Origin of the sequence: Nocardioides baculatus, from assembly GCF_016735675.1 — a bacterium.
Classification (GTDB): Bacteria; Actinomycetota; Actinomycetes; order Propionibacteriales; family Nocardioidaceae; genus Nocardioides; species Nocardioides baculatus.
In genome coordinates this window covers 114,588-228,351 of sequence record NZ_JAERSG010000003.1, presented here as the reverse complement: position 1 = coordinate 228,351, position 113,764 = coordinate 114,588, and the positions used below count along the sequence as shown (strand labels likewise).

Below are 113,764 nucleotides of genomic sequence, written 5' to 3'. Positions count from 1 at the left end.
TGCTCGACTCGGTTGTGGGGATGCCGTCCGGTCCGCGCGGCGGGGTGCTGCTTGTCAGCAGCCTGGTCGTCGTCGTCGCGTCGGTCATCGCAGGAGAGGCCAGCCAGCGATACGGCCGCCGCAGGACCATGTTGACCCTTGGCGCGGTCAACATCGTCGCCCTGCCGATCCTCACGCTCTTCATCTCCCGCAGCGACCCCGGCAGTACGACGCGGATCATGCTCGCAGCGTGCCTGCTCGCCTTCCTGGCCAACGCGGCCTACTCGCCGGTGATGATCTTCCTCAACGAGCGCTACCCGACCGCGATCCGCTCCCGAGGCACCGCGGTCTCGTGGAACACCGGCTTCATGCTCGGTGGCCTGCTGCCCACCTTCGTCAACCTGCTGAGCCCGACCGTCTCCGACATCCCGGGCCGACTGGTGGCGTTCATCATCGGCGCGGCGGCGGTCTTCATCGCAGCCGTGCTGTGGAGCCCCGAGACGCGCGGCCGGCTCGACACGGACGTCCGGGCAGGGAAGCGACAGAAGGTCTGACGAGGCGTTGAGCGCCTGGGGGCGCGGCGGAGCCGCCAGGCGCGGAGTGCCAGGTGCAGGTTGAGCTTCGTGTCGACGTCGGCGAGGTCGTGGCCCGAGATCTCGGTGATGCGGTCGAGCCGGTAGCGCAGCGTGTTGCGGTGAACCGAGAGCGCACGTGCCGTGTCGACGTACCTGCCGCCGAGATCGAGGTACGTCGCGAGCGTGGGTACGAGGTCGGTGCCGTCACCGTCGTCGTAGGACATGACAATTCTCCTTATGGCGCACTGAGCGCACTTTGGGCTCGCCCACCCGGGGCTGTGTTGGAGGAACCGGCGCGCGTCATGCGTCGTGCGGCGTTGGGGCTCCAGGATCGCCCGTGGACCAACGCGCAGCGCATCGGAGGACTCGGAGAGGCGCGCGGAAATCCCCGAGGGCACTCAGCGCGGTTTGTCTCTACGGGAGCAGGCCGCCAGTGCCGTAGGCGGGCCTATCTGGCGGGCGCAGGCCGTTGGTCCGACGACCCGGAGCCTGGAGCAAGGTGCTCGGTGGCCGCCCGGTCGTCTAGCACCACGAGTTTGTGCCGGGCAGTCGGCGTGGAGCCCGCAGCGGCGCTGACCGCAGAAGGCCTGAGCAACCGCGCGCGCTGAGAAGCTGGTCATCTCGCACCGCACGGTCGACGGCCACGTCGAGAGGATCCTGGCGAAGGTCGAGTTCACCGCGCGCATCCGGGTGGCCACCTGGACAGCCGCCGTCCGACAGTCGTCTCGGCGGACCTCGTGGTCCTCGACGAGGCTGCGGCCGATCCTCAACCTCCGGCTCAGCCGAGGAAGTCGGTCACGAGCCGGTTGAATCGCTCGGCGTGCTCGATCTGCACCCAGTGTCCGCACCGTCCGAACACGTGCAGCTGAGCCTGGTCGATGAGCTCCAGGAGGCGCAACGAGTTGCTCAGCGGGATGACCCGGTCGTCCCGGCCGTGGACCACCAGCGTCTGGTGGGGTAACGCCGAGATGTCTCGGTCCGGGATGGTCATCGCATCGACGGCCGCCTGGCGAGGAGCGGGGAACATCGCGTCGAAGGCCTCCTGGACCCCCGGTCGGGTCGCCGCCTCCAGCCGCAGCCGTGCGAGGTCGTCGTCGACGAGGGACCGGTCGTGGGCGAAGACGTCGAGCAGGGCCCGCATGTTCGCCAGTGACGGCTCGAAGCCCCAGACGGCATCGAGGCCCGGGGTGAGCTCGAACGGGACGCCGACGCTGCCCATGAGGACCAGCTTGTCCACCCGGTCGGGAACCCTCGTGGCGATGCTCAGCGCGAGGGCGCCACCGAAGCTGTTCCCCACGAGGGACACGCGGTCGAGTTCGAGCGCGTCGAGGAACCCGAGCAGGTGACCCGTCCAGGCCGCGAGGTCGTAGCGAGCGTTCGAGGGCCGCTCGGTGTAGCCGAAGCCCAGCACGTCGGGCGCGAGCACCCGGAAGCTCTCGGCGAGCGCAGGCAGTGTGAGTCGCCAGTTGGCCCAAGCACTGACTCCGGGCCCGGAACCGTGGATGAGCACGACAGGCGGACCCGAACCCTCGTCGTGGTAGTTGGTCAGCACCCCGTCGACAACCACCGACTCACCGATCTCGGGATACGTGGGACGCCCGGCTTCGGCGAGCAGCCACTCGCGCATGGAGACGCGGGGCGCGGGCGCCGGCACCTGGGCCTCGACCCAGCCGTCCACCACGCGCGTCGGGTAGAGCGTCGCTGCGTGGCTCGGCTCGTCGGTGCGCCGGCCCGTCTCGAGGTCGAAGCACCAGAAGTGGCCCGGGCAGGTGAGCACTCCGGCCTTCACGAGCCCACCGGAGAGAGGGATGTCGCGGTGCGGGCAGCGGTCGAGCATCGCGATGAATTGCCCGTCCGGTCTGGTGACCACGCACACCCGGTCGCGGTCCTGGCCGGTGTCTCCGACCACGAGGCCGAGAGGTCGGTCGCGGGGCACCTCCTCGACGAGGCACAGCCGCTCCCAGGACCCGGTCACTCGTGCCATCCCAGTCCGGCCGAGATGCGTTTCGCGGTCTCGATGATCGGGCCGGCGAGGTGACGCAGGCCGGGCTCGACGTCCTCGACGTACTCCGCCACGGAGACCGAGGCGACCACCTGGCCCAGGGGGTCGCGGATCGGTGCCGCGATCGAGCACATGCCTGGTTGCCACTCGCCGCGGTTCTCGCCATAGCCCTGGCTGCGCACGCGATGGAGCTCGGCGAGGAACGCCGCGCGCGTGGTGATCGTCCGCGCTGTCTTCGGGGTCAGGCGTATCTCCTCGATGAGGCTTCGCTGCTGCTCGGCGGGGAGGAACGCGAGCAGCACCTTCCCACTGGCCGTCATGTAGGCGGAGTTGCGACTCCCGACGGCACGAAATACCTGGAGGGTGCCGAGACCCTCGCGGCGCTCGACGTAGAGCACGTCGATGCCGTCGAGGATGGCAACGTGCATCGTGCCGCGGGTCTTGGTGCGCAGCTGGTCGAGGGGGTGTGTGGCTGCCTCGTGCAGCCGCTGCGAGGTCTCGGCGCTGGCGCCCAGCGAGCCCATCGTCGAGGTGAGCCGGAACAGGCCGGTCTCCTCGACCTTCTCGACGAGGCCTTCCTCGACCAGCGTCCACAGGACGCGGTGGGCCGTGCTCTTGCCGACCCCGACACGACGGGCGAGCTGGCTGACTCCCAGCTGGGTGCTGTGCTTGCCGAACTCGCGCAGGATCCGGGCAGCGGTGGCGACGCTGGAGAGCGTCATCGCGACCGAACGTCCTCGAGCAGGGCGGCGAGGGAGGAAGCTGCGGTCGTCCCCGGCGCCGGGACCAGCCTCCCGCCGGAGAGCTCGGCGGCCACCAGTGCCGCGGCTCGGTCCAGGCCGAGGCGTACGCATGCCGCGAACTCGTCCACCAGGGCGGCCTGACGCGGGAGCTCACGCCGGAGACCCTCGAGGTCGCGAGACGTCTTCGCGTGCAGGTTGGCCAACGCGACGCCGGAGTGCTGGGCGTGGTGCGGGGTCAGGCCACCACCGTCCGCGACGGTCAGGTGGTAGATCGCGCCGGAGACGCCGAGGGTTGCCCGGACCGACTCCGGGCTGTCATCGGGCGACACACCGAGGGCGGGGATCACCGACGGGTCGAAGAACCGTAGTGACCACCGCGTGCCGAGGTGCTCGTCGACGATCTCGACCTCCTGCCCGATGGGAGCAGGGAGCGCATCGGAGGTGGCGATCAGGTGCAGCCCGCGGGCGGCCGCTGCGATGACCGTGACGTTGTCGGCCGCCACCAGGGGTAGCCGAGCCCGCTCACCGGGCGGCAGGTGCTGGACATGGTCGAGGTAGGTCGTGTGCACGGCCCAGACGTAGTCGCGCACCGCCTCGCGCTTGGCCTCGGGGGTCGCCTTGCTGTCCACCATCCCAGCGTCACCCCTCTGCGATCACGTAGGACTTTGCGTTCCGTATGGAGGAACACCGTATCCGGCTTGGTTCCAGACCGTCCTACGTTCAGGACATGGCAAATGTGAAGGGCGTCACAGCTCCCGAGGCGGGACATGTCGATCTCGCCGAGGGGACTCCAGCAGGCACGACCCGCGACTTTCCGTTCGGTGAACCGGCCGACGGTCTGCGGGTCGACCCGTCCGACTCGCGGCAGCAATCCCGCGGCACCGTCGCCGGCCGTCCTCGCGGAATCCTGCGGCTCGGTCACGTAGACGTCACCTGCACCGACCTCGACCTGGCCACCGCCTACTACACCGGCGTGATGGGCATGGACGTCACCGCCCGCACCGAGGACTCGGTCTACCTCAAGTGCTGGGACGAAGAGGACCACCACTCCCTGCGTTTGCGGTATGCGCCACGCATGGGGATGGACCTGATGTCGTTCAAGGTCCACCACGAGGACGACCTCGCTGACCTGGAGAACCGGGTGTCGCGCTACGGGTTCCCAGTGGAGCGCATCAGCAAGGGGCAGACGCTGGGCCAGGGGGAGTCGATCCGGTTCTCCACGCCAAGCGGCCACGTCATGGAGCTCGTCGCGGACGTGGAGAAGGTCGGGACGACCCGGCCGCGGCACCTGCCCGACAACGCGTCGGACGATCAGCCCTTCCCGCGCGACATGATCGCGCCGCCGCGGATGGACCACATGCTCATCAACGCCGAGGAGGTCGGCGAGTCGACGCAGTTCTACATGGACGTGCTGGGGTTCCGCATCACCGAGCAGCTCCTCGACGGGAACGGCCACCAGCTGGGCACCTGGCTGGAGCGCTCCCACTCACCGCACGACCTGGCGATCGTGCACGGCCCCAACGGAGGCCTGCACCACTTCGCGTTCTGGCTCGACGACTGGGACGACGTCCGTGACGCTGCCGACGTGCTCGCCTACAACGGCATCCAGCTCGACGTCGGTCCGACGCGTCACGGCATCACTCGCGGCTCGACCATCTACTTCTTCGACCCCCTCGGCACCCGCAACGAGGTCTTCACCGGTGGCTACCGCCCCGATCCCGACTTCCCGACCCTGACCTGGACCGAGGACAACATCGGTCGCGCCGTCTTCTACTACGAGGGCGAGCTCAACGAACGCTTCATGAGAGTGCACACCTGATGACGATCCTGCGCCTGTCCCACGTCGAGCTCCGCGTGCCGGACCTCGAGCTCGCGACCGCCTACTACTCCGAGGTCATCGGCATGATCGAGACCGCGCGCGACTCCTCGCGCGTCTTCATGAAGTGCTGGGACGAGCACCAGCACCACAGTGTCGTCCTGACCCACGAGCCGACCCACGGGCTCAACCACTTCGGGTTCAAGGTTACCGATGCGGAGGACCTCGACCACTACCAGCAGCGCCTCGAGGCAGCCGGCATCGCCGTACGCCGGTATGCGGCCGACGAATGGGCGCCCGGCCACGGCACGTCGATCCGGTTCCTCCTGCCCAGCGGGCACGAGATGGAGCTGGTCTACGGCATGCAGCAGGTCGGCAACCTGCTCCCGCAGACCAACCCGCCACCACGCCCGATGGGTCTCGTCGGCATCGCGCCGCCGAGGGTCGACCACGTGTTCCTGACGGCGGAGGAGGTAGACACCAACACGAGGTTCCTCACCGAGCACCTCGACTTCCGGCTCACCGAGCAGATCGTCGGCGACGACGGCTACCAGATCGCCAGCTGGCTCGAGGTGTCACACCGCTCGCACGACATCGCCTTCATCACCGGGCCCAACCAGGGGCTGCACCACTTTGCCTTCTGGGTGGACGGCTGGAACGACCTGCGCAACGCCGCAGACGCCTGCGTCTACCACGGCGTCAACATCGAGATGAACCCCACACGCCACGGTGTCACGCGCGGTCAGTGCCTCTACTTCTTCGACCCGGTCGGCAATCGCAACGAGATGTTCACCGGCGGCTACTGGGTCGACCCCGGGGCCGAGCCGGTGACCTGGACCGAGGCCGAGATGGGGCGGGCGATGTTCTACTACGACGGCGTCGTGAACCAGCAGTTCCTCACGGTGCACAGCTGAGGCCGGCGATGACCATCGAGAAGCCGGCCTCCCTGCCACGCACCGAGCGACCGGACGCCCCGGCGTATCTCAACCGTCACCAGTCCCGCAAGGGAGCGCCGCCGGCCACGCCCGACGAGTCCGACGAGTCCGTCCCGCTCTACCTGCGTCAGTTCCGCAACCGGGGTGCCGGCGCGGAGCCCGTGGAGTACGACGGCAACGTCGTCGGCTCCTCGCGCGCGTGGGCCGAGGTGACCCGCACCAAGGAGATCGTCCCGGAGCGCCGTGACCAGATCGCCGACGTCGACTGCGACATCTACCTCGTCCGGCACGGGGAGACACAGGGCTACTCCTCGGAGTCCGGCCTCACCCCGCTCGGCTCCTGGCAGGCCCACCGGCGCGGGCAGGAGCTCGCCCGCCGGGTCACCGACGGCACAAAGCTCGAGCTGTTGTGCGCCCCGACCAATCGCGCCCGCCAGACCGCCGAGCACATACGGCGCGGCCTCCTCGACAACGTCGAGCTCTTCGGTAGGGGTCGCCCCGAGATCGGCGAGCTGCTCGACGACCCCAACTTCCGCAACTTCGAGGTCGCTACCCCCGAGGGTCCGCGCGACGTGACCAGCGCCTTCCGGATCTATCACCGGGAGATCGAGAAGTACGAGCGCGTCGGCCTGGGCGAACGGCCCGGCTGGCTGGTGGACATCGACCGGTTCTGGGGCATCCAGAAGGGCGGTGGCGACCCCATCACCCACTGGCTGACGATGCCGATGCTCTACTTCGAACCGCCCGTCTCGTGCGTGCGTCGCTTCTGGCGCGGCATCCTCGACGCCCACGCGCGGACATCGGCCGACACGGTCGTGGTCGCGACGCACTCCGGCCCGATCCGGGCGTTCGCGACCCTCGCGATGGGCTACGACCCGGGCGAGCCCTTCAACACCGAGTTCGTGCGCGTTCGGCTCGTCGCGGGCGGCCACACCGCGCTCGTGCTCTACCGCAACCGCGTCCAGGAGGTCGTGATCCCCGACCTCGATGCCCTGCCCGCCAACTCCGACCCCCGCTTCCAGGAATGACTGACATGACAGCACACGAGATGACCGAGTACCCGAGCATCGTGCCGTTCGGAAGTCTTGCCACCGAGCACCACCCGCACGTCGGTGGCAAGTGCGCCTCGCTGGGGGTCATGAGCCAGGCAGGACTTCCCGTCCCGCCGGGCTTCGCGATCACCACCCGAGCGTTCGCCGAGGCCGGCCAGGCCTCCGGTCTGATGCCGAGCATCAGCGAGCTCCTCGCTGCCACCGACATCACCGACTCCGCCGCGCTCAAGGAGGCAGCGGCCCGGGCGCGCGAGATGGTGACGAGCTGGCGGCTGTTGGACGAGCACCAGAGACTCCTCGACGAGAGCTACGCCGAGCTGTGCACGCTCGCCGGCGTGCCGGACGTGCCCGTCGCCGTGCGCTCGTCTGCGACGTCGGAGGACTCCCCGGACGCGTCCTTCGCCGGTGAGCACGACACCTATCTCTGGGTGTGCGGGGTCGACGCCGTGCGCCAGAAGGTCCGCGAGTGCTGGGCCAGCCTGTTCACCGAGCGCGCCATCGTCTACCGCGCCGAGATGGGCTACCCGCACGACGAGGTCGACATGGCCGTCGCCGTGCAGAAGATGGTCCGTCCGCGCGCCGCCGGGGTCGCCTTCACTCTCGACCCCAGCAACGGAGACAGGTCCGGCATCTGCATCGACTCCGCCTGGGGCTTCGGCGAGGGCGTCGTCTCCGGCGACGTCACGCCCGACAACTTCCTGGTCGACAAGGTCATGTGGACCATCAACCGCCGCACGATCAGCCCCAAGACCCACGCCCACCTGCTCACCGAGTCCGACGACGGCGCCGCACCCAGGGTCACCCGGGTCGAGCTGTCCGACGACAAGGTCAACGCACCGTCGCTCACCGACGACGAGATCATCGCCATCGCACGGCTGGCCAGGACCGCGGAGAAGCACTACGGCTGCCCCCAGGACATCGAGTGGGCGCTCGACGACGACCTGCCGTCCGGCTCCGACGTGGTGCTCTTGCAGGCGCGCCCCGAGACCGTGTGGAGCAAGAAGCGCCACTCCGTCGCCCGCGAGACGGACCTGATGGCCTCGATCGTCGACACCCTCGTCAATCCGCTGTCCGCCAGAAAGGGGGCCGCGACGGGCTGACTCGGGTCAGCACAGCGCTACGCGCATCCCCTCCGACTCGAACCCACCCAGACGCAAGGACTGATTCCCATGGCTGATCGCTTCCCGAGCCCCTTCGAGATCGAGGCGCCCGACGGCGCCGAGGGCTGGCAGGACCTCTACTCCTACTCCGCGGTCTTCTCCGAGGAGCGACGCGACTACGAGGACGCGGGCTTCTGGTTCCACGACGGCGTCCACTGGCCTGAGGCCCTCACGCCCTGGGACGCCCACGTCTTCGAGGTGGCCATCGCCTCGCTCGGGCAGTACAACACCCGGCACTACCTGGTGCCGCCCGCCTACGGCGTCGACTTCCGCATCCTGAACGGCTACGTCTTCCTGAGCCCCGTCCCCGCCCCCGAGGCCGACATCGAGGCCCGGGTCCCGCACTTCATGGAGCGGGCCGGCTTCTACTTCGCCAACTGGGACCGGTTGTACGACGACTGGCTGGTCAAGGTGCGGGCCCTCGTCCAGCAGATGACCGAGCTCGACTTCAGCGCCCTGCCGGAGATGGAGGACCTCGACGTCATCACCTCGGGTGCCGGGCGCGGTTCGGGTGACCGGCTGCTGTCGACGTACCACCGCCTGCTGGACCACGTCGTCACGTTGTGGCAGCACCACTTCGAGTTCCTCAACCTCGGCTACGCCGCCTACCTCGACTTCTTCGGGTTCTGCAAAGCCGCCTTCCCCTCGATCCCCGACCTCGCGATCGCCAAGATGGTCGCCGGCGTGCACGTCGACCTGTTCAAGCCCGACGACCACCTCAAGTCGCTCGCCCGGCTGGCCGTGAGCAGCGGCATCGACAGTCACTTCGACGGCGGCAGCCCCGAGGACGTGTGGGCCAAGCTCGAGACCGACGAGGCCGGCCGTGCCTGGATCGCCGAGTGGGACGAGGCCGCCGAGCCCTGGTTCAACTTCTCCACCGGGTCCGGCTTCTACCACTCCGACAAGATCTGGATCCAGAACGTCGAGGTGCCGTTGGGCTACATCACCGACTACATCGCCAAGGTGAAGGAGGGCGTCGACCTCAACCGACCGGTCGAGGCGCTGCACACCGAGCGCGACCGGGTCGTGTCGGAGTACCGCGAGCTGCTCGACTCCGACGAGGACCGCGCCGCCTTTGACGGCAAGCTCGGCCTCTCGCGCACCGTCTTCCCCTACGTCGAGAACCACAACTTTTACGTCGAGCACTGGGCGCACTCGGTGATCTGGCGCAAGATGCGCGAGCTCGGCGAGGTGCTCAAGACCGCAGGCTTCATCACCGAGGTCGACGACGTGTTCATGTTCCGCCGGAACGAGCTCGCCGACGTGCTCTTCGACCTCTACGCCGGATGGGCGGTGGGCGCTCCCTCGCGCGGTCCGGCGTACTGGCCGGCGGAGATCGAGCGTCGCCACGGCGTCCACGAGTCCCTCAAGACCTGGTCGCCGCCGCCCGCTCTCGGCGTTCCGCCTGAGGTCGTGACCGAGCCTTTCACCGTCATGTTGTGGGGCATCACCTCCGACTCGGTGGCGGCCTGGCTGAACACGGGCAGTGACTCCGACGACGGGTCGCTGAGCGGGTTCGCCGCGTCGCCGGGGCTGGTCGAGGGACCGGCGCGGGTGATCTTCAACGCTGACCAGATCGGCGAGATCCAGGACGGGGAGATCCTCGTGGCCCCGCTGACCGCCCCCTCGTGGGCACCGGTCTTCGGGAAGATCAAAGCCACGGTGACCGACGTCGGCGGAATGATGAGCCACGCAGCGATCGTCTGCCGCGAGTACGGCCTGCCGGCGGTCACCGGCACGGCCTTCGGCACCAAGAACCTCAAGACCGGACAGATGCTCCGGGTCGACGGCAACACCGGGAAGGTCACGGTCCTGGACTGAGAGCACGCGCTCTCCAGCCGGACCGGGCGCCCCGGACCACCAGACGAGAAGGAGCAACATCGATGCTGACCGTTGAACAGAACGAAGAAATGACCCGTGTCGGACCCGGCACCAGGATGGGCGAGCTGCTGCGCCGCTACTGGTACCCGATCGCGTTCGAGCAGGACTTCGACGCCAGGCCCAGCAAGACCGTCCGGTTGCTCGGGGAGAACTGGACGCTCTACAAGACCCCGTCCGGCAAGTACGGCATCATCGGCGAAGCCTGCCCGCACCGTCGTGCGTCGCTGACCTACGGCATCGTGCACGAGGACGGCATCCGCTGCGGCTACCACGGCTGGAAGTACGACTTCGACGGACAGTGCGTCGAGCAGCCGGCCGAGAACGACAACACCACGTTCCGCGAGAAGATCAAGGCCAAGGCCGGCTCCGCCCGGACGATGGGCGGGATGGTGTGGGTCTACGTCGGTCCCGGTCCGGTGCCCGAGCTGCCTCCCTTCGACGTCTACGTGCTCGACGGCATCCGGGAGGTCGGCACGGCGACGTTGCCATGCAACTGGCTGCAGATCATGGAGAACTCCGTCGACCCGCACCACGTCGAGTGGCTGCACGGCGCGTACTTCCAGTTCCTCGGCGAGACCCAGGGATTTGACGCACCGAAGTCCTTCCAGAAGAAGCACATCAAGGTCGCGTTCGAGGAGTTCGAGTACGGCATCATCAAGCGCCGCGTGCTCGAGGGTCACGGCGAGGACAGCGACGACTGGGCCATCGGCCACCCGTTGATGTTCCCCTACGGCATGCGCGTCGGTGGCCAGTGGATCGACCAGATGCAGATCCGGGTCCCCATCGACGACACGACGACCTGGAAGCTCTTCTACACCCTCCACCACCCCGAGGGAGGGGAGTGGGAGAAGCAGGATCGGCCCTCGGTCTACGAGTTCCCGTACCGCGACGAGAACGGTGAGTTCATCACCGACTACGTCGAGGGGCAGGACGTGATGGCGTGGGTCTCGCAGGGCGCGATCACCGACCGGTCGCAGGAACACCTCGGACGCTCCGACCAGGGCGTCGCCATGCTCCGCAAGATGTTCAAGGAGGCCATGGCCGCGGTCGAGGACGGCGAGGACCCGCCGGGTGTGGTGCGCGACAAGCACGACGTGATCCACCTGCCGTGCGAGAAGGACAAGTTCGGGGCCGGCACGGAGTTCGTCGATGCGTGGATCAACGGCGGGTCGATGCGCTACAGCCCGATCCGTGAGGAGCTGCTCGCCCTGCACCACGCTGCGGCGGAGACGCGCGACAAGGCAGGCTCCGGTGCCTGACCTCAACGAGGAGGCGCGACGCGCGGCCCATCACGGGCCGATGCCGGCACTACCTCCCGACCCGTACCGGCTGCCGCCTCCGGGTGACTGGTTCGCCTCCGATGCCGCCCACCACCTCCTGGACAAGCCCAAGTTCTGCCCGGGCTGCTCTGCTGCGCTGGATCGCGGGCTGATCACCGAGTGGTGGAGCGGCACCGACCGGGTGTTCCTGACCTGGTGCGCGGCCTGCAAGTGGACCGGCAACGTCGTGCTCTTCGACCGGGCCATCATCGAGGAGCCGGAGCACTGAGATGACCCGACCTGCACTCGTCCTGGACTTCGGCGGCCCGGTGCTGCTGACGCCCTTCGAGCTCGTGGCCGAGCTGCCCGGGACACCGGCCCACGCTCTGCTCCACGAGCGTGGCCCGTTGGCCACGGTGGACCAGCCTGACCCGACGTGGGCGGACCTCCAGGCGGGGCGGATCACCGAGCGCCACTACTGGGACGAGCGAGCCCTCGAGTGGGACCGCCATACCGGTCACGGGTCCGACATCCGCGCGATGATCGCCCACCTTTACGAGCCGCCCCGCCCCGCGCTGGTGCGGGAGCAGGCGCGAGCCCTGGTCCGCGACGCACACGCCGAGGGGCTGAAGATCGCCATCCTGACCAACGACTTGCGCGCGTTCCACACCGAGGAGTGGATCGACGGGATCGAGATCGTCGGCGACGTGGACGTGGTGGTCGACGGCTCGGTCGAGGGCCATCTCAAGCCCGCGCCGCGCCTCTACGAGCTGCTCTCCGAGCGACTCGACGTGGGCTTCGCCGACATGGTCTTCCTCGACGACCAGAGTTCGAACATCCGCGGTGCAGAGGCGCTCGGGATCCCGTCGGTGTGGTTCGACGTGTCGGACCCTGACACGTCGTTCGCCGAGGTGCGCAAGCTCCTCGGCCTGGCGGAGGGGCCGGCCCATGGTTGAGCAGCGCGAGCTCCTCGTCACCCAGATGACCCTCGAGGCGGAAGGGGTCCTGTCCCTGCGCCTGGAGCGCATCGAGAGCAACGACCCGCTGCCCGTCTGGGAGCCGGGCGCGCACATCGACGTGTACGTGCCCGACGGCAGCACCCGGCAGTACTCCCTCTGCGGAGATCCCTCCGACCTGACCCACTACCAGATCGCGGTGCTGCGCGAGCCCGAGGGGCGCGGGGGGTCGCGGTACGTCCACGACGAGCTGAGGGTCGGCCAGCGGCTGCTGGTGACCCGCCCCAAGCAGAGCTTCGCCCTCGAGGACGCGCCCTTCCATGCCCTGGTCGCCGGCGGTGTCGGCATCACCCCGATCATGACGTTCGCCGAGCACCTGGACCGCGAGGGCCGCCCGTTCACGCTCACCTACGGGGGGCGCTCACGCGGCACGATGGCCTTCCGCACGCGGCTCGGCGCCCTCGGTGACCGGGCCACCTTCCTCGCCGAGGACACCGACGGGAGGCCGGACCTGGACGAGGTCGTCAAAGCGCTGCCTGATAACGGCCTCGTCTACGTCTGCGGGCCGCTCCCGTTGCTGCGTGCGGTCCAGGCGGCAGCCGAGCGCGTGCACGGCCCGGACCAGGACATCGTCCGGTTCGAGCTGTTCAGCAGCGCCGGTGTCGACCGTCCGGAGCCGGTCCCGCTCGACGGCGACAACTACGAGCTGGTGCTGGCGAGGTCGGGTCACACGCTGCGCATGCGCCCGGACGCGAACATTCTCGAGACCGTCCTGGCCCTGGGCATCGAGGTCGAGAACGACTGCCGCGACGGGATCTGCGGCTCATGTGTCACCCCGGTGCTGTCCGGGACCGTGGACCACCAGGACCTGGTGCTCACCAAGCGGGAGCAGGCTGCGATGGACAAGATGATGATCTGCTGCTCGAAGCCCACCTGCGAGCGGCTGGAGCTGGACCTGTGACAAGCCCTGGACTCGATCAGGAGACCCGCACCGCAGCGGCGCGGTCGCTCTTCGACGCCTACACGACCGGCAAGCCGGTGCAGCCGCTGACGTCGACGTACGACGGGCTGACCCTCGAGGACGCCTACGCCATCCAGCTGCTGCAGATCTCTTGGTTCGCCGAAGCCGGCCGCACCGTCAGGGGCCACAAGGTCGGCCTCACCAGCGCAGCGATGCAGCGGCTCCTGGGGGTGGACCAGCCCGACTACGGCCACCTCCTCGACGACTTCTTCTACCTCGAGCACGAGCCGATCCCGGCGGACAGGTTCATGCAGCCACGCATCGAGCCGGAGGTCGCGTTCGTGCTGAAGCGGCCTCTGCGTGGTCCCGGCGTCACCGCGCACGAGGCGCTGGCTGCGGTGGACTTCGTCCTTCCTGCGCTCGAGATCGTCGACAGCCGCATCGAGGACTGGAAGATCGGATTGTTCGACACGATCGCCGACAACGCCAGCTCGGGGGCCCTGGTGCTCGGGTCCACCCCGACCGCGATCAGCGACGTCGACCTGCGCCTCGCCGGAGCCGTGATGACCAGGAACGGGTCGGTGGTCGGGACCGGCGCCGGGGGAGCCGTGCTCGGCTCGCCCCTGAGGACCCTGGTGTGGCTCGCCAACACCGTCGGCGCGCGTGGAGTGACGCTCGAGGAGGGCCACGTGGTGCTGCCGGGCGCGGTCTGCGCCATGGTCCCGGTGGCCCCCGGAGACACCGTCACCGCCACCTTCGCCGGGCTGGGCAGCGTCACCGCCCGCTTCGACAGCTCTCGAGAGGAAACCGCATGAGCAAGGGCAAGGCAACGGCAGCGATCGTCGGGCCCGGCAACATCGGCACCGACCTGATGTTCAAGCTAATTCGGCGCAGCGACATCATCGAGCCCCGCTACATGGTGGGCGTCGACCCGACATCGGACGGCCTCGCCCGCGCGAAGCGGCTCGGGCTGGAGGTCAGTGCCGAGGGTGTTGATTGGCTCCTCGCCCAGGACGAGCTCCCCGACATCGTCTTCGAGGCCACCTCGGCGAAGGCGCACTCGGCGAACGCGCCCCGCTATGCCGAGGCCGGCATCCTCGCCGTCGACCTGACCCCGGCCGCCGTGGGGCCCTACCTCTGCCCGCCGGTCAATCTGTCGTTCAACCTCGACGCCCCGAACGTCAACATGATCACCTGCGGGGGACAGGCCACCGTGCCCATGGTCAGCGCCGTCTCCTCCGTCGTCCCGGTGCCGTACGCCGAGATCGTCGCGTCGGTGTCGAGCCGGTCCGCCGGGCCCGGCACCCGCGCCAACATCGACGAGTTCACCGAGACGACGAGCAACGCCGTCGAGGCTGTCGGCGGGGCAGAGCGTGGCAAGGCAATCATCATCCTGAACCCGGTCGAGCCGCCGCTGATGATGCGCAACACGGTGTTCTGCGCGATCCCGCCGGAGGCTGGCGAGCCCGGCGAGCTCCAGGACCGGCTGCTGGAGTCGATTCACGCCATGGAGGCCACGGTCCAGGAGTACGTCCCGGGCTACCACCTGCGCGCCGCACCCCAGTTCGACCCGGCCCGCGACGCCTGGCGCGGCCAGGCTCGGGTGTTCATCCCGATCGAGGTCAAGGGGCGCGGTGACTACCTGCCCGACTACGCCGGCAACCTCGACATCATCACCGCCGCCGCCGCGCGGGTGGGTGACCTCATGGTCGCGCACCGGCTCGGCGTCGACACCACGTGGAAGTCGTCGGCAGACCTCGGCGACCTGCCCGACACGACAACGATGCCCCAGGAAGCAGGTGTCTGACCGCGATGGGTGACATGACGATCCGCCCCGAGGACGTTCCGGTGGTAGACCGCGAAGTGACCGAGACGGAGGTGCTCGCCAACGCCACCGCGGCTGGTGGCGAGCGGGACCTGCGGATCACCGACTCCACGTTGCGAGACGGCTCGCACGCGATGAGCCACCAGTTCACCGAGGAGCAGGTGCGCGGGGTCGTCTCGGCGCTCGACCGCGCCGGCGTCCAGGCGATCGAGGTGACCCACGGCGATGGTCTCGGCGGCTCGAGCTTCAACTACGGCTTCAGCCTCGTCGACGAGCTCGACCTCATCCGGGCCGCAGTCGACGAGGCCACCCAGGCGAAGATCGCGGTGCTGATGCTCCCTGGCCTGGCGACAGTCCGGGACCTCAAGCAGGCGCACGCAGTCGGAGCCTCCGTGGCTCGGATCGCGACCCACTGCACCGAGGCCGACGTGTCGACCCAGCACTTCGGCGAGGCACGGGCCTTGGGCATGGAGACCGTCGGGTTCCTGATGCTGTCGCACAGCACCACCCCCGACGTGCTGGCCAGGAACGCACGGACGATGGTGGATGCCGGTGCGGAGTGCGTCTACGTCGTGGACTCGGCCGGCGCCTTGATCCTCTCTGACGCCCAGGAGCGCATCACCGCGGTGGTCGAGGAAGTCGGCCGGGACGGCGCGCAGGTGGGGTTCCACGGCCACCAGAACCTCAGCATGGGCGTTGCCAACTCCGTCCTGGCATACCAGAACGGCGCGGTGCAGATCGACGGTGCCCTGTGCGCGCTCGGGGCGGGTGCCGGCAACTCGCCGACCGAGGTCCTCGCGGCCACGTTCGAGCGGATGGGCATCCGCACCGGCATCGACCTCGGAGAGGTGCTCTCGGCGGCCGAGGAGGTGGTGCGGCCCTTCATCCCACGACTGCCCTGGATGGACCGGTCCTCGATCACCCAGGGGTACGCCGGCGTCTACTCCTCGTTCCTACTGCACGCCGAGAGGGCGGCGGAGCGCTACGGCGTGCCGGCGCACGAGATCCTGCAGAAGGTCGGCGAGTACGGCTACGTCGGCGGCCAGGAGGACATGATCATCGACATCGCGCTCGAGCTCGCCCAGGAGAAGGAGCTCGGCGACCTCGCCGGGTCGGGGGTCCGCTGATGGCCTGGGACGTCGCCTCCGTCGGAGCCGATCTGCTGCGCTGCGAGGACGAGCGTGTCGATCGGGCACCGTTCACCGACGAGTGGCCCGAGCTGGACCTGGCGACCGGCTACGAGATCCAGGACCGGAACCTGCAGGCGCGGCTGGACCGCGGCGAGACGCTCGTCGGCATCAAGCTCGGCCTGACCAGCAAGGCCAAGCAGCAGCGGATGGGCATCGACGTGCCCTTCGTGGCGTGGCTGACCGACGCAATGGTCCTGCCCGCCGGTGACCCGGTCCCGCAGTCCCGGCTGATCCACCCCCGCATCGAGCCCGAGATCGTCTTCGTCATGGGCCGGGAGCTCACCGGTCCAGGCGTGAGCTGTGCCACCGCGATGCGTGCGGTCGAGTCCGTCTGGGGCGGTGCCGAGATCATCGACAGCCGCTACCGCGACTTCCGGTTCAAGGCAGGCGACGTCGCCGCCGACAACGCCTCCTCCGGCGTGTTCGTCACCGGTCCGGTCGGGCTGCCGCCGAGCGGACTGGACCTGACGCTGGAGGCAGCGCTGGTGGAGGTGGACGGGCAGATCGTCGACTCGGCGACCGGCGCTGCGGTCCTCGGGCACCCAGGAGAGGCGCTCGCGCTGGCCGCCAACGAACTCGCGAAGCGCGGACACGTCATCAAGCCCGGCTGGATCGTGCTGACCGGTGGGATGACCGACGCCGTACCCGCGCCGCCGAGCTCGTCGACCGCGATGCACTTCACCCACCTGGGTTCGATCTTCATCAACGGAGGCGAGTGATGCCGTTCATCGAGGTGACCCTGACGGAGGGCCGCACCCCCGAGCAGATCCGGACGCTGATCAGTGCGCTGACGAAGGCGGCGGGCGAGTCCGTCGACGCGCCGTTGGCCAGTGTGCGCATCGTCGTGCGCGAGGTGCCCGAGACCCACTGGGCTGCCGGGGACGTCACGATCGCCGAGCGCAAGCAACGAGAGGGGACGCCATGAGCGAGCGCCAGTTCTTCGGTCACGTCATCGACGGCAAAGAGGTGCCGTCCGCGGACGGCACCACCTTCGAGGTGTGGAACCCCTGGACGCAGGAGGTCTGGGCCGACGCGGCCGAGGGTGCCGCCGAGGACGCCGACCGAGCCGTCGCAAGCTCGCGCCGGGCCTTCGACGAGGGCGACTGGCCTCGACTGGGCCGGGCGGAGAGGGCGGTTGCGATCCACAAGCTGGCCGACCTGATGGAGGAGCGGTCCGACGAGCTCGCCACCCTCGACACCACCAACATGGGCAAGCCCTTCGCCCAGTCCAAGCACGACGTCGGGCGCTCGGTGTGGAACTTCCGCTTCTTCGCCGATCACCAGCGCGACCACTGCGGTGAGGTCTACCCGATGGACTCCGGGCACCACTCGTACAGCGAGTACGGACCCGCCGGCGTGGTCGCGGCCATCAGTCCCTGGAACTTCCCCCTCATGATGGCCAGCTGGAAGATCGCGCCGGCGCTCGCCTGGGGCAACACGTGCATCATCAAGCCGTCCGAGGACACGCCGGCGTCGGTGACGATGCTGGGTCGGCTCGCGACGGAGGCAGGCTTCCCTCCGGGCGTGCTCAACGTGCTCAATGGGCACGGCCGCCCGGCCGGCTCGTCCCTCACCGCCGACGACCGCGTCGACCGGGTGACCTTCACGGGGTCTTCCACGACCGGCAAGCACGTGATGGCGTCGGCCGCCGGACACCTTGCACCGGTCTCGCTCGAGCTCGGCGGGAAGGGCGCCAACATCATCTTCGAGGACGCCGACCTCGACAACGCCGTCCACTGGGCGGTCGAGGCGATCTTCCGCAACTCCGGTCAGATCTGCCTCGCTGGATCGCGGCTCTACGTCGCCGCGGCGATCTACGAGGAGTTCATGGCCCGCTTTGTGGCTGCCGCCGAAGCGCTGGTCATCGGCGACCCGTTCGACCCGGCGACGAAGTTCTCCAGCCTGGCCAGCAGGAAGCACTTCGAAAAGGTGTCGTCGTACGTCGAGGGCGTTGGTGCCGACGGAGGCAAGGTCCTCACCGGGGGGGTCGACGAGGACGGCCGGTGGCTGGTCCGCCCCACCATCGTCGCCGACCTGCCGCTGACTGCGCCGGCGTACTGCGACGAGATCTTTGGACCGGTGTGCGTGGTGAACCGCTTCGAGTCCGAGGACGAGGTCGTCGGCCTGGCTAACGACACCCGTTACGGACTCAACGCGATGCTGTTCACCGAAAACCTCTCACGGGCGCACCGCGTCGCCTCCCGTCTCCGCGCGGGGACGGTGTGGGTGAACTGCTTCTTCATCCGCGACCTGCGCACGCCCTTCGGCGGTGTCGGGGACTCAGGCGTAGGCCGTGAAGGGGGCAACTTCAGCCGCGAGTTCTTCACCGAGCCCAAGGCCGTCGTCATGCAGATACAGCGGTGATGACGGCCTAGGCTTGCGACATGAACCTCGATCTCGACCGGCGGGTGTACCTCGTCGACGACGGGGCGACCACGTGGGGCCGAGAAGTGGCCCGAGTACTGATCTCTGAGGGCGCGCGAGTGGTGCTCGGGGCCCGCGGCGAACACGACCTTTCCACGCTTGTAGAAGACCTTGGCGCCTCCCACGCTGTTGCTGTGGCGCCCGGAGAAGGACAGGCCCCTGCCCACTTGGTCGCCTGCGCCGAGGCCACATGGGGACGACTAGACGGCGCGGTCATCTCGGCTGGGGACATCCGGGAGGGAGGGGCTCTGGAGGTGACCGATGCAGCGTGGACCGACTCCTTCCAGGACATGTTCCTCCGCGCCGTTCGTGCCATGCGAGTCCTTGCTGACTCCCTGCCGGCGGGCGGGTCGATTGCTCTCGCTTTGTCCACTGCGGTCTACGAGCCGGACACCGGTCAGGCTGTCGCTGACGCGCTGGAACGTGGTCTCGCCACTGTGGCGCTCGAGCTGGCAGGGGAGCTCGGACCGCGAGGCATCAGGGTGAACGGACTACTGGCGGGTGCCATCGACTCGTCTCGTCTCGAACCAGGTGCCGTACCCCTTGGCCGGCACGGGAGTCCGCAAGAGTTCGCACGGGTGGCGGCATTCTTGCTGTCGCCAGCCTCTTCATATGTCACCGGCACGCTCGTTCCGGTTGACGGAGGCATGTCCCGCTTCAACTGAAGAAGCCGCTGGGTCGCCGACCCGGCTGGGAACGGACTCTGGTAGGAGGCGCGGCATTCCTTCTCGACGAGCTCGCGGGCAACTGCGACGAGGGCCCCAGCCAACCGCGCTGTGGACGCTTGCGACCGTCGGCGCTCGTCGGTGGGAGGGCTCGAATTGGGCTCGCTTTGATTCGCAATCACCCGCACCTGGACGCCGACGCCCGCGCGCGTCCCAAAGGGCATTGCCGCAGGTGACTGGCTCGTTCGGCCTCCTGAGCGCACGCGACCGCAAAGGATCGCACTTACGCTCAGGGTCATGTACGGCTTCCCGATGACCCACCACGTCGAGTGCGTCGCCCTGCTGGAGCCCGTGCGCCGCTGAGGGTGTGGTCGGCGCCCAGCGATCGGAGGAGGGTGGACCCATGGCCACCTACGAGGTCAACCAGGACGCCGTCGCCCACGCCCGCCGGCTGATCGACGGGCGGCAGTACGTCCTCGAGAGCGACTGGGGCGACGTCCAGCCGAGCGCCGAGGCGCAGAACGCCTACCTCGAGAAGCATCCGTTCGAGGACTACGCGGCCTGGCACCTCGGGCTCACCGAGGGCGCGAACGACGGCACCAAGGCCCGCCACGCATTCGTCTACGGCGACCTGCGGCGCGTCCACCGCAGCGGCCTGATCGCGTGCGTCTACCGCGCCTCGGAGTGGCGGCACAAAAAGGTGGAGCTCGCTGCCCACGACCTGCTGCAGCGCCTCGACCAGATGGCCGGCATCGACTAGGACACCAGCGCGGCGAGCTCCCGCAGGGCGGCCTCGCGGTCCGTCGTGTCGACGAGGGGGCAGCCGTTCTTTCGGGCGAGGTCGAGCAGCTGGCGCCTGCCCTCGAGGACCAGGTCGTCACCGCCGCGCTCCTCGATGATCCGCGAGATCACCGCAGTCACGGGCGTCTCGGCGCGGTGGTGCAGTCGGTGCAGGACGTCGTCGGGCGCCGCGTCCAGCACCACGCCGACGTACGCCGCTCCCGCGTCGGCCGCGGCCGCCACGAACCGGTCGACCTGGGCGGGGGTGACGATGAGCTGGGGGAGGACCACGTCGCGCCCGCTGCGCAGGTAGGCCGTCATCATCGCGAGCGCGGTCTGCCTGACCGCCTCCCCGGTGCCGACGAAGTCGTCCTCCCACCCGGAGACCCAGGGCCGGAGCTCGTCGATGTCGAGCAGCAGCGTGCCCGGGTGGGCGGCGGCGTGCTCGCGGGCGAGCGTCGACTTCCCGACGCCGGACGGACCGTTGAGGTGGAGGAGGGTCGGCACGCGGGGAGGCTAGCCGAGCCGCTGTGGTGCCTGTGGTATCTTGATGTCAAGATAATGTGATGTCCCAAGAACAGGGTCACCCACCTTCCCGGCACCTCGCGTGCGAGGGCAGGATGGACGCGAACCCGCTAGCTCCCCGAGGAGATGTGGCTGATGGCCAGTCAGGACAGCTTCGGTGCCAAGGGCACCCTGGACGTGGACGGACAGTCCTACGAGATCTACCGCCTCGACGCGGTGAAGGGAGAGGGCCTCGACGTCGAGAGCCTGCCCTTCTCGCTCAAGGTGCTGCTGGAGAACCTGCTCCGCACCGAGGACGGCGCGGACATCACCGAGGACCACATCAAGGCGATCGCCGGCTGGGACGCGAGCGCTGCTCCCGACCAGGAGATCCAGTTCACGCCGGCGCGCGTGATCATGCAGGACTTCACCGGCGTGCCCTGCGTCGTCGACCTCGCCACCATGCGCGAGGCGATGGCCGAGCTCGGTGGCGACGCGACGAGGATCAACCCGCTCGCCCCGGCCGAGATGGTCATCGACCACTCCGTGATCGCCGATGTCTTCGGCTCCGCCGACGCGTTCGAGCGCAACGTCGAGATCGAGTACGAGCGCAACCGCGAGCGCTACCAGTTCCTGCGCTGGGGCCAGGGCGCCTTCGACGACTTCAAGGTCGTCCCGCCGGGCACCGGCATCGTGCACCAGGTCAACATCGAGCACCTCGCGCGCGTCGTGATGGTCCGCGACGGCGTGGCCTACCCCGACACCTGCGTCGGCACCGACTCCCACACCACCATGGTCAACGGCATCGGCGTGGTCGGCTGGGGCGTCGGCGGCATCGAGGCCGAGGCCGCGATGCTCGGCCAGCCGGTCTCCATGCTCATCCCGCGCGTGGTCGGCTTCAAGCTGTCGGGCGAGCTGCCCGCCGGCTCGACCGCCACCGACCTCGTGCTCACCATCACCGAGATGCTCCGCGAGCACGGTGTGGTCGGCAAGTTCGTCGAGTTCTACGGCGAGGGCGTCTCCGCGCTGCCGCTCGCCAACCGCGCCACGATCGGCAACATGAGCCCGGAGTTCGGCTCCACGATCGCGGTCTTCCCGATCGACGACCAGACGATCGACTACCTCCGCCTCACCGGCCGCACCGACGAGCAGCTCGCGCTCGTCGAGGCGTACGCCAAGGAGCAGGGGCTGTGGCACGACCCGAGCGCCGAGCCCCGCTACAGCGAGCGTCTCGAGCTGGACGTCTCCACCGTCGTGCCGTCGCTGGCCGGCCCGAAGCGTCCGCAGGACCGCGTCGAGGTCTCGGCCGCGAAGGACTCCTTCCGCGCGGCGCTGGCCGACTACGTCGACGAGGGTGACTCCGACCCGGACGACGCCGCGAACGCCTCGGGCTACGACGAGGCGGTCGAGGAGTCGTTCCCGGCCTCCGACGCGCCCAGCCACGAGGGTGGCAACGGCAAGCCCGTGCACGTCGACGCGCCGCACGACGCCGGTCGTCCCACGAAGAAGACCAAGGTCTCGCTGGACGGCCAGGAGGTCGAGATCGACCACGGTGCCGTCGTGATCGCCGCGATCACCTCGTGCACCAACACCTCCAACCCGAGCGTGATGATCGGGGCTGCGCTGCTGGCCAAGAAGGCGGTCGAGAAGGGCCTGACCCGCAAGCCGTGGGTGAAGACCTCGCTCGCGCCCGGCTCCAAGGTCGTCTCCGACTACTACGACCGGTCGGGCCTCACGCCCTACCTGGACAAGCTCGGCTTCAACCTCGTCGGCTACGGCTGCACGACCTGCATCGGCAACTCCGGCCCGCTCATCCCCGAGGTCTCGGCAGCGGTCAACGAGGCCGACCTCGCCGTCGTCTCCGTGCTGTCGGGCAACCGCAACTTCGAGGGCCGGATCAACCCGGACGTGAAGATGAACTACCTCGCGTCCCCGCCACTCGTCGTGGCCTACGCCCTCGCCGGCTCCATGGACGTCGACCTGTTCGGCGACCCGCTGGGACAGGACCAGGACGGCAACGACGTGTTCCTCGAGGACATCTGGCCGAGCCCGCAGGAGATCGAGGAGACGATCGCGTCCGCGATCACCTCCGACATGTTCGGCGAGTCCTACGCCGACGTCTTCAAGGGCGACGAGCGCTGGCAGTCGCTGCCCACCCCGGAGGGCAACACCTTCGAGTGGGACCAGGACTCCACCTACGTCCGCCGTCCTCCCTACTTCGACGGCATGCCCGACGAGCCCGAAGCGGTCACCGACATCGTCGGCGCGCGCGTCCTGCTCAAGCTGGGTGACTCGGTCACAACCGACCACATCAGCCCCGCGGGTGCGATCAAGAAGGACAGCCCGGCCGGCCACTACCTCGCCGAGCACGGTGTCGAGCAGCGTGACTTCAACTCCTACGGCTCGCGCCGCGGCAACCACGAGGTGATGATCCGCGGCACGTTCGCCAACATCCGCCTGCGCAACCAGCTCGCGCCGGGCACCGAGGGCGGGGTGACCCGGGATTTCACGAAGGACGGCGAGGTCACCAGCGTCTACGAGGCCAGCGCCCACTACCAGGAGGCCGGCACCCCGCTGGTCGTCCTGGCGGGCAAGGAGTACGGCTCGGGCTCGTCGCGCGACTGGGCCGCCAAGGGCACGGCGCTGCTGGGCGTGAAGGCCGTCATCGCCGAGTCCTACGAGCGGATCCACCGCTCCAACCTCATCGGCATGGGCGTCATCCCGCTGCAGTTCCCCGACGGGAAGACCGCCGACGACCTCGGCCTCACGGGTGCGGAGATCATCAGCATCAGCGGGATCACCGAGCTCAACGACGGCACGACCCCGAAGACCGTCACGGTCAAGGTCGAGCCCGCTCCCGGCACCGACATGGCGCACGGCGAGACGAGCGAGTTCGAGGCCACCGTCCGGATCGACACCCCGGGCGAGGCCAACTACTACCGCAACGGCGGGATCATGCAGTACGTCCTGCGCAACCTGCTGAAGGGATGACGCACCACACGGGCTGAGCACGCGGCCGCGTCCAGGAGCTCCTGGGCGCGGCCGTGTTCGCGTCCTCGTGGTGACAGTGGAGCCAGCGGCCGGTAGGTCGGGCCGCAGGCTCCACTGATCGGGGGATTTCTGGGAACGGACTCCGACCGGCACTCCCCGTCGATCGGAGCGACGTGGAGGACGTCGGTAGCCTGACGCGGTGAACGACGCCGACCAGACGCCCGAGCCTGTGCCGGAGGCGTCACCTGACGGAGTGCCGTACGAGCCGCACGCGGAGACGTCGTACGAGCAGGTTCCCGTCGTCGAGGAGCAGCGCCCGAGCCGGCTGCCGCTGGTCCTGGCCACGGTCGGTGCCGTGCTGGTCCTCGGGGCCGCGCTGGCCGCACCGCTGGTCGACAAGGCCCTGCGCGGCGAGGAGCAGGCGCAACGGGCACTCGACCTCACGCTCGTCGAGACCTGGGACATCACCGACCGCGCCCACACGACGGACGACGTCACCTATCCGCAGGACCCGCCCGCCGGTGGCGCGCACGCCCCGATCTGGCTCGACTGCGGTGTCTACGACGAGCCGGTGCGCGAGGAGAACGCGGTCCACGACCTCGAGCACGGGACGGTCTGGATCACCCACGACCCCGACCTGTCCGCCTCCGATCTCGAGGAGCTCGCTGCGCAGCTGCCCGACAACGGGATCATGTCGCCGCGAGAGGGACTGCCCTCACCCGTGGTCATCACCGTGTGGGGCGCACAGCTCCAGCTCGACGGCGCGGACGACGAGCGGCTCGGTCTGTTCCTGGAGGAGTACGGCGACGGGCACACGGCGCCGGAGTTCGGGGTCAGCTGCCAGGGCGGCACCCCTGACCCCACCGGGGCACTGCCGGGAGACGGCGTCAACGCCTGACTCCCGGCAGCCGGCGGCTCAGCGCTGCAGGAAGCCCAGCAGCGCCTGGTTGAACTCGTCGGCGTGGCTGACGTTGAAGCCGTGCGGGGCACCCTCGACGACCACCAGCTCGGAGCCGGCCACCGCCTCGTGGGTGCGCTTGCCCGAGCCCTCGAACGGCACGATGCCGTCGGAGTCGCCGTGGATGACCAACGTGGGGACGGTGATCTTGGTCAGGTCGTCACGGAAGTCGGTGGTGCCGAAGGCCTCCATGCAGCCCAGAGCCGCCGTCTGGTCGCTCTGGTGCGCCAGCGCGATGGCCTCCTGGCGCTGCTCCTCGGTGACCTTGAGCTCGCCGTCGGCGGAGAAGAAGTCCTGCGTGAAGCCGTCGAAGAACGTGGTGCGGTCCTCCTTGAGGCCGTCCTCCATCTCCTTCGCCGCGTCCTCGGTGAGCGGACCGTCCGGGTTGTCGTCGGACTTCATCAGGAAGGGCGGGACGGCGGCCGCGAAGACGGCCGAGTGGACGCGGTCCTCGCCGTGCCTAGCGATGTAGCGGGCGACCTCGCCGCCACCCATCGAGAACCCGACGAGGGTGACGTCGGTGAGGTCGAGCTCCTTGAGCACGCCGTCCAGGTCGTCGGCGAGCGTGTCGTAGTCGTAACCCTTCGACGGCTTGTCGCTGCGGCCGAAGCCGCGGCGGTCGTAGGCCACGACGCGGTAGCCCGCGGCGCTCAGCGGACCGACCTGCTCGCCCCACGACTCGCCGGACAGCGGCCAGCCGTGGATCAGGACGACGGGACGGCCGGAGCCGCCGGAGTCCTCGACATGGACCTTGGTGGAGCTCAGCAGGCCGGAGCTTGCGGTGACGTCAGGCACGTGGTGATCCCTTCGTAGAGGTCTCGGAAGGAGACCGTTGGGCTGGTGCTTCGACCGTAGGCACGCCGCCGGATGGGTCGTTCCACCCCAATGGGCGCACCCGCCCGGGTGGAACGGGGCAGTGGTCGATAGCGTCGGCGACATGCTCGTCGCCTTCTCGATCTCACCCACGTCCAGCGACCCGAGCGGGTCGGTCACCGGGGCTGTCGCGGAGGCCGTACGCGTCGTACGGGCGTCCGGACTGCCCCACGAGACCACCTCGATGTTCACCACCATCGAGGGCGAGTGGGACGAGGTGATGGCGGTCGTGAAGCAGGCCGTCGACGTCGTGTCGCAGGTGTCGCCGCGCGTCGGGCTCGTGCTGAAGGCCGACATCCGGCCGGGCTACGAGGGCCAGCTCACCGCCAAGGTGGAGCGCATCGAGCAGGCGCTCGCCGAGGACTGACCGCCGACTGACCGGTCAGGGCAGTGGCACGCGGTAGACCCGGTCGGCCGTGAAGGACGAGACCCACGCCTGGCCGCCCGCGACGGCCACGTCGAGGTTCGCGCTGTCGTAGAGCGCGCTCTCCGCGCCGAGCACCTGGTCGTCGGTGACCTCGCCGGTCGACGGGTCGACCACCACGAGCCGCGGTCCCTCCTCCGCGACGACCAGCAGCCGGCCGTCGTCCGCGACGACCGAGTCCGGGAGGCCCTCGACCGGGGTCCGGGACAGCCGCTCGAGAGTGACCGGGTCGAGCGAGACCACCTCGTCCGAGAACGTGCAGGCCACCCACAGCCGACCGGCGGCCTCGGCCATGCCTTGCGGGCCGCTGCAGACCTTCTCCGAGCGGCGTACGTCGAGGGTGCGCGGGTCGACCCGCAGGACGCGGTCGTCGGCGAAGGCGGCGACATAGACGGCCTTCCTCCCTGCGTGGGGGAGGCGGGCGCCGACGCCGATGTCGGTCCGGGAGGCGACCTTCGCCGTCGCAGGATCGACGCGAACGAGTCGTCCGGCGTCCTGCTCGACGAACCAGACCGAGCCGAAGCCGGCCGTGAGGCCCTCCGGTCCGGCGCCGGTGGGGATGGTGGCGGTGGTGTCGCCGGTGGCGGTGTCGATGCGCACCAGCTGCTCGCCGCGGAAGGACGTCACCCAGAGCGAGCCGTCGAGGGCGACCGCGCGGAGCGGCGTACCGAGGACGGCGACGGTCAGGTCGGGGCCATCGCCGCCGGCCCGGACGCGCGTGACCGCGTCGTCGCCGCTCAGCACCACCCACATGTCGTCGCCCTCGGCGGCGAGGCCGATCGGTCCGGTGCCGACGGTGACGAAGGGTGCGACCTCCGGATCGACGGTCGGCTCGGCCGTCGAGGTGCTGGGGGACGGGGTCGCGGGGGTCCGGTCCGACTCGTCGGGCGAGCTGCACGCCGCGAGCAGCACTGCCAGCACGAGGGCTGCGGTCGCGCGGGGTCGGGACATGCCTGAAGGCTAGGGCGTCCGGCGCTAGCGTGGCGCGCATGGAATCCGAGACCCGTACCTACCGGACCGGCGGCGAGGAGGTGGTCCTCGACCTGACGGCGGAGGCGGCGGACTTCGTGGCCGGCCATGCTGACGGCCTGCTGCACGTCTTCGTGCCGCACGCGACCGCGGGGCTGGCGATCATCGAGACCGGGGCAGGCTCCGACGACGACCTGCTCGCCGCTCTCGGCGACCTGCTGCCCGCCGACGACCGCTGGCGGCACCGTCACGGCTCGCCCGGCCACGGACGCTCGCACGTGATGCCGGCGATCGTGCCGCCCCACTGCACGGTGCCCGTCCTCGACGGCCGGCTGGCGCTCGGCACGTGGCAGAGCATCTGCCTCGTGGACCTCAACGTCGACAACGCCAGCCGCGAGGTGCGCTGGTCCCTCCTCCGCGGTTGAGGGCGGGCTGACGTCGATGGACCTGGCGCGTGCAACCGCAGCCGAACGGCGTACGCCACTGCCCGGCGATGACCTCGTCGACGCCGACGTCGTGATGGACCGCGGGTTCGACCTGCCCGCCTCGCCCGACGACGTGTGGCCGTGGCTCGTGCAGCTCGGCAAGCGGCGGGCCGGGTGGTACCTCCCGGCCTCCGTCGAGAGGTTCGTCCCCCGGAGCCGAAGGGCACTGAGGCGGATCGAGCCGCGCTGGCTCGCGCACGAGGTCGGCGACGTGATACCGGACTGGGGCGGGAAGGACGCCACCTTCACCCTGGCCTCGATCGAGCACCCGCGGCACCTGCTCTACACCTCGCGGCGTGGCCGGACCGACCTGACGTGGTGCCTGCACCTCACGCCCATCGGCAGCGGCGCCACGCGGGTGCACCTGCGGCTGCGGCTGGGGCCGGTGAAGCACCAACGACTGGCCGAGACCGGCGGCGGGCTGTTCGACGCGCTGACGATCGTGGGACTCGCGGCCGGTCTCCGCGAGCGGGTCGGTCGCTAGCGTGTCGCGGATGAGCGAGCCGATCCCTGTCGGGATCCGCCCCGCAGGGCCGACCGACGCCGACGCCGTGCTGGCGGTGATCAGTGCCGCCTTCGGTGCCGGGGCGCCCGAGCGCGGTGTCCAGGTGGCGGACCTCTGGGCCGAGGTCCGGGCGGGCGACCTGCTCCTCGGCGAGCTCGTCGCCGTCGTGGAGGGCCAGGTCGTCGGTCACGTCGGTCTCAGCCACTGCTGGCTCGACGCCCGCCGCGCGCTCGTCGACCTGACGATGCTCTCGCCGCTGAGCACCCGGCCGGACCTGGAACGGCGGGGGATCGGCAGTGCACTGGTCGCGGCAGCGATCGAGGCGGCGCGGGCGGTCGGACGCCCGGCGTTGGTCCTCGAGGGCAGTCCGGCGTTCTACGGCGCCCGCGGCTTCGGGCCGGCGGCCGCGCACGGCATCGAGCCGCCCTCGATGCGGGTGCCGGCTCCGGCGCTCCAGGTCGTGCCGTTCGCGCTCGAGGACTGGATGACCGGTCGCATCGTCTACCCCGACGTCTGGTGGCGCCACGACTCCACGGGCCTGCGCGACCCGGACCTCGCCGAGGTCGAGGCGGCCCTCGGCATCGGCTGACGCATCGAACACACGTTCGATATGATCGATCGGTGTTCCCGACTCCGCAACCCCCACAGCGGCCGACGCCGCCGCAGGGCCACCGCGGGGTGGCTCCTCCGGGCTGGCCGCGCCAGGTGCGGCCGCCGGACGCGCCGGACTGGGAGGCGACGGCGGCCAGCTGGCTGCTCGACCTGTGCCCGCCCGACTACCGGCGGTTCCCGGGACTGCGGCGACACGTGGTCGTCCTGGCGCGGTTCGCCGTGCTCCACGTCGAGGCCCAGCAGCTCGCGACCCGGCGGGGCCTGAGCGAGATCCGCGGCGACCTCAGGGACGTCGCCGACGAGGCGGTGGTGACGGCGGCCGTGCAGACCTTCCAGCTCGAGGACGCCCGCCTGGTCGCCGTACGCCGCGAGGTGGGGCTGGTCGAGGAGGCGCTGCGGGGGCGGCGCTACCGCGTCCGGATGTGACGTGCCCTCTGGCTAGGGTCGAGCGATGCACAGGTTCTCGGCCGTCGCCGTCCTCGATCCTGCCGGTCGGCTCCTCATGCAGGAGCGCGGCGACGACGCGCTCCACGACCCCGGACGCTGGGGCTACCCCGGTGGCGACCTCGAGGACGGCGAGGACTTCCGGGCCGCGGCCGTGCGCGAGCTCCACGAGGAGACGGGCCTGGTCGTCGAGCCTGACCGGCTCCACTCCCTCGGCGTGCACAGGTTCCGGAGCGAGTCCTGCGGCGAGGACGACGAGCTCGAGCTCTTCGCCGTCCGGATGTCGGTGACCGACGACGACGTGGTCTGCGGAGAGGGCCGGCAGATGAGGTTCGTCGACCCGCAGGACCTGGGTGGTCGTCCGCTGCACCAAGCGACCGCGCTGACCCTCGACCGGGTGCTGGCGTGGGCGTCGACGGCGGTCCGCACCGACTTCGTCCAGGTGACGCTGGTCGACCCGCGCGGCCGCGTCCTGATGCAGGAGCGCGACGAGCACGCACCCGTCTGGCCGGAGATGTGGTGCTTCCCGGGAGGCGGCGTCGACGAGGGGGAGACCCCGGTGGACGGAGCCGTCCGCGAGCTCGCCGAGGAGACCGGGGTGCACCTCACCGCCGAGGACCTCTCTGACCTCGGTCGCTTCGAGCTGGTCACCGAGCGCGGCACCTTCCACTTCCACGCCTTCGTCGCCCGTACGACGGAGACCGAGGTGGAGTGCCACGAGGGCCGCCAGATGGTGTTCGTCGACTCCGACCCGCTGCCCGACGTCGACCTCGTGCCGTCGACGGCGCTCGTCGCGCCGGAGCTGCGGCGGTGGATCGCCGACCACCCGTTCGTCCCGGACCCGGACGGCCGCACCTTCGCCGGCGTCCTGCTGGTCGACCGCGCGGGCCGGATCCTGCTGCAAGAGCGCGACGAGCACGCGCCGATCGACCCCGAGAAGTGGGGCCTGAGCGGTGGGCACGTCGAGCCGGGGGAGGACTTCGAGCCGGCCGCCTACCGCGAGCTGGAGGAGGAGACCGGCGTACGCCTGGCGCCCGGCACGCTCGAGGTCTACCGCGAGTTCGTCGTCGACCACACCCGGGCGCACGGCAGCTGGGACCGGATGCAGGTGTTCGTGGCGGCCACCGACCTCACCGATGCGGACATCGACTGCCGGGAGGGTCGTCGGATCGTCTTCGTGGAGCCCGAGGTCGCCCGAGGGCTCGACCTGACCGCGGCGGCCGCCGACATCGTGCCCGCCTTCCTCGACGGCCCCGTCTACGCGAGCATGGCGCCATGACCGCCCCCAGCTCGTTGACCGTGCACCCCGTCCCGTCGATGGGAGCCGAGGACGTCCTCGTGGGCGCCGACGGCACCGTCTGGACCGGGACGGAGGACGGAGCGATCTGGGCGATCGACCCCCGCACGGGGAGCACGAAGCGGGTCGCCGACACCGGCGGCCGCCCGCTCGGGCTCGAGCTGCTTCCCGACGGTCGGCTGCTGGTGTGCGACGCGACGAGGGGCGTCCTGGCGGTTGACCCGGGGACGGGAGCTGTCGAGGTGCTGCTCGACCGGGTCGACGGCGAGCCCATGCGCTTCTGCAACAACGCCGCCGTGGCGGCCGACGGCACCATCTGGTTCAGCGACTCCTCTCGCCACTACGGCATCGCGCAGTGGAAGGACGACTTCGTCCAGGACACGCACACCGGTCGGCTCGTCCGGCGCGACCCCGCAGGCACGGTGACGGTGGTCCTCGACGGGCTCCGGTTCTCCAACGGCGTCGCGCTGGCCGCCGACGAGTCCTACGTCGCCGTGGCCGAGTGCCGCGGCCGCACCGTCGTACGCCTCTGGCTGACCGGTCCGCGGGCGGGGGAGCGCGACCACCTCGTCACGGACCTCCCCGGCTATCCCGACAACATCAGCCGCGGCAGCGACGGGCTCGTCTGGGTCACCCTCGCGAGCCCGGTGGACAGGTTGGTCGAGCGGCTCGGCTCTGCTCCGATGCTGCTGCGCCGGGCGGTCACGAGGATCCCCGAGGCGCTCCAGCCCGCACCGAAGCGCACCATCCGCGCCCAGGCGTACGACGACGACGGCAGGCTCGTGCACGACCTCGACATCCAGCACCCGGGGTTCCACATGGTCACCGGGGTCCGCGAGCACGAGGGCAGGGTCTGGTTGGGGAGCCTCCACGAGCCTGCGGTGGCGGTCCACGACCTGCCATGAAATAGACTCGGTCGACATGGCACTCCTCGACTCGATCTCGTCCCCGCGCGACCTCCGCGGGCTGTCCGAGGGGCAGCTGGACGAGCTGGCCGCCGAGGTCCGCGACGTGATGATCCGCACCGTCGCGACCAACTCCGGGCACCTCGGTCCCAACCTCGGCGTGGTCGAGCTGACGCTCGCGATCCACCGGGTCTTCGACTCCCCGCGCGACCGCGTGGTGTTCGACACCGGCCACCAGTCCTACGTGCACAAGCTCGTCACGGGGCGCCACGCCACGTTCGACACGCTCCGCAAGGAGGGCGGCGTCAGCGGCTATCCCAGCCAGGCCGAGTCGGAGCACGACATCGTCGAGAACTCCCACGCCAGCACCTCGCTGTCCTACGCCGACGGGCTGGCGAAGGCCTACGCCATCAAGGGCGACGACCGGCACGTCGTCGCCGTGATCGGCGACGGCGCGCTGACGGGCGGGATGGCCTGGGAGGCGCTCAACAACATCGCGATCGCCAGGTCGAGCCGGCTGGTGATCGTCGTCAACGACAACGAGCGCTCCTACACACCCACCATCGGCGGACTCGCGACCGCGCTGACCTCGCTGCGCACCAACCCGCGCTACGAGCAGGTGCTCGACCTGGTCAAGAAGCGCCTCAACCAGGTCCCCGGCGTCGGGCACGCCGCCTACGACGCGCTCCACGCGATGAAGAAGGGCATGAAGGACGCCCTCGCTCCGCAGGGTCTGTTCGAGGACCTCGGCCTCAAGTACGTCGGCCCGGTCGACGGGCACGACCGCGCGGCCATGGAGCAGGCGCTCGCCCAGGCCAAGCGGTTCGGCGGCCCGGTGATCGTGCACGCCATCACCCGCAAGGGCCAGGGCTACGACCCCGCGATGCGGCACGAGGCCGACCAGTTCCACGCGCCCGGACCGTTCGACGTGCAGACCGGCGCCGAGAAGCCCAAGGGCAAGATCTGGACCGACCACTTCTCCGAGGCGATCGTCGAGCTCGGCGAGCGCCGCGAGGACGTCGTGGGGATCACCGCGGCGATGATGCACCCCGTGGGGCTCGACGTCTTCGCCGAGAAGTTCCCCGAGCGCACCTTCGACGTCGGCATCGCCGAGCAGCACGCGGTCACCTCGGCCGCGGGCCTGGCGATGGGCGGGCTGCACCCGGTGTTCGCCGTCTACGCGACCTTCCTCAACCGGGCCTTCGACCAGGTGCTGATGGACGTCGCGCTCCACAAGTGCGGCGTCACCTTCGTGCTCGACCGCTCCGGGGTGACCGGCGACGACGGGGCGAGCCACAACGGCATGTGGGACATGTCGATCCTCCAGGTGGTGCCCGGACTGCGACTCGCCGCTCCGCGCGACGTCACCCGGCTGCGCGAGCTGCTCGACGAGGCCGTCCAGGTCGACGACGCGCCGACCGTGGTCCGGTTCCCCAAGGGACCGCCGCCCGAGGACGTACCCGCGATCGACCGGGTCGGAGGCGCCGACGTGCTCGTGCGCGAGGGCGAGCAGGACGTGCTGATCGTCGCCGTCGGCTCGATGGCGACCACTGCCGTGGAGGTGGCCTCGCGGCTGACCGACCAGGGCATCGGCGTCACCGTCGTCGACCCTCGCTGGGTCAAGCCGGTCGACCCGGCGGTGGTGGAGCTCGCCCGCGAGCACCGGCTGGTGGTCAGCGTCGAGGACAACGGCCGCGTGGGCGGGTGCGGCGCGGTGCTGCTGCAGACGCTCAACGACGCGGGCGTCCACACGCCGTTCCGCCTGCACGGGATCCCGCAGGAGTTCCTCGACCACGCCAAGCGCGACGCCATCCTCGCCCGGATCGGCCTCGACGCCCAGACTCTGGCGCGCCAGATCGTGGAGGACGTCACTGCGCTCGACGACGAGCCGCGCTCCGCGTCCGTCGGCTGACGACGCGCCGACACCTGACTCGCGGGTAGCCCGCGAGCGGGTCTACCTTGCCGGGATGAGCATCTGGCGCACCAAGTCCATCGAGCACTCGATGGCGGACACCGAGGACCCGGAGTTCAAGCTCAAGAAGAGCCTGACCGCCCTCGACCTGACGGTCTTCGGCATCGGCGTCATCATCGGCGCCGGCATCTTCACGCTCACCGGCCGGGTCGCCCAGGCCTACGCCGGTCCGGGCGTGGTGTTCTCCTTCATGATCGCCGCGCTCTGCTGCGGGCTCGCGGCGCTCTGCTACGCCGAGTTCGCCTCGACCGTGCCAGTGTCCGGGTCGGCGTACACGTTCTCCTACGCCACGATGGGCGAGATGATCGCGTGGATCATCGGCTGGGACCTGATCCTCGAGCTGCTCCTCGGCGCCTCCGTGGTCGCCCAGGGCTGGGCGTCGTACTTCGAGACGTTCCTCGGCGAGATCGGCGTCGGCTGGCCCGAGGACCTCGGCTACGGCGACACCTTCAACCTCGCGGCGTTCCTGCTGGTGGTCGTGCTGACGGCGCTCGTGGCGTTCGGCATCAAGGAGTCGCTGCGGGTCAACCTCGCCCTCGTCGCGCTCAAGCTCTTCATCGTGCTGTTCGTGATCTTCGCGGGCATCCAGTTCATCGACACCGACAACTACACGCCCTTCGTCCCGCCCAGCGCGCCGGGGGAGACGTCGGCCGGGTGGCTGCACACGCCGCTCATCCAGACGGTCTTCGGCGCACCCGGGGTGTACGGCACCGCGGGCATCCTGTTCGCCGCGTCGCTCGTCTTCTTCGCCTACATCGGCTTCGACGTCGTCGCGACGACCGCGGAGGAGGCGCGCAACCCGCAGAAGGACCTGCCCCGCGGCATCATCGGCTCGCTCGTGGTCTGCACGGTCCTCTACATGGCCGTCGCGCTGGTGATCACCGGGATGGTGAAGTACGACGAGATCAACCCCGACGCCGCGCTCGCCAACGCGTTCATCGCGCAGGGCAAGGACGGCTACGCGACGTTGATCTCCGCCGGCGCCGTGGCGGGCCTGACCACGGTCGTGATGACGCTGATCATCGGTGCCGTCCGCGTGTTCTTCGCGATGAGCCGCGACGGGCTGATGCCGGTCGCCTTCGCGAAGGTGAACCCGCGGACCGGTACGCCGGTCCGGATCACCGTCGCCATCGGCGTCCTGGTCGCCCTGGTCGCGTCGCTGACGCCGATCGGCAAGCTCGAGGAGATGGTCAACATCGGCACCCTGTCGGCGTTCGCGCTGGTGTCGATCGCGGTGCCGATCCTGCGGAAGAACCGCCCCGACCTGGAGCGGTCGTTCCGCGTGCCGTTCTCGCCGTTCCTGCCGTGGCTGTCGGCCGCCATCTGCGTCTTCCTGATGCTCAACCTCACCGCCGAGACCTGGCTGCGGTTCCTCGTCTGGATGGCACTGGGCTTCGCGATCTACTTCGGCTACGGCTACAAGCACAGCCGCGTCGGTCTCGGCCACGGCGTCCCCGCGCAGGACTACTCCGTCCGAGACTGACGTACGCCCCGGGGGCGGTGGCCCACCCACGTCTCCGTCGTACGAGATGTGGCTGGACCACCGCCCCAGGGGACGCTGCGATCAGTGGAAGCGCTTGCCCGTGGCCTGCTCGGAGATCCCGGCGACGTCGAGCATGAAGGTCAGCCCGCCGTTCCAGAAGGAGAAGCCGGCGCCGGTGATCATCGCCAGGTCGATGTCCTGCGGGGCGGCGACGACGCCCTCGTCGAGCATCAGGCGGGCCTCCTCGGCGAGGCCGGCCAGCGTCTTGGCGCGGACCTCCTCGGCGGTGAGCACGACCGGGTCGGACGGCTTCTCGAGCAGCGCCTCGACCTCGGGGTCGAGGGCGCCGTCCGGGCCGTAGTAGGCGGCCTTCTTCGCCGCCACGATCCGCTCGAGGGCGGGGGAGACGTAGAAGCGGTCGGGGAACGCACCCTTCAGCGTCTCGTTGTTGTGCAGCGCGATCGCGGGTCCGACGAGCGAGAGCAGGACGAACGGCGGCATCGGCGCGATGCCGGCGAACGCGTTGTCGGCGACCTGCACCGGCGTGCCCTCGTCGACGATCCGGCCGACCTCGCTCATGAAGCGGCCGAGCAGCCGGTTCACGATGAAGGACGGGCTGTCCTTGACCAGGATCGAGGTCTTCTTCAGCGTCTTGCCGGTGGCGAAGGCCGTCGCGAGCGTCGCGTCGTCGGTGGCGTCGCCGCGGACGATCTCCAGCAGCGGCATCACCGCCACGGGGTTGAAGAAGTGGAAGCCGACGACCCGCTCGGGGTGCTCGAGGTCGGCCGCCATCTCCGTGATCGACAGCGACGAGGTGTTGGTCGCCAGCACGCACTCGGCCGACACGACCTTCTCGACGTCGGCGAACACGGTCTTCTTGACCGACATCTCCTCGAAGACGGCTTCGATGACGAAGTCGGCGTCGCCGAAGGCGACCTGCTTGTCGGTCGCACCGGACACCAGGGCCTTGTGGCGGTTGGCCTTGTCCTGGTTGATCCGGCCCTTGGCGAGGAGCTTGTCGATCTCGGCGTGCACGTAGGCGACGCCCTTGTCGGCACGCTCCTGGTCGAGGTCGGTGAGCACGACCGGGACCTCGAGGCGGCGTACGAACAGCAGCGCGAGCTGGCTCGCCATCAGGCCCGCACCCACGATGCCCACTTTGGTCACCGGCCGCGCGAGCGACGTGTCGGGGGCGCCCGCGGGCCGCTTGGCCCGCTTCTGCACCAGGTCGAAGGAGTACAGCGACGCGAGCAGCTCGGCCGTCTGCGACAGCGCGTGCAGTGCCAAGTCCTCGGCCGCGAAGCCGGTGTCGCGGTCGCTGTCACGGGCGGCCGCGATGAGCTCGACGGCCTTCCTGGCGGCGGGGGACCCACCGCCGGTCTTGGCGGCGACGATGCCCTCGGCGCGCGCGATCGCGGCGTCCCAGGCGTCGCGGTCCACCTCGGCGCGCTCGACGACCACGTCGCCCCGCACCACGGAAGCCGCCCACAGCAGCGACTGCTCGAGGTAGTCGGCGCCGCCGAACACGGCGTCGGCCAGCCCGAAGTCGTACGCCGCCCGGCCGCCGAGCGTCCTGCCCTGGTTGAGCGGGTTCTCGAGGATCAGCGTCACCGCCTTGTCGGCGCCGACCAGGTTCGGCACGAGCCACGCGCCGCCCCAGCCGGGGACCAGGCCGAGCATGACCTCGGGCAGGCCCAGCGCGGGAGCCGAGTCCATGACCGTGCGGTAGGTGGAGTGCAGCGCCACCTCGAGGCCCCCGCCGAGGGCGAGGCCGTTGATGAAGCCGAACGACGGCTTGCCGCCCTCGCGGAGCTTGCGAAAGACCGCGTGCCCGAGCTCGGCCACGATGCGTACGGCGTCAGGGCCGCCGCCCTGGATCGAGGTGAGGTCGGCGCCGGCGGCCAGGATGAACGGCTTGCCGGTGACCGCGATCGCGTCGATCGAGTCGTCGGCCAGCGCCGCGTCGATCGCCGTGTTGAGCGACAGCAGGCCGGCGGGCCCGAAGGTGTTGGGCTTGGTGTGGTCCTCGCCGTTGTCGAGGGTGATCAGCCCGATCGTCACGCCCGGCAGGGCGACGGTGCGCAGGTGGGCCTGCGTCACACGCTCGGCGTCGGAGACGATCGCCTGCGCGCGCTCGAAGATGTCGTTCACTCGTTCTCTCCAGTCCAGTGCGGGTTCTCCCAGATGACCGTGCCGCCCATGCCGATGCCGATGCACATGGTGGTGAGTCCGTAGCGCACCTCGGGGCGCTCCTCGAACTGCCGCGCCAGCTGGTTCATCAGGCGTACGCCGGACGAGGCCAGCGGGTGGCCCATCGCGATCGCACCGCCGTAGGGGTTCACGCGTGCGTCGTCGTCGGCGATGCCGTAGTGCTCGAGGAAGGCCAGCACCTGCACGGCGAAGGCCTCGTTGACCTCGAATGCCTCGATGTCGTCGATCGTCAGGCCGGCCAGGCGCAGCGCCTTCTCGGTCGCGGGGATCGGACCGGCGCCCATCACCTCGGGCTCGACGCCCACGAAGGCGTAGGTCACCAGGCGCATCTTGACCGGGAGGCCGAGCTCGCGCGCGGTCTCCTCGTCGGCGAGCAGCGCGGCGGTGGCACCGTCGTTGATGCCGGCGGCGTTGCCCGCGGTCACGTTGCCGTGCGAGCGGAACGGCGTCTTGAGGCCGGCCAGCGACTCCATCGTCGTCTCGGGGCGCATCGGCTCGTCCAGCGTGGCCAGGCCCCAGCCCGCCTCGGCGGAGCGGGTCGCGACCGGGACGAGGTCGGGCTGGATCTTGCCGGCGTCGTAGGCCGCCTTGGTCTTCTGCTGGCTCCGGACGGCGTACGCGTCCACGCGCTGCTTGGTGATCGTGGGGTAGCGGTCGTGCAGGTTCTCCGCGGTCTTGCCCATCACGAGGGCGTCGGGGTTGACGATCCGCTCGGACAGGATCCGCGGGTTGGGGTCGACGCCCTCGCCCATCGGGTGGCGGCCCATGTGCTCGACACCGCCGGCGATCGCGACGTCGTACGCCCCGAAGGCGATGCCGGACGCCACGTTGGTCACTGCGGTCATCGCGCCCGCGCACATGCGGTCGATCGAGTAGCCCGGAACGCTCTGGGGGAGGCCGGACAGCAGCGCGGCCGTCCGGCCGAGGGTCAGGCCCTGGTCGCCGATCTGCGTCGTGGCGGCGAGGGCGACCTCGTCCACGCGCTCGGGCGGCAGCGACGGGTTGCGCCGCATCAGGTCGGTGATGCACTTGATGACGAGGTCATCGGCACGCGTCTCGGCGTACTGGCCCTTGGCCTTGCCGAACGGGGTGCGCACGCCGTCGACGAAGACGACCTCACGCTGGGCCCTGCTGGATGGGTGGGAAGACACGGGTGCTCCTGCATCTCGGGGACTCGGGAGCGTCACGTTACCCCTCGGTAACAACGCCTGCCCAGCATGGCGGGTGTGTGTCGGGTCACTGGCGTGCAGTCACTAGGGTTGACCCCATGGCAGACAGACTCGTGCACATCGTCGACGACGCCGAGGTGCTCGCCGACGCGGGCGACCTGACGCTGGTCTGCGTGCTCACCGGATTCCTCGACGCGGGCAAGTCCGCCGAGCTCGCCGCGGGTCACCTCGCCGACCTCTCCGACGGCGGCAAGGTCGTGGCGACCTTCGACGTCGACTCGCTCCACGACTACCGCGCACGACGCCCACCGATGACCTTCGTGCGCGACCACTACACCGACTACGAGGCGCCCCGGCTGCTGGTCCGCGCGCTGCGCGACGCCGGCGGTACGCCGTACCTCCTGCTCGCCGGCCCCGAGCCCGACATCCGCTGGGAGGCCTTCGCCCGGGCCGTGCGCGAGGTCGTCGAGCACTTCGGCGTCTCGCGGGTCGTCGGGCTCGGCGCCGTGCCCATGGCGGTGCCGCACACGCGTCCGATCGCGATCACCCCGCACGCCAACCGTCCCGACCTCGTCCCCGGCGAGAGCCCGTGGCAGGGCGAGCTGCGGGTCCCGGCGAGCGCCCAGGCGCTCCTGGAGATCCGGCTGGGGGAGTGGGGCCACGATGCGCTCGGCTTCGTCGCGCACATCCCGCACTACCTCGCGCAGATGGAGTACCCGCAGGCAGCGCTCGTGCTGCTCGAGCACCTCGAGATCGGCGCCCGGCTCACGATCGACCTCGCCGACCTTCGGGAGTCCGCCGAGATCACCGAGGCCGAGGTGGACCGCTACCTCTCGCAGAACACCGAGGTGGGCGACGTCGTCCGCGGCCTCGAGCAGCAGTACGACTCCTTCCGCGAGGCCGAGGCCGCCGGCACGTCGCTGCTCGCCGGCGACGAGCCGCTGCCCACGGGCGAGGAGATCGGCAGCGCCTTCGAGGCGTTCCTCGCCGACCTCGAGGACCAGGGCGACCCCAAGGACCCGGGCGACGACCCGGGCTGGGACGGCCGCTGATGGCCGGCAGCGCCGAGGAGCTGCTCACGCTCCTCGACCTCGAGCAGCTCGAGGTCGACCTCTTCCGCGGCACGCAGGCGCGCACCGAGCGCCAGCGGGTCTTCGGCGGCCAGGTCGCCGCCCAGGCCGTGGTGGCCGCGACCCGCAGCGTGGAGCAGCAGTTCGTCCTGCACTCGCTGCACTCCTACTTCCTGCGGCCGGGTGACACGACCGTGCCGATCGTCTACGACGTCGAGCGGATCCGTGACGGGCGGTCCTTCGCGACCCGTCGCGTCGCGGCTCGCCAGCACGGCCGGCCGATCTACTACCTGACGGCCAACTTCCAGATCCCCGAGCCGGGCCTCGAGCACCAGGACCGGATGCCCGAGGTCGTCCCGCCCGAGCAGGGCCTGCCGCTCGTCGAGCTGGCGCGTGAGCGCGGCCCCGAGGCGGCCGAGCACTGGGAGCGCGAGTGGGCGGCGATGGACATCCGCCACGTCGGGGTGACCGGCCGCGGCATCGCCGAGGACCCCGAGCACGCCGCCCGGGCCCGGCTCTGGATCAAGGTCGACGGTGCGATCCCCGACGACCCGACGCTCCAGACCGCGGCGTTCACCTACGCCAGCGACCTCACGCTCCTCGGCGCCGCACTCGTGCCGCACGGCATCCACATCGCCTCACCTCGGCTCCAGCCGGCCTCGCTCGACCACACGATCTGGTTCCACCGGCCGTTCCGGGCGGACGACTGGTGGCTCTACGACCAGTTCTCGCCGTTCGCCGGCGGTGGTCGCGGTCTCGCGCTCGCGCGGGTGTTCTCCCGGACCGGCGAGCTGGTCGCGACCGTCGCCCAGGAGGGCCTGATCCGGGTCCGCGACCCCCAGCCCTGAAGCAGCACGGGGTCAGCGTGTACGGCCCATCAGGTGGGGCGATCCGTCCTTCGGGCTGGTGAGCGCGAAGGTCCAGCCGTCGTCGTCCTGCCGGGCGGCGAAGGCCACCGTGCCGGGGAGGAAGACCGGCTTCTTGAAGGCCACCTCGACCGTGACGGCCGACGGCAGCCGGTTCTCGATCGCGGCGACCGATCGCGCCTTGGTCCACATGCCGTGCGCGATCTGGCGCGGGAACCCCAGCGCCTTGGCGGTCAGCGGATAGAGGTGGATCGGGTTCGCGTCGCCGGACACCGCGGCGTACGTCCGGCCGAGGTCGGCGGGCAGCCGCCACTCGACCCCACCCGTCGGGGCGTCCGGGATCGACAGGCCGGGGGCGACCTCTCCGTCGACGGTGCGGCCGCGGCGGAGGTAGGTCGAGGTCGACTCCCATGCCGTCCCGTCCTCGCCAGCGACGGTGGTCACGAAGTCGAGCAGGACGCCCTTGGCGTGCGGTCGCGGGGCGCCGACGGACGTGGTGACGTCGAGCGACTCCCCGATCGCGATGGCGCGGTGGGCGGTGATCGCGTTCTCCACGTGCACCATGCCGATGGCGGGGTAGGGGAACGCCGGGTCGCTCATGATCGCCATGTGGAGCGGGAACGCCAGCATGTGCGGGTAGGTGAGGGGTACGACGTCCTTGCGGGGGAAGCCGCACACGGCGGCGTACGCGTCGACGCGGGCGCGCTCGGCGACGACGCCCCGTCGGGCGTAGGACAGGCCGGTGAACGCGCTCGCCGGTCCCTTGCGGACCCCGGGCAGTTGGTTGACGCCCGGCACGACCGGGAGGGCGGCGCGCAGCAGGGTGGTGAACCCGCCCGGCTCGCCGGAGAGCGTCTTCGGCTCGGGCATCAGGCGCCCAGCATCATCTGGCCGCAGACGCGGACCACGTTGCCGTTGACGGCGCCGGAGCCGGTGCTGGCGAACCAGGCGATGGTCTCGGCGACGTCGACGGGCAGCCCGCCCTGGGACATCGCGTTGAGGCGCTGCCCGACCTCGCGGGTCGCGAACGGCACGGCCGCCGTCATCTGCGTGATGATGAAGCCGGGCGCGACGGCGTTGACCGTGATGCCGTTGTCGAGCTCGTCGCGCAGGCTCTCGACGAAGCCGATGACGCCGGCCTTGGAGGTCGCGTAGTTGGTCTGGCCGACGTTGCCCGCGATGCCGGCGATCGAGGCGACGCCGACGATGCGGCCGCCGGCGTTGATGACGCCGGAGTCCAGCAGCTCGCGGGTGATCAGCTCGGGTGCGGTGAGGTTGACCGCGATCACGCTGCTCCAGCGGTCCTCGGCCATGTTGGCGAGCTTCTTGTCGCGGGTGATGCCGGCGTTGTGGACCACCACGTCGACGCCGCCGTGGTGCTCGCGCAGGTGGTGCGCGATCCGCTGCGGCGCGTCCTTGGCCGTGATGTCGAGGACGAGGTGGTCGCCGTCGAGCTCGGTCATCAGGGTCTGGAGCTCGCTGGCGGCCTGGGGGACGTCGACGCCGACGACCGTGGCGCCGTCGCGGTGCAGCACCCGGGCGATCTCCTCGCCGATGCCCCGGCTGGCGCCGGTCACGAGGGCGACCTTCCCCGCCAGCGGCCGGGTCCAGTCATCGACCTGGTCGGTGGCCGTCGGGCCGTGCGCGCCGATGCGGACGACCTGGCCCGAGACGTAGGCCGACTTGGGGGACAGCAGGAAGGCGAGCGTCGAGCTGGTCGCACCGTCGGCGGCAGGGGCGACGTACACCAGCTGGACGGCACCGCCGCGGCCGATCTCCTTGCCGAGCGAGCGGGTGAAGCCCTCGAGGGCGCGCTGCGCGATCCGCTCCGAGCCGGTCAGGGTCTCCGGCGGCGTGCCGAGCACGACGACGCGCGGGCAGGTCTCGAGCCGGCGCATGAGCGGGGTGAAGAACTCCTGGAGCGCGACCAGGCCGGCGGTGTCGGTGATGCCGGTGGCGTCGAAGACGAGGGCCTTGGCGCGGGCGCCCTCCTCGAGCTCTCCGGTCGAGGCGATGCCGAGGCCGTCGAGCGTGGTCGGGAGGACCTCGGCCAGTCGGCCGTCGCCGCCGAGCACGACCACGCCGTCGACCAGCGGGGCGCCGTCGCTCCAGCGCTCGAGCTCCGTCGGGTTGGGCAGGCCGAGGTTCTTGACGAACAGCTGGCCGATCGGGGTGGACACGAAGCCCTGGTAGCGGTCGCTCATGGATGACTTTCCTCTGCGGGTGCGGGATCGTTCGACATCATGTAACTGGCTGTGACACTCGGAGTCCACATTTCGTGACGTGCCCCTCACACCGTTGGCGAGCGGCACCTGTCAGGCAAGGATAGGAACATGCAGAAGACCACTCGCCCCGTCGCCGTCGTCGGCGGCAACCGCATCCCGTTCGCCCGCTCCAACACGGTCTACGCCGGAGTGTCCAACCAGGAGATGCTCACCGCCGCGATCGACGGGCTGGTGGACCGCTTCGACCTGCAGGGCGAGGCCCTCGGCGAGGTCGTCGCCGGTGCCGTCCTCAAGCACTCGCGCGACTTCAACCTGACCCGCGAGTCGGTGCTGGGATCCAAGCTCGCGCCCGAGACCCCGGCCACCGACATCCAGCAGGCCTGCGGCACCGGCCTCCAGGCGGCCATCCAGGTCGCCAACAAGATCGCCCTCGGCGTGATCGACGCGGGCGTCGCCGGCGGCACGGACACCACGTCGGACGCGCCGGTGGCGATCAGCGACAAGCTCCGCAAGAAGCTGATGAGGGTCAACTCCGCCAAGGACACCGCCAGCCGGCTCAAGGCGCTCGGCGCGATCCGGCCCGGCGACATCGGCCTCGACATCCCCCAGAACGGCGAGCCGCGCACGCGCCTGTCGATGGGGGAGCACGCGGCCCTGACCGCGGTCGAGTGGCGGATCAGCCGCGAGGCCCAGGACGAGCTCGCGGCCCGGTCGCACCACAACCTCGCGCGTTCCTACGAGGAGGGGTTCCAGGACGACCTCATCACGCCCTTCCGTGGCGTCGAGCGCGACAACAACATGCGCCCCGACTCCTCGGTCGAGAAGCTCGCGACCCTCAAGCCGGTCTTCGGCAAGGGTGCGGCGGCCACGATGACCGCCGGCAACAGCACGCCGCTGTCCGACGGCGCCTCCGCCGTGCTGCTCTCGAGCGACGAGTGGGCCGCAGAGCGCGGCCTGCCGGTGCTCGCCCACCTCGTCGACGCCGAGACCGCCGCGGTCGACTACGTCAACGGCCACGAGGGCCTGCTGATGGCACCGGCGTACGCCGTGCCGCGGATGCTGGAGCGCAACGGCCTGACGCTCCAGGACTTCGACTACTACGAGATCCACGAGGCCTTCGCCTCCCAGGTGCTCTCGACGCTCGCCGCGTGGGAGGACCCGGTGTTCTGCCAGGAGCGCCTCGGCCTCGAGGGACCGCTCGGCGCGATCGACCGTGACAAGCTCAACGTCAACGGCTCCTCGCTCGCCGCGGCGCACCCGTTCGCGGCGACCGGCGGCCGGATCGTCCCGGTGGCCGCGAAGCTGCTCGCCGCCAAGGGCTCCGGTCGGGCGCTGATCTCGATCTGCGCCGCCGGTGGCCAGGGCGTCGTGGCGATCCTGGAGCGCTGACCGCCCGGTCAGGGGCGGGTGAGGCGGAACCACTCGCCGCGGTTGCCGCCGGACGACCGTGCCGGCGTGGTCGAGGCCGGTGCGTCGACGCCGGTGAGCGGGGCGACCTCCCAGCCACGGTAGGCGCGCTCGATGTCGCGCCGGATGGCGTCCTTGGGTCTCACCGGCCACGCCCGCGCGCCGCCGGTGCGGATGAGGATGGTGGCGTCGGGCTCGGCGAGCTTGGTGACACCACCGGCCATCAGCGTGCGGCCCACGTCGTCGAGGCTCTGGAAGCACCCCATGTCGAGGAACAGGTCGAAGTTCGTGCCGACACCCGAGTGCACGAGGTGACGGACGTCGCCGATGACGAACCGGGCGTCGTCGAGCCCGTTGCGGCGGACCGCGATGTCGACGGCCTGGCGGACGTTGTCGACACCCATCGCGTCCCACCCGCGGTCGAGCAGCAGCTTGGTGTTGTCCCCGCGGCCGCAGCCGAGGTCGATCGCGCGACGTACGCGACCGGACCGGGCCTGCTCCTCGCGCTCGAGGAGGTGCAGGAGCGTGGGCTGGTCCTCGCGACCCGCCTTCTCCCACGGGGTGATCCCTGCGCGATATGCGGTGGCGTATCCGATGCCCATGTTCAGTTCCTGACCTGCGAGACGGAAGGTACCGTCCGCTTCGACCGTACTCCTGTCGGGCCCCACTGCTAGGGTCTGCGGCGATCGACATCCTTTAACGAGCCGTCCCGTGAGGCGGAGAAGGAGGTCCGGCGAGCAGATGGCTGCCCCTGACACCGACCCGACGAGGTCGGACCGCACCGTCCTCGACGCCCGTGACATCTCCCGGGCGTTGACCCGCATCTCGCACGAGCTGCTCGAGCGCAACAAGGGCGCCACCGACCTGGTGCTGCTCGGCCTGCACACCCGCGGCGTGCCGCTGGCGCGCCGGATCGCGGACAAGATCGCCGCCGTCGAGGGCGCGCCCGTCGCGGTCGGCGAGCTCGACGTGACGATGTACCGCGACGACCTCCGCTCGCAGCCCACCCGCCGCGCGCACAAGACCGCGCTGCCGGCCGGGGGGATCGACAAGAAGGTCGTCGTCCTGGTCGACGACGTGCTGTTCTCCGGCCGGACGATCCGCGCCGCCCTCGACGCGCTCGCCGACCTCGGCCGGCCCAGCGCCGTACGCCTCGCGGTGCTCGTCGACCGCGGCCACCGCGAGCTCCCCATCCGCGCCGACCACGTCGGCAAGAACCTGCCCTCCGCCCTCGCCGAGCGCGTCAGCGTGCGCCTCGCCGAGGTCGACGGCACCGACGAGGTGACCATCTCGTGAAGCACCTGCGCTCAACCCAATTCGCCGAGCGCGTCAGCGTGCGCCTCGCCGAGGTCGACGGCACCGACGAGGTGACCATCTCGTGAAGCACCTGCTCTCCATCGACGACCTCTCCACCGACGAGATCGCCCAGCTCTTCGAGACCGCCGCCGACATGCACGACGTGCAGAGCCGCGAGGTCAAGAAGCTGCCGGCGCTGCGCGGGCGCACGGTCGTCAACATGTTCTTCGAGGACTCCACGCGCACGCGCTCGTCGTTCGAGATCGCCGGCAAGTGGCTCTCCGCCGACGTGATCAACGTCAGCGCCAAGGGCTCCAGCACGTCGAAGGGCGAGAGCCTGCGCGACACCGTGCTCACCGTCTGCGCGATGGGCGTCGACGGCCTCGTCATCCGACACCCCGCCAGCGGTGCGGCCCTCCAGGTCAGCGAGTGGGTCGACGCGTCGGTCGTCAACGCGGGCGACGGCATGCACGAGCACCCGACCCAGGCGCTGCTCGACGCCTACACGCTCCAGCGGCACCTCGGCTCGCTCGAGGGCCGCCACGTCGCGATCATCGGCGACCTGACCCACAGCCGGGTCTTCCGCTCCAACGTGCAGTGCCTGACCAAGCTCGGCGCCCGCGTCACGGTCGTCGCGCCGCCGACGTTGATGCCCAGCGGGATCGGCCCGTGGTCGGCCGCGGCGGGCTTCGAGACGTCGTACGACGTCGACGCCGTGCTGCCCGAGGCCGACGCGGTGATGATGCTGCGCGTCCAGCGCGAGCGGATGTCGGGCGCCTTCTTCCCGAGCCCGCGCGAGTACACCGTCGGCTACGGCCTGACCCGCAACCGGCTGGCGCTGCTCAAGCCCGACGTGCCGATCTGCCACCCCGGCCCGATGAACCGCGGCCTCGAGATCGCCGCCGACGCCGCCGACGCGGCCCAGTCGGTCGTGCTGGAGCAGGTCTCCAGCGGGCTCGCGATCCGGATGGCCGTGCTCTACCACCTGCTCGCAGGAGAGGAAGCCTGATGTCGCTCGTGATCACCGGAGCCTCGCTGCTCGGCGAGAGGACCGGAGACCTGTACGTCGATGACGCCGGGAGGCTCGTCGACGAGGCACCTGCGGGCGCCGAGACGATCGACGCCGACGGCCTGGTCGCGCTGCCGGGGCTCGTCGACCTCCACACCCACCTGCGCGAGCCGGGTCGCGAGGACGCCGAGACCGTGCTGACCGGTTCGCAGGCGGCCGCCCTCGGCGGCTACACCGCGATCCTGGCGATGGCCAACACGAGTCCCGTCACCGACACCGCCGAGGCGGCCACCCGGGTGTGGGAGCTGGGCCGCGAGGCTGGGCTCGTCCACGTGCAGCCGGTGGGTGCCGTGACCCGCGGCCTCGGCGGCGAGGAGCTCGCCGAGCTCGGGCTGATGCACCGCTCCCGCGCCGGCGTGACCGTCTTCTCCGACGACGGGAGGTGCGTCCACGACGCCCGCGTGATGCGGCGGGCGCTGGAGTACGTCAAGGCGTTCGGCGGCGTCGTCTCCCAGCACTCCCAGGACCCGTCGCTCGCCGGTCCCACCGCGTGCTGCCACGAGGGCGAGCTGTCGGGCCGCCTCGGCCTGCCCGGCTGGCCCGGGATCGCCGAGGAGGTGATCGTGGCCCGCGACGTGATGCTGGCGCGGCACACCGGATCGCGCGTCCACGTCGCCCACGTGTCGACGGCGGGTTCGGTCGAGGTGCTCCGCTGGGCGAAGGCCCAGGCCAAGGAAGACGGGCACTGGGATGTCACCGCCGAGGTGACGCCCCACCACCTGCTCCTGACCACCGACCTGCTGTCCGGCTACGACCCGACCTTCAAGGTCAACCCGCCGCTGCGCCCGCAGGAGGACGTCGACGCGCTGCGCGCCGCCCTGGCCGACGGCACGATCGACGCCGTCGCGACCGACCACGCACCGCACGCCCGCCACGACAAGGAGCACGCGTTCGTCGACGCGGCCTTTGGGATGGTCGGCCTCGAGACCGCGCTCGGCGTCGTACGGACGGCGCTCCCGGACCTGTCGTGGTCCGACGTCGCGCGCGTCATGTCGGTGACGCCGGCCCGGATCGCGGGACTGGCCGAGCAGGGCCGGCCCCTGGCGCCCGGGTCGCCCGCCCACGTCGTCCTGGTGGACCCGGCCGCGAGCGTCACGGTCGACCGCGACGCGTCGGCGTCGCTGTCGCGCAACAACCCGTGGCACGGCCGCGGCCTCACCTCGCGGGTCGTCCACACCGTGTACGCCGGTCGGGTGACCGTGCGCGACGGCGACCTGACCTGACGCAGTCGGGCTAGCCGACGGGCCGCACCACGACCGGGGCGATCGTCCGGAGGTGCTGGGGCGTCCGCTCGAGGACGACGCGGTAGCGATCGCGTCGACCTTCGGGCACCGGGACCTCGAACCTGACCGTCCCGGCGGCCGTGAGCGTCGCCTGGCGCACCGTCACCAGCCGGCCGCCGACCACCTGCCGCAACAGCACAATGTCGCCGGCGTTGCCGCCCAGAGCCGTACCGCTGACGACGGCCGAGGCGTCCGAGGTGGCGACGGAGGTCGTCCACTCCGGCTGGAGCCGGAGCGGAACGGGCGTGCTGCGCACCCTGCCGACGCGGAGCCGTACGGCGACGTTGCGCTCGATCGGGCCGACCGCGATCGCCACGGAGCCGGAGGCGTCGCTGGTCGCCGAGCCGACCCGGCGCCAGTCGCCCCCGGCCTCGCGCAGGAGCAGCCAGACCTTGCGGTCCGGGAGCACGATCCCGCCGTCGGCGGTCACGGTGCCGGAGACCGTCACCGACTCCTGCGGGCCGAGGATGCTGTCGGGCACGGCGGCGCTGACGGCGACCGGGGTGAGCGGTCGGAGCACTACTGCGTCCCGGGCACGGGCGTGGGCCCTGGTGCGCGGCAGCCGGGCGACGTACGCGACCCGCCTGTTCGGCGACGCGACGCGGAAGGTCGTCGTGAGGTCGGCCGCGAGCCGGGCGCGGGCGACCAGGACGTCGTCGCCGGGTCGCCTGCGCAGGAGCTCGACCCGGTCGCCCTGCCGGCCCCCGCGCGCACTCACGGCGATCGCGGTCGACCCGCTGTCGGGTCGCGACACGACGTCGAGCGTGGGCACCAGGACGACCCGCCACGGCGTGCTCGTCAGGTCGCCGACGGTGAGCCGGAAGGACGACGTACGCGCGAGGGTGGGAGCTGCCACGCTGACGGAGCCGGCCTCGTCGCTCGTCGCCGACGCGACGGAGGTCCAGGCACCGGCCACGCGCTGCTGGAGGGCGACCTCCTGGCCGGGGACGGGTGAGGTGTCGGACGCGGACACGTTGCCGACCATCGGCACCTGGTCGTCCGGCCCGGCGCGGTGGCTGCTGCCGGCGAGACTCACGGCGGACGGGACCGGCGCGGGGGCCTCGGTCGGGGTGGGCGTGGGGGAGTCGGTGGGCGTCTCGGTCGGGGTCGCGGAGGGCGTCTCGGAGGGTGCCCGCGTGGGCATGCTGGACGGTGAGTCGCTGGGAGACTCAACGGGCAGCCCGGGCGACGAGTCGGTCGACGGGGCACCCGGACCGGACGTGGCCGAGGGAGTGGCGCCCCGCTCACGCGACGCCTCCTCGCGCGTCGGCTCGGGAGCGGGGACGCCGACGGGGCCGAGGACGCCGTGGACCGCGCGCTGGACGGGGTCGGGCAGGCTCTGGGTGTACGCCGCCGCGGCCGCGCCGGCACCGAGGGCGAGCACCACCACGACGGCCGACCCACCTCCTCCGAGGCGACGGCCCGCGCGACGCAGGCGGCCGGCGCTGATCGGGGTCGGTGCCGTGGGCTGGGCCGCCCGGAAGGCGGCCAGGAACTCGTCCTGGCCGGCCAGCTCGTCGGACGTGCCCGGGCCGCGCAGGGCCCGCACCAGCGGGTCGTCGTTCCACGGGGAGAGGTCGTCGTCGTGACCGGGCATTTCTCACACCACCTTTCCCAGTGCGCGCGCACGCGGGTCGCGTGCGAGCTCCTTCAGTGCCCGGTGCACGGCGACCCGCACCGTGCCGGGCTTCTTGCCCACCAGCCGAGCGACCACCGCGACGTCGAGGCCGGCGACCACGCGCAGCATCACCATCTCGGCCTGCTCGACGGGCAGCGAGGCGACCAGCCTGACGGCCTCCTCGGTCGAGCTCCGGGCCACGGCGTCGTCCTCCGCGCTGGCCGTGAGCGGATCGGCGACGTGCTCGGACGGTGCCGCGACCGGCACCGTCGAGCGGCGTACGCGTGTCCGGCCGTGGTCGATCGCCCGGTTGCGGGCGATCGTGAACAGCCACCCGCGGAACTCGTCGACGTCTCCGCCGAAGCCGGGCAGGTCGCGCACCACCTGCACCCACGTCTCCGACGCGACGTCCTCACGGGCGTCGGGGGAGCGGACGGTCAGGTAGCGCAGCAACGGCGGGTGCAGCGTGCGCCACAGGAGCGCGAACCCGTGCTCGTCGCCGGTGCGAGCGCGATCGAGGGCGTCCTGCAGCTGGACGTCGGTGGGGGCAGCACCGGACGGCCGGGCGGGTGCCAGGTCGGCATCCCCGTCCGGCCGCTCGCGGCGCTGCGTGGCGTCCAGCTCGTGCTCCTCGGCAGAGTCGGTCAAGAGGGAGATCGTCAGTCGTCGACGACCGTGCCGCTCGTCGACGGCAGGTTGCGCTCGTCCCCGTCGAAGACCAGACGGTACTGCGTGCCCGCGTCGCGGGCCTGGACGAAGAACACCCGGCCGCGCTGGCCCGTGGTGCCCGACCGCACCGCCACCCACTCGGCGGTCCCCTGCGCCGCCGACTGGAGCGTGACGATGCGGCCGGCCAGGGGACGACCGCCCCCGCGCAGCTGCCCGGCGACCGACCAGCCGGCCTTGTAGGCGCGGCCGCGGACCGAGAGCGAGCTCTGCGTACGGACGACGACGCGGGCGACCGGGCTGGTGCCGGGACGGATGCCCGCGGTGTGCGAGACCCGGATGCGGTACGCCGTCGACCGGTCGGGGGTGACCGCGAACGACGCGGTGCCGTCCGCGGTGGTCGTCCCCTTCTGGACGGTCGACCAGGTGGCGCCCGGCCGCATCCGGCGGGCGAGCAGGGCGACCGAGGCGTCGGCGACGGTCGCGCCACCGGCGGTCACGACGCCCGACACCGTCGACGCACCACCCGGGTCGATCACTCCGGGCACGGCGGAGATGGACACGTCCGAGGGCGTCCGCACGACGACGCGTGCGCTGCGCGCCGGACGGAGCCGCGGGCTGCCGAGGAAGGCGAGTCGGTAGGCGGTGGCCTGCTCGGGGTCGACGCCGAAGACCACGCGACCGAGGCCGTCCGTGCGGGCGGCGCTGGAGAAGGTCCAGTCGTCCGCGCCGGCCGGGCGGGAGACCAGGACGATCCACCGGCGGCCGACCTGGGCGCCGCGCGCGAAGAGCTTGCCGCGGACGACCGTGCGGGCGCCGACGTCCTTGAGCCGGATCGACAGCGTGGTGCGCAGGCGTACGGCGCTGTGCTGCGGGACGCGCACGCGGATCCGCGTCACACCGCTCCGCGCCCGGTCGGCGTCGACACTCCCGGCGTAGCGCCAGCGGTAGGCGGTCGTGGCCTCGGGAGCCACTGCCAGCTCCAGGGCACCTGCCACCCCCGTGGTGGCCGTGCCGATCGGGATGAAGCCGCGGGTGCCCTCGGGACGTGCCTCGAGCAGCACGGTGCGGCCCGCCGGCTCGACGCCGGGCGTGGCCAGGCGACCACGGACCGCGGTGGAGCGGCCGGGCGCAACGGCCGGCTTGACCGCGCGGATGGACAGCGTCGAGTCGGCCCGGGTCGACGTCGCGGCTCCGTGGGCCGAGGTGCCGGTCAGGCCCGGCGCGACGGTGAGCGATGCGGCCGCTGCGATGGCCGTGGCCGCTGCCACCCGCCGCAGGATCGTGAGCTCCATGGTGTGACCTCCTGTCTCGGTGGCCCTCCCCGTGGGGCCATTCACCACGACAGCGCGCGAGCATCCCGGAGCGTTACAGAGCGCCGCGGGACAGGGCGACGAGGCTGCTGACATGCTGGCCGGGTGACCGACCCGGGCACGTGGCTCCTCTCTGCGAGCGAGCGCGACAACGCCGACACCGTCATCGACCAGCAGTGCGAGGACGGCGCCGCATGGACCGACGGCAACCTGGTCGTCCCGCTGGTCGACGGCGCCGCCTACTTCGCCGACCTGTGCGCCGCGATCCGCGCGACGGTGGACGGCGACCTGGTGCTCTTCACCGACTGGCAGGGTGACGCCGACGAGCGGCTCACGGGCGAGCCCGGGAGCGAGGTGGTCGAGGTCCTCGGTGCGGCGGACGAGCGTGGGGTCGACGTACGCGGCCTGGTCTGGCGCTCCCACCTCGACCAGACGGGCTTCTTCGCCACCGAGAACCGCCACCTCGGCGAGCAGCTCCAGCACCGCGGCGCCGAGGTGCTGCTCGACATGCGCGTGCGCACCGGCGGCTCGCACCACCAGAAGTTCGTGGTGATCCGCCACCGCGACGACCCGTCACGCGACGTCGCCTGGGTCGGCGGGATCGACCTCGCCCACAACCGCCGCGACGATTCCGACCACGGCGGCGACCCGCAGTCCCAGCCGCTCGCCGAGGAGTACGGCGACCACCCGCCGTGGCACGACGTGCAGGTCCGCATCCAGGGCCCGGCCGTCCACGCGGTGGAGACCGTCTTCCGCGAGCGGTGGACCGATCCGACGCCGCTGAGCCGCAGCCCCCTGCGCCGCTGGTCCGACCGGCTGCGAGGTCTCGACACCGATCCCGACCCGCTGCCCGAGCAGGCGCCGCCGCCGCCGTCGGCCGGGCCGCACCGGGTGCAGCTGCTGCGCACCTACCCCAACCTGCGGCACGGACGGGACTACCCGTTCGCGCGCGGCGGAGAGCGCAGCGTCGCGCTCGGCTACACGAAGGCGATCGGGCAGGCGCGCCGGCTGGTCTACGTCGAGGACCAGTACTTCTGGGGCGACGACGTGGCCGAGCCGTTCCTCGCCGCGCTGCGCGAGCACCCCGACCTGCGCGTCGTTGCCGTGATCCCGCTCTACCCGGACGTCGGTGGTCGGCTCTCGCGCCCCGCCGAGGAGCTCGGGCGGGCACGCGCGCTGTCCCGGCTCCTCGACGTCGCACCGGACCGGGTGGCGGCGTACGGCCTGGAGAACCACGCCGGCACGCCCGTCTACGTCCACGCCAAGGTCTGCGTGATGGACGACGTGTGGGCGAGCGTCGGGTCGGACAACTTCAACCGCCGCTCGTGGACCCACGACTCCGAGCTGTCGTGCGTCGTGCTCGACGACGACTACGCCCGCTCCCTGCGGCTGCGGCTCGCGGCCGAGCACCTCGACCGGCTCGGCGAGGTGCGCGAGCGGGGGCTCGACGAGGTGATGGCCGACCTGTCGGACCCGCACGCGATGTACGACGCCTTCGACCGCGCTGCGAGCGCGCTCGACGCGTGGCACGCCTCGGGTCGCGTCGGGCCGAGGCCGCCGGGTCGCCTGCGGCACCTGCCGCTGCCCGAGGTCGGCCCGTGGAGCGCCCCGTTCGCCCGGCTCGCGCTCGACCGGGTGCACGATCCCGACGGCAGGCCAGGGCCGCTGCGCGGCGGCCGCGACTACTGACGCCGGCGCGGGCGCAGGTCGAGGACGTTGGCCTCGCCGCGGTCGCGAAGGGTCGTACGACCACGCGCGACGCTGACGGTGTTGCGCGCGCCGGTGAGGACGAGTCGGTCGGCGCGGGTCAGCGAGAGGGAGTTGTCCGAGCCGGTGATGCGGGTGCGGTAGGCCTTGCGGGCGTGGACCGCGTCGGTGCCGCGCATCCGGAGGACGTTGACGGTGTCGGCGCCCAGCATGGAGCCGCTGCTGGTCAGCTCGGCGCTCTCGACCAGCCCGGAGACGGTCACGGTCGATCCGGTACCGGTGACGACGAGCGAGGTGATCGACGGCGTGGTGAGCGTGTTGCCCGGTCCGGCCACCTCGACGTCGTACACCGGCTTCGCAGTCACGGTGCTGCCGCTGCCGTCGAGCACCAGGCGGGTGGCGGACGGCATCGTGACCGTGGCGTCATCCGCGACGACCCGGACGACGCCGCAGGTGCCTCGCAGGTCGTAGGTCGCGCCGTCCCACGACAGGACCGTCTCTGCGCCGAGCTCGCACTGCACCGGGATCGTCAGGCCGATGGCCTGGGCTGGTGCTGCGGAGAGTCCGGCGGCAAGTCCGGTGGCGGTGAGGGCGAGTGCGGCGACAAACCGAGGGATGGTCACATACCGACAGTACGCAGCATGGGGCTGGTGCGCCTCGTGGGTCTGGTCACACCGGCTGGACCGTGCCGCTCCCGGGATCGCGGTCGGTCAGGCAGTAGACCTGACCGCCGGGCGCGGTCAGCACGGTCCAGAACGAGTTCACGTCACGCACGGTCGCTCCGAGGGCGACGTGCCGCTCGGTGTCGGCGGTCCGGTCCGCGCTGGCCAGGTCGGGGTGCGCCCGGACCGTGCCGTCCTCGTCGTCGAGCCGCTGGAGCAGCAGCCGGAGCCGGCCGTCCTCGACCAGGCGGACGAACTGCGGCAGCGAGCCGACCTGAGGCTCCCGGCCGGTGAGGCCGGCCCAGAACGCGACCTCGGCGTCCCAGTGCGCGGCGGGGACGTCGAGGCAGACCTGGTCGAGCAGCGTCGTGCCGTCGCGGGCCAGTGTCGGGTCACCGTCGACCAGCGTCTGGCAGAAGGTGAAGCCGCCGGGGGAGCGCATCACCTCCACGTCGTGATAGGTCCAGGCGTGGGTCGCGCCGAGCGCGCTCGCGTGCGCGATCGCGGCCGCCCGATCCGTCGCGTCGAGGTCGAGGTGGAGCCCGGGTGGGCCGTCCACCGCCTGCATCTTGACGTACGCCGACCCTGCCGCGGGGAGCAGCGTGAGGAACTGGTCGTCCTCGCCCCGTCGCTCCGACGGCGCCCACCCCGTCACGGCGGACCAGAACGCCACCGCGGGCTCGAGGTCGGCGGCGGGAACGTCGAGGAACACCTGGATCCAGGCCGGGGTCGGAGCGCTCATGAGCCGATCCTGACAGGTCGTAGGGTCGGCCGATGAGTGATTTCCCGCCCGTCATCCCGCAGCTGCTGCACACTGTGCTCGACGCCACCGATGTCCGTGGTGAGGCGGAGTTCTGGCTGGCCCTCCTGGGTCTGGCCTACCGCTCCGGCGACGAGGTCCCGGCAGACGGGCCGGACGACGGGGACTGGCTGGTGCTCACCCACCCCGACGGCCGTCGGTGCCTCGCCATCCAGGAGGTGGACCGGCTCCCCGAGAGCCGGTGGCCGGAGCCCGGGCACCCGTCCGTGAGCCACCTCGACACCACCGTGCCGTCACGCAGCGCCCTCGACGCGGCCCACGAGCGGGTGCTCGCCCTCGGCGGTGAGCTCCGGTTCGACCGCACCGACGACCCCGACGAGCCGCTGCGTGCCTACGCCAGCCCCGCGGGCCACGTCTTCTGCGTCTTCGTCGCCTGAACAATCCGGTTGGCAGGCCGAGGGGCTCGACCTAGGCTCGGCCCCATCATGTGGATCCAGGACTGACCCGACTCGCGCCCGCGGCGGCGCACCAGTGCGCCCTCCCTCTGTGGTGAGCCCGGCGAGTCACCTCTCCTGATCCGTCGAAGGACGTCCGCATGCCTGCTGCGCCCACCACCCTCCGCCCGCTCGTCGTCACCGGCCTCTCCGTGACCTACCCCGACCGCACGGTGCTGTCCGGGGTCGACCTGCTCGCCCAGCCCGGGCGCCGGATCGGCCTCGTCGGCGAGAACGGCGTGGGCAAGTCCACGCTGCTCCGCGCAGTCGCGGGCCGTCTCCCGTCGCGCGCCCGGGTCTCCGGCGCCATCGCGGCACCGGCCGACCTCGTGCTCCTCGGCCAGGAACCTCCCTTCCGCGACCGCGCCACGATCGCCGACGTGCTCGCCATGACGCTCGCGCCGTTGCGCGCGGCGGTCGCCGACGTCGAGCGGCTCGCAGGTGCCGTCGGGACGCCCGCGGGCGACACGGCGTACGAGGGCGCCCTCGAGACCGCACTCGCCCACGACGCCTGGGACGCCGACCGGCGCGCCGCCGTCGCGGCGGGCCGCCTCGGGCTGGACGGGGTGGATTCCGACCGCCGCGTCGGCACGCTCTCCGGCGGGCAGCGCACCCGTCTCGCCCTCGCGACGATCATGACCACGCGGCCGACCTGCCTGCTGCTGGACGAGCCGACCAACCACCTCGACGACGACGCGATCGACGTGCTGACGGCCTTCCTGGGTGACCTGCCGGGCGTCGTGCTGCTCGCGAGCCACGACCGGGTGCTGCTCGACGACGTGTGCACCGACCTCGTCGACCTCGACGCCGGCGAACTGGGCACGGACGGCAGCGGTGGGCGCCGCTTCGGCGGCGGCTGGACGGCGTACGAGGAGGCGCGTGCCGACGCCCGCCGCCGCTGGGAGGAAACCTACGCCGTCCAGCAGGAGGAGATCGCGCGCCTGCGCGACGCCACCCGCATCGGGACGAGCGCGATCGCCCACGACCGCGGCCCGACCGACGGGGACAAGTACATCTACTCCTTCAAGGGCGGCCGCGTCGACCAGACGCTCGCGCGACGCAAGAAGGACGCGCAGCGACGTCTCGACGTCGCCGAGCGCGAGCAGGTGCGCAAGCCACCGGCGCCGCTGCGGTTCCGCGGCGACCTGACCGCGAGCGCGTCCGGACGGCTCGTCCAGGCGCGCGACGTCGAGGTCGAGGGCCGGGTGCGGGTCGCCCGACTCGACCTGGCGGCGGGGGAGCACCTGCTGCTCACGGGGCCCAACGGCTCGGGCAAGTCCACGCTGCTCGGCGTCCTGTCCGGGCGACTGGCCGCGACCGCCGGCTCGGTCGACGTCTCCGCGCGCACCGTCCGCGAGCTCACCCAGGACCCGCAGGTCAGCGATCCGTCGCGCTCCGCGCTGGCGACGTACGCCGCCGCGGTGCAGACGATCGCCGACGCACCTGCCCTGCGCGACCTGGGGCTGCTGCACCCGCGCGACCACCGCACGCCGGTCGGCAGCCTGTCGGTCGGTCAACGGCGACGCCTCGGGCTGGCCGTCGCGATCGCCGCCGCGCCCGACCTCCTCCTGCTCGACGAGCCCACCAACCACGTGTCGCTCGCCCTCGCCGGCGAGCTCGAGGAGGCCCTCGGGACCGCTCCCGGCGGGGTGGTGCTGGCTTCCCACGACCGGTGGCTCCGGCGACGCTGGGAGGGCCCCGAGCTGGCGCTCGGACAGGGGTGAGACCTCAGTTCCTCAGGACCAGCCGCACTGTGTCGCTCGACTGCTGGCCTCCGGCGGTGGCTCGGAGCACGAGGACGTAACGGCCGCCGACGGCCCGCCCGCCGCGGTCGCGACCGTTCCAGATGACCGTGTTGCGACCGGTGGCGGCCGAGGTCCGGATCGTCGTGACGAGCCTGCCTCCGCGCCGAACGTCCAGCGAGACGGTCGCATCGCGGGTGACCGCGTAGGAGAGCCGTACCCGCTGCCCCGTCGCGGAGACGATCCGCGGGGTGGGGGCGACGAGGACGAGTCGATCGACCAACGCCACGGCGCCGTCCGCCCCGGCGGGTCCGGTCGCACCGACCGGTCCCGCGGGACCCGCGGCCCCGGTGGCGCCTGCGGGTCCAACCGGTCCCACCGGTCCCACCGGTCCAGCAGGGCCTTCTGGGCCGACAGGCCCTGCCTGGGTGGGCAGGACGGTGAGGTCGACGCTCGCCGCCACCGACTGGCAGACGGGTGCTCCGCAGGTCGAGGTGGCCCGGAAGGCGAAGGTGTCGGTGCCCGCGTAGCCGGCGACCGACGTGTAGGTGACGACCCCGTTCCCGAGGCCGGACAGGCCCAGGGAACCGTGAGCGGGTCCTTGGGCGATCGAGAACGACGTGATGGGGTCGCCCCCCGCGTCGCACACGAGCCGCACCGCAGTCGAGGTGCCGGTACCCACGGACTGCGAGACGGCGTGGCACGTGGGAGCGGTGCCCGCTCCGATGAGCAGCGAGACAGTGTGGACGGCGCTGAGCTCGTCGGAGCCGCCGGCCCCGCTCCCGGACGAGACCCCGCGGAAGCTGAAGGAGTCGGTGCCCGACTGGCCCGGGTCGGGGGTGTACACGACCCACTGGTCCGTGCTGGACACGCCGGTGGGGACGCTCAGGCTGCCCTTCGAGGGAGCCGAGGTGATGACGACGTCGGGCGAGCCGACCCCCGTGCCGCCCGAGCAGGCCAGGAAGACGGGCAGCGCGACGTTGTGGGGGACGCCCACGTTCATGTCGGAGCAGGTAGGTGCTGCAGCAGACGCCGGACCGGACGTCGTGGTGACGAGGACGACGCCGATGAGCATCGCGAGGACCAGCCGGAGGGTGGGTCGAGTCATACGCCGATGATGGGCCCGGCCCGTCGGTTGCGCCAGCAGATCGACACACCTCCGGCGCGGACACGATGGCCTCCGACAGCGGCTCCGCTGGTAGGGTCGGCCTCGCTTCGAACATCCTTTAACGATCCGTCCCGTGAGGCGGAGAAGGAGGTACGGCATGGCTCTGCCTGCCGAGAATCAGATCAGGAACCAGACCGCTGCGCCCCTCCGATCAGCACTGCTGGTCCTCGAGGACGGTCGCACCTTTCGCGGTGAGTCCTTCGGTGCCGAGGGCGAGACCTTCGGCGAGGCCGTCTTCTCGACCGGCATGTCCGGCTACCAGGAGACGCTGACGGACCCCAGCTACCACCGCCAGGTCGTCGTGATGACGGCTCCGCACGTCGGCAACACCGGGATGAACGACGAGGACCCGGAGTCCTCGCGCATCTGGGTCGCCGGCTACGTCGTGCGCGACCCAGCGCGGGTCCCGAGCAACTGGCGCAGCACCCGCACCCTCGACGACTCGCTGCGCGACCAGGGCGTCGTCGGCATCAGCGGCGTCGACACCCGCGCCCTGACCCGCCACCTGCGCGAGCGCGGCGCGATGCGCGTCGGGATCTCCACCACCGAGACCGACCCGACCCGCCTGCTCCAGCGGGTGCTGGAGTCCGGCGAGATGTCCGGTGCCAACCTCAGCGAGGCCGTCAGCACCCAGGAGGCCTACGTCGTCCCCGCGCAGGGTGAGAGGCGCTTCACGGTCGCCGCGATCGACCTCGGCATCAAGGCCAACACCCCGCGGATGATGAGCGAGCGCGGCATCGAGGTGCACGTGCTCCCGGCCACCGCGACGCTTGCGGACGTCCAGGCGGTCGGCCCGGACGGCCTCTTCTTCTCCAACGGCCCCGGCGACCCGGCCGCCACGACCGCCCAGGTCGAGCTGCTGCAGGGCGCGCTGCGCGCGGGCATCCCCTACTTCGGGATCTGCTTCGGCAACCAGCTCTTCGGCCGCGCGCTCGGCTTCGGCACCTACAAGCTGAAGTACGGCCACCGCGGCATCAACCAGCCGGTGATGGACCGCACGACCGGGAAGGTCGAGGTCACCGCCCACAACCACGGCTTCGCGGTCGACGCCCCGCTCGAGGGCTCGACGACCACGGAGTTCGGCGAGGTCACCGTCAGCCACGTGTGCCTCAACGACGACGTCGTCGAGGGGCTCGAGCTGCGCGACGCCGACGGTCGCCTCACCAGCTTCTCCGTGCAGTACCACCCGGAGGCCGCGGCCGGCCCGCACGATGCGGCGTACCTCTTCGACCGCTTCTCCGACCTGATGTCCGAGCGCGGCCGAACGGAGCTTGCGACGGACGGGCGGGACGGGAGGAGGTTGAGGAGCGTCGACTCGGACGGCGAGCCTGCGAGCCGGCCGAGTGATGCGTCTCGAAACCCAGATCCGGGTCTCGTGACAGGCGCCGGCGCGCCTTCCTCGACCAACGGTGCAGAGAAGGAGGCCTGAGATGCCGAAGCGCACCGACATCAAGAGCGTCCTGGTCATCGGCTCCGGGCCGATCATCATCGGCCAGGCCTGCGAGTTCGACTACTCCGGCACCCAGGCGTGCCGGGTGCTGCGCGAGGAGGGCCTGCGGGTCGTCCTGGTCAACAGCAACCCCGCCACGATCATGACCGACCCCGAGTTCGCCGACGCGACCTACGTCGAGCCGATCACCCCGGAGTACGTCGAGAAGGTCATCGCCCACGAGCGCCCCGACGCACTCCTCGCGACCCTCGGCGGCCAGACCGCGCTCAACTGCGCGATGGCCCTCGACAAGGCCGGCGTGCTCGAGAAGTACGGCGTCGAGCTGATCGGCGCGTCCATCGAGGCGATCGAGCGCGGCGAGAACCGCCAGCAGTTCAAGAAGATCGTCGAGCAGCTCGGTGGCGAGTCCGCCCGCAGCTCCATCTGCCACTCGATGGACGACCTGCTCGCGGCCGCCGAGGACCTCGGCTACCCGATGGTCGTCCGCCCGTCCTTCACGATGGGCGGCACCGGCTCCGGGATGGCCTACGACGAGGCCGACCTGCGCCGCATCGGCGGTGCCGGCCTCGCCGCCAGCCCGACCACCGAGGTGCTCCTCGAGGAGTCGATCATCGGCTGGAAGGAGTACGAGCTCGAGGTCATGCGCGACCGCATGGACAACAGCGTGATCGTCTGCTCGATCGAGAACCTCGACCCGATGGGCGTCCACACGGGCGACTCGATCACCGTCGCGCCGGCCCTGACCCTCACCGACCGCGAGTACCAGAAGATGCGCGACCTCGCGATCGCCATCATCCGCGCGGTCGGCGTCGACACCGGTGGCTGCAACATCCAGTACGCCGTCAACCCGGCCGACGGCCGGCTGATCGTCATCGAGATGAACCCGCGCGTCTCGCGGTCCTCCGCGCTGGCGTCGAAGGCGACCGGCTTCCCGATCGCCAAGATCGCGGCCAAGGTCGCGATCGGCTACACGCTCGACGAGATCACCAACGACATCACGCAGGAGACGCCGGCGTCGTTCGAGCCGACCCTCGACTACGTCGTGGTGAAGGTGCCGCGGTTCGCCTTCGAGAAGTTCCCCGAGGCCGACCCGACGCTGACCACGCACATGAAGTCGGTCGGCGAGGCGATGGCGATCGGCCGCAACTTCACCGAGGCACTGCAGAAGGCGCTGCGCTCGCTGGAGAGCAAGCACGCGCCCTTCGACTGGCACAAGGAGTTCGTCGAGCTCGACAAGGACGCGCTGCTCGCCGAGGTCGCCGTCCCGCACGACGGCCGGCTCAAGAAGGTGATGGACGCGATCCGCGCCGGCGCGACGCCCGAGGAGGTCTTCGAGGCGACCAGGATCGACCCGTGGTTCCTCGACCAGCTCGCGCTGATCAACGAGGTCGCCGTGCAGCTCATCGACGCGGTCGAGCTGACGCCCGACCTGCTGCGGCTGGCCAAGCGGCACGGCTTCTCCGACGAGCAGATCGGCAAGATCCGCGGTCTCAGCTCCGACGTGGTCCGCGGCGTGCGCCACGCCCTCGGCATCCGGCCGGTCTACAAGACCGTCGACACCTGTGCGGCCGAGTTCGCCGCCCAGACGCCGTACCACTACTCGTCCTACGACGAGGAGACCGAGGTGCAGCCGCGCGCGGAGGGCAAGGAGGCCGTGATCATCCTCGGCTCCGGGCCCAACCGCATCGGCCAGGGCATCGAGTTCGACTACAGCTGCGTGCACGCGTCGCTCGCGCTGGCCGAGGCGGGCTACGAGACGATCATGGTCAACTGCAACCCGGAGACGGTGAGCACCGACTACGACACCTCCGACCGGCTCTACTTCGAGCCGCTGACCCTGGAGGACGTGCTCGAGATCGTGCACGCCGAGCAGCTCGCCGGCCCCGTGGCCGGTGTCGTCTGCCAGCTCGGCGGCCAGACGCCGCTCGGCCTGGCGCAGGGACTCGCCGACGCGGGCGTGAAGATCGTCGGCACCTCGCCGGAGTCGATCCACCTCGCGGAGGAGCGCGGCGCCTTCGGTCGCGTCCTCGCCGATGCCGGCCTGCCGGCGCCCAAGCACGGCACCGCGACGTCGTACCCCCAGGCGCAGCGGATCGCCCACGAGATCGGCTACCCGGTGCTCGTGCGGCCGTCCTACGTCCTCGGCGGGCGCGGCATGGAGATCGTCTACGACGACGACGCGCTCGAGGCCTACCTGGAGAAGTACGTCGCCAACGGGCTGATCAACGAGCGCCAGCCGGTGCTCGTGGACCGCTTCCTCGACGACGCGGTCGAGATCGACGTGGACGCGCTGTTCGACGGTGAGGAGCTCTTCCTCGGCGGCGTGATGGAGCACATCGAGGAGGCCGGCATCCACTCCGGCGACTCGTCGTGCGCGCTGCCGCCGATCACGCTCGGCCGTGAGGAGGTCGAGCGGATCCGTCGCTCGACCGAGCTGATCGCCCGCGGCCTCGACGTGCGCGGGCTGCTCAACATCCAGTTCGCGCTGGCCTCCGACGTGCTCTACGTCCTCGAGGCCAACCCGCGTGCCTCGCGGACCGTGCCGTTCGTCTCCAAGGCGACCGCGACGCCGCTCGCCAAGGCGGCCGCCCGTGTGATGCTCGGCGAGTCGATCGCCGACCTCCGGACGGCCGGCGTGCTCCCCGCGGAGGGCGACGGCGGGCACCTGCCCGACGGCTCGCCGATCGCGGTCAAGGAGGCGGTCATGCCCTTCGACCGCTTCAAGACCGCTGACGGTCGCACCGTCGACGCGCTCCTCGGGCCGGAGATGCGCTCGACGGGCGAGGTGATGGGGTTCGACGCCTTCTTCGGCACCGCGTTCGCCAAGGCGCAGGCCGCGGCCTACGGCTCGCTGCCGCTGTCGGGCAAGGTCTTCGTGTCGGTCGCCAACCGCGACAAGCGCCACATGATCTTCCCGGTCAAGCAGATCGCCGACATGGGCTTCGAGATCCTCGCGACCGCCGGCACCGCCGAGGTGCTGCGCCGCAACGGCGTGGAGGCCACCGTGGTGCGCAAGCACTCCGAGGGCGAGGGCCCCGACGGTGAGCCGACGATCGTCGGACGGATCTGGGCGCGCGAGGTCGACCTGGTGATCAACACGCCGCACGGCGCGACCAGCGGCGGCTCGCCCCGCGCGGACGGCTACGACATCCGCACCGCGGCCGTGTCCACCGACATCCCGTGCATCACCACGATCCAGGGTCTCGGCGCCGCCGTGCAGGGGTTGGAGGCGATGCGACGCGGCGACATCGGAGTCAGGTCGCTCCAGGACTGGGCGAAGCTGGCGAGGGGCGAGTGAAGCCCTACGACCTCCTCTTCGACCAGGCCCTGACCCGGGTCGACGCCGAACGGATCCACCACGCGGCGTTCCGGGCGATCCGGGCGGCCGCACCCGTGACGAGTCGGCTCATCAGTGCGCCGACAGCGAGCCGAGTCGGCGCATCTGTTCGCGTCGACGCGCTGGGCCTGTCGTTCCCGCACCCGCTCGGCCTCGCGGCGGGGTTCGACAAGAACGCTGTGGGCATCGACGGCCTCGCGGCCCTCGGCTTCGGCCACGTCGAGATCGGCACCGTGACGGGGGAGGCGCAGCCCGGCAACCCGCAGCCGCGGCTCTTCCGGCTCAAGGCCGACCGGGCGATCGTGAACCGGATGGGCTTCAACAACGACGGCGCGGAGGTGGTCGCGAAGAGACTTGCTGCTTGGAGGTCTCGTAACCCCCCGGTGGCTGAGGCTGCTTCGCATCACGGCCGGACCTCGTTCCTCGGTCCGCCCGTTCTGGGCGTCAACATCGGCAAGACCAAGGTCGTGCCGGAGGACGAGGCGGTCCGCGACTACGAGAAGTCGACCGGGCTGCTCGCCCGTCACGCCGACTACCTCGTCGTCAACGTCTCCTCGCCCAACACGCCCGGCCTGCGCGACCTCCAGGCCGTCGAGAAGCTCGAGCCCCTGCTGGCTGCCGTACGCCGCCGTGCGGACGAGGCGACCCCCGACCGCCGGGTGCCGCTGCTGGTGAAGATCGCGCCCGACCTGAGCGACGACGACGTGCTCGCCGTGGCCGACCTCGCGCTGGCATCCGGGCTCGACGGGATCATCGCCACCAACACCACGATCAGCCGCGACGGCCTGGCCAGCCCGGCCGCGGCGGTCGAGGAGATCGGCGCGGGAGGGCTCAGCGGTCAGCCACTGACGCAGCGGTCGGAGGACGTCGTACGCCTCCTGAGGGGGCGGGTCGGTCCCGACCTCACCCTCGTCGGGGTCGGTGGGATCACGACGGTCGACGACGCGCGACGCCGGCTCGCAGCCGGTGCGGACCTGCTGCAGGGCTACACCGCGTTCGTCTACGAGGGTCCGCTGTGGCCGCAGCGGATCGTGCGGGGACTGGCCCGGGGATGAGCGAGGTGCAGGGGCCGGTGCACGTCGAGGCGGAGGTCGTCGCGACCAAGCGCATCGGCGGCTACCGCCACCTGACCCTGACCGCGCCGGGCGTCCCCGAGCGCTTCCGGGCGGGGAACTTCGTCGCCGTCACCGTGGAGGGCCACGTCGCCCGCCGAGCGCTGTGGGTGCACCGGGTCCGCGCGTCCAGCTCCTACGGCCCGACCCTCGACGTGGTGGTCGAGGACAGGGGCGCCGGCAGCGGGACCGCGTGGCTCGCCGCCCAGCCGGTCGGCACCCGGCTCGCGCTGACCGGACCGCTGGGTCGCCCCTTCGCGCTGCCCAAGGACGCCGTGTCGTGCCTGCTCGTCGGGGAGGGCTACGCCGCCGCACCGCTCTTCCCGCTCGCCGAGCGACTGCGTGAGCGCGGGTGCGGCGTCTCGCTCGTCGTCTCCGCGCCCGACGAGTCACGGCTGCTCGCGGCGCTGGAGGCGCGGCGCTCGGCCCGCTCGGTCACCGTGCTCACCGCCGACGGCTCGGTCGGCCTGCGCGGCACTGTCGCCGACCACGTCGACGACCTGCTCCGGCGTAGCGACGCCGACGTCGTCTACGCCGCCGGCCCCCACGCCGTCCTGCGCGCCGCGGCCGGCGCCGCCGAGCGGGCGGGCGCGTGGAGCCAGGTCGCCGTCGAGACGCCGACGCCCTGCGGCACCGGCCTCTGCCACGGCTGCGTCCTCCCGGTGGTGGGGGAGGACGGCGTCGACCGGGTGGTCCGTACGTGCGCCGACGGCCCGGTCGTCCGCGGCGACCGCGTGCGATGGGAGGCGTTGTGATCCCCGGTCCCGTGATGGTGGCCGCCGGCTGCGGGGGCACCGGCCGCGAGCTGGCGACGTACTGCGGGGACGACGGCCTCGACGGGCTCGACTTCGTCACCCGCTCGATCACCCTCGACGCCCGCGCCGGCGGCCCCGGACCGCGCATCGAGGAGGTCCCCGGCGGCCTGGTCAACGCCGTCGGGCTCCCCAACCCCGGCCTCGAGCACTTCCTCGCCACCGAGCTGCCGTGGCTCGTCCGCGCCGGCGCCCGCGTCATCGTGTCGATCGCCGGCGCGACCATGGGGGAGTACGCCGACCTCGCCCGGCGGCTGAGCCGCGCGCCCGGCGTCGCGGGCCTCGAGGTCAACGTCGGCGCCCCCGACGAGGTGGGCGTGGGCCTGTTCGAGGTGCGCGAGCCCTACCACTCCGCCAGCGTGATCGCGGCCGTGCGACGGGAGTTTCCCGCCGACCGGCCGGTCCTCGCCAAGCTGCGCCCCGACGTCTCGCGCATCGTGGAGGGCGCCCGCTCGTGCCACGAGGCCGGTGCGACCGCCGTCGTCATCGGCAACGCCGTACCCGCCGCCTTCCCCGACGGCCGCTCCGGCGGGTTGAGCGGACCCGCGATCGCCCCCGTGGCCCTGCGCTGCGTCGCGGAGGTGGCCCGCGCGCTGCCCGAGCTCCCCACCATCGGCTGCGGCGGGGTCCACGACCTGCGCTCGGCCAACGCCTACCTCGACGCCGGTGCGGCCAGCGTCCAGGTCGGCACCGCCCTGCTCCACGACCCCACGACCGTGGCCCGGCTGAGGGCCGCCTTCACCTCGTCACCCCAGGAGGACTGATGACCACGTTCGGCACCCGGCTCGCCTACGCGATCGAGGAGCGCGGCCGCTTCTGCGTCGGCATCGACCCGCACGTCGCGCTCCTCCAGCAGTGGGGCCTGTCCGACGACGTCGCCTCGCTCGAGCGGTTCGCGCTGACCGTGGTGGAGGCCGTCGCGCCGGTGGTCGGCGTGGTGAAGCCGCAGAGCGCGTTCTACGAGCGGTTCGGCAGCCGCGGGGTCGCCGTGCTCGAGCGGGTGATCGCCGAGTCGCAGGCAGCCGGCGCCCTCGTCCTGCTGGACGTGAAGCGCGGCGACATCGGCTCGACGAGCCAGGCCTACGCCGACGCCTACCTCGACCCCGCCTCGCCGCTGGCCGCCGACGCGATCACCGCGAGCCCCTACCTGGGCTTCGGCTCGCTCGACCCGATGGTCGAGGCCTGCCGCGTGCACGACCGCGGGCTCTTCGTCCTCGCCCTCACGTCCAACAAGGAGGGTCCCGAGGTGCAGCACGCCCGCACCGAGGATGGCACGGTCGCCGGGACCGTGCTCGGGCACCTGCGCCGGCTCAACGACGGCGCCGACCCGGTGGGCTCCTTCGGCGCAGTGGTCGGGGCGACGATCGGCTCGACCGACGAGGACCTCGACATCAACGGCCCGTTCCTCGTGCCCGGCTACGGCGCACAGGGCGGCACCGCCGACGACCTGGAGCGGATCTTCGGTGCCGCCGCGCGCTGGGCGCTGCCCAGCTCGTCGCGCGAGGTGCTGGCCGCCGGACCCGACGTGACGGCGCTGCGTGACGCCGCCCTGCGCGGCAACGACGCCGTGCGAGGGTGGGGCGCGTGACGCGTGCCGCCCCCGTCCTGCTCCTCGCCGTGCTCGCCCTGAGCGGCTGCTCGGGCGACCCGCAGGAGACGTACTGCGAGGCGGTCAGCGAGCACCAGGCGGAGCTCACCGACATCGCCGCGTCGGAGGACACCGGTGCCCTGTTCGACGCGCTCGACACCTACGACGACCTCCGCCAGCAGGCGCCCCGCGACATCGCCGACGACTGGGACGCGGTGATCGAGCCGCTGCGCGCGCTCGAGAAGGCGCTCGCGGACAACGGCGTCGACGCGTCGTCGTACACCTCCGACGAGCCGCCCGCCGACCTCGACGAGGCGGGTCGCCAGGAGATCGAGGCTGCGGCCCGCGAGGTCGGGTCCGAGCAGACGGTCACCGCGATGGCGGCCGTCGAGCAGCACGCCCTCGACGTCTGTGGGACCCCGCTGTCGAGATGAGGGGCTCCTCCCTCGTCAACCGATCGGGTTCCCGGCGCGTCCCAGACGTATGCACGGAACACGAGTGGGCTCGGCACTCCTCGTCCTGACGGCCCTGCTGGGCGGCTGCGGCGGCGATCCACCTGCACCGGCGACCGCGCCTCGCGCGGCCACCAGCGGCGGACCGACATCCGCGGTGCCGCCGACGACCCCGACCGCCGCATCGGACATGCCCGCTGCCCGTCCCTCGTCGGGCCTGCCGCGGGGCCTGGTGTTCTTCGGCGGAGGCCGCGCCCGCACCGGGGAGTGGCAGCTGTTCGCCGAGCCCACCGACCTCCGCGGTCGCGACGACCTGCTGGCCGCCGTCCGTACGGTGATGGCCGGCGCGCCGGACGACCCGGACCGGAGCACCCTCTGGAACGGCGACGTGGTCGAGCAGGTGGCCCTGCGGTGGGACGGCGACGAGGGCTACTACGACGTCCGGCTGGTCGACGCTGCCGCCACCCGGCGACCGCCGGGGACGTCGATGCGGGAGGCGCACCTCGCGATCCAGCAGGTCGTCTGGACGCTCGGCTCCGTCGGTCGCGTGGAGGCGCCGGTCCGGTTCACCGCCGGGCGCTCACCGGAACCGGTCACCGACCTCCTGGGCATCCCCGCGACGGGGCCTGACGACACCTACCCGGCGGCCGATCGCAGCGGGGTGCTGAGCTCCATGCACGTCCTGACGCCGGCCGAGGGGACCGTGGTCAGCGGCGTGGTCGACGTCTCGGGCCTCGCGGAGTCCTTCGAGGCGACCGTCGGGATCCGGGTGGTCGATGCGTCGGGCAAGACCGTCCTCGACGACGCGACGTCGACCGAGCAGTGCTGCGGCCGGCTGTGGCCGTGGCGCTACGAGCTCGACACCTCCGGGTGGGCACCGGGGACCTACGTCGTCGAGGCCCGCACCGACGACCCCGTCGGGATCGCCCAGGGCAGCGACGGCCCCGAGATCGACACCCGGACGATCCGGGTCGACTAGGCCACCGAGCCGCCCGGTGTCGCCCTCGTCACTCTCCGTCTCCCGACCTCCCGCCCGATTGCCGACCGCGTCGCGCTCTGACTAGATTGACCCGCACCGACCGCCCGACAACAGCAGAAGGACCTTCTTCGTGGCCTTGCCCCCACTGACGCCCGAGCAGCGCCAGGCAGCCCTCGACAAGGCTGCGGCGTCCCGCCGTGAGCGGGCCGAGGTGAAGAACCGCCTCAAGAACTCCGGTGGCTCGATCCTCGACGTCCTCGAGGAGGGCCGGACCAACGAGGTCATCGGCAAGATGCGGGTCGTCGAGCTGCTCCAGTCGGTACCCGGCCTCGGCCGCGTCCGCGCCCGCCAGGTCATGCAGCGCCTCGGCATCGCCGAGAGCCGACGCGTGCGCGGTCTCGGCGTCAAGCAGGTCGCCGCGCTCGAGCGCGAGTTCGGCCCTGACGCACAGTGACGGGCCTCCAGTGATCGAGTCCGGCACGGGCAACCCGACCCGGCGCTCGCGCCTGATCGTGCTGGCCGGTCCCACCGCCGTCGGCAAGGGCACGGTCGCGGCCGACGTGCGCCGTACGCACCCCGAGGTGTGGCTGTCCGTCTCCGCCACGACCCGACCGCCGCGCCCGGGGGAGGAGAACGGCGTCCACTACTGGTTCGTCTCCGACGCCGAGTTCGACGCGATGATCGAGAAGGGCGACCTGCTCGAGTGGGCGGTCGTGCACAAGGCCGCCCGCTACGGCACGCCGCGCGGCCCCGTGGACCTCGCCCTGGCCTCCGGGCACCCCGCCATGCTGGAGATCGACCTCCAGGGCGCGCGGCAGGTGCGCGAGACGATGCCCGAGGCGCTGTTCGTCTTCCTCAAGCCTCCGTCGTGGGACGAGCTCGTCCGCCGTCTCGTCGGCCGCGGCACCGAGAGCGAGGCCGAGCGCGAGCGCCGGCTGGAGACCGCGCGCGCCGAGCTGGCGGCCGAGAGCGAGTTCGACGTGACGATCGTGAACCACGAAGTTCACGCTGCAGCCGAGCAGTTGGTAGCCTTGATGGTTGGATCCAATTCCTCCTAGCTGCATTGCGAGGCACCATCACCGTGGCTTCTCCCACCATCGCCGCCGAGGGCGTCACCAACCCCTCGATCGACGACCTGCTCAGCAAGACCGACAGCAAGTACAAGCTGGTGCTCTACAGCGCCCAGCGTGCTCGCCAGATCAACGCCTACTACTCCCAGCTCGGCGAGGGCCTGCTGGAGTACGTCGGTCCGCTCGTCGACACCCACGTGCAGGAGAAGCCGCTCTCGATCGCGCTCCGCGAGATCAACGACGACCTCCTGACCTGCGAGGACATCGACCCCGCCGCCGAGGCCGCTGCCGCCGAGGCTGCCGCGGGCGACGCCACGGAGTGACGCGAGCCCCTCGATGACCGTCAGGGTCGTGCTCGGTGTCTCGGGTGGCATCGCGGCCTACAAGTCCTGCGAGCTGCTGCGCCGGTTCACCGAGTCCGGCCACGACGTGACGGTGGTGCCGACGGCCTCCGCGCTGGAGTTCGTCGGTGCCCCCACGTGGGCGGCGCTGTCCGGCAAGCCCGTCTCGTCGGAGGTGTGGCACGACGTGCACGCCGTGCCGCACGTGCAGATCGGCCAGCACGCCGACGTGGTCGTGGTCGCTCCGGCGACCGCAGACCTCCTCGCGAAGGCCGCTCACGGCCTGGCCGACGACCTGCTCACCAACACGCTCCTCACGGCGCGCTGCCCGGTGGTCTTCGCCCCGGCGATGCACACCGAGATGTGGGAGCACCCGGCCACGCAGGCCAACGTCGCCACCCTCCGCCAGCGGGGAGCCGTGGTGATCGAGCCCGCCGAGGGTCGCCTCACCGGCGCCGACACCGGCAAGGGTCGCCTGCCCGATCCCGCCGAGATCTTCGAGCTGGTCCGCGGCGTGCTCGACCGCGGCGCCGACCCGTCCTCGGTCAACCCGACCGACCTGGCCGGCCGCAAGGTGGTCGTGTCGGCAGGCGGCACCCGCGAGTACCTCGACCCCGTGCGCTTCCTCGGCAACCGGTCCTCGGGCCTCCAGGGCTATGCCCTCGCCCGGGCCGCCGCCTCGCGCGGGGCGCACGTCACGCTGGTCAGCGCCAACGTGTCGCTGCCCGACCCGGCCGGCGTCAGCGTCGTACGGGTCGAGACGACCGCGCAGCTGCGGGAGGCCGTCGTGACCGCGACGGCGACCGCCGACGCGGTGGTGATGGCGGCCGCACCGGCCGACTTCCGGCCGACCGCCGTCAGCGACGCGAAGATCAAGAAGTCCGACGACGGGTCCGCGCCCGCCATCGAGCTCGAGCAGAACCCCGACATCCTCGCCGAGATCTCCCACGACCGGTCACGCGCCGGGGCGGTGATCGTCGGCTTCGCCGCCGAGACCGGTGACGCCTCCGGCTCCGTGCTCGACCTCGGCCGCGCCAAGCTCGCCCGCAAGGGTTGCGACCTCCTCGTCGTCAACGACGTGAGCGGGGGAGCGGTCTTCGGCAGCGAGGACAACGAGGCCGTCGTCCTCGGCGCCGATGGTGCCTCCGTCGAGGTGCCCCACGGCAGCAAGACCGCCCTCGCCCACGTCATCTGGGACGAGGTCGTACGGCGATTCGCTGACTGAGACCGGCGTCCCGGATGCTGGTCAACAGGTAGGTTTTAACTCGACCGTTCCACACAAGAATTGAGAGCCAACGTGGCAGGACGCCTCTTCACCTCGGAGTCCGTGACCGAGGGTCACCCGGACAAGATCGCCGACCGCATCAGCGACTCGGTCCTCGACTACCTGATGTCGGAGGACTCCGACCGCGCGAACCTGCGGGTCGCGGTCGAGACCCTGCTGACGACCGGCCTGGTCGTCGTCGCGGGCGAGGTCCGCACGACGGCGTACGCCCCGGTCGCCGACATCGTCCGCAAGGCGATCCTCGACATCGGCTACGACTCCTCGGACAAGGGCTTCGACGGCACCACGTGCGGCGTCCAGGTCGCGATCGGCGCCCAGTCGAGCGACATCGCCGCCGGCGTCGACGCGGGCCACGAGTCGCGCGTCGGCTCCTCGGAGGACGAGCTCGACAAGCGCGGTGCCGGCGACCAGGGCCTGATGTTCGGCTACGCCTGCGACGACACCCCCGAGCTGATGCCGCTCCCGATCACGATCGCCCAGCGCCTCGCGCAGCGGCTGACCGAGGTGCGCAAGGACGGCACGCTCAACTACCTGCGGCCCGACGGCAAGACCCAGGTCACGATCGAGTACGACGAGGACGACCGCCCGGTGCGCATCGACACCGTCGTCCTCTCGACCCAGCACGACGCCGACGTCGACCACGCCACGCTCGAGGCCGACATCAAGCAGCACGTCATCGACCCGGTGCTCGCGAAGTTCGACCTGCCGTCCGAGAACTACCGGATGCTGGTCAACCCGACCGGCACCTTCGTCATCGGCGGCCCGATGGGCGACGCCGGCCTCACCGGCCGCAAGATCATCGTCGACACCTACGGCGGCATGGCCCGCCACGGCGGCGGTGCCTTCTCCGGCAAGGACCCGTCGAAGGTCGACCGCTCCGCCGCCTACGCCATGCGCTGGGTCGCCAAGAACGTCGTCGCCGCGGGCCTCGCGCGCCGCTGCGAGGCGCAGGTCGCCTACGCCATCGGCAAGGCCGCCCCGGTCGGCGTCTTCATCGAGACCTTCGGCACCGGCGTCGTCGCCGACGAGAAGATCCAGGAGGCCGTGCTCGAGGTCTTCGACCTGCGTCCGGCCGCGATCATCCGCGACCTCGACCTGCTGCGTCCGATCTACGCCCAGACCTCGGCCTACGGCCACTTCGGCCGCGAGCTCCCCGAGTTCACCTGGGAGTCGACCGACCGCGCCGACAAGCTGAAGGCTGCCGCCGGCATCTGAGGCCGGCTCCCCGTCGGAGTCCCCGCTCGTGCGGGGAGTCCGTCACTTGTAGGCCGTTGCAACCGCCTCCGAGTGTCGGACTCGCCCTCCAAGTACGACGGTCGGTGGGCGCTGACAGAATCCCGGCCATGACCGCAGACGAAGCCCCGGAAGCAGACATGCTCCCGGGGCTTCGTGCTGCCGTGGACGACGCCAAGGCCAAGGCTGCGGCCACCCGGCGGCGGAAGGCCGCCGCGTGGGAGCCCGCGGCGGTCGACCCCGTTGCCCGGGTGCTCGTCGACATCGCGCTCGCCCACCTCGACCGTCCGTTCGACTACGCCGTGCCGACGGCGATGGCCGACACCGCCGTCCCCGGCGCGCGGGTCAAGGTGCGGTTCGCCGGCCAGGAGGTCCAGGGCTACGTCGTCGAGCGGACCAGCGAGACCGACCACACGGGCGCCCTCCAGCCGCTGCGCCGGGTGGTCAGCGCCGAGCCCGTGCTCGCTCCGGAGATCGCCGAGCTGAGCGCGACGCTCGCCCGGGCCTACGCCGGTGCCCGGTCCGACGTGCTCCGCCTCGCCGTCCCGCCACGCCACGCGACCGGCGAGAAGGCCGCGTCCGAGCCCGCGCCCGCTCCGCCGGACGTGACACCCGGCGCCTGGGACGAGGTCGAGCACGCGGCCGCGTTCCTCCGCCGGCTCGCGGCGGGCGAGACGCCGCGCGCGGTGTGGTCCGCGGCGCCCGCCGACGACTGGCCGCAGATGATCGCCGAGGCGGTGGCGACGTCGTACGCCGCCGGGCGGGGCGCGCTGGTCTGCGTGCCCGACGGTCGTGACGTCGCGCGGGTCGACGCGGCGCTGATCCAGGTCTTGGGCGAGGGTCACCACGTCTGCCTCACCGCGGACGGCGGTCCGGCGAAGCGCTACCGCGACTTCCTGGCGGTCTCCCGCGGGGCCAGGCGCGTGGTCGTGGGCACCCGCTCAGCGGCGTTCGCCCCCGTCCACGACCTCGGGCTGCTGGTGCTCTGGGACGACGGCGACGACCTCCACGCCGAGCCACGGGCGCCCTATCCGCACACCCGCGAGGTGCTCGTCGCGCGCGCCGAGCAGCAGTCGACCGCGGTGCTCCTCGGGGGAGTTGCCCGCACGCCCGAGGCCCAGCAGCTGCTCGCCTCCGGGTGGGCCCACGAGCTGGCCGTGCCGCGCGAGGTCCTGCGCTCCCGCGTACGCGCCGTGGCCGTGCCCGCGGAGGACCGACAGGTCGGCACCCGCATCCCGCGAGCGGCCTACGACGCCGTCCGACGTGGTCTGGAGTCCGGTCCGGTGCTCGTCCAGACGCCCCGGGCGGGCTACGCCGCCTCCCTGGCCTGCGACACCTGCCGTGCTCCTGCCCGCTGCACGGTGTGCACCGGCCCGCTGGCGGTGCCGGCGCCGGCCGTGCCGCCGCAGTGCCGGTGGTGCGGACACGCCGAGCGGGCGTGGGCCTGTGCCACCTGTGGCGGTCGCGGCCTCCGCGCTCCGGTGCGCGGCGAGGCACGCACGGCCGAGGAGCTCGGCCGGATGTTCGCCGGCACGACCGTGCGCAGCAGCTCGGGCGAGCGGGTCCTCGACCGCGTCGGCGCTGCCGCCGACATCGTCGTGGCCACCGTCGGCGCCGAGCCGGTCGCCGACGACGGCTACGCCGCGGTCGTCGTCCTCGACACCTGGCTCACCCTCGCCCGCGACGACCTGAGGGCCTCGGAGGAGGCCCTGCGTCGCTGGCTCAACGCCGGAGCGCTCGTACGCCGGGGCGGTCACGTCGTGGCCGTGGGGGATCCTGCCCACCCGGCGCTGCAGGCACTCGTGCGCTGGGACCCGGCCGGCTTCGCCCGGCGCGAGGTCGAGGAGCGGTCGCAGGCCCACCTGCCGCCCGCGGCGCGGATGGCCACCGTCACCGGCGACCTCGGTGCGCTCGACGACGTGCTGCACCTCCTCGACCTGCCCGAGGGCGCCGAGGTGCTGGGGCCCGTCCCGGTCGAGGACGAGCACCGGGTCGTGCTCCGCGTGCCGCGGGCCACCGGCGCCGCGCTGTCCGGGGCGCTCGGCGACCTCCAGCGGGTGCGCTCGGCACGCAAGCTCGACCCGGTCCGGATCCAGGTCGACCCCCTCACGATCTGACCCGAGTGCCGGTCCCTACCTAGACTGCGCCGCATGGCCATCCAGCCCATCCGCCTCTTCGGCGACCCCGTGCTCCGGCAGCGCGCGATCGAGGTCGACAGCTTCGACCGCGAGCTCCGCCAGCTGGTCACCGACCTCACCGACACGATGCTCGCCGCCCCCGGTGCAGGCCTCGCGGCGCCGCAGATCGGGGTCGGCCTCCGGGTCTTCACCTGGCACGTCGAGGGCGAGCTGGGCCACCTGGTGAACCCGTCGCTCGAGCTGTCCGACGAGACGCAGGACGGCGCCGAGGGGTGCCTGTCCCTGCCCGAGCTCACCTACGACTGCCTGCGCGCCCTCAACGTCATCGCCACCGGCTTCGACATGCACGGCGAGCCGGTGCGCATCGAGGCCTCGGAGCTGCTCGCCCGTGCCATGCAGCACGAGACCGACCACCTCGACGGGATCCTCTTCATCGACAAGCTCGACACGGACGCCCGCAAGGCGGCGATGAAGGAGATCCGCGAGTCCGAGTGGTTCGGGCTCGAGCAGCCCGTCGTACGGGTGAGCCCCCACGCCACGGGTGGGCTCGGCATCTGATGCGGGTCGTCTTCGCCGGCACCCCCGAGGTCGCCCTTCCCGCGCTCGACGCGGTCGCCGACAGCCGTCACGAGCTCGTCGGCGTCGTGACCCGTCCCGACGCGCCCAGTGGCCGCGGCCGCAGGCTGGTCGCCAGCCCGGTCGCGCAGCGGGCCGAGGAGCTCGGCGTACCCGTGCTCAAGCCCGAGCACCCGCGCGACCCCGACTTCCAGGCCGCCCTGGCCGCGCTGCGTCCCGACGCCTGCCCCGTGGTGGCGTACGGCGCCCTGCTGCCGCAGTCGGCCCTCGACCTCGTCCCGCACGGGTGGATCAACCTGCACTTCTCGGTGCTGCCGTCGTGGCGCGGCGCCGCCCCCGTGCAGCACGCGCTGTGGGCGGGCGACGAGGTCACCGGCGCCACGACGTTCCGCATCGTGAAGGCGCTCGACGCCGGACCGGTGTTCGGCGTGATGACCGAGCGGATCCGTCCCGACGACACGGCGGGCGACCTGCTGGCGCGGCTCGCCGAGGGTGGCTCGGGGTTGCTGGTCCAGACGCTCGACGGCATCGAGGACGGCTCCCTGGAGGCGCGCGAGCAGCAGGAGGAGGGGGTGTCGTTCGCCCCCAAGATCCTGGTCGACGACGCGCGCATCGACTGGACGCACCCCGCGGTCGGGATCGAGCGGCAGGTCCGGGCGTGCACCCCCGGACCCGGCGCGTGGAGCACCTTCGAGGGCGAACGGATCAAGATCGGACCGGTCCGGCACGTCGACCACGAGGCCGTGGCGCCGGGCGTCCTGGCGGTCACCAAGAACGCCGTCGTCGTCGGCACGGGCACCACTCCGGTGCTCCTCGGCGAGGTCAAGGCCTTCGGCAAGAAGCAGATGGGCGCCGCCGACTGGGCCCGCGGCGTACGTCTCGAGTCGGGCGTCCGACTCGATTCCGGCGACTAGGGTCAGCGCATGAGCGACTCCACCGACCGGCCCGCCCGGCCCGAGGACATCGACGAGATCTGTGGGTCGCTGCCCGAGACCGAGCTGGGCACGTCGTGGGGCGACCGGCCGACGTGGAAGGTGCCGCGCGGCGAGAAGGGCAAGGGCTTCGTGCTCTACCGGATGCCGCACAAGACCGCCGTCGACCCCGAGACGGGGGAGATGTACGACGACGTGGTCGTCGTCCACACGCCGACCGAGGTCGAGAAGAACGCGCTCGTCGCGGACGAGTCGACGCCGTTCTTCACCATCGACCACTTCAAGGGCTACAGCGCCGTGCTGGTGCGTCAGTCCCGGCTCGGTGAGATCTCGCGGCAGGAGCTCGTCGAGGTCATCACCGACGCGTGGGCGGCCAAGGCGCCCAAGAAGCTGGTGCGGGAGCACCTCGGTGAGTGAGCGCCGCCGGCCGGTCGACCGGCCACGGCGCGCCGCTCTCGACGTCCTGACCGCCGTCCGCGCCGACCGGGCCTACGCCAACCTGGTGCTGCCCCAGGTGCTGCGCAAGCACGGGCTCGACGGTCGCGACGCCGCCCTCGCCACCGAGCTGGCGTCCGGCGCGATCCGGATGCAGGGGCTCTACGACCCGGTGATCGACGCCTGCCTGGCCAAGCCCAAGCTCCAGCCCGAGGTGCGCGACGTGCTCCGGCTCGGGGTCCACCAGCTCCTGTCGATGCGGGTGCCCGACCACGCCGCCATCTCGACGAGCGTCGACCTCGTCCACCAGACCGTCGGGCGCGGCCCGTCCGGGCTGGTCAACGCCGTGCTCCGCAAGATCAGCGCGCGCCCCGTCGACCAGTGGGTCACCGACGTCGCCCCCGATCCGTCGACCGACCTCCACGGCCACCTCGCCGTCGCCCGGTCCCACCCGCGCTGGGTCGTCGACGCCCTCGCGGAGGCGCTCGGCCCGGACGCCTCCGACGACGAGCTGGCGGCCCTGCTCGACGCCGACAACGCACCGCCCCGGGTCACGCTCGCGGCCCGGCCCGGGCTGGCCGAGGTCTCCGAGCTGGAGGCAGCCGGTGGGACCCGCACGAGCCGGTCGCCGTACGGCGTCGAGCTCGCCGGCGGCGACCCGGCGAGCATCCCTGCCGTGGCCGAGGGTCGCGCAGGCGTGCAGGACGAGGGATCGCAGCTCGTCGCGCTGGCGATGAGCGACGCCGACCTCGAGGGACGCGACGAGCAGTGGCTCGACCTCTGCGCCGGGCCGGGTGGCAAGGCCGCCCTCCTGGCAGCGATCGCGGCACAGCGCGGCGCGCACCTCGTCGCCAACGAGCGCCAGCCGCACCGCGCAGCGCTGGTGGCGTCGGCGATGCGTGCCGTGCCGCGCGGCACGGTCGACGTGCTGGCCGGTGACGGCACCCGCCCTCCGTGGGTGCCGGGGACGTTCGACCGCGTGCTCGTCGACGCGCCGTGCTCCGGACTCGGCGCCCTGCGCCGCCGCGCCGAGTCGCGCTGGCGGCGTACGCCCGACGACGTCGACGTGCTCGTCGGCCTCCAGCAGGTGCTGCTCGACGTGGCGATCGACTCGGTGCGGCCGGGTGGGGTCGTGGTCTACGCGACCTGCTCACCGGTGCTCGCCGAGACGACCGAGGTCGTCGCCGCAGTGCTCGACCGGCGCGGCGACGCCGACGAGGTCGACCGCTTCCAGCTCTGGCCGCACCGCGACGGCACCGATGCGATGTTCGCCGCCACCCTGCGCAGGCGCCCCCTCTAGTCGTCCGCTCGGTCGTCCTCTCGGTCGTCCTCTCGGTCGTCCGCTCGGTCGTCCTCTCGGTCGCCCTCTCGGTCGTCCTGGAGGTGGCGCAGGTAGGCCCACGGCTCGGCGAGGTAGCGCCGCCAGTGGTCGACCAGCTCGAGCTCGCCCCACGCCGTCTCGCGCAGGCCCCACGGCCCGGCCTCGAGGATCCGCGCGCCGGGCATCGCGGCGAGGACGGGGGAGTGGGTGGCGCAGAGCACCTGGCCCCTGCGCGCCACCACCCTCTGCAGCGCGGCGACGAGGCCGAGCGTTGAGGAGAACGACAGTGCCGCCTCGGGCTCGTCGAGGCAGAAGAAGCCTGCTCCGGTGAACCGCGACTCGAGCACGGCGAGGAAGGACTCGCCGTGGCTCATCTCGTGGAAGGCGTGATCATCCCCGCCGAGGCCCTCGATGTAGGAGTACCAGCCGTGCATCGTCTCGGCGCGCAGGAAGAAGCCCCACTTCGTGGACCCGGCCCCGCGCACCAGCTGAAGTGCGTCGCCGAGGGCTGACTCGGTGGCCCGCGTGGAGTGCTGGCTGTGGGTGCTCCCGCCCTCCGGCGACAACCCGAAGGACGTGGCGACCGCCTCGACCAGCGTGGACTTGCCGGAGCCGTTCTCACCGACCAGGAAGGTCACCCCCGGCCCGAGGTCGAGGCCGTCGGCCAGCACCTGCGCGACGGCCGGGATGGAGGCCGGATAGGAGCGACGGGGCAGGTCGTGGCCGGGCCGTGCCTCGACGCGGCGCACGGGATGTCGCGGCACGTCGTCACCCCGGAACGGCATGGCGACAACCTACGGCTCCACCCCGACAGGTGGGTCCGCGAGATCTTCGACGGATCAACGGCACCCACCTGTTCCCCTCGTTGGATCGACCGAGCATGATGTGACCAAGTGCGGCGCATGGGGCGTGGTGCGATTCGGGGAGCAGGACGACGGATGCGGTTGCGGACCACCATGGCGCTGGTCGCGTCGGCGATGACGCTGGCGGCTCTCGGTGCCGCCCCGGCAGAGGCTGCCGAGGGTGCCCAGCGGCTGTCGGGCCCGGCGACGGGTGACCCGGACGTCTTCTTGACCTACGTCGGATGTGACGCCCTCTTCGGCGCGGCGCAGCCGCCGCAGTCGCGGCTCAACCTCGGCCCCTACACGGCGCCGATGGGTCGCCGCTCGCTCGGCCTGGTGCCGGCGGCGCCCGGCACGGCCTCCGGTCCCTTCACCCGCTTCGCGTCGCTCGCCGGCCTCGACACCACGGTCGCCGTGGCGTCCACGTCGGGGAGCCAGGGCGTCTCCTACGTCATGGCCATCACGTCCGACAACCTCCCCGGCACCGCCTGGCGCGGTCGCGCCGCGCTCTCGGCGCCGGCAGGCTCCTGGACGACGGTGTCGACGGCCGCGACGACGTACGACTGGACGCTGGTCGAGCTCGGGACGCTGGCGCCGCTCGGCTCGTCGGAGACCGCCACCACGGCGGACTTCGCGGCCCGGCACGGCGACGGTGCGGGCTTCGCAGTCACCGGGTTCGGCTGTGACGGCGCGCCGTTCAACCTCGACGCCGTCCGCGGGTCCGGTTCGACCTTCGACTTCGAGGGCACGACCCTGGCCACCGGTGTGGCGGTCGACCGTAGGTCCGTCGACGCCGGCCAGTCGGTCTCGCTGACCGGGCGGGTCACCGACCCGAGCGGTCGCGTCACCGGCGACCCGCTGGTGCTCGAGTCGCGGCGCCCCGGCGGCGCCTGGGCCCCCGCCGGCGACCTGGTCCTCACCGGCCCCAACGGGCTGGCGCGCGTCGACGTACCCGTCACCGAGACCACCGAGTTCCGCTGGCACCGCCCCGAGAGCCAGTACGCCGACGAGGGCTGGTCCGACCCGGTGACCGTGACGGTCGCCGAGGCCCCTGCCGCCCTTGAGGGTGCGAAGAACAAGTAGCCGCTGCGGCTAGGGTCGCCCCATGGCGTCGCCGTTCACCGAGATCGAGGTCGACGACCGCGTCGTCAAGGTGACGAACCCGGACCGGGAGTACTTCCCGCCGCTCGACGGTCGTCCCGGGGCCACCAAGCTCGACCTGGTCGAGTACTACCTGTCGGTCGGCGACGGCATCGTCAACGCGCTGTTCGAGCGACCGTGCATGCTGCACCGCTTCCCGAAGGGCCTCGCCGGCGACAAGGTGCACCAGAAGCGATTGCCGGCGGGAGCGCCGGAGTGGGTCGAGACCGTGCAGCTCTTCTTCCCGCGCTGGAAGCGGACTGCCGACGAGCTGTGCGTCACCGAGCTCGGCAGCGTCATCTGGGCCGTGCAGATGTCGACCGTCGAGTTCCACCCGTGGAACAGCCGTCGCGCCGACACCGAGAAGCCCGACGAGTGGCGCATCGACCTCGATCCCGGTCCGGGCTGCGACTGGGCGACCGTCCAGCGCGTCGCACACGTCGCCCACGAGGTGCTCGACGAGCTCGGCGCCGTCGGCTTCCCCAAGACCAGTGGCGGCTCCGGGCTGCACATCTACGTGCGCATCCCGCCCGACCACGGCTTCCAGGACGTACGCCGTGGCGCGCTCGCCTTCGCCCGGGAGGTCGAGCGCCGCGCCGACGGCGACGTCACGACGGCGTGGTGGCGCAAGGACCGCGATCCCTCGCAGCTGTTCGTCGACTACAACCAGAACGCCCGCGACCACACGATCGCGGCGGCGTACTCCGTGCGCGGCGTGCCGCAGGCCCGTGTCTCCGCACCCATCCGCTGGGACGAGGTCGACGACTGCACGCCTGACGACTTCACGATCTTCACCATGCCGTCGCGATTCGCGGACCTGGGCGACCTCCACGCGGACATCGACGGACACCCGTTCGACATCGCGCCGCTCCTCGCCTGGGCGGACCGCGACGACGCCGAGGGTGCCGAGGCTCCGCCGGAGCCGGAGGAGACCTGACCCATCCGCGTTCTTGGGACAGGCCGTGAGACGACGTCCTACCCTGCGGGCCATGGGATTCGAGTACGTCGCGGTGCCGTGGTCGGTCGGCGACGTCGATCCTCAGCCCCGGATGCGACTCGAGCTCGAGGCGCTCGGCTTCCGGCTCCTCGGCGGGTGCGCCGTGTCGGACCGGCACGCACAGGAACTGCATGACATGGCGCAGCCGTACGGCAACCGAGCTGAGGAGTTCGCCGTGTGGGCGGCACGCCCCGGGCAGGTGTTCGCAGCACCGGACGGCACGGCATTCGCCCAGCTGGCATGGTTGTGGGACTGCCACTACGGGTGCTTCACCACACATGTGCCGGACGGCAGCGTCATCCAGACCCTGACGGCGTGGGGCAGCGACCCGGTCTGGCCGGGACTGCTGTCCAGGTTCCGCTGGCTCACGACCCGTAGCACCGAGCAGATGGTGCTCGCCACGGATCCTGAGGCACAGGTCATCGAGGGGGTGGAGGCGGCGTGGACCGCACACCAGCGACGTCTAGCCGGGATCGGCAGACCTCTACCTCAGCACGGCGACCTCGGACGGTTCGTGCAGGTCCATGCGGCCGAGTCCGAGATCAGGCTCCAGTGGGCCCGTCGCATGGAGGGGATGGCGGTCGTCCTGGCGTTCATGTTCACCGTGCTGGCCCTCGCCATGGTGGGACGCGCGATCGGCCCACAGCCCTGGTGGGTGTTCCTCTCCACCAGCGCCGTCGGCATGCTGCTGGCGGTCTACCTGTACCTCTGCTTCAAGATCCGCGCTCGACGGTGGCGATGGCTCAAGCCGCGGTTCCGGACGCCGGCGCGACCGGCAGCCTGATCAGGGATCCGCTCGCACCGAGCCACGCCCTCGTCCAGCGACCGCAGTCCCTAGGATTGACCCGTGGGCATCCAGATCACGCCGAGCATCCTCAACGCCGACCTGTCGCGCCTGGCCGACGAGGTCGCCCGGATCCCCAGCGCCGACTGGGTGCACGTGGACGTGATGGACAACCACTTCGTCCCGAACCTCACGCTCGGCCTGCCGGTCGTCGAGGCGCTGAGCAAGCACGCCGCCCAGCCGATCGACGTGCACCTCATGATCGAGGACGCCGACCGCTGGGCACCGGCCTACGCCGAGGCCGGGTGCGGGTCGGTGACCTTCCACGCCGAGGCGGCGAAGGCACCGGTCCGGCTGGCGCGGGAGATCCGCCACCAGGGCGCGCGGGCGTCGATGGCGCTCAAGCCGGCGACGCCGATCGAGCCCTACGAGTCGCTGCTGCCCGAGCTCGACATGGTGCTGATCATGACGGTGGAGCCGGGGTTCGGCGGGCAGAAGTTCCTCGACCTGTGCCTTCCCAAGATCCGTACGGCGCGCGAGCTGATGCGCAAGCACGACGTCGAGACCTGGCTCCAGGTGGACGGCGGCGTCTCCCTCGAGACCATCGAACGCTGTGCCGAGGCCGGCGCCGACGTCTTCGTCGCGGGCTCGGCCGTCTACTCCGCCGACGACCCGGACGCCATGGTGCGCGAGCTCAAGGCGAAGGCGATAGGCGCCGCTCCGTAGATTGGCGCCATGACCGAATCCGTCTGGGACTACCCGCGTCCGCCGCGGGTCGACACGAGCAACGAGCACGTGGTGGTCGAGCACGGGGGAGTCGTGGTCGCCGACACGACCACGAGCCTGCGCGTCCTCGAGACCAGCCACCCGCCGACCTACTACCTGCCGCGCAGCGCCTTCGCCGACGGCGTCCTCCGGGAGGCCCAGAAGGGCGCGAGCTGGTGCGAGTGGAAGGGCGCGGCCGACTACTTCGACATCGTCGTCGGCGACGACGTGCTCCCGTCGGTGGCGTGGGCCTACCCGACTCCGTCGGCCGGCTTCGAGGCGCTGCTCGACCACGTCGCGCTCTACCCCGGTCGCGTCGACCGCTGCACGGTCGACGGCGAGGTCGTCCAGCCGCAGCCGGGCAGCTTCTACGGCGGCTGGATCACCTCGCGGGTCACCGGGCCGTTCAAGGGCGCACCCGGGACACAGGGCTGGTAAGTCCTCAGTGCAGGCCGCGGTCGTCGGCCGACTGGCTCATCAGGTGCGACCCGTGCCGGGCCTGGGCGTCGATCCTGCGGTGGTCGGCGACCTGGGTCGCACCCTCGAGCTCGCCGGCGCGGGTCTGCACCCGCTCGAGCCGGGCAGCCCAGGTCTCGTGGGCGCGCGCGACGTCGTCGAGCGTGGCGTGGGGCACCACGATCGCGTCGCCCTCGCAGCGCAGTCGCGGCTCGATCATCGCGAGCCCCTCGGCCTCGTACGTCGTCAGTGGGCGGGTCAGCCGGATCCGTACGGGGTAGGCCCCGGCGTCCACGTCCGCGGGGTCGACGGCCAGCTCGACGATCGCGAGCTCGGTCCTGCGCGTACGCCGTGACGGCATGGCTGGTCCTCCAGGTCCTCGGGTGCCGGGACCGGGGGTCCCGTGCCCACGAGTCGACCACCGGGCGGCCGGGAGGGCCATGGGGTCCGCACCCCATGTAGGGGAGGGCTCAGCCGGCGAAGAGCGTGAGCCGCTGGCGGATGATCTTGCGCCGCAGCACGACCCGGCGCTTGCCGTCGTTGCCGATCCGGAGCCGGTCGAGCTCCCAGCCGCCGTGCTCGGCGCGGTCGACGAGGAGTCGGGTGACGACGTTGCGGGAGAAGTCCTTCGGCAGCACGAGCGTCTCGAACTCCCACTCGATGCCGCGCCCGGGTGGGCGTCGTTGGATCCTGGCCACTGGAGCTCCTCTCGAACCGACTCAGGCGGGATCAGTCGGCGGACACGTCGTCGAGCGCCTCGACGATCTCGGCGGGCAGGGCCAGCTCCTCGACGCCGAGGGCACCGTCGAGCTGGGCGGCGGTGCGGGCCCCCACGATCGGGGCGGTGACGCCGGGCCGGTCGCGGACCCACACCAGCGCGACCTCGAGCGGGGACCAGCCCAGGCCGTCGGCGGCACGCGCCACGGCCTCGACGATGCCGCGGCCGCGCTCGTCGAGGTAGGCGCCGACGAAGCCGGCGAAGTGCTCGGTCGCACCGCGCGAGTCGGACGGCGTACCGGAGCGGTACTTGCCCGTCAGCACGCCGCGCCCCAGCGGCGACCACGGCAGCACGCCGAGCCCGAGCGCCTGCGCGGCCGGGACCACCTCGTGCTCGACGTGGCGGTTGAGCAGGGAGTACTCCACCTGCGTCGAGGCCAGGGGTGTGCGGCCCGGCACCGCGCGCTGCCACGTCGCGGCCTGCGCCGTCTGCCACCCGGTGTAGTTGGAGATGCCGACGTAGGACGCGCGCCCGGAGGTGACGGCCAGGTCGAGCGCGCTCAACGTCTCCTCGACCGGCGTCTCGTCGGTCCACACGTGCACCTGCCACAGGTCGACGTGGTCCACGCCGAGCCGCTTCAGGGAGGCGTCGAGGGTCGTCAGCAGGGTGCCGCGCGAGGTGTTGGTGACCCGCTCGCCCGTACGCCGCGAGATGCCCGCCTTGGTCGCGAGGACCACCTCGTCGCGGGCGACCACGTCACCGAGCAGGGTGCCGATGAGCTCCTCGCTGGCCCCGTCGCCGTACCCGGCCGCGGTGTCGAGGAGCGTGCCGCCCGCCTCGGCGAAGGCGATCAGCTGGTCACGGGCCTCGTGCTCGTCGGTGTCACGACCCCACGTCATGGTGCCCAGGCCGAGCCGGGAGACCTTCAGGCCGGTGGCCCCGAGCGAACGCTGCTGCATGGGGCGAGCGTATCCACGGGTCCAGCGCCGGACCGACAGGGACGCGCCCGTAGGCTCACCCCCTGTGATCGATCTCCTCAAGGCAGTCGTCCTGGGCATCATCCAGGGGCTCACCGAGTTCCTGCCGATCTCCAGCAGCGCGCACCTGCGGATCTTCCCCGAGCTCTTCGGGTGGGGCGACCCGGGAGCGGCGTTCACGGCCGTGATCCAGATCGGCACCGAGCTCGCCGTGCTCATCTACTTCCGCAAGGACATCTGGCGCATCGGCAGCTCGTGGGTGCGCTCACTCTTCCAGCCCGAGCACCGCGGGACGCTCGACTCCCGCATGGGCTGGTACATCATCATCGGCTCGCTGCCGATCGTCGTGCTCGGCGTGCTGCTCAAGGACGTCATCGAGCGCGACTTCCGCAACCTCTGGATCATCGGCACCACGCTGATCGTGATGGGCATCGTGCTCGGCATCGCCGACCGCGTCGGCCGCACCGACCGCACGCTCGGCAAGATCACCCTCAAGGACGCCCTGCTGATGGGCGCGGCGCAGGCGCTCGCCCTGATCCCCGGTGTCTCGCGATCCGGCGCCACCATCTCGATGGGCCGCTTCCTCGGCCTCGACCGCGAGGCCGCGACCCGCTTCGCCTTCCTGCTCGCCATCCCCGCCGTCGTGGGCGCCGGGCTCTTCGAGCTCAAGGAGATCCCGAACGGCCACAACGACTTCGGCTGGGGACCGACGATCACCGCGACGGCGGTCTCCTTCGTCGTGGGGTACGCCGCCATCGCCTGGCTGCTGCGCTACGTCAGCACCCGCTCCTACACGCCGTTCGTCGTCTACCGCATCCTGCTCGGTGCCGGCACGCTCATCCTGCTCGGCGCAGGCGTGCTGACCGCCTGAACGTGTCGACCAGCAGGGCCAGCGCCACCACCTGGGTGAGCGCGACGACCACGACCAGCGCGACCAGCGACTTCTCGTAGAGCCAGCCGGCACCGACGCCACCGACGATCGCGAGCAGTCCCTGGATGCCGGCGAAGACGCCGTACGCCGTCGCCCGCCGCGGTGCCTCGACGAGGTCCGCGACGACCGCCTTGATCGTGGAGTCCTGCACGCCCTGGGCGAAGCCCCACGCCGCGACGCCGGCCAGGACGGCCACCAGCGCCGATCCGAGCGCGAGGGCGGGCACGATCGCGACCAGCACCGGCACCACGAGGAGCACCCGTGGCCCGGTCCGGTCGTAGACCGAGCCGACGACCAGTGCGGCGACGGCCTCGACGGCCATCGCGGCGGCGTACACGACCGGGACGGCCGCCACGGGCAGCAGTCCCTCGACGGTGAGGTGGTAGCCGATGATGCCGAAGGTCACCAGCGCGCCGGTGGTCAGCGACGCGGCGACCGCGTAGCGGAAGAAGTCGCCCGACAGCCCGGCACCCACCGCCTCGGCCCACCAGCCACGCCGCTCGGCAGGCACGCTCGGAGCCTCGACGGCGTCGTCGTACGCCGCCGGGTCGGGCACGCGCGCCCGCAGGGTGAACAGCAGCACCATCGCGATCGCACCGGGGACCGCGAGCACCGCCATCCCGGTCCACAGCGAGCTGAGCGCGACGACCCCCGCCACCAGGAGCGGACCGGCGAAGGCACCGACCTGGTCGAGGGCCTTGTGCACGCCGAACCCGCGACCGCGACCCACGGCCGAGGCGACGTGCGCGAGCAGGGCGGACTTCGACGGCGAGCGGATCGCCTTGCCCAGCCGCTCGAGCAGGATCATCGTCGCCCCGAAGGCCAGTCCGGCGACGCCGAGCCGCGGCGCGAGGGCCAGGAGCGGGACGCAGACGGCGGTCAGCCCGTAGCCGAGGATCGTCAGCGACCAGTAGCGACCGGTGCGGTCGGCGATCGGGCCGAAGGCGAGCCGCAGCACCAGCGCGACGGCCTCACCGGCACCCGTGACGAGGCCGACGACCACGGCCGAGGCGCCGAGGGCAGCGAGCAGCGGGCCGTAGACCGAGCGCGCGCCTTCGTAGACCATGTCCGCGAAGAGGCTGACGAACCCGAACCACCACACGACCCGCCATGCGGACGGTCGGGTCACAGCCACCCGGACTTCTTGAAGAACCAGAGCAGCAGTCCGGAGGCGCCGACCATGAGCGCCATCGCGTACGCGTAGCCGTAGGTCCAGTGCAGCTCGGGCATGTGGTCGAAGTTCATGCCGTAGACGCCGGCGATCAGGGTCGGCACGACGACGAGCGCGGCACCGGCGGAGATCTTGCGCATGTCGTCGTTCTGCTGGACCGAGATCCGCGCCAGGTGGGCGTCGAAGGCGGTCGACAGCAGGACGTCGAGGCTGTCGATCACCTCCGAGACCCGCTGGAGGTGGTCGGCCACGTCACGGAAGTAGGTCGCGGTCTCCGCGGTGATCGGGATCGGCGTGCGGATCGTCGGCACGGTGTCGGAGTGCAACGAGAACTTGCGCATCGGCTCGCGCAGCGGCAGCACGGCACGCCGGACCTCGGCGATCTCGCGCTTGAGGACGTAGATCCGGTTGGAGTCGTTGGTCCGCGCCTCGGAGAAGACCGACTCCTCCACCTCGTCGACGTCCTCCTCGAGCGCCGCGCCGACCTTCTCGTACTCGTCGACCACCCGGTCGCAGATGGCGTACATGACGCCCATCGGCCCGTGCTCGAGGACCTTCGCCCGCGACTCGAGGTCGCGCCGGGAGTCGGAGAGGTCGATGCCGGCGCCGTGGCGCACCGTGACCACGAAGTCCCGACCGACGAACATGTTGATCTCCCCGGTCTCGACGGCGTCCTCCGCGTCGACGTACCAGAGCGTCTTCAGGACCAGGAAGAGCGTGTCGCCGTAGTGCTCGAGCTTGGGGCGCTGGTGGGAGTCGCCCGCGTCCTCGACCGCGAGCGGGTGCAGGTCGAAGGTGCGGGCGATGAGGTCGAGCTCGTCGGGGCTGGGGTCGTGGATCCCGATCCACTGGAAGTCGCCGGGGTCGCAGGGCACCCGGGCGTGCCCGAGGCTCTGGTCGTCGCCGTCGCCGAGCGGGACCCGCTTGCCCTGGTGGTAGAGGGCGTTGTCCACGATCACGGGCTCAGGCTAAGCCCACTAGGGTCGCTTTCGTGCCCACCGTCATCCTCGTCCGACACGGCCGCTCGACGGCCAACACGGCCGGAGTCCTCGCCGGTCGCACGGCCGGCGTCCACCTCGACGACACCGGCGTGAAGCAGGCCGTCGCCGTCGGCGAGCGACTCGCCGGCGTACGACTCGCTGCCGCCGTCACCAGCCCGCTCGAGCGCTGCCGTGAGACGTGCAAGGAGATCACCGGTCGGCAGGCCGCTGCGCTCCGGGCGAGCGCCGACAAGCAGCTCTCCGAGTGCGACTACGGCGAGTGGCAGGGGCGCCCCCTGAAGGAGCTCGCCAAGGAGAAGCTCTGGAAGACCGTCCAGGGCCAGCCGTCGGCCGCTGCCTTCCCGGGTGGCGAGTCGATGCGGGCCATGCAGGACCGGGCCGTGGCCGCGATCCGCCGCCACGACGCACGCGTCGCCGCCGAGCACGGCGACGACGCCGTGTGGCTCGCGGTGAGCCACGGCGACGTCATCAAGTCGATCCTCGCCGACGCCCTCGGCACCCACCTCGACCTGTTCCAGCGCATCCACGTCGACCCCGCCTCGGTCTCGGTCGTGCGCTACACCGAGTCGCGGCCGTTCGTCCTCGGGACCAACACCCACGGCGGCGACCTGTCGTGGCTCACACCCCCGAAGGCCGCCGCGAAGAAGGGCTCGCGCGGGCGCGCCAAGGCGTCCGACGCGGTGGTCGGTGGGGGAGCGGGACCGGCCCAGCCAGCCGGGTCCTAGGGTGACTGACATGCCTGTCGTGCACCGTTTCGACCCTCCCGAGCGCTTCGTCGCCGGCACCGTCGGCGAGCCCGGCTCGCGGACGTTCTTCCTCCAGGCACGCGAGGGCACCCGCATCGTCAGCGTCTCCCTGGAGAAGCAGCAGGTGTCCGCGCTGGCCGAGCGCATCGACGAGCTCCTCGACGAGCTGATGGGCGCGGCCGGTGACGACGTGCTCATCCCGGCGATCGCCCCCCGCGACATGGTCGACGGCCGGCCGCTGGAGCAGCCCATCCAGGAGGAGTTCCGCGCCGGCACCATGACGCTGTCGTGGGACAGCGCCGACGAGCGCGTCGTGATCGAGGTCTTCCCGTTCACCGAGGCGGCCGTCGTGTCGCCCGAGCAGCTCCAGGAGGACCTCGAGGACCTGCTCGAGCCGGAGCCCGAGGAGATCTTCCTCGTCCGCCTCACCGCCGCCGCCGCCCGCTCGTTCGTCGAGCGCTCGCGCAGCGTGGTCGGAGCGGGCCGGCCCGACTGCCCGTTCTGCGGTGAGCCGATCGACCCCGACGGACACCTGTGCGTCCGCGCCAACGGCTTCCGGCGTCGTGACCCCTGAGCCCACCCCCGGCGTCCCGGCTGGCGTCCCGACTGGTGAGCTGGTCCTGCACGGGCGGGTACTTCCTGCCTCCAACGCCACCTTCGTCGGCGAGATCGACGGCGTGCGCGTCGTCTACAAGCCCATCGCGGGGGAGCGGCCCCTGTGGGACTTCCCCGACGGGACGCTCGCGCACCGCGAGGTGGCGGCGTACGCCGTCTCGGAGGTGCTCGGCTGGGACATCGTGCCGCCGACGGTGCTCGGCGACGGGCCGCACGGTCCGGGCATGGTGCAGCTGTGGCGCGACGAGGTCGAGGACCAGGACCCCGTCGACATCGTCGGCGAGGGACAGGTGCCGCACGGCTTCCGGCACGTCTTCGACGGCCTCGACGCCCACGACCAGCCGGTGTCGCTCGTCCACGAGGACTCACCGCAGCTGCGGCGGATGGCGCTGTTCGACGTCGTCGTCAACAACGCCGACCGCAAGGGCGGTCACGTCCTGCCGATGGCCGACGGCCATCGCCACGGCGTCGACCACGGCCTGACCTTCCACGTCGAGAACAAGCTCCGCACCGTCCTCTGGGGGTTCGTCGGCGAGACGGTCACCGACGAGGAGGCCGATGGGCTGCGGCGACTCGCGGCGGCCCTCGACGGCGACCTCGGTGCGACGCTCGCCGGGCTGCTGGCCCGTGACGAGCTCGCGGTCACCGCGCGGCGCGTCACACGGCTGCTGGACCGCGGTGTCTTCCCCGCCCCGGCGTCGTCGGCGTACCCCGTGATCCCGTGGCCCCCGTTCTAGCCGGATAGTCTTCCCGTCATGCGTTCCTGGTCGTCCCCCGACGTTCCCCGACTGCCTGTCACGGGCCCGGCCGTGCGGATCCACGACACCGCGAGCGGTGGCCTCGTCGACACCCGTCCCGAGGGTCCGGCGCGGTTCTACGTCTGCGGCATCACGCCCTACGACGCCACCCACATGGGGCACGCCGCGACCTACGTCGGCTTCGACCTGCTCAACCGCGCGTGGCGCAACGCCGGGCACGAGGTCACCTACGTGCAGAACGTCACCGACGTCGACGACCCGCTGCTCGAGCGGGCGACCAAGGTCAACGTCGACTGGGCCGAGCTGGCCGAGCGCGAGACCCAGCTGTTCCGCGACGACATGGAGGCACTGCGCGTCCTGCCGCCTGCCCACTACATCGGCGCGGTCGAGTCGATCCCGCAGGTGATCGAGCTCATCGAGCGTCTCGACGAGGCCGGTGCGGTCTACCGGGTCGAGGACGACCTCTACTTCGCCGTCACCGCCGACGACGCCTTCGGCTCGGTCTCGCACCTCGACCGCGAGGCGATGCTGGAGATCTTCCCCGACCGTGGCGGCGACCCCGACCGCGAGGGCAAGAAGGACCCGCTCGACTGCCTGCTGTGGCGTGCTGAGCGCCCGGGCGAGCCGTCGTGGCCCAGCCCGTGGGGCGCCGGACGCCCCGGCTGGCACATCGAGTGCACCGCGATCGCGCTCGACCACCTCGGCACCACCTTCGACGTGCAGGGCGGCGGCAGCGACCTGGTCTTCCCCCACCACGAGATGTCCGCCGGTCACGGCCAGGTGGCGCATCCGGGGGAGCGGTTCGCCCGCGCCTACGCCCACGCCGGGATGGTGGCCTACGACGGCGCGAAGATGTCGAAGTCCAAGGGCAACCTCGTCTTCGTCTCCGCGCTGCGCATGAGCGAGGTCGACCCGATGGCCATCCGCCTCGTGCTGCTCCGCCACCACTACCGCAGCGACTGGGAGTGGACCGACGCCCAGCTCTGGGACGCGGTCGACACCCTCGCCGACTGGCGACGCGCCCTCGCGCTCGGCCACGGTGCCGACTCGGCACCGGTCGTCGAGCGCGTTCTCGCCGCGCTGGCCGACGACCTCGACGCCCCGACTGCGGTCGCCGCGGTCCAGGAGTGGGTCGAGGCCACCCTCGGCACGACCGGCCTCGCCGACACCTCGGACCACGAGGCAGCGGCGACGATCCACCGGCTGCTCGACGCGGCCCTCGGCCTCTCGCTCTGACGTACGGCCGCTCGATCCGCCCGGAGAACGGTGGTCGGGCAGGGCTCAGTCGGTGTCGCGGCGCTTGAGGTAGCGCTCGAACTCGCGCGCGATCGCCTCGCCGGAGGCCTCGGGGAGGTCGGCGGTGTCGCGGGTCTCCTCCAGCGCACGGACGTAGTCGGCGACGTCCTCGTCCTCAGCGGCGAGCTCGTCGACGCCGCGCTCCCACGCCTTGGAGTCGTCGACGAGGTCGCCGAGCGGCATCGGGGCCTGGAGCAGCTCCTCGAGCTGACCGAGCAGGGCGAGCGTGGCCTTGGGGCACGGCGGCTGTGCGACGTAGTGGGGGACCGCGGCCCAGTAGGACACGGCCGGGATGTCGAGCTGGCTGCACGCGTCGTTGAAGACTCCGACGATCCCGGTCGGGCCTTCGTAGGTCGACTGCTCGACGTCGAGCCGGTCGACGAGCTCCGGCTCGGTGGCGGTGCCGCTGACCGGGATGGGACGCGTGTGCGGCGTGTCCGCCAGCAGCGCCCCGAGGGTCACCACCAGCTCGGCGCCGAGGTCGTCGCACGCGGCGAGCAGCTCGGCGCAGAACTGGCGCCACTTCATGCTCGGCTCGATGCCGCGGACCAGGATCACGTCGCGGTCGAGCTCCGCGGGTCGCGCGACGGCGATCCGCGTCGTGGGCCAGGCGAGGCGCCGGTGGCCGTTGACGTCGGTGCTGATGACCGGCCGGTTGACCTGGAAGTCGTAGAACTCCTCCGGATCGATGGCGCCGATGACCTCGGCCTTCCACTGCTCCATGAGGTGGTCGACGAGGCCGGAGGCCGCATCGGCGGCGTCGTTCCACCCCTCGAAAGCGGCGATGACCACGGGGGAGACGAGGTCCTGCACGTCGTCGAACTCGATCACCACTCCACCCTAGGACGCGCTCCCCACTGATCCGCCGTGATTTCGTCGCCCGACGCGCCGGGTGCCACGATGTGGGAACCCGGTCCGAGTGTCGGACACCGTTCCTACGCTGGATCTCCACCAGCACGGAAGGCCACCTGTGAAGCCGCAGCACCGTCCCGACGCCACCGCCGCCCTCACGGACATCCTGGGCCGACGGATCATGGTGCTCGACGGCGCGATGGGCACGGCGATCCAGCGCGACCGCCCCGACGAGGCGGGCTACCGCGGCGAGCGCTTCGCCGACCATCCCAGCGACCTCGTCGGCAACAACGACCTGCTGACGATCACCCAGCCGCAGATCATCCGCGCGATCCACGAGGAGTACCTCCGCGCGGGTGCCGACATCATCGAGACCAACACGTTCAACGCCAACGCGGTCTCGCTCGCCGACTACGGCCTCGAGGACCTCGACTACGAGCTCAACTACGAGTCCGCCCGGCTCGCGCGCTCGGCGGCCGACGAGGTGGCCACCGACGACCGGCCGCGCTGGGTGGCCGGCGCGCTCGGCCCGACCACGCGCACGGCCTCGATCTCGCCCGACGTCAACGACCCCGGCGCGCGCAACGTCTCCTTCGACCAGCTCGCCGACGCCTACCTGACCGCGGCGCGCGGCCTGGTCGACGGCGGCGCGGACCTGCTGATGATCGAGACGATCTTCGACACCCTCAACGCCAAGGCCGCCATCTTCGCGGTCGAGACGCTCTTCGAGGAGCAGGAGCGTCGCTGGCCGGTGATCATCTCCGGCACCATCACCGACGCCTCCGGCCGTACGCTGTCGGGCCAGGTCACCGAGGCCTTCTGGGACTCCGTACGCCATGCGCGTCCGTTGGCGGTCGGCCTCAACTGCGCGCTGGGCGCGCGCGACATGCGCCCCTACGTCGCCGAGCTGTCGCGCCTGGCCGACTCGTTCGTCAGCGTCTACCCCAACGCCGGCCTGCCCAACGCCTTCGGGGAGTATGACGAGACGCCCGACCAGACGGCCGGCGTCCTCGCCGAGTTCGCCGAGGCCGGGTTCCTCAACCTCGTCGGCGGCTGCTGCGGCACCACCCCCGACCACATCGCGGCGATCGCCCAGGCCGTCGAGGGCAAGGACCGCCGCGAGCCGGTCGAGCACCAGCCCGTGATGCGCCTGTCGGGCCTCGAGCCGCTGACCATCACCGAGGAGAGCCTCTTCGTCAACGTCGGCGAGCGCACCAACATCACCGGCTCGGCCCGGTTCCGCACGCTCATCAAGGACGGCGACTACGACACCGCGCTGAGCGTCGCGGCGCAGCAGGTCGAGTCCGGCGCGCAGGTCATCGACGTCAACATGGACGAGGGCATGATCGACGGCGTCGCCGCGATGGACCGCTTCCTCAAGCTGATCGCCGCCGAGCCCGACATCAGCCGGGTGCCCGTGATGGTCGACTCCTCCAAGTGGGAGGTCATCGAGGCCGGGCTGAAGTGCGTGCAGGGCAAGGCGATCGTCAACTCCATCTCGATGAAGGAGGGCGAGGAGGCGTTCCGCGACCACGCCCGCCTGTGCCGCAAGTACGGCGCCGCTGTCGTGGTGATGGCGTTCGACGAGGACGGCCAGGCCGACAACCTCGAGCGTCGCAAGGCGATCTGCGAGCGGGCCTACCGGATCCTCGTCGACGAGGTCGGCTTCCCGCCCGAGGACATCATCTTCGACCCCAACGTCTTCGCCGTCGCTACGGGCATCGAGGAGCACGCGACCTACGGCGAGGACTTCATCGAGGCCACTCGCTGGATCAAGCAGAACCTGCCCGGCGCCAAGGTCAGCGGCGGCATCTCCAACGTCTCGTTCTCGTTCCGCGGCAACAACCCGGTGCGTGAGGCGATCCACGCCGTCTTCCTGTTCCACGCGATCCGCGCCGGGCTCGACATGGGCATCGTCAACGCCGGCGCGCTGGTGGTCTACGACGAGGTGGACGCCGAGCTGCGCGAGCGGATCGAGGACGTCGTCCTCAACCGTCGCGCCGACGCCGCGGAGCGGCTGCTCGAGATCGCCGAGCGCTACAACGTCGCCGCCGCCGACGCCGAGGTCACCGAGGACGAGTGGCGCGCGCTGCCCATCGGCGAGCGGATCACCCACGCCCTGGTCAAGGGCATCGACGCCCACGTCGAGTCCGACACCGAGATCCTCCGCCAGGAGATCGCGGACCGCGGCGGCCGTCCCATCGAGGTCATCGAGGGCCCCCTGATGGACGGGATGAACGTCGTCGGCGACCTGTTCGGCGCCGGGAAGATGTTCCTGCCGCAGGTGGTCAAGAGCGCGCGCGTGATGAAGAAGGCCGTCGCCTACCTCATCCCGTTCATCGAGCAGGAGAAGCTCGACAACCCCGAGCTGGCCACCGCCAAGGACACCAACGGCACGATCGTGATGGCGACCGTGAAGGGCGACGTCCACGACATCGGCAAGAACATCGTCGGCGTGGTCCTCCAGTGCAACAACTACGAGGTGATCGACCTCGGGGTGATGGTCCCGGCGCAGAACATCCTCGACACCGCGGCCGAGGTCGGGGCCGACATCATCGGCCTCTCCGGCCTGATCACCCCGTCGCTGGACGAGATGGTCAACTTCGCCTCCGAGATGCAGCGCCAGGGCCTCGACATCCCGCTCCTCATCGGCGGCGCCACCACGTCGCGGGCGCACACGGCGGTCAAGGTCGACCCGAAGTACGACGGGCCGGTGGTCTGGGTGAAGGACGCCTCGCGCTCCGTGCCGACCGCGGCGGCCCTGCTCCACGAGACCGGCCGCGCGAAGCTGATGGCCGACGTGCAGGCCGACTTCGACTCGCTCCGCACCCGGCACGCCGCGAAGAACGACCGGCCGATGATCACGCTGGAGGAGGCGCGCGCCAACGCGACGCCGATCGACTGGACCGAGCACCGGCCGCGCAAGCCCCACCTGCTGCTCCAGCAGGACCGCGCGGTCTCCACGATCACCGGCACGCAGGTCACCCAGCACGTACGCGTGTTCCGCGACGCGGACCTCTCCGTGCTGCGGCGCTACATCGACTGGCAGCCGTTCTTCAACGCCTGGGAGATGAAGGGCGCGTTCCCCGACATCCTCAACAACCCGAGCTCCGGGCCGGCCGCGCGCAAGCTCTACGACGACGCGCAGGCCATGCTCGACACGATGATCGAGGAGAAGTGGGTCCGCGCCCACGGTGTGGTCGGCTTCTTCCCGGCAGCCTCCGTCGGCGACGACGTCGAGCTCTACCTGGGTGACGACCGGAGCCAGGTGCACGCGACGCTCCACCACCTGCGCCAGCAGGGCCGCCACCGCGACGGCGTCCCCAACCGCTCGCTGGCCGACTACGTCGCTCCGAAGGACTCCGGTCTCCGCGACCACGTGGGTGCGTTCGCAGTGACCGCGGGCGACGGCGTGACGGAGCGGGTGGCCGCCTTCCGCGAGGAGCTCGACGACTACAACGCGATCCTGCTCGAGTCGCTCGCCGACCGGCTGGCCGAGGCCTTCGCGGAGCGGCTCCACGAGCGGGTCCGCAAGGAGCTCTGGGGCTACGCGCCCGACGAGCACCTCGACAACGTCGGGCTCATCAAGGAGCAGTACGACGGCATCCGGCCCGCGCCCGGCTACCCCGCCTGTCCCGAGCACACCGAGAAGCGGACCCTGTGGGAGCTCCTCGACGTCGAGCAGCACACCGGCATCAAGCTTACCGAGTCGATGGCGATGTGGCCCGGCGCCTCGGTGAGCGGCTTCTACTACTCGCACCCGGAGTCGCAGTACTTCGTGGTGGGACGTCTCGCCCGCGACCAGGTCGCCGACTACGCCGAGCGCAAGGGCTGGACCCTCGCCGAGGCCGAGCGGTGGCTGTCGCCCAACCTCGGCTACGACCCGGAGGACTGACCGAAGTGAAAGCTGTCCTGTTTGACATGGACGGGACCCTCGTCGACACCGAGCCCTACTGGATCGACACCGAGTACGCGCTGGCCGAGAAGTACGGCGGCACCTGGTCGCACGAGCACGCGATGAACCTCGTCGGCAGCGCGCTGCTCGACTCCGGCGACTACATCCGCGTGCACATGGGGATCGACCGTACGCCGCAGCAGATCGTCGACGAGCTGCTGGACGGCGTGGTCATGCGGGTGGAGGAGGAGGTGCCGTGGCGACCGGGCGCGCGCGAGCTGCTCGACGACCTCGTGGCCAACGGCATCCCCTGCGCGCTGGTGACCATGTCGTGGCAGCGCTTCGTCGACCCGATCCTGCGGCGCCTGCCCGAGGACACGTTCGCGACGGTCGTGACCGGTGACCGCGTCGAGTTCGGCAAGCCGCACCCCGAGCCCTACCTCACCGCGGCCGCCGAGCTGGGCGTCGCACCCGAGGACTGCGTGGCCGTCGAGGACTCCAACACGGGCGTCAAGTCGGCGGTCGCGGCGGGCTGCAGGACCCTCTGCGTGCCGCACCACGTGCCCATCCTCGAGGGCGAGGGCCGGGTCTTCGCCGACACGCTCGTCGGGCTCGACACGGCCTCTCTGGCGCGCCTTCTCGACGCCTGACACGTGACCCGACCGTGACCATGTCGGTGTGGCCCGGCCGGTCTGGACCGGACTAGGGTGCGGGGACACCTGTCAGGGAACACCGTACGGAAGGATCTCGGATGTCTGCACGACGCACCGTGGCGACCTGGACCATGGCGGTCCTCGCTGCCGCCACCCTCGCGAGCTGCGCCGACAGTGAGCGCAACGACGACGGCGGCGATGGAGGCGGTGACGACGGCACGTTCGTCTTCGGTGCCGCCGGCGCTCCCGAGATGTTCGACCCCTTCTACGCCACCGACGGCGAGACGTTCCGCGTCACCCGCCAGATCTTCGAGGGCCTCGTGGGCATCGAGCCCGGCACCGCCGAGGTCGTGCCCGAGCTGGCGACGAAGTGGACCCCCAACGACGACGGCACCGAGTGGACCTTCGAGCTGCGCGACGACGTGAAGTTCCAGGACGGCACGGACTTCAACGCCGACGCCGTGTGCGCCAACTTCGAGCGGATGTTCGACCAGAACGAGGCCGGTCAGACCGCCGGCGAGTACTGGGGCTACGTGATGGGCTCGTTCAAGAACGACGCCGCCAACTCGCTCTACCAGGGCTGCGAGGCCACCGGTGACTACGAGGCCGTGATCACCATCAGCGGCCCGACGTCCGGATTCCCGACGATGCTCTCGCTGGCGTCGCTGTCGATGCAGTCCCCGACCGCGATGGAGGAGGGCGACGCCAACGGCATCGCCGCCGAGGGCGAGGGCTTCAGCTTCCCGGCCTACGCCGACGCGCCCGTCGGCACCGGACCGTTCACCTTCGGTGAGTACGACGAGGCCAACGGCACCATCACCCTCGAGCGCAACGACGACTACTACGGCGAGAAGGCCGGCGTCAGCGAGCTCGTCTTCCGCGTCATCCCCGACGAGAGCACGCGTCGCCAGGAGCTCGAGGCCGGCAGCATCAACGGCTACGACCTGCCCAACCCGGTCGACTGGCAGGGCCTCGAGGACGACGGCAACAGCGTCGAGATCCGCGACGCGTTCAACATCCTCTACCTCGGCTTCAACCTCGACGGCCAGAACGAGCAGCTGAAGGACCCGAAGGTCCGCCAGGCGCTCTACCACGCGCTCAACCGCGACCAGCTCGTCTCGACGCAGCTGCCCGAGGGCGCCACCGTGGCCACGCAGTTCATGCCCGACACCGTCAGCGGCTACAACACCGACCTCCAGCCCTACGACTACAACCCGGACGAGGCCAAGAGGCTGCTCGCCGAGGCCGGTGCCGAGGGCATGGAGCTCACGTTCGCCTACCCGACCGAGGTCAGCCGGCCCTACATGCCGGACCCGGAGAAGATCTACGACGCGCTGAAGACCGACCTCGAGGCCGTCGGCGTCAAGGTCAACGTCAAGACCGCCTCCTGGAACGGTGGCTACCTCGACAACGTGACCGCCGGTCGCTACGACGCCTACATCCTCGGCTGGACCGGCGACTACGACTCGCCGTTCAACTTCATCGGCACGTTCTTCGGCAACCTCAAGGAGAACGACTTCGGCACGAGCGGCATGCCGTGGGGCAAGCAGCTCGCCGACGACCTCAAGGCCGCCGACGCGGTGGTCGACGACGACGAGCGGGCCGCGGCCTTCTCGGACATCAACCAGCAGATCATGGAGGACTACCTCCCGGGCCTGCCCATCAGCCACTCGCCGCCGGCCCTCGTGGTCGGGCCGGGTGTCGAGGGTGTGGTGCCCAGCCCGCTCACCGCGGAGGAGTTCGACTCCGTGACGGTCGAGGGCGGGCAGTAGCACTCCCACCGCTGACCGTCCGTTCGGCGTGACGTCCGGGGGCCGGCCCAGAGCCGGCCCCCGGACCCATGCAGGCGTGTGAGGAGAACCTGTGATCCGCTTCGTCGTACGACGTCTCCTGCAGATGTGCGTCGTCGTCATCGTCCTGTCGATGCTGGTCTTCCTGTGGCTGCGGTCGCTGCCCGGAGGCCCGGTGTCCGCGATCCTCGGGGAGCGCCAGACCCCCGAGCGGGTGGCGGCCCTGGAGAAGGCCCTCGGTCTCGACCAGCCGCTGCCCGTGCAGTACCTGAAGTTCGTCGAGCGCGCCGTGCACGGCAACTTCGGCGTCTCCACGAAGGTCCTGCCCGGGGAGGACGCGTTCCAGGTGTTCCTGGACCGGTTGCCCGCGACGATCGAGCTGTCGGTCCTCGCGATGCTGCTCGCGATCGCCCTCGGCATCCCGCTGGGCTACCTCGCCGCCCGCCGGCGCGGCTCGATCACCGACACCGGCGCCGTGATCTTCTCGCTCGTCGGCGTCGCGGTGCCGGTCTTCTTCACGGCGTTCCTGCTCAAGTACTTCTTCGCCGTCGAGTGGAACCTGCTTCCTGTGTCGGGCAGGCAGAGCACCGGGCTCGACGCCACACGCGTGACCGGGATGTTCGTCCTCGACGGCATCCTGACGCGCGAGTGGGACGCGTCGTGGGACGCCCTCAAGCACCTGATCCTGCCGTCGCTGGCCCTCGCGACGATCCCGTTCGCGGTGATCTTCCGGATCACCCGGGCGTCGGTGCTCGACGTGCTCGACGAGGACTACGTCCGCACCGCCGAGGCCAAGGGCCTCACCACCCGCGTCATCCGCGCCCGTCACGTGCTCCGCAACGCGATGCTGCCCGTGGTCACGACCATCGGCCTCCAGATCGGCGGGTTGCTGGCCGGCGCGGTGCTGACCGAGACCGTCTTCTCCTACCGCGGCGTCGGTGACGCGCTGGCCACGGCCTTCCGAGAGAAGGACTACCCCGTGCTCCAGGTGCTGATCCTGGCCGCCGCAGTGATCTACGTGCTCGTCAACCTGCTGGTCGACATCGCGTACGCCGTGATCGACCCCCGGATCAGGACGAGGTGACCGGCGTGAACGACACGACCAACCACACGACCGACGACTCGACCGACCACTCGACCGACGACCGGACCGAGGACGCTCGCGGTGCGCGTCCGACGTTCGGTCAGCGACGCAAGGACCGCATCGACCAGCTCGCCACCGCCGGCACGGTCGACGACGAGCCGGGTGTCTCGCTGATCCGGAGCGCCTGGAAGCGTCTGCGCCGCAACCCGATCTTCCTGATCGGCGCCGCGATCACGCTCGCGTTCATCGTGCTGGCGATCATCTCGCCCTGGATCGCGCCGTGGGACGTCACCGCCCGACCCCTGCTCGACAAGGTGCGGCCGCAGTCCAACCCGGTCCCCGGTCCCGAGCCCGGCCACTTCCTCGGTGCCGACGACCGCGGCCGCGACCTCTTCTCGCGGCTGCTCGTCGGCAGCCGGCAGACGTTGATCGTCGGTGTCGTCGCGACGCTGTTCGGCCTGCTCGGCGGCCTGACGCTCGGCACCATCGCCGGCGCCGTCGGAGGCTGGGTGGACTCACTCGTCATGCGCATCGTCGACGTGATGCTCTCCATCCCGTCGCTGCTCCTGGCCTTCACCGTCGCCTCGCTCGCCCGCAACCCGAGCCAGTGGACGCTCGTGATCGCGATCGCGATCATCCAGGTGCCGATCTTCGCCCGGCTGCTGCGTGGCTCCATGCTCGCGCAACGCGCCAGCGACCACGTGCTCGCGGCCCGCTCGCTGGGCGTACGACCGACGGCGATCGTGTTCCGGCACATGCTGCCCAACGCGCTCGGTCCGGTCATCGTCCAGGCGACCCTCTCGCTGGCCGTCGCGATCATCGACGCCGCCGCGCTGTCGTTCCTCGGCCTCGGCAACCCCGACCAGAGCCAGCCGGAGTGGGGCCAGATGCTCGGCCGCGCCCAGCCCTTCATCACCGAGGCACCGCACCTGGCCTTCTACCCTGCCGGCTGCATCATCGTCGTCGCCCTCGGATTCACCCTGATGGGGGAGTCGCTCCGCGAGGCCCTCGACCCGAAGACCAGGAGGTGACGAGATGACCCAGACCCAGCACACGAACCGGCCGCGAGGGGGCTCGTCCGAGCCGCTGCTCTCCGTGCGCGACCTGCGCGTGACCTTCCAGCGCCAGGGCGAGGAGGAGTTCCACGCCGTCGACGGCGTCAGCTTCGACGTACGCCCGGGGCAGACCGTCGGGCTCGTCGGCGAGTCCGGCTGCGGCAAGTCCGTCACGTCGCTGGCGATCATGGGGCTGCTGCCCGGTCGCGGCAACCGGGTGTCGGGCAGCGCGATCTTCGACGGCGAGGACCTGCTGACGCTGTCGCCGGCGGCGATGCGCGACCGGCGCGGCTCGGAGATCGCGATGATCTTCCAGGACCCGCTGTCCTCGCTCAACCCGGTCATCTCGATCGGGCGACAGGTCACCGAGGTGATGGAGCGCCACCAGGGCCTGAGCCGCAAGCAGGCCACCCCGAAGGCAGTCGAGCTGCTCGAGCGCGTGGGCATCCCGGACCCGAAGGCCCGGCTGCTGAACTACCCCCACCAGCTCAGCGGCGGGATGCGCCAGCGCGCGCTCATCGCGATGGCACTGGCCTGCAACCCGCGGCTGCTCATCGCCGACGAGCCCACCACGGCGCTCGACGTGACGATCCAGGCGCAGATCCTGGCGCTGCTCAAGGAGCTCGTCGTCGACACCGGCACCGCGCTCGTGATGATCACCCACGACCTCGGCGTCGTGGCGGGGCTGTGCGACGAGGTCAACGTGCTCTACGGCGGCAAGGTCGTCGAGCGGGGCGGTCGGCACGGGCTCTTCCGCGACCCGCGCCACCCCTACACGGTGGGCCTGCTCAACTCGATCCCGCGGCTCGACGCGGCCCGCGGCGAGAAGCTGTCGCCGGTCCCCGGGTCGGTGGCGGACAACCTGCCGTGGACGTCGGCGTGCGCCTTCGCTCCTCGCTGCTCCCAGGTGGTCGACGCCTGCACCCGCGAGACACCGCAGTGGGAGGGCGACCAGGTGGTCGGCCACCGCTGCTTCAACCCGATGGGAGGCACCCGGTGACGCAGACCTCCGAGTCCAGCTCCGACGCGACCTCCGACGGGACGGACGTGCTCGTCGAGGCCAGCGACCTCGAGGTGTACTTCCCGATCAAGAGCGGGATCATCTTCGACCGCACGGTCGGCCACGTGCGCGCCGTCGACGGCGTCGACCTGACGATCCACCGCGGCGAGACCTACGGCCTGGTGGGGGAGTCGGGGTGCGGCAAGTCGACCCTCGGCAAGGCCATCCTCAACCTCGAGCCGCCGACCGCCGGGTCGGTGGTCTTCGACGGCACCGACATCGCCTCCCTCAAGGGAGAGGACCTGCGCCGCGAGCGCAAGCGCTTCCAGATGGTCTTCCAGGACCCGATGTCGAGCCTCGACCCGCGCCAGACCGTGGAGAACCTCCTGCTCGAGGGCATGCGTGCCCACGGGCTCGACACCGACAAGGACGCGACCCGGGCACGGCTGCGCGAGCTGATGTCGTCCGTCGGGCTGCCGGTGGCGGCGCTCAGCAAGTACCCCCACGAGTTCTCCGGGGGCCAGCGCCAGCGCATCGGCATCGCCCGCGCCCTGTCGGTCGGCCCGGACCTGATCGTGGCCGACGAGCCGGTGAGCGCGCTCGACGTCTCGATCCAGGCCCAGGTGATCAACCTGCTCCAGGACCTCCAGGACGAGCTCGGCCTGACCTACCTGGTGGTGGCCCACGACCTCGCCGTCGTACGCCACATCAGCGACCGCATCGGGGTGATGTACCTCGGCGGGCTGGTCGAGGAGTCCGACGGTGCCGAGCTGTACGACGTACCGCTCCACCCCTACACGAGGGCGCTCATGTCAGCGGTGCCCGTGCCGGACCCGCAGGTCGAGGACTCCCGCGAGCAGATCCTCCTGACCGGCGACCTCCCGTCACCGGCCAACCCGCCCAGCGGCTGCCGCTTCCACACGCGGTGCCCGTGGAAGCAGGAGACGCTCTGCGACACCGAGCGACCCCAGCTGCGGGTGGTCGAGGTCGATGGCGCCTCGGCGAGCCACCGGGTCGCGTGCCACTACGCCGAGCAGGTCGCGTCCGGCGAGATCCAGCCGCACCAGGTGGAGGCCGTGTCGGTCGAGAGCGGCTTCACGGGTCCCGTCGACGGTCCCGACGCCCCGCCCGAGGCCTACGTCGGCGTCTGAACGCCGCCCGGGCGCTCAGTCGGAGGACTCGTCGACCGAGGCGTCGACGGCGGGCGTGGTGCGCTCGGGGAGCGGTGGGATGGTGCCGCCCTTGGTCGGGCAGAACTCGTGGAACGAGCACCAGTCGCACAGGCGCGACGGGCTCGGCTGCCAGTCGCCGGTCTCCTGCGCGCGGGTGATCGCGGCCCACACCGCCTCGACCTTGCGCTCGGTGGCGCGCAGGTCGTCCTCGTCCGGCTCGTAGCGCAGGATCTCGCCGTTGCCGAGGTAGACCAGCTGGAGCACCGACGGAACAACGCCGCGCAGCCGCCAGATGACGAGGGCGTAGAACTTCATCTGGAAGAGCGCCTTGGCCTCGTAGCCCTCGCCCGGGCTCTTCCCGGACTTGTAGTCCACGATGCGGATCCGGCCGTCAGGCGCGACGTCGACGCGGTCGACGAAGCCGCGGAGCAGCAACTTGGAGTCGAGCAGTGCCTCGACGTAGAGCTCGCGGTCGGCGGGCTCGAGGCGGCGCGGGTCCTCGAGGTCGAAGTAGCGGTCGAGCACGGTGCGGCACGACGCGAGCCAGGCGGTGACGTCGGGGCCGGACTCGCCGAACATCTCCTCCAGCTCGGGCTCGGCCGCCAGGAGCGCCTGCCACGTCGGCTCGAGCATGTCGCCGGCCCGCTCGGGGGTGCGGTCCAGCGCCGGGAGGTCGAAGAGGTCCTCGAGCACCTTGTGCACCAGGGTCCCGCGCGCGGCGTCGGGGGACGGTTGCTCGGGCAGCCGGTCGATCGTGCGGAAGCGGTACATCAGCGGGCAGGCCATGAAGTCGCCCGCCCGGCTCGGCGAGATCGCCCCCAGGACGTCGACGCCGTCGACCGGTGTCGAGACCCGCTCGGCGGGGGACTCGGCAGCGGGTGCTGCGGGCGGGATCGTCATGGCGCGGCTCACCCTAGGCGAGGCGTACGACAGCCCGGCCGGCCCGGGGTCGCCGAGCGCGTCGGTGTCGGGGTCGTTGGCTAGGCTCGAGGCGTGTCCGACCCCTCCGATCCACCCGCCGGCGACCGCCACGAGGCACGGTCGCCGCGCGCTCCCGGCACGTTCCGAATCGGGTCCATCGCGGGTATCGACGTGCTCATCACCAGCTCGTGGTTCATCGTCGCGCTCCTGATCGCGGTCACGTTCGCACCGCGCATCGAGGCCGAGCAGGCCGGACTGGGCATCCTGAAGTACGTCGCCGGGTTCGTCGTCGCGATCGTCCTCTACCTCTCGGTGCTGCTCCACGAGGCGTCCCACGCCGTCGTCGCGAAGCGCCTGGGCTACGGCGTCACCTCGATCACACTGCACTTCCTCGGCGGCATGACCGAGATCGACGGCCAGTCGCGCAGGCCGCGCCACGAGTTCTGGATCGCCGTGGTCGGCCCGCTGACCTCGATCGCGATCGGCGCGGCGGCACTCGGCCTGTGGTTCGTGGTCCCCGACGGACTCGTGCACCTCGCCATCGGCTACCTCGCCGGTGCCAACCTCCTCATCGGCGTGCTCAACCTCATCCCCGGGCTCCCGCTCGACGGCGGGCGCGTGCTCAAGTCCGCCGTGTGGGGCGCATCCGGCAACCAGCACCGGGCGACCGTCGTGGCCGGCTGGGGTGGCCGGCTGACCGCCCTGGCGCTGCTCACGTGGCCGCTGGTCATGGAGCCCCTCTTCGGCGTCGAGCCCACGCTGCTGGACGTCGTCCTCGTGTTCATCCTCGGTCTGTTCCTCTGGACCGGGGCCACCGCCGCGATGGCCCACGCCCGCATCCGCGAGCGGCTCCCGGCCCTGGCCGCGCGCCCGCTCGCACGTCGTACGCTCACCGTGCCGTCCGACCTCCCGCTGTCCGAGGCCGTCCGGCAGGCGCAGGAGGCGCAGGCCGGCAGCATCGTGACGGTCGCGCCCGACGGCCGTCCGCTCGGCATCGTCAGCGAGGCGGCGGTGACCGCGATGCCCGAGGAGCGCCGTCCGTGGGTCCCGGTGTCCACCGTGGCGCGTGCCATCGAGGACGGGCTCACGCTGCCGGCGACCGTCGCGGGGGAGGACCTCGTCCTCGCGATCAGCCGCCGCCCCGCCGAGGAGTACCTCCTGGTCGAGGCCGACGGCCGGATCTACGGCGTGCTGGCCACCGCCGACGTCGACCGGGCCTTCCGGGACAACGCGTCCCGCTGAGCCGCAGGGCCGTCGTCGGCTGAGCGATTCCGTCGCCTCGCCACTAGTCTTCCGGCCATGTCTGAGCCCTCCACCGACGACAGAGCCGACGTCCCCGCCGAGGCCTGGTCCGGCGTCCACCGCGGTCCCCTGCGCGAGGGCGAGTGGGTGCGGCTGGTCGACCAGAAGGGCCGCAAGCACAACTTCGAGCTGGTCGCGGGCAAGCGGTTCTTCTCCAACAAGGGCCACCTCGACCACGACGACATGATCGGCCGGGACGAGGGCTTCACGCTGGTCTCGTCCGCCGGTGGGCAGTACCTCGTCTTCCGGCCGCTGCTCAACGAGTTCGTCGTCTCGATGCCGCGCGGTGCCGCCGTGGTCTACCCGAAGGACGCCGCCCAGATCGTGGCGCTCGCCGACATCTACCCCGGCGCCCGCGTGGTCGAGGCCGGCGCCGGCTCGGGGGCGCTCACCTGCTCGCTGCTCCGCGCCGTCGGCCCGTGGGGGAGCGTGACGTCCTACGAGCTGCGCGAGGAGTTCGCCGACGTCGCCCGCCGCAACGTCAACCAGTTCTTCTCCGCACCGGAGGGCCGGACCCACCCCGCGTGGGACCTGCGTCTCGGCGACCTCAAGGAGGGCCTGGCCGACCACGGCGCCCACCAGGTCGACCGGATCATCCTCGACATGCTCGACCCGTGGAACTGCGTCGACGCCGTCGCCGACGCCCTCGTCCCCGGCGGCATCGTCTGCGCATACGTCGCCACGACGACGCAGCTCTCGCGCGTGGTCGAGACCCTGCGCGTGCACGGCGGCTTCACCGAGCCCCAGCCGTGGGAGTCCCTCGTGCGCGACTGGCACGTGGAGGGGCTCGCCGTACGGCCGGGCCACAAGATGATCGGACACACGGCGTTCCTCGTCACCGCGCGCCGGATGGCGCCGGGGGAGAAGCCGCCCCGCAAGACGCGGCGACCCGCGCCCGGGGCGTACGGACCGGACTACACCGGGCCGCGCCCGGCGGACCTCCCGCCCGTCGAGACGGTCGACGCCGTCGAAGCCGACGAGTGAGCGAGCGAACCATCCAGTGCCGCGCGCATCGTGCCTCGTCCGCGCACGGAGCGAAGCGAGTACGGGGATGAGCTCGATCGTCGTCGTCGACTGGTCGCCCGCGTGGGCCGTCCAGTTCGACGAGGTGGCCGCGGACCTGCGCGAGGCGCTGGTCGACGTGCCGTCCGCCGTGGTGGAGCACGTCGGTTCGACGTCGGTGCCGGGCCTGGCCGCCAAGCCGATCCTCGACATCGACGTGGTCGTGGACGCCGCCGACGTGGCGGCGGCGGTGACCGCCCTGGAGTCCGTCGGCCACGTCCACCGCGGCGACCTCGGCGTCGCCGGACGGGAGGCCTTCTACGCCCCCGGCGAGCCGCGCCGCAACGTCTACGTCTGCACCGCCGGCACGACGAACGTGCGCAACCACCTGGCCGTCCGCGACGTCCTCCGGGAGCGCGACGACCTGCGCGACGCGTACGCCGCCGTCAAGCTCGCGCTCGCCGCCGATCCCACGATGGACATCGACACCTACCTCGCCGGCAAGTCCGCCGTGCTGCAGCAGGTCCTGGAGGTGTCGGGCGAGTTCAGTGACGACGAGCTCGCCGCGATCCACCGGCTCAACGACAGCAGCGCCTGACCAGCCGTGAGGAAACCGTGACCAACACGGTGGGATATTCACTTCCGTCCCACGAGTGAGTGGGTAGTGTCGCCAGCGGAGGAGGAGGTGCCCATGTCCGAGCCGACACGCGAGCAACTTGCCACTCAGGTGCGCTATCTCGAGGCCGAGGTCACCGACCTGCGCCGCCGTCTCGACGACGTGCCCGGTCAGGCCCGCGGCCTCGAGAGCAGGCTGGCCGACGCACAGCGGTCCCTGGCCGCGGTCTCGAGCCAGAACGAACGCCTCGCGCAGACCCTGCGCGACGCCCGCGACCAGATCACCACGCTCAAGGAGGAGGTCGACCGGCTGGCGCAACCGCCCGCCGGCTTCGGCACGTTCCTCACCCGCAACGACGACGACTCGGTCGACGTGTTCACCGGTGGTCGCAAGCTGCGGGTCAGCGTCAGCCCGGCCGTCGACCTCGACGGACTCGTGCGTGGCCAGGAGGTCATGCTCAACGAGGCCCTCAACGTCGTCGCCGCCCTCGACTTCGAGCAGGTCGGCGAGGTCGTGATGCTCAAGGAGATCCTCGCCGACGGCGAGCGCGCGCTGGTGATCGCCAACGCCGACGAGGAGCGCGTCGTACGCCTTGCCGAGCCGCTGCGAGCCGAGGACGTCACGATCCGCGCCGGCGACTCGCTGCTGCTCGACACCCGCGCGGGCTACGTCTACGAGGTCGTGCCGAAGTCCGAGGTCGAGGAGCTCGTGCTGGAGGAGGTGCCCGACATCGACTACACGCAGATCGGCGGGCTCACCGCCCAGATCGATGCGATCCGCGACGCGGTCGAGCTGCCCTACCTCTACCCCGACCTGTTCACCGACCACGAGCTCAAGCCGCCGAAGGGCGTGCTGCTCTACGGCCCGCCCGGATGCGGCAAGACGCTGATCGCCAAGGCGGTCGCCAACTCGCTGGCCAAGAAGGTCGCCGAGCGCACGGGCGCCTCGGGGAAGTCCTACTTCCTCAACATCAAGGGCCCCGAGCTGCTCAACAAGTACGTCGGCGAGACCGAGCGCCACATCCGGCTGGTGTTCCAGCGGGCCCGCGAGAAGGCCTCGCTCGGCACGCCCGTCATCGTGTTCTTCGACGAGATGGACTCGCTCTTCCGCACCCGTGGGTCGGGCGTCTCCTCCGACGTCGAGAACACGATCGTGCCGCAGCTGCTCAGTGAGATCGACGGTGTCGAGGCACTGGAGAACGTGCTGGTCATCGGCGCCTCCAACCGCGAGGACATGATCGACCCCGCGATCCTGCGCCCCGGCCGGCTCGACGTGAAGATCAAGATCGAGCGCCCCGACGCCGAGTCCGCGCGCGACATCTTCTCCAAGTACCTCACGCCGTCGCTGCCGTTGCACACGGTCGACCTGGCCGAGTTCAACGACGACCGCGAGGCCACCGTGGCCGCGATGATCCGCGCGACCGTCGAGCGCATGTACACCGAGTCCGAGGAGAACCGCTTCCTCGAGGTGACCTACGCCAACGGCGACAAGGAGGTCCTCTACTTCAAGGACTTCAACTCCGGCGCGATGATCCAGAACATCGTCGACCGCGCCAAGAAGATGGCGATCAAGGACTTCCTCGACTCCGACCTCAACCCCGCCCAGCGGGGCTTGAGGGTCCAGCACATGCTCCAGGCGTGCGTCGACGAGTTCAAGGAGAACGAGGACCTGCCCAACACCACCAACCCCGACGACTGGGCGCGGATCTCGGGCAAGAAGGGCGAGCGCATCGTCTTCATCCGCACGCTCATCACCGGGAAGCAGGGCACGGAGCCGGGTCGCTCCATCGACACGGTCGCCAACACCGGCCAGTACCTCTGAGTCGATGGATCGTGAGGTGGAGCGCGAGGAGGAGCTCGGCCACAGCGACATCGAGGCCGCCCTGGCGACCCGTCGCGAGCTCGGCGCGCGCTACGACGCCGAGCTGGTCGACGGCTTCGCCGAGCGGATCGAGCGTGCCGTCGAGCGACGGGTGGCCGACCGCACCGCGCTCGAGCAGCGACGTACGGCGAGCGCGGGCAACGGGCGGACCCGGCAGTTCGTCCTGGGCATTGTCTCGGTCGGCGTCGGTGTGCCGATCACGATCGTGCCGACGGTGGCCGCGGGCGGCGTCAGTGGCGTGGTGGCCGTGATCGTCGGCTGGACAGGCATCGTCGGGGTCAACGCCGCCCACGCCTGGCAGTCGCGCGAGCACTGACCCGACACGCGGGACACCCCTCGGAGGGTGTGTCGAGCGTGCGCTGCCCACTAGGTTGGGCAGATGAAGACCATCCTGATCATCGTCGTCATCGTCCTCGTCGTGCTGTTCCTCGCGGGCTTCCTCCGCCGGGGCCGCTGACCCGCACGACCGTCAGCCGGCCAGCAGCCGGTAGCCGTAGGTCCACGGCCGCGACACGGCCGGTCCGGGCAGGTAGGCCTGCTCGGACTCCTCGATGCGCCATCCCGTCTCCTCCACGAGGGACGGGATGTCGCGCGTCAGGTGGCAACCGCCGGCCACCGCCCGCTGGAGCGGCTCCATCCGGCGCTGCCAGCGGCGTACGGTCTCGTCGGGCGCCAGCCCGTGCTCGAGGACGTGCAGCCGCCCGCCGGGACGCACCACCCGTCGTGCCTCGCGCAGCGCCAGCAGCGGGTCGGGGATCGTGCAGAGGCTGAACGTGATGAGCGCGCTGTCGTGCGAGTCGTCCGCCAGGTCGAGCCGCTGCCCGTCGAGGCCCGCACGCTCGACGGTCAGTGCGGTCCTGGCCCGACGGCGCTCGGAGAGCTGCCAGCCCAGGTCGGAGGGCTCGATCGCCGTGACCGACGTGACCTCGGGCGGGTACCACCGGACGTTGAGCCCGCTGCCGAAGCCGATCTCGAGCACCCGGCCGGTCAGCCCGGCACACGCGACCTCGCGCATCTCGCCGACCTCGTGACCGCGCAGGCTCAGGTCGGTCAGCCGCGGCACCACCCGCTCGTCCCACACCCGTAGGCTCATGTCATGACCTCCACCCCGCAGTGTTCTTGGTTTCCCCCGCTGCGCTCCTCCACCCAACAACACGGCGGGGGCCCCGGATGAGCGTACGACGGGTGATGGGCACCGAGGTCGAGTACGGCATCTCGGTGCAGGGCCAGCCTGCCGCCAACCCGATGGTCGCGTCGTCGCAGATCGTCAACGCGTACGCGTCCTCCACCGCCAAGGCGCGTCGCGCCCGCTGGGACTTCGAGGAGGAGTCGCCGCTGCGCGACGCCCGGGGCTTCGACATGGCGCGACAGATCGCCGACCCGACCCAGCTCACCGACGAGGACCTCGGGCTCGCCAACGTGATCCTCACCAACGGCGCCCGGCTCTACGTCGACCACGCCCACCCGGAGTACTCCTCGCCCGAGGTGACGACACCGCTCGACGTCGTGCGGTGGGAGAAGGCGGGGGAGCAGGTCATGCTCGACGCCTCCCGGATGGCCGCGCAGGTGCCGGGCAGCGCGCCGATCGTGCTCTACAAGAACAACACCGACAACAAGGGTGCGTCCTACGGCGCGCACGAGAACTACCTGATGCGCCGCTCGACGCAGTTCGCCGAGATCGTGCGCCACCTGACGCCGTTCTTCGTCTCCCGCCAGGTGGTCACCGGCGCGGGCCGCGTCGGCATCGGCCAGGACGGTCGTGACACCACGCCCGAGCGCGGTTTCCAGATCAGCCAGCGCTCCGACTACTTCGAGGTCGAGGTCGGTCTCGAGACGACCCTCAAGCGGCCGATCATCAACACCCGCGACGAGCCGCACGCCGACCCGGCGGTCTACCGCCGACTGCACGTGATCCTCGGTGACGCCAACCTCGCGGAGATCTCGATCTACCTCAAGGCCGGCACCACCGCGCTCGTCCTGGCGATGATCGAGGACGGCTTCATCGATCGCGACCTCACCGTCGAGGGCGCCGTACGCACGCTCCGCGACGTCTCGCACGACCCGACGCTCAAGCACCTGGTGACGCTGCGCGACGGGCGCAGGCTGACCGCCGTCCAGCTGCAGATGGAGTACCTCGAGCTCGCCCGCAAGCACGTCGAGGACCGCCTCGGCGCCGACGCGGACGACCAGACCCTCGACGTGCTCGCCCGCTGGGAGTCGGTGCTCACGCGCCTCGAGCGCGACCCGATGGAGTGCGCCACCGAGCTCGACTGGGTCGCCAAGCTCAAGCTGCTCCAGCAGTACCGCGACCGCGACTCCCTCGACTGGGACGACGCCAAGCTGCACCTCATCGACCTGCAGTACGCGGACGTACGCCCCGACAAGGGCCTGTACCACCGGCTCGCCGGATCGGGACGGATCCAGCGGCTGCTCGACGACGCGGCCATCGAGCACGCGATGCACGAGCCGCCGACCGACACCCGCGCCTACTTCCGCGGCCGCTGCCTCGACAAGTACGCCGACTCGGTCGCGGCCGCGTCGTGGGACTCCGTGATCTTCGACCTGCCCGGCCGCGAGTCGCTCCAGCGGGTGCCAACGATCGACCCGCTGCGGGGCACCGAGGCCCACGTGGGCGCGTTGATCGACCGGTCGGACACCGCCCAGGCGCTCGTCGCGGCCATCACCCGCTGACCCTCGCCGCTGACCCTCGCCGCTGACCCACCGCTGTTCGAGGCAGGCGTCCTGGCGCCTGTCACGAGGCCACGCGGGTGAAGGGGTCTCGTGACGGTCGCTGCGCGACCTCCTCGACCGGCGGTGGGCGAGTCCCTTGTGACGTCGGTGGGAGTGGATAGGGTCGAGGCATGGCCCAGGAGCAGAAGCAGCCGCGCAAGTCCTCGCAGGAGGAGACGGCGACCGAGGAGGTCGTCGAGAGCGACGTCGCCGAGCGCAAGGAGATGATCGACGAGGACGTCGACGCGATCCTCGACGAGATCGACGAGGTCCTCGAGAGCAACGCCGAGGACTTCGTGAAGTCGTTCATCCAGAAGGGCGGACAGTGAGCGAGTCCCGGCTGCCGCTGTCCTTCATGACGCCCGGCACGTCGAGCTTCGCCGACTTCCTGGGCGTCCAGGCTCCCGACCTGCTGCCGTCGCGCCGAGCCGTTCCCACCGGTGACGCCGGGGACCTCGCGCCCCACGGCACGACGATCGTCGCCGCCACCTTCGCCGGCGGCGTGGTGATGGCGGGCGACCGCCGGGCCACGATGGGCAACATCATCGCCCAGCGCGACATCCAGAAGGTCTTCCCGGCCGACGAGTTCTCCGTGGTCGGCATCGCGGGCACCGCCGGCCTCGCCGTCGAGATGGTGCGGCTCTTCCAGACCGAGCTCGAGCACTACGAGAAGATCGAGGGCAGCACGCTGTCGATGGACGGCAAGGCCAACCGGCTCGCCGCCCTCATCCGCGCCAACCTCGGGCTCGCCATGCAGGGCCTGGCCGTGGTGCCACTGTTCGCCGGCTTCGACACCGCCGCCGACCAGGGCCGCATCTTCAGCTACGACGTGACCGGCGGTCGCTACGAGGAGACTGCGTTCCACTCGGTCGGCTCCGGGTCGCTCTTCGCGCGCGGCTCGCTCAAGAAGCTCTACCGCGACGACTTCGACGCCGAGCAGGCGGTCACGGCCGTCATCCAGGCGCTCTACGACGCCGCGGACGACGACTCGGCCACCGGTGGCCCCGACATCACGCGTCGGATCTTCCCGGTCGTCCACGTGATCACGCCCGACGGCGGTCGGCGGATGCCCGACGAGGAGGTCGCGGTCATCGCGGACCGGATGCTCGCCTCGCGGATGCAGCGCCCCGACGGCCCCGCCGCCCCCCTCACCTGACGCTGACGTAGGAGTCGCCCCAGATGTCCATGCCGTTCTACGTCTCGCCCGAGCAGATGATGAAGGACCGGGCCGACTTCGCCCGCAAGGGCATCGCCCGCGGTCGGTCCGTCGTCGCCGTGCAGTACGCCGACGGGATCCTGTTCGTCTCGGAGAACCCGTCCCAGGCGCTGCACAAGGTCAGCGAGATCTACGACCGGATCGCCTTCGCCGCGGTCGGTCGCTACAACGAGTTCGAGAACCTCCGCATCGCCGGCGTGCGCCTCGCCGACATGCGCGGCTACGCCTACGACCGGCGCGACGTGACCGGCCGGGGGCTGGCCAACGCCTACGCCCAGACGCTCGGCACGATCTTCTCCTCGGGTGGCGAGAAGCCCTACGAGGTGGAGATCTTCGTGGCCGAGATCGGCGACGTCGCCGACGACGACCAGCTCTACCGGCTCACCTACGACGGGCAGGTCGCCGATGAGCACGGCTTCGCCGTGATGGGTGGCGCGGCCGACGTCGTCGCCGGCCACCTGAAGGAGCACTACGTCGCCGGCAGCACGCTGGAGGACGCGCTCCGCGTCGCGGTCGCCGCCCTGGGACACGGCGAGACCGAGGACCGGGTGATCCCGGCCAGCGACCTCGAGGTGGCCGCGCTCGACCGCACGCGCTCGCAGCCCCGCAAGTTCCTCCGCCTCCGGGCGACGCGGCTCACCGAGATCCTGGGGGGCCGGGCCACCGAGCAGCCGGATGACGCTGCGCCCGAGGACGCTCTCGCCGGTGCCGCTCCGCACCAGTCCGGCAGCGACGACCCGAAGGACCCGACGGACCAGGTCTCCGGGGCAACGCCCCCGCTGGAGGACCCGGTCACCGGTGAGCCGCCCGTGGCACCGCCCGCGCACCCCGGTCCGCCCAACCCGAGCGACCCGCCGCCGGTCGACCCGTCCGACCCGCCGTCCGGCGAGCCGCCGGCACCCGGCACGCCCCCTCCGCCGGCGGAGCCCGGTCAGGTCTGACGCTCTCGCCCCTGGGGCGGTGCGTGCAGGGCATCCTGGACGCGCAGGATCCGCCTCACGCACCGCTCGCGCGACCGACGGCGTTCAGCGGAGGTGGAGCCCGGGCCAGTCGCCGGTGGCGACCGTCGGGATGCCGCTGAGCCGTCGCCGGTAGCGCACGAGCGGGCCGAACTCCTCCAGCGCGGCCCAGAGCCGTTGGTGGGCGGCCCAGGGCAGTGGTCCCGACGGCTGGACGTTGCCGTCCGGTCCGAACTCGTGCCAGGCGTCGCCGAAGCCGATCCACGTCGGCGTCCACGTCGCCGCGTCGTCCCACGCGCCCTGCCGCTGCTCGACCAGGCGCCGGCGCAGCTGGAACTCCATCCGCTCACCGTCGACCACCACGGGCGCACTGCGCACCGGCCACAGCCACAGGTCGTCGGTCATCACCCGCAGCTCGAGATCCTCCACCACGGTCGGCTCGACCAGCACGGTCGCGACGAGGTGACGAGAGCCCATGGGGAAACGCTCACCCGGACGACGACTGCGCGTCAAGAGCCTCCTGCGCGGCCCCGCGCTTGTCGGAGGCGCTCATCGCCAGCGAGGCGACCGCGGCGGCGGCGCCCATCCACGCGCGCGGACGGCGTACGCCACGGGCGCTCAGCCTGCGCTCGGCCCACTCGTCGGCCGCCTGGCCGCCACGGCTCACGCCGAGCACGAGCGCGGCGATCCCCGTCGCGACGACGGCGGTCGGGAGCGGGGCGAGCGCCTCCCGCGGCTCGTCGTCGCTGCGCCGCAGCGTGCCGGGACGGCGGAGCGCGAGGGCCATGGCTCCACCGGCCGCGACGGCCATGCCTCCGTGCAACGCCCAGCGTGCCGGGCGCCGCCAGCGCTGCACCGGGAGGTAGGTCGTCACCAGGCCGGTGGCCGCGGCCATGGCGACGTGGGAGGGCCAGGAATCAAGACGTGAATCAAGACGTGAATCAGGACGGGGATCAAGGCGAGGGTCGAGACGGGGGTCGGTCCGGAGATCGGGCTCAGCCATGCCCGCACCGTAGACGAGCCGGGCAAGGCGGCTCGCGGACGCGATTTCGGCGCGGAGTGACCGTCGCGGCGTGGTCCCCGCGCCTAGGGTGGGGACATGGACCGGCGGATCTTCGGGATCGAGAACGAGTACGGCGTGACGTGCACGTTCAAGGGCCAGCGCCGGCTGAGCCCGGACGAGGTGGCCCGCTACCTGTTCCGCAAGGTCGTCAGCTGGGGTCGCTCGTCCAACGTCTTCCTCCGCAACGGCGCGCGGCTCTACCTCGACGTCGGCAGCCACCCGGAGTACGCCACCCCCGAGTGCGACGACATCGTCGACCTCGTCACGCACGACAAGGCGGGGGAGCGGATCCTCGAGGGCCTGCTGCTCGACGCGGAGAATCGCCTTCACGAGGAGGGCATCTCCGGCGACATCTACCTCTTCAAGAACAACACCGACTCCGCCGGCAACTCCTACGGCTGTCACGAGAACTACCTCGTCGGCCGGGCAGGGGAGTTCAGCAAGCTCGCCGAGGTGCTGATCCCGTTCCTGGTGACACGGCAGATCGTCGTCGGCGCGGGCAAGGTCGTGATGACCCCGCGTGGGGCGTCGTACAGCGTGAGCCAGCGCGCGGAGCACATCTGGGAGGGCGTCAGCAGCGCGACCACACGCAGCCGCCCGATCATCAACACCCGCGACGAGCCGCACGCCGACGCCGAACGGTTCCGCCGGCTCCACGTCATCGTCGGCGACTCCAACATGAGCGAGACCACCACCATGCTCAAGGTCGCCTCGTGCGACCTGGTCCTGCGGATGATCGAGGACGGCGTGGTGATGCGCGACCTCACCATGGAGAACCCCATCCGCGCGATCCGCGAGATCAGCCACGACCCGACCGGCCGTCGCAAGGTGCGCCTGGCCAACGGTCGTGAGGCGAGTGCGCTCGAGATCCAGGCGGAGTACCTCGGCAAGGCCCGCGACTACGTCGACCGGCGCCAGATCTCCACGCCCACCATCGAGCGGGCCCTCGACCTCTGGGAGCGCG

111 protein-coding genes and 1 pseudogene (2 of these 112 only partly in view) are annotated in these 113,764 nt (G+C 71.3%); 83 read left to right on the top strand and 29 right to left on the bottom strand.

The genetic code is table 11. From position 1 onward, the window contains the following. Positions 1-533, top strand: the final stretch of a protein-coding gene (locus tag JI751_RS10800; protein ID WP_201936155.1) for an MFS transporter. Its footprint begins 829 nt before the window's first position; only the last 533 of its 1,362 coding nucleotides appear in the window; the start codon falls outside the window, past its left edge; its stop codon occupies positions 531-533. Positions 534-583: 50 nt separating this feature from the next. Here the strand turns inward: JI751_RS10800 and JI751_RS21815 are convergent. The 4 genes and pseudogenes from JI751_RS21815 to JI751_RS10785 all read right to left on the bottom strand — a co-directional run. Then, positions 584-778: pseudogene (locus tag JI751_RS21815) on the bottom strand (PucR family transcriptional regulator); the annotation flags it as partial. Between the two features lie 554 nt (positions 779-1,332). Further along, positions 1,333-2,529, bottom strand: coding sequence for an alpha/beta fold hydrolase (locus JI751_RS10795; protein WP_201936153.1), 1,197 nt, complete (start codon positions 2,527-2,529; stop codon positions 1,333-1,335). Then, positions 2,526-3,278, bottom strand: coding sequence for an IclR family transcriptional regulator (locus JI751_RS10790; RefSeq protein WP_201936151.1), 753 nt, complete (start codon positions 3,276-3,278; stop codon positions 2,526-2,528). The genes JI751_RS10795 and JI751_RS10790 overlap by 4 nt, the downstream gene beginning before the upstream one ends. Further along, positions 3,275-3,928, bottom strand: coding sequence for a hypothetical protein (locus JI751_RS10785; RefSeq protein ID WP_201936150.1), 654 nt, complete (start codon positions 3,926-3,928; stop codon positions 3,275-3,277). Before JI751_RS10785 ends, JI751_RS10790 begins: the two co-directional genes overlap by 4 nt. A gap of 98 nt (positions 3,929-4,026) precedes the next feature. Here JI751_RS10785 and JI751_RS10780 point away from each other — a divergent pair, with 98 nt between their 5' ends. The 17 genes from JI751_RS10780 to JI751_RS10705 all read left to right on the top strand — a co-directional run bounded on the left by JI751_RS10780 (position 4,027) and on the right by JI751_RS10705 (position 20,183). Further along, the gene (locus tag JI751_RS10780) at positions 4,027-5,118 is read left to right on the top strand and encodes a catechol 2,3-dioxygenase (protein WP_201936148.1); all 1,092 of its coding nucleotides are present in this window, start codon (positions 4,027-4,029) and stop codon (positions 5,116-5,118) included. Then, on the top strand, positions 5,118-6,029 hold the full coding sequence (locus JI751_RS10775) for a catechol 2,3-dioxygenase (protein WP_107704761.1): 912 nt from the start codon (positions 5,118-5,120) through the stop codon (positions 6,027-6,029). The genes JI751_RS10780 and JI751_RS10775 overlap by 1 nt, the downstream gene beginning before the upstream one ends. An 8-nt stretch (positions 6,030-6,037) precedes the next feature. After that, entirely contained in the window at positions 6,038-7,078 is a 1,041-nt protein-coding gene (locus JI751_RS10770) for a histidine phosphatase family protein (RefSeq protein WP_107704760.1), read from the top strand. Between the two features lie 5 nt (positions 7,079-7,083). Then, entirely contained in the window at positions 7,084-8,202 is a 1,119-nt protein-coding gene (locus JI751_RS10765; RefSeq protein WP_201936146.1) for a PEP/pyruvate-binding domain-containing protein, read from the top strand. Between the two features lie 69 nt (positions 8,203-8,271). After that, complete coding sequence (locus tag JI751_RS10760; protein WP_201936145.1) at positions 8,272-10,083, top strand: PEP-utilizing enzyme; 1,812 nt, start codon at positions 8,272-8,274, stop codon at positions 10,081-10,083. A gap of 89 nt (positions 10,084-10,172) precedes the next feature. Then, a complete protein-coding gene (locus JI751_RS10755) occupies positions 10,173-11,402 on the top strand; it encodes an aromatic ring-hydroxylating oxygenase subunit alpha (protein ID WP_201936143.1) in 1,230 nt (409 codons plus the stop codon). Beyond that, positions 11,395-11,691, top strand: coding sequence for a hypothetical protein (locus tag JI751_RS10750; RefSeq protein WP_198652259.1), 297 nt, complete (start codon positions 11,395-11,397; stop codon positions 11,689-11,691). The genes JI751_RS10755 and JI751_RS10750 overlap by 8 nt, the downstream gene beginning before the upstream one ends. Position 11,692: 1 nt before the next feature. Then, entirely contained in the window at positions 11,693-12,358 is a 666-nt protein-coding gene (locus tag JI751_RS10745) for an HAD-IA family hydrolase (RefSeq protein WP_201936141.1), read from the top strand. After that, positions 12,351-13,319 carry a PDR/VanB family oxidoreductase gene (locus JI751_RS10740; protein ID WP_236666064.1) on the top strand — a complete coding sequence of 323 codons (969 nt, stop codon included), beginning with the start codon at positions 12,351-12,353 and terminating at the stop codon, positions 13,317-13,319. The genes JI751_RS10745 and JI751_RS10740 overlap by 8 nt, the downstream gene beginning before the upstream one ends. After that, the gene (locus JI751_RS21010; RefSeq protein WP_201937220.1) at positions 13,316-14,134 is read left to right on the top strand and encodes a 2-keto-4-pentenoate hydratase; all 819 of its coding nucleotides are present in this window, start codon (positions 13,316-13,318) and stop codon (positions 14,132-14,134) included. Before JI751_RS10740 ends, JI751_RS21010 begins: the two co-directional genes overlap by 4 nt. Then, positions 14,131-15,126, top strand: a complete 996-nt coding sequence (locus JI751_RS10730; RefSeq protein WP_201936137.1) for an acetaldehyde dehydrogenase (acetylating) — start codon at positions 14,131-14,133, stop codon at positions 15,124-15,126. Before JI751_RS21010 ends, JI751_RS10730 begins: the two co-directional genes overlap by 4 nt. A 56-nt stretch (positions 15,127-15,182) precedes the next feature. Further along, positions 15,183-16,271 carry a 4-hydroxy-2-oxovalerate aldolase gene (gene dmpG, locus JI751_RS10725; protein ID WP_307814092.1) on the top strand — a complete coding sequence of 363 codons (1,089 nt, stop codon included), beginning with the start codon at positions 15,183-15,185 and terminating at the stop codon, positions 16,269-16,271. Next, positions 16,271-17,053, top strand: a complete 783-nt coding sequence (locus tag JI751_RS21005) for a 2-keto-4-pentenoate hydratase (RefSeq protein WP_236666063.1) — start codon at positions 16,271-16,273, stop codon at positions 17,051-17,053. The genes dmpG and JI751_RS21005 overlap by 1 nt, the downstream gene beginning before the upstream one ends. Then, entirely contained in the window at positions 17,050-17,259 is a 210-nt protein-coding gene (locus JI751_RS21000) for a tautomerase family protein (RefSeq protein WP_372440562.1), read from the top strand. The genes JI751_RS21005 and JI751_RS21000 overlap by 4 nt, the downstream gene beginning before the upstream one ends. Continuing rightward, entirely contained in the window at positions 17,256-18,698 is a 1,443-nt protein-coding gene (locus JI751_RS10715) for an aldehyde dehydrogenase (RefSeq protein ID WP_201936133.1), read from the top strand. Before JI751_RS21000 ends, JI751_RS10715 begins: the two co-directional genes overlap by 4 nt. A 20-nt stretch (positions 18,699-18,718) precedes the next feature. Further along, the gene (locus tag JI751_RS10710) at positions 18,719-19,423 is read left to right on the top strand and encodes an SDR family oxidoreductase (protein ID WP_201936131.1); all 705 of its coding nucleotides are present in this window, start codon (positions 18,719-18,721) and stop codon (positions 19,421-19,423) included. A gap of 403 nt (positions 19,424-19,826) precedes the next feature. Next, positions 19,827-20,183, top strand: coding sequence for a hypothetical protein (locus JI751_RS10705; protein ID WP_201936130.1), 357 nt, complete (start codon positions 19,827-19,829; stop codon positions 20,181-20,183). Here JI751_RS10705 and JI751_RS10700 read toward each other — a convergent pair. Beyond that, a complete protein-coding gene (locus JI751_RS10700) occupies positions 20,180-20,710 on the bottom strand; it encodes an AAA family ATPase (protein WP_201936129.1) in 531 nt (176 codons plus the stop codon). The two genes, JI751_RS10705 and JI751_RS10700, sit on opposite strands and share 4 nt — an antisense overlap. Before the next feature lie 153 nt (positions 20,711-20,863). Here JI751_RS10700 and JI751_RS10695 point away from each other — a divergent pair, with 153 nt between their 5' ends. Both JI751_RS10695 and JI751_RS10690 read left to right on the top strand, forming a co-directional pair. Continuing rightward, a complete protein-coding gene (locus tag JI751_RS10695) occupies positions 20,864-23,698 on the top strand; it encodes an aconitate hydratase (RefSeq protein ID WP_201936128.1) in 2,835 nt (944 codons plus the stop codon). Between the two features lie 199 nt (positions 23,699-23,897). After that, positions 23,898-24,596 (top strand): thioredoxin-like domain-containing protein, encoded by a 699-nt coding sequence (locus JI751_RS10690; RefSeq protein WP_201936127.1) that lies wholly within the window; start codon positions 23,898-23,900, stop codon positions 24,594-24,596. Between the two features lie 18 nt (positions 24,597-24,614). Here the strand turns inward: JI751_RS10690 and JI751_RS10685 are convergent, their stop codons facing one another. Beyond that, positions 24,615-25,451, bottom strand: a complete 837-nt coding sequence (locus tag JI751_RS10685) for an alpha/beta fold hydrolase (protein ID WP_307814090.1) — start codon at positions 25,449-25,451, stop codon at positions 24,615-24,617. Between the two features lie 142 nt (positions 25,452-25,593). Between JI751_RS10685 and JI751_RS10680 the strand changes: the two genes are divergently transcribed. Continuing rightward, positions 25,594-25,896, top strand: coding sequence for a thiamine-binding protein (locus JI751_RS10680; protein WP_201936123.1), 303 nt, complete (start codon positions 25,594-25,596; stop codon positions 25,894-25,896). Positions 25,897-25,911: 15 nt separating this feature from the next. Here JI751_RS10680 and JI751_RS10675 read toward each other — a convergent pair whose 3' ends face one another. Further along, positions 25,912-26,904: a Vgb family protein gene (locus tag JI751_RS10675; RefSeq protein ID WP_201936121.1), complete on the bottom strand. Its 993-nt coding sequence runs from the start codon at positions 26,902-26,904 to the stop codon at positions 25,912-25,914. Positions 26,905-26,942: 38 nt separating this feature from the next. On the opposite strand from JI751_RS10675, the gene JI751_RS10670 reads away from it, so the two are divergent. The 8 genes from JI751_RS10670 to JI751_RS10635 are packed head-to-tail and all read left to right on the top strand — an operon-like array spanning position 26,943 to position 34,625. Beyond that, complete coding sequence (locus JI751_RS10670; protein ID WP_201936119.1) at positions 26,943-27,347, top strand: YjbQ family protein; 405 nt, start codon at positions 26,943-26,945, stop codon at positions 27,345-27,347. Between the two features lie 16 nt (positions 27,348-27,363). Next, positions 27,364-27,891, top strand: coding sequence for a hypothetical protein (locus tag JI751_RS10665; protein ID WP_201936117.1), 528 nt, complete (start codon positions 27,364-27,366; stop codon positions 27,889-27,891). A gap of 10 nt (positions 27,892-27,901) precedes the next feature. Further along, positions 27,902-28,501, top strand: a complete 600-nt coding sequence (locus JI751_RS10660; protein ID WP_201936116.1) for a GNAT family N-acetyltransferase — start codon at positions 27,902-27,904, stop codon at positions 28,499-28,501. Positions 28,502-28,533: 32 nt separating this feature from the next. Beyond that, complete coding sequence (locus tag JI751_RS10655) at positions 28,534-28,950, top strand: hypothetical protein (RefSeq protein WP_201936115.1); 417 nt, start codon at positions 28,534-28,536, stop codon at positions 28,948-28,950. 25 nt (positions 28,951-28,975) lie between these two features. Then, positions 28,976-30,247: an NUDIX domain-containing protein gene (locus JI751_RS10650; RefSeq protein WP_201936114.1), complete on the top strand. Its 1,272-nt coding sequence runs from the start codon at positions 28,976-28,978 to the stop codon at positions 30,245-30,247. Then, positions 30,244-31,170, top strand: coding sequence for an SMP-30/gluconolactonase/LRE family protein (locus JI751_RS10645; protein ID WP_201936113.1), 927 nt, complete (start codon positions 30,244-30,246; stop codon positions 31,168-31,170). The genes JI751_RS10650 and JI751_RS10645 overlap by 4 nt, the downstream gene beginning before the upstream one ends. Positions 31,171-31,186: 16 nt before the next feature. Beyond that, entirely contained in the window at positions 31,187-33,082 is a 1,896-nt protein-coding gene (dxs, locus tag JI751_RS10640; protein ID WP_201936112.1) for a 1-deoxy-D-xylulose-5-phosphate synthase, read from the top strand. Positions 33,083-33,137: 55 nt separating this feature from the next. After that, a complete protein-coding gene (locus JI751_RS10635; RefSeq protein WP_201936110.1) occupies positions 33,138-34,625 on the top strand; it encodes an amino acid permease in 1,488 nt (495 codons plus the stop codon). 81 nt (positions 34,626-34,706) lie between these two features. On the opposite strand, the gene JI751_RS10630 is transcribed toward JI751_RS10635, so the two are convergent. Then, positions 34,707-36,776 carry a 3-hydroxyacyl-CoA dehydrogenase NAD-binding domain-containing protein gene (locus JI751_RS10630; protein WP_201936107.1) on the bottom strand — a complete coding sequence of 690 codons (2,070 nt, stop codon included), beginning with the start codon at positions 36,774-36,776 and terminating at the stop codon, positions 34,707-34,709. Further along, positions 36,773-37,987 (bottom strand): thiolase family protein, encoded by a 1,215-nt coding sequence (locus JI751_RS10625; RefSeq protein ID WP_201936106.1) that lies wholly within the window; start codon positions 37,985-37,987, stop codon positions 36,773-36,775. The genes JI751_RS10630 and JI751_RS10625 overlap by 4 nt, the downstream gene beginning before the upstream one ends. 116 nt (positions 37,988-38,103) lie before the next feature. On the opposite strand from JI751_RS10625, the gene JI751_RS10620 reads away from it, so the two are divergent. Together JI751_RS10620 and JI751_RS10615 are read left to right on the top strand one after the other, a co-directional pair. Beyond that, complete coding sequence (locus tag JI751_RS10620) at positions 38,104-39,057, top strand: PAC2 family protein (protein WP_201936105.1); 954 nt, start codon at positions 38,104-38,106, stop codon at positions 39,055-39,057. After that, positions 39,057-39,923: an acyl-CoA thioesterase gene (locus JI751_RS10615; RefSeq protein ID WP_201936104.1), complete on the top strand. Its 867-nt coding sequence runs from the start codon at positions 39,057-39,059 to the stop codon at positions 39,921-39,923. The genes JI751_RS10620 and JI751_RS10615 overlap by 1 nt, the downstream gene beginning before the upstream one ends. Before the next feature lie 12 nt (positions 39,924-39,935). Here JI751_RS10615 and JI751_RS10610 read toward each other — a convergent pair whose 3' ends face one another. Together JI751_RS10610 and JI751_RS10605 are read right to left on the bottom strand one after the other, a co-directional pair. Further along, positions 39,936-40,811 (bottom strand): MaoC/PaaZ C-terminal domain-containing protein, encoded by an 876-nt coding sequence (locus JI751_RS10610; protein ID WP_201936103.1) that lies wholly within the window; start codon positions 40,809-40,811, stop codon positions 39,936-39,938. After that, entirely contained in the window at positions 40,811-42,145 is a 1,335-nt protein-coding gene (locus JI751_RS10605) for a 3-oxoacyl-ACP reductase (RefSeq protein WP_201936102.1), read from the bottom strand. The genes JI751_RS10610 and JI751_RS10605 overlap by 1 nt, the downstream gene beginning before the upstream one ends. Before the next feature lie 129 nt (positions 42,146-42,274). On the opposite strand from JI751_RS10605, the gene JI751_RS10600 reads away from it, so the two are divergent. After that, the gene (locus JI751_RS10600; protein WP_201936101.1) at positions 42,275-43,555 is read left to right on the top strand and encodes an acetyl-CoA C-acetyltransferase; all 1,281 of its coding nucleotides are present in this window, start codon (positions 42,275-42,277) and stop codon (positions 43,553-43,555) included. An 8-nt stretch (positions 43,556-43,563) separates the two neighbouring features. Here the strand turns inward: JI751_RS10600 and JI751_RS10595 are convergent, their stop codons facing one another. Further along, positions 43,564-44,175 (bottom strand): class I SAM-dependent methyltransferase, encoded by a 612-nt coding sequence (locus tag JI751_RS10595; RefSeq protein ID WP_201936099.1) that lies wholly within the window; start codon positions 44,173-44,175, stop codon positions 43,564-43,566. Positions 44,176-44,314: 139 nt separating this feature from the next. Here JI751_RS10595 and pyrR point away from each other — a divergent pair, with 139 nt between their 5' ends. The 3 genes from pyrR to JI751_RS10580 all read left to right on the top strand — a co-directional run bounded on the left by pyrR (position 44,315) and on the right by JI751_RS10580 (position 47,161). Further along, positions 44,315-44,869, top strand: coding sequence for a bifunctional pyr operon transcriptional regulator/uracil phosphoribosyltransferase PyrR (gene pyrR / locus JI751_RS10590; protein WP_201936098.1), 555 nt, complete (start codon positions 44,315-44,317; stop codon positions 44,867-44,869). A gap of 82 nt (positions 44,870-44,951) precedes the next feature. Then, complete coding sequence (locus JI751_RS10585; protein WP_201936097.1) at positions 44,952-45,878, top strand: aspartate carbamoyltransferase catalytic subunit; 927 nt, start codon at positions 44,952-44,954, stop codon at positions 45,876-45,878. Then, a complete protein-coding gene (locus JI751_RS10580) occupies positions 45,878-47,161 on the top strand; it encodes a dihydroorotase (protein WP_201936096.1) in 1,284 nt (427 codons plus the stop codon). Before JI751_RS10585 ends, JI751_RS10580 begins: the two co-directional genes overlap by 1 nt. 10 nt (positions 47,162-47,171) lie before the next feature. On the opposite strand, the gene JI751_RS10575 is transcribed toward JI751_RS10580, so the two are convergent. Genes JI751_RS10575 through JI751_RS10565 form a run of 3 tightly spaced genes read right to left on the bottom strand, consistent with a single transcriptional unit; the run spans position 47,172 to position 50,800 of the window. After that, positions 47,172-48,818: a hypothetical protein gene (locus JI751_RS10575; RefSeq protein WP_201936095.1), complete on the bottom strand. Its 1,647-nt coding sequence runs from the start codon at positions 48,816-48,818 to the stop codon at positions 47,172-47,174. Between the two features lie 3 nt (positions 48,819-48,821). Then, a complete protein-coding gene (locus JI751_RS10570) occupies positions 48,822-49,487 on the bottom strand; it encodes an RNA polymerase sigma factor (protein WP_201936094.1) in 666 nt (221 codons plus the stop codon). An 11-nt stretch (positions 49,488-49,498) separates the two neighbouring features. Further along, a complete protein-coding gene (locus JI751_RS10565) occupies positions 49,499-50,800 on the bottom strand; it encodes a hypothetical protein (RefSeq protein WP_201936092.1) in 1,302 nt (433 codons plus the stop codon). Positions 50,801-50,923: 123 nt separating this feature from the next. Here JI751_RS10565 and JI751_RS21520 point away from each other — a divergent pair, with 123 nt between their 5' ends. After that, positions 50,924-52,507, top strand: a complete 1,584-nt coding sequence (locus JI751_RS21520; protein WP_201936091.1) for a phospholipase D family protein — start codon at positions 50,924-50,926, stop codon at positions 52,505-52,507. On the opposite strand, the gene JI751_RS21810 is transcribed toward JI751_RS21520, so the two are convergent. Together JI751_RS21810 and JI751_RS10550 are read right to left on the bottom strand one after the other, a co-directional pair. Continuing rightward, on the bottom strand, positions 52,501-53,148 hold the full coding sequence (locus JI751_RS21810) for a DUF3060 domain-containing protein (RefSeq protein WP_201936089.1): 648 nt from the start codon (positions 53,146-53,148) through the stop codon (positions 52,501-52,503). The genes JI751_RS21520 and JI751_RS21810 overlap by 7 nt on opposite strands. A 46-nt stretch (positions 53,149-53,194) precedes the next feature. Continuing rightward, positions 53,195-53,929 (bottom strand): VOC family protein, encoded by a 735-nt coding sequence (locus JI751_RS10550; protein WP_201936086.1) that lies wholly within the window; start codon positions 53,927-53,929, stop codon positions 53,195-53,197. Between the two features lie 32 nt (positions 53,930-53,961). Between JI751_RS10550 and JI751_RS10545 the strand changes: the two genes are divergently transcribed. Together JI751_RS10545 and JI751_RS10540 are read left to right on the top strand one after the other, a co-directional pair. Further along, positions 53,962-54,384 carry a VOC family protein gene (locus JI751_RS10545; RefSeq protein ID WP_201936084.1) on the top strand — a complete coding sequence of 141 codons (423 nt, stop codon included), beginning with the start codon at positions 53,962-53,964 and terminating at the stop codon, positions 54,382-54,384. A 158-nt stretch (positions 54,385-54,542) separates the two neighbouring features. Then, on the top strand, positions 54,543-56,165 hold the full coding sequence (locus JI751_RS10540) for an ABC-F family ATP-binding cassette domain-containing protein (RefSeq protein ID WP_201936083.1): 1,623 nt from the start codon (positions 54,543-54,545) through the stop codon (positions 56,163-56,165). 4 nt (positions 56,166-56,169) lie between these two features. On the opposite strand, the gene JI751_RS10535 is transcribed toward JI751_RS10540, so the two are convergent. Continuing rightward, positions 56,170-57,291 carry an Ig-like domain-containing protein gene (locus JI751_RS10535; protein WP_201936082.1) on the bottom strand — a complete coding sequence of 374 codons (1,122 nt, stop codon included), beginning with the start codon at positions 57,289-57,291 and terminating at the stop codon, positions 56,170-56,172. A gap of 157 nt (positions 57,292-57,448) precedes the next feature. On the opposite strand from JI751_RS10535, the gene carA reads away from it, so the two are divergent. The 18 genes from carA (at position 57,449) to JI751_RS10445 (ending at position 76,391) form a co-directional block, all read left to right on the top strand. Next, the gene (carA, locus tag JI751_RS10530) at positions 57,449-58,780 is read left to right on the top strand and encodes a glutamine-hydrolyzing carbamoyl-phosphate synthase small subunit (RefSeq protein WP_201936081.1); all 1,332 of its coding nucleotides are present in this window, start codon (positions 57,449-57,451) and stop codon (positions 58,778-58,780) included. Between the two features lies 1 nt (position 58,781). Beyond that, the gene (gene carB, locus JI751_RS10525) at positions 58,782-62,099 is read left to right on the top strand and encodes a carbamoyl-phosphate synthase large subunit (RefSeq protein ID WP_201936078.1); all 3,318 of its coding nucleotides are present in this window, start codon (positions 58,782-58,784) and stop codon (positions 62,097-62,099) included. Further along, a complete protein-coding gene (locus JI751_RS10520; protein ID WP_201936077.1) occupies positions 62,096-63,193 on the top strand; it encodes a quinone-dependent dihydroorotate dehydrogenase in 1,098 nt (365 codons plus the stop codon). Before carB ends, JI751_RS10520 begins: the two co-directional genes overlap by 4 nt. Further along, positions 63,190-64,005, top strand: coding sequence for an iron-sulfur cluster-binding protein (locus tag JI751_RS10515; protein WP_201936076.1), 816 nt, complete (start codon positions 63,190-63,192; stop codon positions 64,003-64,005). The genes JI751_RS10520 and JI751_RS10515 overlap by 4 nt, the downstream gene beginning before the upstream one ends. Continuing rightward, complete coding sequence (locus JI751_RS10510) at positions 64,002-64,826, top strand: tRNA-dihydrouridine synthase (protein WP_201936075.1); 825 nt, start codon at positions 64,002-64,004, stop codon at positions 64,824-64,826. Before JI751_RS10515 ends, JI751_RS10510 begins: the two co-directional genes overlap by 4 nt. Next, the gene (pyrF, locus tag JI751_RS10505; RefSeq protein WP_201936073.1) at positions 64,826-65,650 is read left to right on the top strand and encodes an orotidine-5'-phosphate decarboxylase; all 825 of its coding nucleotides are present in this window, start codon (positions 64,826-64,828) and stop codon (positions 65,648-65,650) included. Before JI751_RS10510 ends, pyrF begins: the two co-directional genes overlap by 1 nt. Then, positions 65,647-66,084 carry a hypothetical protein gene (locus JI751_RS10500; RefSeq protein WP_201936072.1) on the top strand — a complete coding sequence of 146 codons (438 nt, stop codon included), beginning with the start codon at positions 65,647-65,649 and terminating at the stop codon, positions 66,082-66,084. Before pyrF ends, JI751_RS10500 begins: the two co-directional genes overlap by 4 nt. Positions 66,085-66,148: 64 nt before the next feature. Next, positions 66,149-67,081 carry a Gmad2 immunoglobulin-like domain-containing protein gene (locus tag JI751_RS21805; protein WP_201936070.1) on the top strand — a complete coding sequence of 311 codons (933 nt, stop codon included), beginning with the start codon at positions 66,149-66,151 and terminating at the stop codon, positions 67,079-67,081. 130 nt (positions 67,082-67,211) lie between these two features. After that, entirely contained in the window at positions 67,212-67,535 is a 324-nt protein-coding gene (mihF, locus tag JI751_RS10490) for an integration host factor, actinobacterial type (protein WP_201936068.1), read from the top strand. A gap of 10 nt (positions 67,536-67,545) precedes the next feature. Then, on the top strand, positions 67,546-68,139 hold the full coding sequence (gmk, locus tag JI751_RS10485; RefSeq protein ID WP_307814087.1) for a guanylate kinase: 594 nt from the start codon (positions 67,546-67,548) through the stop codon (positions 68,137-68,139). 23 nt (positions 68,140-68,162) lie between these two features. Beyond that, the gene (gene rpoZ / locus JI751_RS10480; protein WP_056600245.1) at positions 68,163-68,474 is read left to right on the top strand and encodes a DNA-directed RNA polymerase subunit omega; all 312 of its coding nucleotides are present in this window, start codon (positions 68,163-68,165) and stop codon (positions 68,472-68,474) included. A 13-nt stretch (positions 68,475-68,487) separates the two neighbouring features. Continuing rightward, positions 68,488-69,717, top strand: a complete 1,230-nt coding sequence (gene coaBC, locus JI751_RS10475; protein ID WP_201936067.1) for a bifunctional phosphopantothenoylcysteine decarboxylase/phosphopantothenate--cysteine ligase CoaBC — start codon at positions 68,488-68,490, stop codon at positions 69,715-69,717. Between the two features lie 72 nt (positions 69,718-69,789). Beyond that, a complete protein-coding gene (gene metK / locus JI751_RS10470) occupies positions 69,790-70,992 on the top strand; it encodes a methionine adenosyltransferase (protein ID WP_201936066.1) in 1,203 nt (400 codons plus the stop codon). 128 nt (positions 70,993-71,120) lie between these two features. After that, on the top strand, positions 71,121-73,127 hold the full coding sequence (locus JI751_RS10465; protein ID WP_201936065.1) for a primosomal protein N': 2,007 nt from the start codon (positions 71,121-71,123) through the stop codon (positions 73,125-73,127). A gap of 33 nt (positions 73,128-73,160) precedes the next feature. Further along, complete coding sequence (def, locus tag JI751_RS10460; protein WP_201936064.1) at positions 73,161-73,706, top strand: peptide deformylase; 546 nt, start codon at positions 73,161-73,163, stop codon at positions 73,704-73,706. Then, positions 73,706-74,638, top strand: coding sequence for a methionyl-tRNA formyltransferase (gene fmt / locus JI751_RS10455; protein WP_201936063.1), 933 nt, complete (start codon positions 73,706-73,708; stop codon positions 74,636-74,638). Before def ends, fmt begins: the two co-directional genes overlap by 1 nt. Before the next feature lie 9 nt (positions 74,639-74,647). Continuing rightward, positions 74,648-75,073, top strand: a complete 426-nt coding sequence (locus JI751_RS10450) for an MmcQ/YjbR family DNA-binding protein (protein WP_201936062.1) — start codon at positions 74,648-74,650, stop codon at positions 75,071-75,073. Then, positions 75,066-76,391: an RsmB/NOP family class I SAM-dependent RNA methyltransferase gene (locus JI751_RS10445; protein ID WP_307814085.1), complete on the top strand. Its 1,326-nt coding sequence runs from the start codon at positions 75,066-75,068 to the stop codon at positions 76,389-76,391. The genes JI751_RS10450 and JI751_RS10445 overlap by 8 nt, the downstream gene beginning before the upstream one ends. On the opposite strand, the gene JI751_RS10440 is transcribed toward JI751_RS10445, so the two are convergent. Then, on the bottom strand, positions 76,388-77,197 hold the full coding sequence (locus tag JI751_RS10440) for an AAA family ATPase (RefSeq protein WP_201936059.1): 810 nt from the start codon (positions 77,195-77,197) through the stop codon (positions 76,388-76,390). The two genes, JI751_RS10445 and JI751_RS10440, sit on opposite strands and share 4 nt — an antisense overlap. Before the next feature lie 153 nt (positions 77,198-77,350). Here JI751_RS10440 and JI751_RS10435 point away from each other — a divergent pair, with 153 nt between their 5' ends. From JI751_RS10435 to JI751_RS10415, 5 genes are all read left to right on the top strand, one after another. Further along, positions 77,351-78,337, top strand: coding sequence for a hypothetical protein (locus tag JI751_RS10435; RefSeq protein ID WP_201936058.1), 987 nt, complete (start codon positions 77,351-77,353; stop codon positions 78,335-78,337). Between the two features lie 22 nt (positions 78,338-78,359). Beyond that, positions 78,360-79,331 (top strand): DNA polymerase domain-containing protein, encoded by a 972-nt coding sequence (locus JI751_RS10430; RefSeq protein WP_201936057.1) that lies wholly within the window; start codon positions 78,360-78,362, stop codon positions 79,329-79,331. Positions 79,332-79,383: 52 nt separating this feature from the next. Further along, positions 79,384-80,175: a PH domain-containing protein gene (locus JI751_RS10425; protein ID WP_201936056.1), complete on the top strand. Its 792-nt coding sequence runs from the start codon at positions 79,384-79,386 to the stop codon at positions 80,173-80,175. Positions 80,176-80,238: 63 nt separating this feature from the next. Beyond that, positions 80,239-80,901 carry a ribulose-phosphate 3-epimerase gene (gene rpe / locus JI751_RS10420; protein ID WP_201936054.1) on the top strand — a complete coding sequence of 221 codons (663 nt, stop codon included), beginning with the start codon at positions 80,239-80,241 and terminating at the stop codon, positions 80,899-80,901. Between the two features lie 9 nt (positions 80,902-80,910). Continuing rightward, positions 80,911-81,378, top strand: a complete 468-nt coding sequence (locus JI751_RS10415) for a DUF427 domain-containing protein (RefSeq protein ID WP_201936053.1) — start codon at positions 80,911-80,913, stop codon at positions 81,376-81,378. Positions 81,379-81,382: 4 nt separating this feature from the next. Here JI751_RS10415 and JI751_RS10410 read toward each other — a convergent pair whose 3' ends face one another. From JI751_RS10410 to JI751_RS10400, 3 genes are all read right to left on the bottom strand, one after another. Beyond that, positions 81,383-81,757 (bottom strand): hypothetical protein, encoded by a 375-nt coding sequence (locus JI751_RS10410; RefSeq protein WP_201936051.1) that lies wholly within the window; start codon positions 81,755-81,757, stop codon positions 81,383-81,385. Between the two features lie 109 nt (positions 81,758-81,866). Next, positions 81,867-82,094, bottom strand: a complete 228-nt coding sequence (locus JI751_RS10405; RefSeq protein ID WP_372440561.1) for a DUF5703 family protein — start codon at positions 82,092-82,094, stop codon at positions 81,867-81,869. A gap of 31 nt (positions 82,095-82,125) precedes the next feature. Continuing rightward, positions 82,126-83,073, bottom strand: coding sequence for an aldo/keto reductase (locus JI751_RS10400; protein WP_201936050.1), 948 nt, complete (start codon positions 83,071-83,073; stop codon positions 82,126-82,128). A gap of 64 nt (positions 83,074-83,137) precedes the next feature. On the opposite strand from JI751_RS10400, the gene JI751_RS10395 reads away from it, so the two are divergent. Further along, positions 83,138-83,962, top strand: coding sequence for an undecaprenyl-diphosphate phosphatase (locus tag JI751_RS10395; protein WP_307814083.1), 825 nt, complete (start codon positions 83,138-83,140; stop codon positions 83,960-83,962). Here JI751_RS10395 and JI751_RS10390 read toward each other — a convergent pair. Both JI751_RS10390 and corA read right to left on the bottom strand, forming a co-directional pair. Beyond that, complete coding sequence (locus JI751_RS10390; protein ID WP_307814081.1) at positions 83,928-85,157, bottom strand: MFS transporter; 1,230 nt, start codon at positions 85,155-85,157, stop codon at positions 83,928-83,930. The genes JI751_RS10395 and JI751_RS10390 overlap by 35 nt on opposite strands. Then, positions 85,148-86,152, bottom strand: a complete 1,005-nt coding sequence (gene corA / locus JI751_RS10385; RefSeq protein ID WP_201936049.1) for a magnesium/cobalt transporter CorA — start codon at positions 86,150-86,152, stop codon at positions 85,148-85,150. The genes JI751_RS10390 and corA overlap by 10 nt, the downstream gene beginning before the upstream one ends. Before the next feature lie 32 nt (positions 86,153-86,184). Here corA and JI751_RS10380 point away from each other — a divergent pair, with 32 nt between their 5' ends. The 4 genes from JI751_RS10380 to mshC are packed head-to-tail and all read left to right on the top strand — an operon-like array spanning position 86,185 to position 89,549. Continuing rightward, positions 86,185-86,919 (top strand): histidine phosphatase family protein, encoded by a 735-nt coding sequence (locus tag JI751_RS10380; RefSeq protein ID WP_201936048.1) that lies wholly within the window; start codon positions 86,185-86,187, stop codon positions 86,917-86,919. A 10-nt stretch (positions 86,920-86,929) separates the two neighbouring features. Beyond that, positions 86,930-87,514 (top strand): DUF3090 family protein, encoded by a 585-nt coding sequence (locus JI751_RS10375; protein ID WP_201936047.1) that lies wholly within the window; start codon positions 86,930-86,932, stop codon positions 87,512-87,514. Further along, complete coding sequence (locus tag JI751_RS10370) at positions 87,504-88,292, top strand: SCO1664 family protein (RefSeq protein ID WP_201936046.1); 789 nt, start codon at positions 87,504-87,506, stop codon at positions 88,290-88,292. Before JI751_RS10375 ends, JI751_RS10370 begins: the two co-directional genes overlap by 11 nt. A gap of 18 nt (positions 88,293-88,310) precedes the next feature. After that, entirely contained in the window at positions 88,311-89,549 is a 1,239-nt protein-coding gene (mshC, locus tag JI751_RS10365) for a cysteine--1-D-myo-inosityl 2-amino-2-deoxy-alpha-D-glucopyranoside ligase (protein ID WP_201936045.1), read from the top strand. A gap of 45 nt (positions 89,550-89,594) precedes the next feature. Here mshC and JI751_RS10360 read toward each other — a convergent pair whose 3' ends face one another. After that, the gene (locus JI751_RS10360; RefSeq protein ID WP_201936044.1) at positions 89,595-90,440 is read right to left on the bottom strand and encodes a PAC2 family protein; all 846 of its coding nucleotides are present in this window, start codon (positions 90,438-90,440) and stop codon (positions 89,595-89,597) included. 202 nt (positions 90,441-90,642) lie between these two features. On the opposite strand from JI751_RS10360, the gene metH reads away from it, so the two are divergent. The 7 genes from metH (at position 90,643) to JI751_RS10325 (ending at position 101,089) form a co-directional block, all read left to right on the top strand. After that, on the top strand, positions 90,643-94,356 hold the full coding sequence (gene metH, locus JI751_RS10355) for a methionine synthase (protein ID WP_201937070.1): 3,714 nt from the start codon (positions 90,643-90,645) through the stop codon (positions 94,354-94,356). Continuing rightward, positions 94,317-95,006, top strand: coding sequence for an HAD family hydrolase (locus tag JI751_RS10350; protein ID WP_307814078.1), 690 nt, complete (start codon positions 94,317-94,319; stop codon positions 95,004-95,006). The genes metH and JI751_RS10350 overlap by 40 nt, the downstream gene beginning before the upstream one ends. 101 nt (positions 95,007-95,107) lie before the next feature. Further along, complete coding sequence (locus JI751_RS10345) at positions 95,108-96,781, top strand: ABC transporter substrate-binding protein (RefSeq protein WP_201936040.1); 1,674 nt, start codon at positions 95,108-95,110, stop codon at positions 96,779-96,781. A 91-nt stretch (positions 96,782-96,872) separates the two neighbouring features. After that, positions 96,873-97,883 carry an ABC transporter permease gene (locus JI751_RS10340; RefSeq protein WP_201936038.1) on the top strand — a complete coding sequence of 337 codons (1,011 nt, stop codon included), beginning with the start codon at positions 96,873-96,875 and terminating at the stop codon, positions 97,881-97,883. A gap of 5 nt (positions 97,884-97,888) precedes the next feature. Then, positions 97,889-98,914: an ABC transporter permease gene (locus JI751_RS21510; protein WP_307814076.1), complete on the top strand. Its 1,026-nt coding sequence runs from the start codon at positions 97,889-97,891 to the stop codon at positions 98,912-98,914. A 4-nt stretch (positions 98,915-98,918) separates the two neighbouring features. Continuing rightward, complete coding sequence (locus JI751_RS10330) at positions 98,919-99,938, top strand: ABC transporter ATP-binding protein (protein WP_201936037.1); 1,020 nt, start codon at positions 98,919-98,921, stop codon at positions 99,936-99,938. Next, positions 99,935-101,089, top strand: a complete 1,155-nt coding sequence (locus tag JI751_RS10325) for an ABC transporter ATP-binding protein (protein WP_372440560.1) — start codon at positions 99,935-99,937, stop codon at positions 101,087-101,089. Before JI751_RS10330 ends, JI751_RS10325 begins: the two co-directional genes overlap by 4 nt. Before the next feature lie 15 nt (positions 101,090-101,104). On the opposite strand, the gene JI751_RS10320 is transcribed toward JI751_RS10325, so the two are convergent. Further along, positions 101,105-102,010 carry a RecB family exonuclease gene (locus tag JI751_RS10320; RefSeq protein WP_201936036.1) on the bottom strand — a complete coding sequence of 302 codons (906 nt, stop codon included), beginning with the start codon at positions 102,008-102,010 and terminating at the stop codon, positions 101,105-101,107. A gap of 93 nt (positions 102,011-102,103) precedes the next feature. On the opposite strand from JI751_RS10320, the gene JI751_RS10315 reads away from it, so the two are divergent. The 5 genes from JI751_RS10315 (at position 102,104) to JI751_RS10295 (ending at position 107,148) form a co-directional block, all read left to right on the top strand. Continuing rightward, positions 102,104-103,273: a site-2 protease family protein gene (locus tag JI751_RS10315; RefSeq protein ID WP_307814075.1), complete on the top strand. Its 1,170-nt coding sequence runs from the start codon at positions 102,104-102,106 to the stop codon at positions 103,271-103,273. 57 nt (positions 103,274-103,330) lie between these two features. After that, positions 103,331-104,317, top strand: coding sequence for a tRNA (adenine-N1)-methyltransferase (locus JI751_RS10310; RefSeq protein WP_201936035.1), 987 nt, complete (start codon positions 103,331-103,333; stop codon positions 104,315-104,317). A 67-nt stretch (positions 104,318-104,384) separates the two neighbouring features. Next, positions 104,385-104,933: a GrpB family protein gene (locus tag JI751_RS10305; protein WP_201936034.1), complete on the top strand. Its 549-nt coding sequence runs from the start codon at positions 104,385-104,387 to the stop codon at positions 104,931-104,933. Positions 104,934-105,026: 93 nt separating this feature from the next. Then, the gene (gene arc, locus JI751_RS10300) at positions 105,027-106,772 is read left to right on the top strand and encodes a proteasome ATPase (RefSeq protein ID WP_201936033.1); all 1,746 of its coding nucleotides are present in this window, start codon (positions 105,027-105,029) and stop codon (positions 106,770-106,772) included. 4 nt (positions 106,773-106,776) lie between these two features. Next, a complete protein-coding gene (locus tag JI751_RS10295; protein ID WP_201936032.1) occupies positions 106,777-107,148 on the top strand; it encodes a hypothetical protein in 372 nt (123 codons plus the stop codon). A 153-nt stretch (positions 107,149-107,301) separates the two neighbouring features. Here JI751_RS10295 and JI751_RS10290 read toward each other — a convergent pair whose 3' ends face one another. Beyond that, positions 107,302-107,925 (bottom strand): class I SAM-dependent methyltransferase, encoded by a 624-nt coding sequence (locus tag JI751_RS10290; protein WP_201936031.1) that lies wholly within the window; start codon positions 107,923-107,925, stop codon positions 107,302-107,304. A 77-nt stretch (positions 107,926-108,002) separates the two neighbouring features. Here JI751_RS10290 and dop point away from each other — a divergent pair, with 77 nt between their 5' ends. From dop to prcA, 4 genes are all read left to right on the top strand, one after another. Further along, entirely contained in the window at positions 108,003-109,523 is a 1,521-nt protein-coding gene (gene dop / locus JI751_RS10285) for a depupylase/deamidase Dop (RefSeq protein ID WP_201936030.1), read from the top strand. 170 nt (positions 109,524-109,693) lie between these two features. Then, positions 109,694-109,891 carry a ubiquitin-like protein Pup gene (locus JI751_RS10280; RefSeq protein WP_129475301.1) on the top strand — a complete coding sequence of 66 codons (198 nt, stop codon included), beginning with the start codon at positions 109,694-109,696 and terminating at the stop codon, positions 109,889-109,891. After that, positions 109,888-110,718 carry a proteasome subunit beta gene (gene prcB, locus JI751_RS10275; RefSeq protein WP_307814074.1) on the top strand — a complete coding sequence of 277 codons (831 nt, stop codon included), beginning with the start codon at positions 109,888-109,890 and terminating at the stop codon, positions 110,716-110,718. Before JI751_RS10280 ends, prcB begins: the two co-directional genes overlap by 4 nt. A gap of 23 nt (positions 110,719-110,741) precedes the next feature. Then, entirely contained in the window at positions 110,742-111,719 is a 978-nt protein-coding gene (gene prcA, locus JI751_RS21505; RefSeq protein WP_201936029.1) for a proteasome subunit alpha, read from the top strand. Positions 111,720-111,803: 84 nt separating this feature from the next. Here the strand turns inward: prcA and JI751_RS10265 are convergent, their stop codons facing one another. Together JI751_RS10265 and JI751_RS10260 are read right to left on the bottom strand one after the other, a co-directional pair. After that, positions 111,804-112,214, bottom strand: a complete 411-nt coding sequence (locus tag JI751_RS10265; protein WP_201936028.1) for a hypothetical protein — start codon at positions 112,212-112,214, stop codon at positions 111,804-111,806. Between the two features lie 10 nt (positions 112,215-112,224). Further along, positions 112,225-112,632, bottom strand: coding sequence for an alpha/beta-hydrolase N-terminal domain-containing protein (locus JI751_RS10260; RefSeq protein ID WP_201936027.1), 408 nt, complete (start codon positions 112,630-112,632; stop codon positions 112,225-112,227). Positions 112,633-112,836: 204 nt separating this feature from the next. Between JI751_RS10260 and pafA the strand changes: the two genes are divergently transcribed. Beyond that, on the top strand, positions 112,837-113,764 hold the 5' portion of the coding sequence (gene pafA, locus JI751_RS10255; protein WP_201936026.1) for a Pup--protein ligase. It continues 434 nt past the right edge of the window; only the first 928 of its 1,362 coding nucleotides appear in the window; the start codon lies at positions 112,837-112,839; its stop codon lies beyond the right edge, outside the window.

What these genes read in the sequence shown, in the direction of transcription:
- dop (WP_201936030.1), top strand. Translation starts at nt 108,003, where the DNA reads ATGAGCGTACGACGGGTGATGGGCACCGAGGTCGAGTACGGCATCTCG.
- JI751_RS10620 (WP_201936105.1), top strand. Translation starts at nt 38,104, where the DNA reads ATGGCAGACAGACTCGTGCACATCGTCGACGACGCCGAGGTGCTCGCC.
- JI751_RS10745 (WP_201936141.1), top strand. Translation starts at nt 11,693, where the DNA reads ATGACCCGACCTGCACTCGTCCTGGACTTCGGCGGCCCGGTGCTGCTG.
- JI751_RS10575 (WP_201936095.1), bottom strand. Translation starts at nt 48,818, where the DNA reads ATGCCCGGTCACGACGACGACCTCTCCCCGTGGAACGACGACCCGCTG.
- JI751_RS10410 (WP_201936051.1), bottom strand. Translation starts at nt 81,757, where the DNA reads ATGCCGTCACGGCGTACGCGCAGGACCGAGCTCGCGATCGTCGAGCTG.
- carA (WP_201936081.1), top strand. Translation starts at nt 57,449, where the DNA reads ATGGCTCTGCCTGCCGAGAATCAGATCAGGAACCAGACCGCTGCGCCC.
- JI751_RS10450 (WP_201936062.1), top strand. Translation starts at nt 74,648, where the DNA reads ATGAGCGACTCCACCGACCGGCCCGCCCGGCCCGAGGACATCGACGAG.
- pyrR (WP_201936098.1), top strand. Translation starts at nt 44,315, where the DNA reads ATGGCTGCCCCTGACACCGACCCGACGAGGTCGGACCGCACCGTCCTC.
- JI751_RS10595 (WP_201936099.1), bottom strand. Translation starts at nt 44,175, where the DNA reads ATGGGCATCGGATACGCCACCGCATATCGCGCAGGGATCACCCCGTGG.
- JI751_RS10790 (WP_201936151.1), bottom strand. Translation starts at nt 3,278, where the DNA reads ATGACGCTCTCCAGCGTCGCCACCGCTGCCCGGATCCTGCGCGAGTTC.
- JI751_RS10765 (WP_201936146.1), top strand. Translation starts at nt 7,084, where the DNA reads ATGACAGCACACGAGATGACCGAGTACCCGAGCATCGTGCCGTTCGGA.
- JI751_RS10425 (WP_201936056.1), top strand. Translation starts at nt 79,384, where the DNA reads ATGGGATTCGAGTACGTCGCGGTGCCGTGGTCGGTCGGCGACGTCGAT.
- JI751_RS10660 (WP_201936116.1), top strand. Translation starts at nt 27,902, where the DNA reads ATGAGCGAGCCGATCCCTGTCGGGATCCGCCCCGCAGGGCCGACCGAC.
- JI751_RS10305 (WP_201936034.1), top strand. Translation starts at nt 104,385, where the DNA reads ATGAGCTCGATCGTCGTCGTCGACTGGTCGCCCGCGTGGGCCGTCCAG.
- fmt (WP_201936063.1), top strand. Translation starts at nt 73,706, where the DNA reads ATGCGGGTCGTCTTCGCCGGCACCCCCGAGGTCGCCCTTCCCGCGCTC.
- JI751_RS10650 (WP_201936114.1), top strand. Translation starts at nt 28,976, where the DNA reads ATGCACAGGTTCTCGGCCGTCGCCGTCCTCGATCCTGCCGGTCGGCTC.
- metH (WP_201937070.1), top strand. Translation starts at nt 90,643, where the DNA reads ATGGTGCTCGACGGCGCGATGGGCACGGCGATCCAGCGCGACCGCCCC.
- JI751_RS10645 (WP_201936113.1), top strand. Translation starts at nt 30,244, where the DNA reads ATGACCGCCCCCAGCTCGTTGACCGTGCACCCCGTCCCGTCGATGGGA.
- JI751_RS10635 (WP_201936110.1), top strand. Translation starts at nt 33,138, where the DNA reads ATGAGCATCTGGCGCACCAAGTCCATCGAGCACTCGATGGCGGACACC.
- JI751_RS10465 (WP_201936065.1), top strand. Translation starts at nt 71,121, where the DNA reads ATGACCGCAGACGAAGCCCCGGAAGCAGACATGCTCCCGGGGCTTCGT.
- mshC (WP_201936045.1), top strand. Translation starts at nt 88,311, where the DNA reads ATGCGTTCCTGGTCGTCCCCCGACGTTCCCCGACTGCCTGTCACGGGC.
- JI751_RS10770 (WP_107704760.1), top strand. Translation starts at nt 6,038, where the DNA reads ATGACCATCGAGAAGCCGGCCTCCCTGCCACGCACCGAGCGACCGGAC.
- JI751_RS10550 (WP_201936086.1), bottom strand. Translation starts at nt 53,929, where the DNA reads ATGAGCGCTCCGACCCCGGCCTGGATCCAGGTGTTCCTCGACGTTCCC.
- JI751_RS10330 (WP_201936037.1), top strand. Translation starts at nt 98,919, where the DNA reads ATGACCCAGACCCAGCACACGAACCGGCCGCGAGGGGGCTCGTCCGAG.
- JI751_RS10265 (WP_201936028.1), bottom strand. Translation starts at nt 112,214, where the DNA reads ATGGGCTCTCGTCACCTCGTCGCGACCGTGCTGGTCGAGCCGACCGTG.
- def (WP_201936064.1), top strand. Translation starts at nt 73,161, where the DNA reads ATGGCCATCCAGCCCATCCGCCTCTTCGGCGACCCCGTGCTCCGGCAG.
- JI751_RS10320 (WP_201936036.1), bottom strand. Translation starts at nt 102,010, where the DNA reads ATGACGATCCCGCCCGCAGCACCCGCTGCCGAGTCCCCCGCCGAGCGG.
- JI751_RS10615 (WP_201936104.1), top strand. Translation starts at nt 39,057, where the DNA reads ATGGCCGGCAGCGCCGAGGAGCTGCTCACGCTCCTCGACCTCGAGCAG.
- carB (WP_201936078.1), top strand. Translation starts at nt 58,782, where the DNA reads ATGCCGAAGCGCACCGACATCAAGAGCGTCCTGGTCATCGGCTCCGGG.
- JI751_RS10280 (WP_129475301.1), top strand. Translation starts at nt 109,694, where the DNA reads ATGGCCCAGGAGCAGAAGCAGCCGCGCAAGTCCTCGCAGGAGGAGACG.
- JI751_RS10740 (WP_236666064.1), top strand. Translation starts at nt 12,351, where the DNA reads ATGGTTGAGCAGCGCGAGCTCCTCGTCACCCAGATGACCCTCGAGGCG.
- JI751_RS10435 (WP_201936058.1), top strand. Translation starts at nt 77,351, where the DNA reads ATGCGGTTGCGGACCACCATGGCGCTGGTCGCGTCGGCGATGACGCTG.
- JI751_RS10760 (WP_201936145.1), top strand. Translation starts at nt 8,272, where the DNA reads ATGGCTGATCGCTTCCCGAGCCCCTTCGAGATCGAGGCGCCCGACGGC.
- JI751_RS21005 (WP_236666063.1), top strand. Translation starts at nt 16,271, where the DNA reads ATGGCCTGGGACGTCGCCTCCGTCGGAGCCGATCTGCTGCGCTGCGAG.
- JI751_RS10775 (WP_107704761.1), top strand. Translation starts at nt 5,118, where the DNA reads ATGACGATCCTGCGCCTGTCCCACGTCGAGCTCCGCGTGCCGGACCTC.
- JI751_RS10715 (WP_201936133.1), top strand. Translation starts at nt 17,256, where the DNA reads ATGAGCGAGCGCCAGTTCTTCGGTCACGTCATCGACGGCAAAGAGGTG.
- JI751_RS10755 (WP_201936143.1), top strand. Translation starts at nt 10,173, where the DNA reads ATGACCCGTGTCGGACCCGGCACCAGGATGGGCGAGCTGCTGCGCCGC.
- JI751_RS10580 (WP_201936096.1), top strand. Translation starts at nt 45,878, where the DNA reads ATGTCGCTCGTGATCACCGGAGCCTCGCTGCTCGGCGAGAGGACCGGA.
- JI751_RS10515 (WP_201936076.1), top strand. Translation starts at nt 63,190, where the DNA reads ATGAGCGAGGTGCAGGGGCCGGTGCACGTCGAGGCGGAGGTCGTCGCG.
- JI751_RS10290 (WP_201936031.1), bottom strand. Translation starts at nt 107,925, where the DNA reads ATGAGCCTACGGGTGTGGGACGAGCGGGTGGTGCCGCGGCTGACCGAC.
- JI751_RS10780 (WP_201936148.1), top strand. Translation starts at nt 4,027, where the DNA reads ATGGCAAATGTGAAGGGCGTCACAGCTCCCGAGGCGGGACATGTCGAT.
- JI751_RS10430 (WP_201936057.1), top strand. Translation starts at nt 78,360, where the DNA reads ATGGCGTCGCCGTTCACCGAGATCGAGGTCGACGACCGCGTCGTCAAG.
- JI751_RS10670 (WP_201936119.1), top strand. Translation starts at nt 26,943, where the DNA reads ATGGAATCCGAGACCCGTACCTACCGGACCGGCGGCGAGGAGGTGGTC.
- JI751_RS10415 (WP_201936053.1), top strand. Translation starts at nt 80,911, where the DNA reads ATGACCGAATCCGTCTGGGACTACCCGCGTCCGCCGCGGGTCGACACG.
- JI751_RS10730 (WP_201936137.1), top strand. Translation starts at nt 14,131, where the DNA reads ATGAGCAAGGGCAAGGCAACGGCAGCGATCGTCGGGCCCGGCAACATC.
- JI751_RS10400 (WP_201936050.1), bottom strand. Translation starts at nt 83,073, where the DNA reads ATGCAGCAGCGTTCGCTCGGGGCCACCGGCCTGAAGGTCTCCCGGCTC.
- JI751_RS10540 (WP_201936083.1), top strand. Translation starts at nt 54,543, where the DNA reads ATGCCTGCTGCGCCCACCACCCTCCGCCCGCTCGTCGTCACCGGCCTC.
- JI751_RS10295 (WP_201936032.1), top strand. Translation starts at nt 106,777, where the DNA reads ATGGATCGTGAGGTGGAGCGCGAGGAGGAGCTCGGCCACAGCGACATC.
- JI751_RS10665 (WP_201936117.1), top strand. Translation starts at nt 27,364, where the DNA reads ATGGACCTGGCGCGTGCAACCGCAGCCGAACGGCGTACGCCACTGCCC.
- JI751_RS10710 (WP_201936131.1), top strand. Translation starts at nt 18,719, where the DNA reads ATGAACCTCGATCTCGACCGGCGGGTGTACCTCGTCGACGACGGGGCG.
- arc (WP_201936033.1), top strand. Translation starts at nt 105,027, where the DNA reads ATGTCCGAGCCGACACGCGAGCAACTTGCCACTCAGGTGCGCTATCTC.
- JI751_RS10680 (WP_201936123.1), top strand. Translation starts at nt 25,594, where the DNA reads ATGCTCGTCGCCTTCTCGATCTCACCCACGTCCAGCGACCCGAGCGGG.
- JI751_RS10310 (WP_201936035.1), top strand. Translation starts at nt 103,331, where the DNA reads ATGTCTGAGCCCTCCACCGACGACAGAGCCGACGTCCCCGCCGAGGCC.
- dxs (WP_201936112.1), top strand. Translation starts at nt 31,187, where the DNA reads ATGGCACTCCTCGACTCGATCTCGTCCCCGCGCGACCTCCGCGGGCTG.
- JI751_RS10260 (WP_201936027.1), bottom strand. Translation starts at nt 112,632, where the DNA reads ATGGCCGCGGCCACCGGCCTGGTGACGACCTACCTCCCGGTGCAGCGC.
- coaBC (WP_201936067.1), top strand. Translation starts at nt 68,488, where the DNA reads ATGACCGTCAGGGTCGTGCTCGGTGTCTCGGGTGGCATCGCGGCCTAC.
- JI751_RS10600 (WP_201936101.1), top strand. Translation starts at nt 42,275, where the DNA reads ATGCAGAAGACCACTCGCCCCGTCGCCGTCGTCGGCGGCAACCGCATC.
- JI751_RS10605 (WP_201936102.1), bottom strand. Translation starts at nt 42,145, where the DNA reads ATGAGCGACCGCTACCAGGGCTTCGTGTCCACCCCGATCGGCCAGCTG.
- JI751_RS10705 (WP_201936130.1), top strand. Translation starts at nt 19,827, where the DNA reads ATGGCCACCTACGAGGTCAACCAGGACGCCGTCGCCCACGCCCGCCGG.
- JI751_RS10345 (WP_201936040.1), top strand. Translation starts at nt 95,108, where the DNA reads ATGTCTGCACGACGCACCGTGGCGACCTGGACCATGGCGGTCCTCGCT.
- JI751_RS10675 (WP_201936121.1), bottom strand. Translation starts at nt 26,904, where the DNA reads ATGTCCCGACCCCGCGCGACCGCAGCCCTCGTGCTGGCAGTGCTGCTC.
- JI751_RS10375 (WP_201936047.1), top strand. Translation starts at nt 86,930, where the DNA reads ATGCCTGTCGTGCACCGTTTCGACCCTCCCGAGCGCTTCGTCGCCGGC.
- pyrF (WP_201936073.1), top strand. Translation starts at nt 64,826, where the DNA reads ATGACCACGTTCGGCACCCGGCTCGCCTACGCGATCGAGGAGCGCGGC.
- JI751_RS10565 (WP_201936092.1), bottom strand. Translation starts at nt 50,800, where the DNA reads ATGGAGCTCACGATCCTGCGGCGGGTGGCAGCGGCCACGGCCATCGCA.
- prcA (WP_201936029.1), top strand. Translation starts at nt 110,742, where the DNA reads ATGTCCATGCCGTTCTACGTCTCGCCCGAGCAGATGATGAAGGACCGG.
- JI751_RS10610 (WP_201936103.1), bottom strand. Translation starts at nt 40,811, where the DNA reads ATGCCCGAGCCGAAGACGCTCTCCGGCGAGCCGGGCGGGTTCACCACC.
- JI751_RS10545 (WP_201936084.1), top strand. Translation starts at nt 53,962, where the DNA reads ATGAGTGATTTCCCGCCCGTCATCCCGCAGCTGCTGCACACTGTGCTC.
- JI751_RS10440 (WP_201936059.1), bottom strand. Translation starts at nt 77,197, where the DNA reads ATGCCGTTCCGGGGTGACGACGTGCCGCGACATCCCGTGCGCCGCGTC.
- JI751_RS10535 (WP_201936082.1), bottom strand. Translation starts at nt 57,291, where the DNA reads ATGACTCGACCCACCCTCCGGCTGGTCCTCGCGATGCTCATCGGCGTC.
- JI751_RS10695 (WP_201936128.1), top strand. Translation starts at nt 20,864, where the DNA reads ATGGCCAGTCAGGACAGCTTCGGTGCCAAGGGCACCCTGGACGTGGAC.